The organism is Mesorhizobium sp. M0140 (genome assembly GCF_040322475.1).
Classification (GTDB): domain Bacteria; phylum Pseudomonadota; class Alphaproteobacteria; order Rhizobiales; family Rhizobiaceae; genus Mesorhizobium.
The window spans coordinates 163,755-275,654 of record NZ_JAMYTM010000004.1; the positions used below are offsets into that span (position 1 = coordinate 163,755).

Sequence of the window (111,900 nt, forward strand, 5' to 3'; positions counted from 1 at the left end):
CATGATGACCAACCCTTGTCCAAGGCCGACCAGGGCAAGGATCGTCGAGAACTGAAGAATGGTGGTGACGGTACCGAGATTGAAGACAGAAGGCTTGAGCGCCAGCAGGCCGACAATCACGATCAGCCAAAGCATACAGAGCAGAGCCAGGGTAAGGGCCGGGCCCTGCAGGTTGCGGAGCGTTTTCATGCGCGGGCTCGTTGAAATCTGCCGAGCGGCAATCGGTTGCAAACAGCTTCGAAGCCAAGCACGCCGATGATGAGAACGCCGGTGACGACAGGCTGCCAAAGGGAGGGGACACCGATCAGCAGCAGACCGTTTTGCAGGATTCTAAGCAGAAGCACGCCGAGCACGGTGCCGATCAGGCTGCATCTGCCGCCCAATATGCTGGTGCCGCCAAGAATGACCGCGGCAATGGCGTCGAGCGCCAGCGTGCTGCCGATCGTCATCTCCACATTGCGGTAGGTGGCGACATAGAACGTGGCGGCAATGCCAGTCAGCACACCGCTGATGACGAAGGTCGTGAAGCGGATCTTGATCACTGGGATGCCAGAAAGCCGCGCTTTTTCCTCCGAATTGCCGATCGCCAGCAGATGCAGCCCATAAGGGGTTCGCCGCAGCGCCAGCCAGACGGCCAGATAGGCAGCGGCAATCACCAGGGCAGGGACGGGGACGCCGAGCACGCTGGTTGCAAGAATATCTGTAAGGCTCGAGGGCAGGCCCGAAAGCCATTGCCCTCCGAGAAGTACGAAGACGGCGGTGCGGTAGACACCGAGCAGGCCGAGTGTACCGACAATTGCCGGAACGCGGCCGAGGACAACGACGGCGGCGGTCACGCATCCCAGCAGCGCACCGACCAAAGGGCCTGCAATGAGCGCCAGCAGCGGATTGCCGCCGGCGCCGAGCACGCGCCCGATGGCGATCGCCGCCAGACCCATGACGATGCCGATCGAGACATCGATGCCGCCCATGGCGAGCAGCAGGGTCATGCCAAGGCCGATCAGCAGCAGTTCGACGCTGTTGCGCAAGACCGTGGCTGCATTGCCTGATGTCGCGTAGTGCGGCGATGCGACAGAAAAGATGACGATCGCCAGCAAACAGGCGACAAGCAGAGACCACTCCCGCCCGTTCATGGAGAAGACACCGTTTCCAAACTGCCGCACTACGTTCATCTCAGAGCTCAGAAGTTGAACTTGTCGACATTGTCCTTGGTGAAGACAGCCGGCGGCCCGAGAAGCAAAATGCCCTTGGCGGCATCATAGGTGACTGGCTTTTCCAGGCCGGCGACCTTGTTTTCCGCTTCGAAGCTCTTGCCGTCGATCAGCTGTTTGCCGGCCCAGACCGTGAGATAGCCGAGTTGCTCGGGATCCCAGAGCACGGTGAAGCCGAAGGCTCCGCTCTTCAGGTAGGACCGTGCCGTGTTCGGGCTGCAATAGCCGGCACCGATGACCGAGCCGATCTTGCCTGCGGTTTCGATGGCCTGGGCTACGCCCGGGCATGTCGAGGAGGCGACGGCGATGATGGCCTTGATGTCCGGGTTGGCCGCCATCAGATCGCCTGATATTTGCGCGGCGCGTTCGGCGGTGCCGCCGGCGAATTGCGGCGCGAGCAGCTTCAGCTTCGGATATTTGGCGGTGGCTTGCTTCTGCATGAAGCCGATCCAGGCGTTGAGATTGGACGCCGTTGCCTCGCCGGAGACGATGCCGATGGTTGCGTCCTCGCCGACGCGCTTGACGAGTTCGTCGACAATGGTTGTGCCGAGGCCTTCGTCGGTCGCCTGCGCCACATAGACGGCGCGGCCGCTGTCGGGCGCGTCGCTGTCACTGGTGAACAGCTTGATGCCTTTCGCCTTGGCGCTCTCGACCACGGGTGCGATGCTGGAGGCATCGAGGACGCTGACCGAGATCGCCTCGACGCCCTGATCGATCAGGTTCTGGACGATCTGCAACTGGTCGACCGGATTGGTGTCGACGGGACCGGAATAGATGAAATCGACGCCGAGATCCTTGGCGGCGCGATTGCCGCCGGCTTCCATGGCGTTGAAGTAAGGGATGCCGATCAATTGCGGAACGAAGGCGACCTTGTGTTTGTCCGCGGCATGCGCCGCGGTTGCAATGGCGAGTGACAGTGCGGATGCGGCGAGCACTTTCTTGAACTGTGAAAGCATTGTGTTTGAACCTCTCTGGAAATGACGTGCGTTTCAGTTTGTTTTTTCAAGCGCCCGCACGTCGGGATGAGCGCCTGTTATGAGCGAAACGACTTCCTCGTGATCGGTATCGGCAGCCAGCCGTTCGGCCACCTTGCGGCCGCGCCGGAACACCACGATGCGGTCGGCGACCTCGAAGACCTCGGAAATGTTGTGGCTGATGAGCACAACGGCACAGCCGCGCGCGGCAAGCCGCCGTGTCAGCGCCAGGACCTTGCGCGTTTCGGCAACGGCAAGGGCCGCAGTCGGCTCATCCATGATGACCAGCCTGGCATTCAGATTGAGCGCCCGGCAGATTGCGACGGCCTGGCGTTGCCCGCCCGACAGACTGCCAACAGGCGCTTCTGGATCGGAAATATGAGCATCGAGCTCCTTCAGCAGGCCGTCGACGCGCTGGCGCATTTCTTTGCGCTTCAGGAACGGAATGCCCAAAATGGAGCGTTTCAATTCACGGCCGAGAAAGACGTTTTCTGCGATCGACAGGTTCTCCGAAAGCGCCAGTTCCTGAAAGATCGTCGCGATCCCCGATGCCGCGGCATCCTTGGGCGAGTGAAAGGCGACCGGATTGCCCTCGATCACAAGCTCCCCACCACTGGGCGGATGAGCGCCTGCCAGGATCTTGATGAAGGTCGATTTGCCGGCGCCATTATCGCCGAGAAGCGCCAGCACCTCGCCGGAGCGGATCTCCAGATCGACATTTGCCAGCGCGGTCAGAGCGCCGAAGCGCTTGGCGATGTTTCTGGCGACAAGAAAGGGCTCTATCATGACGGGTTCCCCGACGATTGCGGACCGCTAGGCGTTGCTGACCCAGCGCAGCACGTTGGTCCAAAGCCTCGCGTAGCCAGGCCATTCGACAAAACTGTTCGGCAGCCAGTGAGGACCGATGTCCGACGTCCAGACCAGCGTACGCCCTTCGCCATGGCGCCCGGTGACCAGCAGGGGATGGCCGCCCTGGTCCTGCGGCAGCCGTGCCAGGACCTCGACATCGTCGCGATCACGGGCGATGACCTCGTTGGCACCGAGCAGCAGCGGCCATTCGCCCTCGATGCCGGCAAAAAGCGGGTGGTCTCTGGAACCAGTGATCTCAGGACGAAAGCCCTCCGGAATTTCGAGCCGGTCATCATTGGGAAGGCAGGTCACCGGCAGCGCCTCCTCGACCGCCGTGCGATGCCAGCGCGCCTTGCCGTCAATGCCCTGGAAGCTGAAATAGCCGCCGATCATGATCAGGCCGCCGCCGGCCAGCGTCCAGTCGCGCAGGAGCTTGAGCCGGTTGGGAACCGTTTTGCCGTGCAGCCAGACATCGGGGTGGAGCAGGAGCGAATTCGCGCCAATGTCGGACAGGATGATCGCCCTGTATTGCGACAGCCCTTCCATGGTGAAAGGCAGCTTCTCGACGGCCTCGTGGGCGGGCATGTAGTCGAGATCGAATTCGCTGCCCTTCAAAGCGTCCACCAGGGGTGTTGCGCCCAGGTGAAAGGTGACGCTGCCGAACTGGTCGAACCCCTTGTAGTGGGTCGCCGAACTCACCCAGCTTTCGCCGACAAGAAGGACTTTTGTTTTCGCCATGATCATACTCTCCTGATTTCGTCGGTTGATGCGGTTTTCCGCGCCAGGTCGAAACGTCGATAAGCCATTGTTTCAACTGGCCATCACGGCATTGTTCGCCAGGGCCGCAGCCTTCAGCGTGGCAAAGTCTGCGATGTAACCCTGCGCGCCTTCGACCGTTGTCGTCAGGCTCGCCCCGATTGCCGCATAGCGCGCGGCGTCGCCCAGCGACGCGCCATGCAGCCAAAGGGCAAGGAAGATGCCGGCAAAGCTGTCGCCGGCGCCCGTCGCGTCGACGCGATTGACCGGCAGCGCCGGCACCTCGATCTGCGGACCGCCATTCGCCGGAAAAACGACGGCGCCGAACTCGCCGAGGGTGAGCACGACCGTTCCCCGTTGTTTGATGCGTGACAGCATCAGCCGCACCTCTTCGATCGTCGTCGCCATGCGGCTGCGAAAGTCGAAGATCTCCCGTATCATCACATCGTTGATGAAGGTCAGATCGATCTGTTTGACCATCTGCGAGAAGGTTTCCGGCGTGCGGGCGCTTTTGGGAAGACCGGCCGAATGCAGGCTCACCTTCCAGCCCGCCTGATGAAAGCGCGCGATGGACGCGGTCATCGTCTCGTAGTGAAAGCCTTCGATATGAAGGCAGGCCGAACGTTGCTCGGGCTGGATATCCAGATTGGCTGTCAGGTCGACCTCGCCAAGCTCGAACGGTTCGCTGATGATCGTCCGGCTGCCGTTGCGCTCGATGATCACGATCGCCTGGGAGAGGCGGTTGTTGGGCGTGTTGCGGATCGGCAAGGCGTGGACACCCAATTTCGAAAGCGCGCCGAGGGCCCAATCGCTCTCTGGATCCTGGCCGACCGCTGTCGCCAACTCAACGTCCAGCGCGTAGGGAGCTCCGATGCCGGCGGCGGCAACCGCGAGATTGGCCGCGGGGCCACCCAACGCCTTGTCGATGTGGCTGGCGGTGATCCGGTCGTCGCGATGCGGCAGCACGTCGACGCGGCACAGGAAGTCGACACTCACCCTACCGGCGACCAGAAGTCTTGGCAGATGGTCGAGATTCTTTGGCCTGCGTGGTGCGCGGCCCGGCAGTGAGCGCGCAAAAGAGCTCGGCCGATACATCAGCGCGGCAATCGCCTTCTCGATGCGGTCGCGCGTGCCTTCCTTCAGGCCGGCCGTTCCATTGATGAAGTTCGACACCGTGCCGATGGAGACACCGGCGGTTCGTGCGACATCCGCTATGGTCGGGCGCTTGCGTTGCAATGGCGGAGTTCCAATTGAAGCGTTTCAAAACGGTAGCAGCGAAAATGCGATGCCTCAACGGAATTATCTTCTAAAATCAAAGAGAGAATTCTTCTAGATTGGAAGATTAATTCAGAAATAGAGCGGATACTGGGCTTCTCTTTCCAAGATTGAACAATTTCAAATTTTTTGGCGAAAGATTGTGCAAGCGAATTTCCTGCACTTCATTCGATCGCCCGGGCTTGATCGGACGGTCGTGGCATGCCCCCGGCCCGTTAGATCAGCAACAGGCCCTTCATGCTGGCGTATCCCTTGCGCCCGATGATGATGTGGTCGTGCACCGCGATGCCCAGCCGCTTGCCCGCCTCGATGATCTCCTTCGTCATTTCGATATCGGCTCGTGAGGGTGTGGGGTCGCCTGACGGGTGATTGTGGACCAGGATGATGGCGGTGGCCGAGAGTTCGAGGGCGCGCCTGACCACCTCGCGCGGGTAGACGGGCGTATGGTCGACGGTGCCTGTCTGCTGAACCTCGTCGGCGATCAGCGCGTTCTTCTTGTCGAGGAACAGGATGCGGAACTGCTCGCGCGCCTCGAAGGCCATGACCGACCGGCAATAGGCAAGAAGCTGTGTCCAGGACGAGAGGACTTCGCGACTCTGCACCTCTCCGCGCGCCATGCGCTGCGCGGTTGCCGCGACGATCTTGAGATCGAGCGCCACCGCAGGGCCAATGCCCTTGACTTCCTGCAGGAGGCCAACCGGCGCCCCGAGCACTTCGGCCAGCGTGCCGAAGCGCGCCAGCAGCGCCTTGGCCGCCGGTTTGGTGTCGGCACGAGGGATCAGGCGAAAAAGCAGAAGTTCCAGAAGTTCGTAATCGGGCAGGGCGTCCGGGCCCGCCAGGGCAAAACGCTCGCGCAGTCGGTCGCGGTGACCGAGGTAATGGGGCTTTTCGTCGAGCGTCGCCTTGGCTTTCGCCGCAGGCCGCATCGGCGCTTCGGAGAAGAAACTCCGCTCGTCGTCGTCGTTTGTGTTCCCCATACACCGCCCACCTTGCTCCAGCGCAGACATTAGAACCGTTCTGGCCGGGATTGAAACAGTTCTGTTCCCCGATCGCGAGACGATCCACGGCAGATCGTGGCAGCTCCCGCTGTCAGTCTATGGCTTCCCTATACGGCAAGATGAAACCACGATTGCGCAACAAAACTTAACATCACTTAACGCATGCGGCCACTTTCACCTGACATGTTGGCGCCATCGGAGGCTCGTGGCCTCGTTATACTGGAGCGCGCATGTTCGCCAAAATCGACTCTGGACTATTTGCCGGCCGGGCATCTCTCGCGGCCATGGCAATCCTGCTTTCGACGCATTCGGAGGGCGCGCTGGCGGCAGACGCCATTGCCGTGAATTCCGATGATTTTACCCTGCCGCCCGAGCCTTCCCGTTTCGGGCGTTTCGAACAGAAGCTGGCCGACTGGCATGTCGTGCTCGGCGGCGGGGCCATCATCGTCCCCAAATACGAGGGCAGCGATGAGTTCAAGATCATGCCGGTGCCTTTCGTCACGGCGACATTCCTCGACACGGTGACGATCGATCCGACAGGTGCCAACATCGCCGTCTATGGACAAGGACCGTTCGCGTTCAGCGCGCGGCTTGGCTATGAGATGGGCCGCAAGGAAGACGACTCCGACCATCTGCGCGGCTTGGGGGATGTCGACATGGGCGCGACGGTCGGCGTGAAGGCAGCGGCGAAGTTCGGTCCAGCCGAAATATTCGCGCAGCTGGACAAGACCATCGGCGGCAGCGATGGCCTGGAGGGCAGGGTGGGGATCGAGGTGACCCGGCCTCTGTCTCAATCGTTGATGATCGGCGCCAGCGCGTCCGCCGTCTTTGCCGACGAAAATTACATGCAGGCCTATTTTGGCGTCACGCCCGAACAATCGGCTCGCTCGGGGCTGGCGCGCTATGATGCCGGCGCCGGTTTGAAGCGCGCCGATTTTTCGATTTCCGCCACATATATGCTCGACGAGAACTGGATGGTGCGCGGCGAAGCGGGGGTCGGCGTTCTCTTGGGTGACGCTGCCGACAGCCCCGTTGTCGTCGAAAAGATCCAGCCTTCAGGGATGCTTCTCGTCGGATATCGGTTCTGACGCCTACCAGGCACCAAATGCAGGCTAGACAAACTCCGGAATGGCACAGCAACGGCACCAAAGCGATTTGAGCGCCGAATCCAGGTCGGCAAGGCAAGGTTCGCGCATCCTCATTGTCGAAGACGATCTTGAGATCGCACGCATGCTGGGCGAGACGCTCACCGACAACGGCATGATCGTGGAAATTGCCGAGAGCGGCGTCCAGATGAATGCCGCGCTTCGCAACCAGAAATTCGATCTCATCGTGCTCGATGTCATGCTGCCGGGCGAAAACGGTCTCAACATCTGTCGCCGTCTTCGTGCCGGAACCAACATTCCGATCCTGATGCTGACCGCGCTCGGTGAGGAAATCGACCGCATCTTCGGGCTGGAAATCGGCGCGGACGACTATGTGACGAAACCGTTCAGCGCACGCGAACTGACGGCCAGGATACGGGCGCTGCTGCGCCGTACAGCCTATGCTCCAGACGAGCGGGACTGGTCGAACGTGCTTCGTTTCAACGGCTGGCGCCTCGATCCCATACGACGGCAATTGCATGACCCCAACAATGCGCGGGTTACGACCACGACGCATGAATTCGACCTGTTGCTTGCGTTTTGTCGCAATGCAGGCCGGGTTCTCTCGCGCGAGGAACTTCTGGGCGTAACCCATGCCGGGCTCGCGGGGCCGATCGAGCGTAGCGTCGATGTCCATATCAGTCGAATCCGCAGGAAGATCGAAAAGGATGCGCGCGATCCGGTGCTTTTGAGGACTGTTCGGTTGGGTGGCTACATCTTCACCGCGACGGTGGAGGAAGCATGAGGGGTTTCATCCGCCGTTTCTTGCCACAGTCCGTGCGTGGGCAGTTTGTGGCAATCATTTTCATCGCGGTGATCGTGATCATGTTCGTCGGTTCGGTCGTCGAGATTTTCATAGAGAACGTCGACCTTCCCGCCGCGGAAGATAACGCAAGGCGTGCGGCCGTTGTTGCTGCCTTGTTGCAAGAAACGCCGGCGGAGGCGCGTGGGGCAATTCTGGCGACAGCAAAGCGGGCCGGCTTTGATTTCGAGATATTGCCCAAGGACCAGATACGCGGCATTCCCCAGTCCTATCTGCAATGGCGAAGTGTCGAATGGCTTTTGCGTATCGACAGGGGGACGGTTGATGGACGCTGGCTAAGGATCGGCGGCCGATACGCATTTGTCATCGATTTGGACCAGCAGGACGTCCTGGCCCATTTCGGCATGCCCGATTCCTGGCTGACATCGGGCCTCGTCCGTGCCTCGTTCTACAGGTTCATGGCTTTCGTCGCCTTGCCCGTGCTGATCTGGCTGTTTGCGGTTTGGGCCGTGACGGATCCATTGAAGCGCATCTCGGCAGCAGTCGGTTCGGCCGAGATCGAGAATGGCGAACAGCTCTTCGTCGAACACGGCTCCATTGAAATGGTGGGCTTGGCGCGCGCCCTGAACAGGATGAGGACGCGCATCCGCACCATGATCGAAAATCGCACGCGCATGTTGCGCAGCGTCAGTCATGATCTGCGCACGCCGTTGACGCGGCTGCGGCTTCGCGCCGAGCGTATGGATGATGGCCCAATCCGAACCGCAATCCTGTCCGATGTCCAGCACATCGAAATCTTGATCGACGAGACCCTGACCTATCTGCGCAACGATGTTTCGACGGAGAAGCTGCAGCGCGCCGACATTGCCAGCGTTCTGCAAACCGTCTGCGCCGAATTCTCCGATGTCGGATTTCCTGTCTCATATTCCGGGCCGGACCGGCTCCTGGGCTGGTGCAAGCCCAATGCATTGGCGCGTGCGATCGCCAATCTCTGCGACAACGGGGTCAAATTCGCTGGCCACGTCACGGTCGCATTGACGGCGACCGGCACGGCGGCGCGCATCACGGTAGGGGACGACGGGCCGGGTATTCCGATGACGGTACGTGCTCGTGTTTTCGAACCATTCTTCAAGGAAGATGCGTCGCGCGGCATTGCATCGAAGCATGGCTTCGGTCTGGGCCTCTCGATCGTTGCCGACATCGTCCAGGGTCACGGCGGCAGGATCGAATTGGAGGACAACCAGCCCAGCGGACTGGTCGTCACCATCGACCTGCCGAATGCCGCGGATTTGCAGTCGGCATAGACGGCCTCCTGCCGGGTAGATGCGCCGCTAGGCCGGCAGGCCGGGGCGATCGAGCTTTTTGGGCGACAGCGTGAAAATCTCGCACCCTGTGTCGGTCACGCCGATCGTGTGCTCGTACTGCGCCGACAGCGAGCGGTCGCGCGTCACCGCGGTCCAGCCGTCCGACAGAACCTTCACATGCGGCCTGCCCAGATTGATCATCGGCTCGATGGTGAAGATCATGCCTGGCCGCATCTCGACGCCCTCATTGGCGCTGCCGTAATGCAGGATGTTCGGCGCGTCATGGAACAGCTGGCCGACGCCGTGGCCGCAGAAGTCGCGCACCACCGAGCAGCGCTCGCCTTCGGCAAAGGTCTGGATGGCGGCGCCGATGGCGCCGGTGCGGGCTCCCGGCCTGACCGCCGCAATGCCGCGCATCAGGCATTCATGCGTGACTTCGAGCAGGCGCTCGGCGGCGCGCTTGATCGTGCCGACCGGATACATGCGCGAAGAATCGCCGTGCCAGCCGTCGAGGATGTAGGTGACGTCGATGTTGACGATGTCGCCATCCTTGAGCGGCTTGTTGTCGGGAATGCCATGGCAGACGACATGGTTGATCGAGGTGCAGGACGATTTCGTGTAGCCGCGATAGTTGAGCGTCGCCGGCAGCGCGCCGTGGTCCATGCCGAATTCGAAGACGAAGCGGTCTATTGCTTCGGTGGTGACGCCGGGCTGGACCATCGGCACCAGCTCGTCGAGGCAGCGTGCGGTGAGATCGCATGCCTTGCGCATGCCGGCAAAGCCGTCCTCGCCATAGAGGCGGATCTGGCCGGTATTTCTGAGCGGGGCCGTGGCGGCGTCGAGATAGGTGACCATTTTGTCCGTGTAGCGGGTAGGGCTCTGCAGGAGAGCCAGCGTGAAAATTTCCCCAGATTTGGCACTTGAGGGCAAAAGGTTCAAGGAAGAACTGTTTGATGCAGCCGCGCGCTTCCGGATATTTGCCTCGCATCGGCGATGTCTTGCCGGTTTTTGCCCGGTTTGCTTCCCTTTCCGGCCGTGGTGCGTTAGGGCGGGTGATGTTTTCGAGATCGCGTCCCTTCGGGGCGGCCAGGCAAACCGGATGGCCTGAAGCGCCGCTGACGGCAGCGTGCTCATGCCTGATGCGCATGGTGCTGCTGGCGATGCTGTGCTTCGGCCTGCCGGCGGCGTCAGCCTTTGCGGGGTCTGCGCCAAGCGGTGCCAGTGTCGGTGTCGAGCGGTCGGGCGAGGTGGCGGCGCTGCTGCGTGTCACCGGCAAGGCGCAAGCGCTGGAAGTTCGTGCCGGCCGTCCGCTCCTGGTCAAGTTCGCCGGCGGCCATCCCGCGCTTCCGGTCCCCGACGCTGTTTTTCTTTGGGCCGAAGGAACATCGCAAAGAGCGATGGTTTCGGGATATGGGGCCGCCTCGGTTCCCGGGGCGCGCACCAACCAGCCGCGCGCACCGCCGACCATCACGGCCTGAGCGGTGCAGAACCGTACCCTTCACCTCATCGTTATTCCTGTTTGCGTCGTGATCGTGCGGCGGCTGTCGGCCGCGCAGCGGTCGCGCGGCGCGTCTTTTTCCGGATCATTTCAATGCAACAACGCATCAAGACTTTCAAAACCCTGTCGCGCGCGGCCTCGGCTGCCATGTTCCTCTCCGTCCAGGCGCTCATCTGCATCGGAACCGTCTATTGGGCGGTTGCCGAGACGCTCGGCCTGTCGGCGATGGCGGCCCTTGTTCTCGGCGGCATCTTCGCCGTGCCGACGGTATTTGTACTGATCACCGCCATTCGCATGGCCTTCGACGCGGAGACGGATTCGGCGAACCAGTGAGCATATGGCACCCAGGACAGATCTCGGATGCGCGATTTCTTTGGCGCGATGTGGCGGCCCGCGACCCAAGTGACGACACATTTCTGAGCCAAAAGCCGGTCAAAGCAACTTTTGACGACGAACGGCGTTGCCTCGGCGACGCCGTTCGGGAGACAGGAAATGGATAGACTGCAATTCGAGGTGCCGGTGCGCATAGCGCCTGGATCCGGTCTGCCAGTCGAGGAGATCTATGGCGTCGAACAGGCGCTCGATTTTCTCCAGGACTGGCCTGCGCGCCGTCAGGGCCCGATCTATCAGAAAGCGTTCAACGCCTGCTTTGGCGCCACGGTGGAGGTGGTCAAGACCGAGGATGCGTGCCGGGCCTTCATGGCGTTTTGCCGGGCGAGCGGACTGATGGCCAGGGATATGATGACGCCGCGCAAGCGCGGCGGTGAGGCGAGGGCGTTCCAGGCGTAAGGCCGTCGCCCGTTTCGCCTGGCTCGATTGGCACGCCAACGAACGCGGTTGAACGCCCATGAGGATCTCGCACGCGCCTGCGCGGGTCTCGTCCGCGATGACTGCACCAGGATGCACCATCGTCGGCGCCGTTAAGCTTCCGTTTCCATCTTCCCGGCTATGCCATTGCTTGTTGGCAGTGGTTGATTCGTTGCATCAGTCTCATGGTTCGGAAGATGTCTCCAGAAAAAGTTCGTGCATTCCCGATCGACCGTCAGGTATTCTTGGTTCGAGAGGTTGCTGCCAAGCTCGGCAATCTGCATGGCGAGACCGCCACCTCCTTCTGGAGGGCCAAAGCGTCGGAGTTGCTCGATCTTGTGGTCGGATCCGGCAGGGACAGAACGGCAGCCAGCGATGAAGTGCGCAGGTTTTTCCTGGCCGTGCAGCGAGAGATGTTGGCTGATACGGTCGCGGAGTCGATGCCAATTCTTTCCGCTTGAAGCAAATCCTGAACCTCCATCCTCCACACATGCATCAGTAATTTGTAAATACGCTTACTCCGGTGTGTTTTTCGGAGACCCGGTCGTTGTTCGCGCGGTCTCGGCTGCGAATCCGGCAATTTCCCGCCGGCCTTGAGGGGCGGCCCACTCTGAGACATCGATGCGCTTGCGCGTTGGTCAGCCAGCGAAACACTTCTTTTTTGAAGCCAATGGACCACTGCTCAAAAATGCAACGAACTTTTTAGCCATTCGTTCATCTATGCGTGCTTTCTAATTTAAACCATGGCCTTGAGTAGCTTCACCCGTGTTCGGCTTGTAATGGACGCCATGCGCCGCAGCACGGGCGCGAATGTCGCTACGATTTTTGCCTTGACCTTGCCGGTCGTTGTCGGCGCTGCGGGCTTCGGCGTCGAGACCTCCTATTGGTACTACAACAGCCTGAGATTGCAGGCGACGGCCGATGCAGCCGCTTATGCCGGTGCGCTCGAACAGATCTCGGGTTCCGACAAGCCGACGATCGTCGCGGCCGCGACCCAGTCCGCGGCGTCGAACGGACTGGGCTCGGGCACGATCGTCGTCAATACGCCCCCAGCGTCCGGACCGAATACGGCAAAAAAAGCGGTCGAGGTGATCGTAGGCCAGAAGCTCGACCGGATGTTCACCCTGATCTTTACACAGGAAAAGGTTCCCGAACAGGCGAGGGCGGTGGCCGTCATTACCGATGCCTCGAGTGCCTGCATGCTCGCGCTCGATCCATCCGCTTCGCAGGCAGTGCTGTTTTCCGGCAGTACCAGCGTTAAGCTGAGCGGCTGCTCGGTCATGTCCAATTCGATCGCCTCGGACGCCATCAAGCTTCAGGGCTCGGCCGGTCTGCAGGCCGATTGCCTGATATCGGCGGGCGGTGTCTCTCTCAGCAATCCCGTCAGGACCGTCTGCGCGGCCCCGATCACCCAGGCACTGCCTGCCGGCGATCCCTTTGTCGACCTGCCGGCCCCGGTGGCCGGGACCACCTGCCAGAACGACAACAAGGCGACGCTCGGTCCAGGCACCTATTGCAGCGGCATGAACCTAAAGGGCAATGTCACGCTTTCGCCCGGCGTCTATGTCGTCCAGGGCAGTTTCAAGATAAACGCCAATGCGGCCATCACTGGCAGCGGGGTGACCATCTTCATGTCGGGCAGCTCGACTGTCAGCATGAATGGCAATGCGTCCGTGAACCTCAGCGCGGCGACTTCGGGCACCTACTCAGGCGTTCTGTTCTACGGCGACAGGACCGGCATGAGTGCATCCAGCACATTCAACGGCACGGCGGACTCGCTTTTGACCGGGGCGATCTATTTCCCCAAGCAGCAAGTGAACTATCTTGGCAACTTCTCGGGCAAGGGCGGCTGCACCAGGGTCGTCGCCAATACGATTCAATGGTCCGGTAATTCAACCATCAATCAGGATTGCTCAAGCCTCGGAGTGCCCAACATTCCAGCCGCGCGGTCCGTGGCACTTTCCGAGTAGCCCCGTGGGGCGCCGATCGATGCCGAACCTTGGCGATGATTCGGGCGTTGCGGCGGTCGAGTTCGCGATGGTGCTGCCCATTCTGTGCCTGGTGCTGCTTGGTATTCTGGACGGCTGGTCCTACGTAACGAGTTCACTGTCGATGCGCGCCGGTGTGAAGACCGCCGCGAACCTGGTCATGAGCGGATCGACCGATGATGCGGCGACCCAAGCTCTTGCCATTGCGAGCTGGGAAAATCGGCCGGAGGACGGTCAGGTCACGCTAAGCCGCATCCGTATGTGCGGGGCGACGGTGGTCGACGTGTCCACCATGTGCAGTGGGCCGAAGGTGCCGGCGGTCTATGTCCAGATACATGCATCGGGCACCTGGGTGCCGCCAATTGCCTTCGGCCCATTTGCCACTTCCACTGTAATCGGTCACCAGGAGATGATCCGTGTCCGCTAGGGTAAGCGCGTTCCGGCAGGATCGATCGGGCGGGGCCGGGCTGGAGTTCGCGCTAATCGCCCCCTTCCTCGTCATGCTGCTGTTCGGGATCTTCGCTTTTGGCTGGTCGATGCACTCGGTCTCCAGTGTTCGCTATACGCTGGAGACGTCAGCGCGCTCGCTGCAGCTTAAGAACACGCTGACCCAGGCCGACATTCAATCGATCGCCACGCAGAAATTGCAGGCCTTGGGGTTTAAGGACGTGAACGTCACCATCGCCATCGACCCGGTGAGCGGCGGCTTCCGCATGGCGCATCTGACCGCGGCCTATGCCTTCGTCATCGACTTTCCCTACTTCAGTTCCTTCCCCATCAACTACGCGACAACCGTTACCGTGCCGCTGCTTGGCAGCGGCTAGGCTGTGGCCTGATAGCCTCGCGCGCTGGGGCTCTGCTTACTTGTACGCCTTGAGCGCGATCAGACCACCGAGAATGGTTATCGCCATGAGGATCAGCGCCCACGACACAATGTTGTGTGACAGACGCCTCCGGCGACTGCGCAGGGCCCGGTCCCGCCAGCGCTTGGCCTGATCAGCCCCTGTTTTTTGTCGATCCACATCCTTCTCCACGAGCAGAATGCGACTCATGCCGGCTGGTGTCCAGATCGGCACCGGTTTTGGCGGTCACGATGCAAGCTTGGCACTCAGCCTGCTTTTGATGGCACGGGGCTAGATAATATATTTCGTAGTGCTAATATTAAGGTGACGCTAGGTCATGTCCGACCATCTGTCGGGTGCAATATGGGGGTTCCAATGAGAGTGGCTGTATTTTGCGTGGCTGTCGTTTTCGCTACGGCTGGTGTCGCTGTTGCCAAGGAAAAGAAGGTGGCGGTCAGTGACGCCGCCGCCTTGTGTTCCACCAATCCGTCAGCCAAGAAGCCCGTTCCAAATCTGGACTGCGGTTTCACCGGAACCGCCAAACCGGAAGATAGCGGCGCAAAGGCAGAGCCGCGCCTCGGGTACGACTCCAACCCGTGGATTGTAACAGGCTTTTGACTTCGCATGGCGAATGCCGGTTGAAGCGCTGAAGAGAGTCGTCTTGACCGATGGGCGCCGCCCCCTGGGAGTGGAACGCAAGGGTCGGGCGCCGTTGAGAAGAAGGATGCGCAAATGGCCGCCTATCTGATCGCGGATGTAGACATAAAGGACGCTGCCGTGTTCGAGGAATACCGGCGGGATGTGCCGGCCACCGAGGAGCGTTATGGTGGGAAATATCTAGGTCGTGGCGGTGCGACCAAGGTTTTGGAAGGTGATTGGGAGCCACACCGTTTGGTTATTATCGAATTTCCCGACATGACGTCATTGATGGGCTGGTACAATTCGCCGGAATACGCGCGCCTTATCGAAATCCGTAAGCGTTGCGCCAACACCAGGATAATTGCGCTTGAGGGGGTTGCAACACCCACTCTTTGACCGTGGTGGCTCGCCTTCGCCTTCATCAGGCAGAATCCGGCTTTTTGCCCGAATCCGCACACCCGCGAAGTCAGCTGTTTAAAGCCGGGAAACCAGGCAATAAATACGGGCTTACCACCACTGCGGGGCTTTCTCATCATCGCAGTGCCGAGAACCCGACTCGACCGTGCAATTGAAAAGCCCGCCACGGGGGCGACCTGCGGCGGGCTCTTGGAGCGGCTACATCCCTGAGGAATCGACCACTTTGTAGCAGGATTATGACCCGTGCGACCGCGTTGGCCTATGGTGTGATCGCGGAAGACAGGTCTTCGTTGAAGATAACGGCAGAGAGCTTCCCAGTGGCGGGCCATAGGGCAATCCCAGGTGCGGACCTCTGGATTGCCCATTTTTCTTGGAACCGTCGTGCCGCAGCGAAGTTCGGTACCAAAGGGACATTCCGAAATGGAGTTGATCATGAAACAGGTTCTTTTCGCTTCAGCCATTATGGCACTGTCAACTGGCCTCGCATTTGCGCAATCGACCGACACGACCACAGGCGGATCGTCGACCTCGACAACCAAGACCATGCCGAGCACTACGACCGATCAGGGGACGGATTCGACCACCACGAGTGGAACGAACTCGAACTCCGCCAAGGACTGCGCTCCGGGTCAACAAACTGGCAGCGCCAAGCAGGCCGCCCCAGGTCAACAGGACACCGATGCTAACTCGGCTGCTCCTGGTCAGATGAAAAAGACCACGGAAGGCTGCTGACCTGCCTTTGGACTGTCCCAGGTTGATGCATAGCGGTCGATTCTCAGGATGTAGCCGCTTTCGAAAAGCCTGTCGTGCTAGGCCGCCAAGGCGGGTTCGCCTCGCTGAAGGACTTCTGGGAGGTCCAATGAGGGTGCGCCTAGACACCCTTTCAGCCGCCATTTATGTTAGACATCTCTAAAGTGCAGATGAGCCGCTCGGCTTCAGAGTGCGCCAAGGGCCTGCATTCGAGCTCTAACTTGTTGTGCTTTTTCATCCGGGGGGACACCAGTATGACAAGCGAACGTCAGCACGAATACGAACTGGGGCATTCGGAGAGAGAACTGAAAAGGCTGGCGACGCAGGCGACATTGGTTGACCCGATGACACGGGATTACCTGCGGCGAGCTGGTCTCCGAGCGGGAATGCATGTCCTTGACGTGGGGAGCGGCGCCGGGGATGTCGCCTTTCTCGCGGCTGATGTTGTCGGACCCACAGGTCTTGTCCTCGGCTCTGACAGGTCGGCGGAGGCTCTTGACGCTGCTCGGGCGAGAGCCGCGCAACGTGGTTTGGAGAATGTAATCTTCCACCAATGTGATCCTGCCACCTTCACTTTCGATGTATCGTTCGACGCTATCGTGGGCCGATACGTATTAATGTTCTCGCCCGATCCCGTCGAAATGTTGAGGGGCGTTGCGCGGCACCTTGCTCCCGGCGGCGTGATAGTATTCCACGAAGTCGATTGGACCGGCGCTGCCTCATTTCCCTCCGTCCCGACCTACGACAACTGCTTTCGATGTATCGTTGAGACATTTCGTCGGGTAGGGACCAACCCAAACATGGGCCTGCAACTCCATTCGACCTTCCTCAAAGCCGGGCTGCCGGCCCCTAGCATGGCGGTAAGTGCTCTAGCCGGAGGTGGATCAGACAGTCTGAGCGGCATTGATCTGATCTCCGATCTCGCAGCGATCATGGCTCCGGTCATGGAGCAGATGGGCGTTATCACAGCTTCAGAACTCGGTCCCGAGACGCTTCAAGATCGAATTCGCGCAGAGGTTTATGCAAGCGCAAGCGTGGTGGTCGGCCGATATGAGGTGGGTGCCTGGTCGCGACGAATGTAAGCACCATGATCATGCCTATGCCTTCTACGTCGCTTTCCTCGCCGAGCCGCCGCTTGATGTCACGGGCGGCGCTCGTGCGGGATATCGGCCCTCCAGCATTCAGCCCACGATGACCTGAAAGCCGGCCCATCGCCTCCTGACAGTCAATCTCAGGGTCACTCGCGCTCATGGTGCGTTGATCATGCGTTTCCTTCCACAGTGCTGTCCTCGTCCAATGCATGCGGAACCGGCAGATACGCATTAGCGACAGCCAATCGCCCACTATCGTTCGGATGGTCCGCCCTCGTGAGCCCCATTTCTTCCGCCACGCCCGACAGGGGCTCTTGGACCCTCGGGTCAAGCGCTGGGTTACGTTTCGTAGCATCAGGGCCGCCCGTAGGAGCATTACCAGAAGGTCCGCGCGGGAAAGGTCGGCGGGCGGGTTCTTTGTTAAAATCGCCCGGCAGCCCGAAAAAAGTTTTCCAGACCGGTGCGGATTTGTTCCCAACCCCACTACTGCTGCTCGGGCATTTCAGTATTTTCCTGAGGGTCTTTTTTCACGCCTGGGCTGGGTGACGTGTCCGCTGGCGCATTACCGCCCTGGTTTTGCTCAGGAGCACGCTTGAACGGTGCCGTCTGCCAAGAGCCGTTCGATAAAGGCGTGAGTACAAAGAATGCTATCAGGCCTAGAAAAAGGACGGCGATAACCGCCACGCCCCACGCCATGAGTCTTCGCGTGCCACGCTGTTCTTGCCTGCGAGATAGATTGTCCGCCATTGCTCCGGCCTTTCGTGACGTGGCGCTGGTGAGCAACGCGCCTTCCCGAACTCGGTTCCGCCCGTCGTCCGACATCAGGCTTCGCCTTGAGGCGGCTTCCCGTCGCAGTGACGGTCTGCGGTTTCTGCTTTCTGCTCCGGGGGTGGCCTCTCCGCTCGAATCACCGGTTCCAGGTCGTTGGGAAAATTGGGCGCGTCGACTGGCAGTTTCGGCAGCAAATCTTTTTCGTCCGGTGATAGCGACGGAAGTATCTCTGCCACCTCGGCCAGGATGTCGTTTACGATCCCGTTCATTGCGTGCCTGCTGCGAAAATATCTCCTCTCGAACTTCGCTATTGCATCAAAGTTCCGGCCCATAAGGATGCTTCGTCATTCAGTGGCACGGGACAGGACCGGTGAATTGGCCAATGTTCGAACCCTGCTGGTGATCTGATTTCCATCCAAGGTTTGGCCCGCTGCCGAACGGTGGGGGCTTTTTTATGTATTAGCGGAACCTGATATGTCGAGGCGGGTTGGAAATGGCGGCAGCGTCCCCCGCTGCCGGGCCGAGGCTCCAAGCCCCGGCCGGGTCCGCCTCTGCCCGCCAGTGGGGGCGGACCCACTGGAACAAGCTCCGAAAAGGAGGTTTGGATCGCGCTCGGTTCCCCTGGCGGAGCAGAACATCGGAAGGCCGTCACTGCTCCCTCAGGGCGACAAAATTGATGGGAACATTTTAGCAAACTGTAAATTGAAGGTTCTTCTGCAGGAGGCCAAACTGTCCCAGCGGAGCGTCGACAAAGACCGGTTGGAGCGCGCAGACCGTGAGGCAAAGATTGCTAACGCGGCCGAGAGAGAGGCGCGAGATACAAAAACTGCCCGACTTCGAGAACAACGCCTTGCTGCCGAAGCCAAGGCTTCACAAATCAAGAAAGGTCGATCCGGGTGCTAGGTCGCTTTAGCCGCTGATGCTCGCGCTCGATGCTCGGCTGCTTGATCGGGCCGACTACGGTCGCTTGCCAGCCCGATGGCGATGAGGAATATAATCCTTCCGTTGCGGCGATCCCCTCAAACGGAGTTCGCACAAATGGCCCGATCGAAACCTTCCAAGCAGTTATCACAGGTTGAATCGAGCGCTTTCTGGTGGCAGCGGAAGCGCTGCACCTGAGCATCGTCAAGCCGTTCATATCGCCGCTCTGCGACCACTACAGACAGACACGCGTCTTACATGAGGTGCTTTTGAAAGCCGTGCGGGATGTGACCGGAAGGGAAGTCGAGTTCATCCGGTGGAACACTACTGGGCCGGTGCTACCCACTTAAGGCCTGACGTGTCGGTTAGTCCTTCTAGCAGCTTGCGCGACTCTGCGATTGTGCGGCGCGTCTCCGCGATGGCCGAAAGCATGTTGTCTGCCTCAGCGACCGCATGTCGCTGGCGTCGGTGCGCCGCCATAATGAATAGCTCTAAGGCGATGTCCTCATCCATCGGGCAGTTCACGCACCCACTCGAACGTGACCTTCACGGTGAATAGCGGCTTGCTGGTGTGGTCGCGGACACGGATGGCAACTTTCCTGAAAGTTTCCGGCATCTGGTCTTTGGCTATTTCGAGTAACGCTGTTGCTGCCTCATCTTCAGCGGCTTTCCGGCTTTTAAGCTCGGTGCCTTCAGGGTCGGGAAACACTTCGCCATCGTCCGTTAGATCAAAGAAGAAGCGGGCCATATGGCCTTAATTCCTAACCCCGAAAAAGGTTTCCTTGTTGCTACTTGCTGGTTATCCAGTCCACCAAGCCAACTTCGATCTGCTCGCACCCGACATATTCGCGGACCAAGCATGAGGACATTGACGCGCTGCTCTGGTCGTTCCTACCGGAAGAAGTATTGGAAGAGGCGGTCAACGCTTCGGAAGGCGGCGCAGCCTGAACTGTCGCGTTTGGCCCGCTACCTCACGGTGGCGGGCTTTTCTCAGTCACGTTGATTCGGTTTGTGCGCGAACGTCCGCTGAAATTCGCTGCGCTTATTCGACGCTTATGTGACGAATGGGGTACAGATTCGGCTAAGTCGTTGAAAGATCTGGTACGCCCAAGGGGAATCGAACCCCTGTTACCGCCGTGAAAGGGCGGTGTCCTAACCGCTAGACGATGGGCGCGCTCAGACGAAGCGGCTTATACTGGCGTTGTGCGCAACCGGCAACCCGTCAGGTGCCACCTTGGACAACTTTTTTCCGGGCCTGCCAAATCAACGATTTCCCGAAGTTGGCGAGCTTGACGATTAGCGGGGACGCCGCATCGCTCTGCTCCGGAATGATGAAGTTGGGAAGGCTTCGGCCAATCCGATATTCGGGATGCCCAACGGAACGATCTTGGCCGCCAGCCGATCTCAGATCCGCGCTAGCCGTCACCGCCGCTGCGCCGGCGGCAGCGCCAGTTCCAGTCGCGCTCGGGGCCGACGTCGACGTGAACTGATTCTGTGTGGCAGTAGGTGCCGACGCCGCCGCGGCCGGGCATGCTTCTGATGTAGCTCGCCAGTTCCCATTTCGAAACGCCGGGCACCTGGATGTCGGCGGCGGCGCAATACATGTGCAGCGAATTTTTGGCGCCGTTGGCGCGCCGGTTGCGGGCCGGGTCGCGATAGCCTGACGTCACCGTCATCTTGCGGCCGTAGTGGCCTTCGATCGTCTTCAGCACACGCACCAGCGACGGCTTCAGGCAGGCCACGTCGACGCTCTCGTTCTGCTTGAGCAGCCCGTTGGGCGCCAACCGGGCCATGCCGGCGGCTGACGCAACCTGATAGGAGCCGCCGATTGGCCCCTCATCCTCGTTGAGGTCGACGTCGCTTTCGTCATCGAGGCCGGACTTGCGCTTGATCTCGAACAGGGCCGTTTGGCGCACGCCGGGCAGGGCATCGCTGCCAGTGACGTGGCCGGTATCGCCGCCGAGCGAAGCCAGCTGCACCGGCTTGGCCGTGGAACTGGCCGAGGCAAGCGTGATGATCGGCTTTGCCGCTGCTGGCGCCGCTTTTGCCTGCGCCGGGGGCTGCTCGCCCGTCCGGGCGTTGCTGATGATGGGGGCTGGTGTCGCCGAGGCTGGCGTTGCGCCAAACATCGAGGCGAGGAAGCCTTTCTTCTTTGGTGCTTCGGCCTGCGGCATCTCGCCAGCTGTCACATAGACCGGGTTGTTCATGGCCGGAACGGCAGCGGGCTTCGGCGCCGCCACGTCGCCGTCGACCGCGGCAATCTGCTGGGCGACCGCGTCGGTTTGGCGCGCGGTCTGTGCCTGCTGCGTCAGCGATTGCGGCGTGTTTCCAACGATGGTTTCGGCGCCCGCCGGCGTGGTCAGCGGAAAGGCAGCTCCCGGTTTGGACATAGGCACGTAGGCGACTTTTTCAGGCAGCGCCGTATCGCTTGCCGTCATCACCGTCGTCTGCTCGGTCGTGATATCAGACGAATCGGAGGCGATCGCCTTGCCGCTGGAGGCCGCGTTTATGTCCGATGCGGTGGCATTGTAACCGGGCATTCCGACCGACATTGTCGGGTCGCCAGCCGAAGTGCAGGAGGCCAGAAGCAAGGAGCAGAGCGCTGCCACAATGGCGCGGCGTTCTCCCTTTGCGAGGCTCCATCCTGCTGATTTCAAAGTCAAATTCCCCCTCGATGTCCGGTCGGTATATCCTTGGCGCCACACGCATGCGTCGATGCCAGGGTGACCTTTGTCTCCGATCCGGAAACGAGACCTGTGTCAAATCCGCAAGCCTGAAAGTATTTTTGCGGTGATTGCCGAATTACGGCCGCTTGATGGTTGACGACACCATTTCGCCCGCTTTTGGCGGTCCGTCAACTCACCACACATTACAGTCCGTTACACACGTACTTTCACATAGGTGCCGGGAGCATCACCCAAGGTTTTCATATGCTTGCCCGGTTTGCGGGCAGGCACGCGCGTGTTGTCCTTGGCCTCTATCCAGTCTTGCCAGTGCGGCCACCAGGATCCTGGATGGTCGGTGGCATTGGCTATCCACTGGCTGAAGTCGCCCGTCGGCATACCCCCGGTCCAATACTGGTATTTGTTGGATGCCGGCGGATTGACGACACCGGCGATATGGCCCGATCCGGCCATCACATACTCGACTGTGCCGCCGAAATATTTCGAGCCGAGGAACACCGAAAGCGCCGGCGCGATGTGATCTTCCTTGGAGGCGAGGTTGTAGACCGGGATGGTGATGTCGCCGAGCGAGACCGTATGGCCCGCCAGTTCCATCGTGCCTTGCGAAAGGTTGTTCTCGAGATAGCAGTTGCGCAGGTAGAAAGAGTGATTGGCCGCCGCCATGCGGGTGGAATCTGCATTCCAGTAGAGCAGGTCGAAGGGCAGGGGATCCTTGCCGCGCATGTAGTTGTTGACGACATAGGGCCAGATCAGGTCGCCTGAGCGCAGCATGTTGAAGGCGGTCGCCATCTTGGTGCCGTCGAGATAGCCTTTTTCGCTCATCGACTTTTCCACAGCGGCGACCTGTTCTTCGTCGACGAACACTTTCAGGTCGCCGGCATGGGTGAAGTCGACCTGCGTGGTGAAGAACGTAGCCGATTTTATGCGGTCGTCGCCCTCTTGCGCCATCAGCGCCAGTGCCGCCGCCAAAAGCGTGCCGCCGACGCAATAGCCGATCGCGTTGACGTCGCGTTCGCCGGTGGCCTTCTCGACCGTGTCGAGGCCATATTGCAGACCCTCGCGGATATAGGCTTCCCAGCTCTTGGTGCCGTGGCGCTCGTCCGGATTGATCCAGGAGATGACGAACACGGTGTGGCCCTGTTCAACCGCCCAGCGAATGAAGGATTTCTGCGGGTTCAGATCGAGGATGTAGAATTTGTTGATCCATGGCGGGCAGATCAGCAGGGGCCGCTTGAGCACCGTCTCGGTGGCCGGGTCGTACTGGATGATTTCGGCGACGTCGCTGCGGCCGACCACCTTGCCGGGAGTGGTGGCGATGTTCCTGCCGATCTCGAAGGGGGAGTAGTCGGCCTGCCGCAGCTTCAGGTCGCCCTTGCCGGCGGCGATGTCCTCGGCCAGCATCTTCATGCCGCGCACCAGGTTTTCGCCGTTCGAGGCGACGGTTTCACGGAACAGTTCCGGATTGGTCAGGATGAAATTCGACGGCGAGATGGCGTTGGACACCTGCTTGACGTAAAAGCCGGCCTTGTGGCGGGTGTGCTCGTCCAGACCTTCGGCGTGCTCGACCAGATCGGCCGCCCAGCGCGAGGTGACGAGATAGGCCTGCTTGAGGAAATCGAAGAAGGCATTGCGGCCCCATTCCGGGTCGAGGAAGCGCTTGTCCCCGCGCTCCGGCTTGACCGCGTCCTCGGTGTCTTGCGCGGCGTTGCTGGTGCGCTGAATGGCGTTGGCCCAGACCGTCATATAGCCGGAGAACAACCGCGTCTGCGCTTCCAGCGCGCGCTGCGGATCGGCAAGCCAGTATTCGCTGAGCTTGGAAAAGGTCTTCACCATATCGACAACGGGCTCGGCGACATGGTCGCGCACGTCGCCTTTTTCGCGCGGCTCAGCCCAGGCGGAAGCTGCCTTGCCGGCCTGCTCGATCATGCGCGCCATGTTCAGGGCGAAGCGTTCCGGGTCCTTCACCAGATATTGCTCGACGGTCGAAGGCTCGTCATCTTCCGCTTTGCCCGAATCGGGTGTTTTGGACATGGTTGGCGGGGTTCCTCCCGAGGCCTTTTCTTGACATATTAACATGGGACATCCGACCGGGCCAATCTCGCTCTACCTCGGCTGCCAGGGAAACAATATGACGATTAATATTGGCGAGACTGTTTTTTTCGGTGCCGGACGTTTTTGCCGCATCGGCGTGGCGATCGTCCTCATCGGGATTGCCGGGTGCTCGAGCACCAACACGAATGGCCCGACGCCTGTCGCTGCGGGTGCGGGGCCGAAGGATACCGGCACCTTTCCGAACCTGAACATCAAGCCGCAAGTGGCGGCGTCGCAGTTCACCGAAGCCGAGAAGAACGCCAAGCTCGCGCAATTGAAGGCGGATGAGAATGCGCAGGCGGCAAAGGGCGGCGGCCCGAAGGTCGCCAACCAGGCGGCGCTGACGGATCTGGCCAAGAAGCATGGCGACGAAACGCTGAGGCAGATCGAAGCCAAATGCGACCCCACCCTCGACCCTACCTGCAAATAAGTATATAGCGCGCGCCCAACACCCCTTCGCTGTCTGGAACTGCCATGGAAGAATTTCACAAGGTTCGCCGGCTTCCGCCTTACGTGTTCGAGCAGGTCAACCGGCTGAAGGCCAGCGCCCGATCGCGTGGCGCCGACATCATCGACCTCGGCATGGGCAATCCGGACCTGCCGACGCCCAAGGCTATCGTCGACAAATTGTGCGAGGTCGTGCGCGACCCGCGCACGCATCGCTATTCCTCGTCGCGTGGCATTCCGGGCCTGCGTCGCGCCCAGGCCGCCTACTATGGCAGGCGCTTCGGCGTGAAGCTCAACCCCGACACGCAAGTGGTGGCCACGCTTGGCTCCAAGGAAGGCTTCGCCAACATGGCGCAGGCGATCACGGCGCCCGGCGACGTGATCCTGTGCCCGAACCCGACCTATCCGATCCATGCCTTCGGCTTCATCATGTCGGGTGGCGTCATCCGCTCGCTGCAGGTGGAGCCGGACGACGGCTTCATCCCGGCGCTCGAGCGCGGGGTCAAACATTCGATCCCGAAGCCGCTGGCGCTGATCCTCAACTATCCGTCGAACCCGACGGCGCTGGTCGCCTCGCTCGATTTCTACAAGGATGTGGTCGCCTTCGCCAAGAAGAACGACATCATCATCCTGTCCGACCTTGCCTATTCGGAGATCTATTTCGACGGCAATCCGCCGCCTTCGGTGCTGCAGGTGCCTGGCGCGATCGACGTTTGCGTCGAATTCACCTCCATGTCGAAGACCTTCTCCATGCCCGGTTGGCGGATGGGCTTTGCCGTCGGCAACGAGCGGCTGATCTCGGCGCTGACGCGGGTGAAATCCTACCTCGATTACGGCGCCTTCACGCCGATCCAGGTGGCGGCGGCACACGCGCTCAACGGCGACGGCGCCGACATCGCCGAGGTGCGCGATATCTATCACAAGCGCCGCGACGTGATGGTCGATGCCTTCGGCCGCGCTGGCTGGACCATTCCGGCACCGGCGGCATCGATGTTCGCCTGGGCGCCAATCCCGGAGCCGTTCCGACATCTCGGCTCGCTCGAATTCTCCAAGCTGCTCATCGAACATGCCGACGTGGCCGTGGCGCCGGGTGTTGGCTTCGGCGAGCATGGCGACGAATTCGTGCGCGTCGCTCTGGTCGAGAACGAGCACAGGATCCGGCAGGCGGCGCGCAACATCAAGCGCTTCTTGTCGACCAGCGCCAAGCAGCCCAACAATGTCGTGCCGCTCTCCGCTCATCGGTAAGCTTGCCGCAGACGATTTCGATCGAATTTTGAGGGACGTCGCCGGATATGGCTGAAGCATTGCGTGTTGGAATTGCCGGCCTCGGCACCGTTGGCGCGTCGGTGGCGCGCGTGCTGCGCGACAAGGCGGTGGAACTGACCCGCCAGTGCGGCCGCGACGTCATCGTCACCGCCATCTCGGCGCGTGACCCGAAGCGCGATCGCGGCGTCGATCTCAGCTCGGCAGAGTGGTTCGACGATCCGGTCAAGATGGCGCAGACCGCCGAAATCGACGTGTTCGTCGAACTGATCGGCGGCGACGAGGGTCCGTCGCGCTCATCGGTGAAAGCGGCACTCGAAGCCGGCCGTCATGTCGTCACTGCCAACAAGGCGCTGCTGGCCAAGCATGGCGTTGCGCTGGCCGAAATCGCCGAGAAGAAGGGCGTGCTGCTCAACTACGAGGCGGCAGTGGCGGGCGGCATTCCCGTCATCAAGACCATGCGCGAGGCGATGGCCGGCAATTCGGTCACCCGCGTGTTCGGCATCCTCAACGGCACCTGCAACTACATCCTGACGCGCATGGAGGCCGAGGGCATCTCGTTTGATGCTTGCCTGAAGGACGCGCAGCGGCTGGGCTATGCCGAAGCCGATCCGACCTTCGACATCGAGGGCCACGACACCGCGCACAAGCTGTCGATCCTGACCAGCCTTGCCTTTGGCACCAGGATCGCCGCCAATGACATCTACATGGAGGGCATCTCCAACATCACCCAGGCCGACATCCGCGCGGCCGCCGATCTTGGCTACCGGATCAAGTTGCTGGGTGTCGCCCAGCGCACCGAGAGCGGCATCGAGCAGCGCGTGCATCCGACGATGGTGCCGACCGCATCGGTCATCGCGCAGGTGCATGGCGTCACCAATGCGGTGGCGATCGAGACCGACATTCTGGGCGAACTGCTGCTATCAGGCCCCGGTGCCGGCGGCAACGCCACCGCCTCGGCCGTCATCGGCGACATCGCCGACATCGCCAAGAGCCGGCCAGGATTCCAGCATGGTCCGGTCTTCGGACGGCCGGCGAAGGAGCTGAAACCCTACAAGAAGGCGCAGATGCGCAGCCATGCCGGCGGCTACTTCATCCGGCTGACCGTGCATGACCGCATCGGTGTGTTCGCGGCAATAGCCAAGCGCATGGCCGACAGCGATATTTCGCTGGAATCGATCGTCCAGCACGCGGTCAACGGCGAAGCGGCGGCACAAAAAACGGTGATCCTCGTCACCCACGAGACGACCGAGGCCGCCGTGCGCAAGGCCGTCGATGGCATCACCAAGGATGGCCATCTGACCGACAAGCCGCAGGTCATCCGCATCGAGCGGGCAGGGTAGCTTTTGCCCGATAGGCCCCCTGCGGGACAGGGATCCCGCAGGCATTGAGGTCCGGTCTGGTGGGGACAGCCGCCACACGGGAACGAATTGGTGTCGTCGCCGTTCTCTTGGTCAGCAACCAGAGGAACCGCTTCATGGCCGATACCAACAAGCCCGACACCCCTAATATCGACGACATCCAGAAGACGCTGGAAAAGCAGATCGCCGATTTGCGCCGGGAGATCACCAAGATCAACAAGAGCATTTCGGCGCGGGGCGCGGAAATGCTCGATGACGCCAGCGAACAGGCGTCCGAGTTCTACGACACGGCGGCGAACCGCGCGTCGCGAACCGCACAGCAGTTGCGCAGCCAAGCTCAGTCCGTCTCGGAAGTAGCGCGCGAAAACCCCGGTACGACGACTGCCCTGGTCGGCGTGATCGGTTTGCTCGGCTTTATGGCCGGTTTTGCCATAGGTCAGTCGACGAACGATACGTCGCGCCGCTGGTATTGACCACGGCGCGATAGGGCCGGGTTTGCCGGCTCGTTTCCTTGTTTCAGCACATCATTTTTAAGGAGGGCACTGTGGCTTCATCCGCCTTGATCAGCATCCTGATCACATTCCTCGTCATCATCCTCGTTCTCTATCTTGTTCAGCGCCTGCCGCTCGACGGCCGGATGAGGCAGATCGTGCAGGTTATCGTCCTCATAATCGGCATCATTTCGCTGCTCAAATATCTTGCGGTTTTCTAGCGCCGAAGAGTCTAACTTTCGCCTTTCAAGGCCGGCCCGGTTCATTGCGGCCGGCTGGCCTTGTTTCAAAAATGCGTTTTAATCGATTGATATTGCTGACTATTCGATAAATCTTCCGCAGGTCTTGCCGTTGTCATGCTCGTTTGACAAAACAGGCCCGCCTCAGGCGGGGGGCCGCATTGGCAACGAGGAAATCACCAGATGAATGTGGCCCAGAACATCGTCGCCGGCCTTGACCGGATACTCACCATGGAACTGGTGCGCGTCACCGAACGAGCCGCCGTCGCGGCCGCCAGGCTGCGCGGGCGCGGCGACGAAAAGACGGCCGACCAGGTAGCCGTGGATGCCATGCGCCAGGAGCTCAACCGGCTTTCCATCAAGGGCACGGTGGTGATCGGCGAAGGCGAACGGGATGAGGCGCCGATGCTCTACATCGGCGAGGAAGTCGGCACTGGCAAAGGTCCGGCCGTCGATATCGCGCTCGATCCGCTCGAAGGCACGACGATTTGCGCCAAGAACCTGCCCAATGCACTCGCGGTCATCGCGATCGCCGAAAAGGGCAGCCTGCTGTTCGCGCCCGACGTCTACATGGACAAGATCGCCATCGGTCCGGGCTATGCGGACGGCGTCATCGACATCGATGCCTCGGCGGCTGAGAACATCGCCAGCCTCGCTCGGGCCAAGGGCGTCGCTGTATCGGAAATCACCACCTGCATTCTCGACCGGCCGCGCCATGCCAAGCTGATCGATGCCGTGCGCGCCACGGGGGCCGCGATCCGGCTGATCGGCGATGGCGATGTCGCCGGCGTCATCCACACCACGGACCCGGAAGAAACCGGCATCGATATTTATCTGGGCACTGGCGGAGCACCCGAGGGCGTGCTGGCCGCTGCCGCGCTGCGCTGCACCGGCGGCCAGATGCAGGGCAGACTGATCCTCGACACGGCGGAAAAGGTTGCTCGCGCGGCAAAGATGGGTATTTCCAATCCGAAACGGGTCTATCGGACGGAGGACATGGCGCGCGGCGATGTGTTGTTCGCGGCCACCGGTGTCACCGACGGCAACATGCTGGCTGGCGTCAAGTTCGGCCACAATTACATCACCACCCACACGATCGTGCTGCGCTCGTCGTCGCGGACGGTGCGCGAGATCAAGGCCCGCCATCAGGATCTGGATAAGTTCTGACGCTCGCTTGCGAAGCCGCCTTGCAATTGTTAGCCATTCGGGCGCATCCGATGATGGCTGCAGGGATTTGACGATGAAACCGTTCGACTGGCATGCGGATCCGATTTCGCGTGCCACCGCCATCACAAAGTCCTATCGCAACACCCAGAATGTGCGTCGCTTTCTCATCCGGGAATGCGGCAACGCATTCATGTTCGACCGGCCTTTCATGGCCTGGCTCAAGGACGGTGTGGAAAAGACGATGGGCGATGCGGCCGACGAATGGCTTAGGCGACAGGCTGAAAAGCGGAAAGCGCAGTTTTCTTGACCTATTCCGGGACGGCGCACACCCGTGAATCGCATGGCTTTGCCCGCCTTTGGCCTATAGAGCGTCGCGTGAACGTGACGCGGTTGAAATTGTTGCCAATGCAGGTCGTGGCCTCAAAACCGCTGCGCACTTATGGGCGGCATGCATTGTCGTGCGGCCAACGATGAGTTGGCAAAGCGTATGACCGGCGAAAAACGCCTCTTCCTCGATGTCAGGCAGTCGGTATCAGGGGTTTCCTGGGAACATCGGCTGACAGAACGCCAGGACATGATTGCGCTCGCCATCGCGCAAGGCCATGGCGTGCCCGACATCGTCGCGCGGGTGCTTGCCGGCCGTGGTGTCACCGCCGAACAGACCGAGCGGTTTCTCGACCCGACGATCCGCGATCTTCTGCCGGATCCGGCATCGCTGACCGACATGGACAGGGCGGCGGCCCGCATCGCCGCCGCAGTAATGGCCAGGGAAAAGGTGGCGATCTTCGGCGACTATGATGTCGACGGCGCCGCCTCGTCGGCCTTGCTGAAGCGGTTCCTCGCGCATTTCTCGGTGCCGTCGGAAATCTATATCCCGGATCGCATCTTCGAGGGCTATGGTCCCAATCCCGAGGCCATGCGCGAACTGGTTTCGCGCGGCGCGACACTGATCGTCACCGTCGATTGCGGCACCAACAGCGCCGTTTCAGTCGATGCCGCCAACGAGGCCGGGGCCGATGTCGTGGTGCTCGACCACCATCAGGTCGGCGGTGCCTTGCCGGCGGCAATTGCCGTGGTCAATCCCAATCGCGAGGACGACCTTTCCGGGCAAGGCCATCTCTGTGCCGCCGGTGTGGTCTTCCTCGCCCTAGTGCAGACGGCGAGAATCCTGCGCGGCCGCATGGCCGATGCCACACCGCCGGACCTGCTTTCGCTGCTTGATATCGTCGCCTTGGCCACAGTCTGTGACGTGGTGCCGCTGACCGGCGTCAACCGAGCCTTCGTGGTCAAAGGGCTGCAGATGGCGCGCCAGCAGAAGAACGAAGGGCTGGCGGCGCTGGCACGGGTGTCGCGCATCGGCGAGCCGATCAGCACTTTCCATCTGGCCTATCTGATCGGGCCGCGCATCAATGCCGGCGGACGCATCGGCGATGCCGCACTTGGCAGCCGGCTGCTTGCGACCGACGACCCGGTCGAGGCGCGCACCATTGCCGAGACGCTCGACCGGCTCAACCAGGAACGGCAGTTGATGGAGCAGGAGATGCTCGCGGCGGCGCGCGCCGAGGCCGATGCAGAGCTTGCCGGCGGCAATGGCCCGGCTATCGTCGTCACCGCCAACAACAGCTGGCATCCGGGTATTGTCGGCCTGCTCGCTTCGCGATTGAAGGACCACGCCCGCCGGCCGGCCTTCGCCATCGCCTTCAACACTGTGGGCATCGGCACCGGTTCGGGCCGCTCGGTCTCGGGTTTCGACCTCGGCCGGCTGGTGCGCGAGGCGGCCGTTGCGGGGCTGATCGTCAAGGGCGGCGGCCATGGCATGGCGGCGGGCATCACCGTGGAGCGGGCGAAGCTTGGTGAGCTCAGGGCGTTTTTCGAAGAGCGGGCGGCAGCCGACGTGTTCCGCCTGCAGGGCGAGGAAAGCCTGGCCATAGACGGTGCGCTTGCCGCTGAAGGCGCGACGCTCAGCCTGCTTGACGCGCTGGAAAAGGCCGGACCCTTCGGTGCCGGGCACGCTGCCCCCGTTTTCGCGCTGCCGCGCCACCGACTAGCCGATGCGCGGCCGGTCGGCACCAACCACATCCGCGTGGAGCTGCAATCGGAAAGCGGCGGCCGCATCCAGGCGATCGCCTTTCGCGCCGTCGATACCGCGCTTGGCGAATTTCTGTTCAAGAACCGGGGCAAGACGATCCACGTCGCCGGTTCGCTGTCGGGAAATTACTGGAACGGCAACCGCACCGTGCAGTTTCGCATCACCGATGCGGCGCGTGCGTAGGTTTTGATCAGGCGAGAACGGTCTGCAGCCGGGTCAACTCGCCGATCTGGGCCATCGTCGCCTGATAGCCGATGTTGATCGCCTCGTCGGCGCGGTGGAACTCGGTCAGGCCGATATGGCTGAGCTTCGGCTGCAGCGACATATCGGGCGGGTCGCCGGCAAGCCTGGCACGCGAAATGCGGTCCTGGATGATGTTGAAGGCCTCGACCATGACGCCGGTAATGCCGAGCCGCGTCTGATGCGACTGGTGCTCGGCGTCGACCTTGCCGGGCCTTGGTGCGTCCTTTTCGATGACCAGTTCGCCGGCGCTGTGTTTTATCACCGCGGCACGGCCGAACAGATCATAGTGAAGGTTGACCGCCACGACGAGCGGCTGCTCGTACGCGCGGCAGACCGAAACCGGTACGGGGTTGACCAGCGCGCCGTCGACCAGCACGCGGCCATTGCAATTCACCGGCTCGAACACGCCGGGAAGCGCATAGGAGGCGCGCATGGCGGTGATCAATGAGCCGCTCGACAGCCAGATTTCGTGGCCGGTGCGGATTTCGGAGGTGACCGCCACGAACGGCTTGGTCAGGTCCTCGAAACGAATGCCGGCCATGTGCTCGCGCAGCCTTGCATCGAGCTTCATGCCGCCGAACAGGCCGCTGCCGCGCAAATTGAGATCGAGCAGGCCGAAGATGCGGCGCTTGGTCAGGCTGCGGGCGAATTCTTCCAGTTCGTCCAGTTTGCCGGCGAGATAGCAGCCGCCGACCAGCGCGCCGATCGAGGTGCCGGCGATCATCGATACTTCGATGCCGGCTTCGTCGAGCGCGCGCAGCACGCCTATATGCGCCCAGCCGCGGGCGCAACCGCCACCCAAGGCGAGCGAAATGCCTGTTTTCTTCTGGGAGTTCGTTTCGGACGCGCCGCCTGACGAGGACAGGCCGTTGGCCTCCCTTACATCTGGTCTGTTACGCAATGACGCCCACTCGAGCATCATGATCTCCCTTGTCCCACGGCTACTATACGAGCGGGCCGTATCGAAATGATGAATCTGTGTGGTCGGTGTCAGGCAGAAGGTTCAAGCTAGTGGTTTCCGATACGTTTTTTCCGCATCGAACAGCGGCTTGCTGCCGTCGTCGGCAAGCGTCCCCTTGCCATCGATCAGCCCCACCGTCCGATAAAAGCATGAACGCCGGCCAGTGTGACAGGTTGCGTCGTGGCCCAACACTTTGACGCGCAACCATATGGCATCCTGGTCACAATCCGTGAGCATCTCGACGACATGCTGAAAATTGCCTGATGTTTCGCCCTTTTTCCAAAGTGCGTCGCGCGAGCGCGACCAGTAGTGGGCTATGCCGGTCTCCAGTGTCAGTGCCAGTGCTTGCGCATTCATATGCGCAACCATCAACAGCATGCCGTCCGCGGCGTCTGTCACGATGACCGTAACCAGCCCGGCTGCATCGAAGCGCGGCGAAAACACCGCGCCTTCCTCAAGCGCTTTCTTGTCTGACGGAGCTTTTGGAAATTCCAGTGCCGACATCGCCGGTCCTTGTTTTGATGGCCGGCGAGGGCCGATCAGACCCCGCCGCCGCGCACCATGGTGACGAAACGGACCTGCTCTTCGGGCGTGTCCTTGAAAACGCCGGTGAAGGTCGAGGTCAGCGTGGTTGAACCCTGCTTGCGGATGCCGCGCATGGCCATGCACATGTGCTCGGCCTCGATCATGACGGCGACGCCGCGTGGATTGAGCACGTCCTGGATGACGCCGGCGATCTGCGCCGTCAGCGCCTCCTGGGTCTGCAGGCGGTGGGCGAAGATATCGACGACGCGGGCGATCTTGGACAGGCCGACGACCTTGCCGTCCGGAAGATAGCCGACATGCGCCTTGCCGATGATCGGCACCATATGGTGCTCGCAATGTGAATGGAATGTTATGTCCTTGACGATGACCAGATCATCGTAGCCGGCGACCTCCTCGAAGGTGCGGCCGAGCTCGTCGGCCGGGCACATGTCGTAGCCACCGAACATTTCGCGGTAGGCCTTTGCCACCCGCTTCGGCGTGTCGACCAGCCCCTCGCGGTCCGGATTGTCGCCGGTCCAGCGCAAAAGCGTGCGCACGGCGGCTTCGACTTCGGCTTCGCTCGGCCGGTCGGTGACCGGCTTTTCCATATAGGCTGACTGTGGCATGAGCTTCTTGATGACGGCATCCATAAAGGCGTCTCCCGTAGTCCCTCTCGGCGGAGGAACGAGTTGAACGGACCACGACCTTTCGGTGTCGGAAACTCGCCCCGTTTCCAGCCCCGTAAGCGGCGTGAACTTCCCGGCAAGGACATTGGCTTTCGTCTTCTTGTCGATACCGGACTGCCACCATTATATAAGGTCATAGCGAGCGAAAGGAAGACACGACAGCGGCAATCGCTGTTCGCTTGGCGGCGACGGATTGGAAAATAATGATAAACGAGGTCTACAACGCGAAAATTCTCGGTTTTGCCGGGAACATTGGCCGCATCGGCCGGCTCGATCATCCTGACGCAACCGCCAAGGCGCACTCCAAGCTATGCGGTTCCACGGTCACCGTCGACCTCAAGATGCAGGACGGCGTGGTCACGGACTTTGCCCATGATGTGAAGGCCTGCGCGCTCGGCCAGGCGTCGTCATCGATCATGGCGCAACATGTCGTCGGCGCGAGCGCCGAGGAATTGCGCGCGGTGCGCGACACCATGCTGAAGATGCTCAAGGAAAATGGCGCCCCGCCGGACGGTCGCTTCGCGGACCTCAGATATCTGGAGCCGGTGCGCGATTACAAGGCCCGTCATGCCTCGACCATGCTGACTTTCGACGCCGTGGTCGACGCCATCGGCCAGATCGAGAAGCGCGCCGAAGCCTGAGGGCCGGCAACCGACCGTTTACAATGCACGTCTGCTTTCGGCAAATTCGCCGCGTACCCAGTCCGCGAACGCGGCGGCCGGCTCCGACAGATCGCGCAAGCTTCTGGCCACCAGCCAATAGGCGCCGGATGCGACGTCGATGTCGAACGGCTTGACCAGCGCGCCGGACGCGACTTCTCCGCCGATCTGCAAGAGATCGCCCAGTGCAACGCCATGTCCGAGCAAGGCGGCCTGCTTTGAAAGCGACGCATCCGCCAGCATCGGCCCGCGCGCCGGCACGGCGTCGGCGGGCACGCCGGCCGCTTCGAACCAGCGCGCCCAGCCCTGGCGGTTCTCCTCGTGCAAAAGCGTGTAGCGACCAAGATCGATCGGCTTCTCGAGGGCGGGGCCCGAGGCAAGCAGCGCCGGCGACAGAACAGGTGAGTCGACTGTCGAAGCAAGTTGCTCGGCTTCGCTGCGCGGCCACGCGGTGGCATGTGCGCTGAAGCGCAAGGCAAGCTCCGGCTGATCGCTGCGGAACTCGATCAGCCTTGGATCGACCTCGAGCGAGATGTCGATGTCAGGCCGCAATTGGCGAAACCGGTTGAGCCGTGGCACCAGCCACACGGATGCAAGCGACGGCTCGACACTGACACGGACCACGGACTGCGCCGGTGTCGCCACCAGTTCTCCAAGCAAGGTATCGATAGCGTCGAAACTTCTGACAAGCTGATCCAGCAGACGCCGTCCGGTGTCGGTCAGTTCGACACGGCGATGGTGACGTTCGAATAAGGGTTGGCGCAGGAAGATTTCGAGTTCCCGGATCTGCCGGCTGATCGCCGCCTGTGAGACGAAAAGCTCCTCGGCGGCCCGGCTGAAGCTCAGATGCCGGCCCGCCGCCTCGAAGCTCCTCAATGCCGTCAGCGGCAGGCGCCCACGCTTCATTTCGCATAACCCAGGATTATCCGAAGTGGAAATTATACTCGTTTGAAGGCGAAGGCCAGCGGCCGTCTAATCGCATCAAAGGAGACCGACCATGATCCAGTTGCTGAGCATCTTTGGCGATGTCATGCGGATCGCAACGTTTCAATGGCGTGACAGAAGACAGCATGAAAAGCGTTACGAAGAGCCGACCAGTCGTGGCCGGTGGGTGGCTTCGGCTGACTGGCAGCCGTTTCGTCGTTTCCGTCCGTGACGGTGGGGCCATGCAGGGCGCGGGGATTGCGTTCTCCAGTAGAAGCCCACATCTATCGCGTGGGAAACGCGAAACGGAGACTGTGGTGCGCGACCAGCATGGGCATGCGCATATCGCCCGGCCGCCGAAACGCGGCCGTAACTGGCCCGGTCCATGGCGCAAGACGCCGGGCCGTCTCCTCGGCACGTCGCTCGTGCGCCTCTACCAGCTGACATTGTCGGGCTTTGTCGGCAATTCCTGCCGGCATCTGCCGACCTGTTCGGAATATGCCCATGAGGCGATCGCCCGCCATGGCCTGTGGGCGGGCGGTTGGATGGGATTTTTCCGGATGCTGCGCTGCGGGCCATTCGGCACGCATGGCATAGACCTCGTGCCGGAGGTGCTGGAGGATCGTTATGTCTGGTTCACGCCATGGCGGTACTGGCGGATCGGCAGCAAGCGCGGCGAAGCGCAGGGGTGATCGCGTCAGTCAGGTCCCGCCGCTCTGCCCGTTTACGATCCGGTAGGGTTAACAACAGCCTGCACAAAGACTGCGCATTTGAGACAAAATCGAGACAAGAGACCTCGCTAAGCCGCTCCCGAACCCCCTTCTGGAGCGAGCAGAAAATGCGCAATTTCGACCGTCTTCCCTTCATCTTTGCCGGGATACTGTTCCTGCTCGCCTGGCTGCTGGGATTTCCGCTGCGCGCGCAATCGGCGCCGCTGGGGGACGTGCAGTGCACGGTGATCGCCGATGCGGCGAGCGGCAAGGCGCTCTACGAGGACGGGGTGTGCGACGAGCGGTTCAGCCCGGCTTCGACGTTCAAGGTGCCGTTGTCGCTGATCGGCTATGACAGCGGGATCCTGAGCGACGAGCACACGCCGAGCTGGGATTACAAGCCTGAATTCAACGCGGTGAAGCGGGATCAGAAGACCGTCGATCCGGTGGTCTGGGAGCGGGATTCGATCCTGTGGTTTTCCCGGGAAATCACCCGCCGGCTTGGGTCTGGGAGTTTTGCCGGTTATGTCTCGAAATTCGACTACGGCAACGCCGATGTTTCCGGCAATCCCGGCAAGAATGATGGTTTGACCAAGTCCTGGGTGAATTCCTCGCTCAAGATCACGCCGGTCGAGCAGGTCGAATTCCTGCGCAAGCTGCTGGCCCGCAAGCTGCCTGTCTCGGCCAGGGCTTACGACATGACATCAGCCATCATCCCGACCTTCCAGGCCGGAGGCTGGACGGTGCAAGGCAAGACCGGAAGCACCAGGCTGCGCAACGACGTCGACAAGGTTCAGGACAAGCGTTCGCTCGGCTGGTTCGTCGGCTGGGCGCAAAAGGATGGCCGCCAGATCGTCTTTGCGCGGCTTGTCGTCGACACCAACCGCACCGACATGCCCAAGGGCCTCAAGACCCGCGCCGCGTTCCTGAAGGACCTGCCGCTCCTCATCAAATGAACGCTGACATTTGAGCCGGGCTTTACGGAGGCGGAATCTGTCCATAAAAGACAGCCGCTGCCGGACGCATCCGGCTTTTCCCTATGCATATCGTAACCCAAAACCGCCATACACTTTTGGGCGACATGCATTTCAACCACCCGCGCTCGTTTGCGGGACTGGATAGGAGATATATATGCTGAATTCCGTTTCCCTGACATTTCCCGATGGCTCCGTCCGCGAATACGACGCGGCGATGACCGGTGCTGGCCTCGCCGAATCGATCTCGAAATCGCTGGCCAAGAAGGCGGTCGCCTATGCGATCGACGGCACCGTTCGCGATCTCAGCGATCCGCTCGGCAAGTCCGGCAAGGTCGAGATCGTCACCCGCGACGACCCGCGCGCGCTGGAGCTGATCCGCCACGACGCGGCCCATGTGCTGGCGGAAGCCGTGCAGGAATTGTGGCCGGGAACGCAGGTGACCATCGGGCCGGTGATCGAGAACGGGTTCTACTACGACTTCGCCCGTAACGAGCCGTTCACGCCTGACGATTTTCCGGTGATCGAGAAGAAGATGCGCGAGATCATCGCGCGCAACAAGCCGTTCACCAGGGAAGTCTGGTCGCGCGACAGGGCGAAAAAAGTCTTTGCCGACAAGGGCGAGCGCTACAAGCTGGAGCTGATCGACGCCATTCCTGAGGATCAGAATCTCAAGATCTATGCGCAGGGCGACTGGTTCGACCTCTGCCGTGGCCCGCACATGGCCTCGACCGGGCAGATCGGCAATGCCTTCAAACTCATGAAGGTGGCCGGCGCCTATTGGCGCGGGGATTCGAACAACCCGATGCTGACCCGCATCTACGGCACGGCCTGGGCCGACCAGGCGCAGCTCGAAGCCTACCAGATGATGCTGGAGGAGGCCGAGAAGCGCGACCATAGGAAGATCGGCCGCGAGATGGACCTGTTCCATTTCCAGGAAGAGGGACCGGGCGTCGTCTTCTGGCATGCCAAGGGCTGGAAGATGTTCCAGAACTTGGTCAACTACATGCGCCGCCGCCTCGATGAGCAGGGCTATCAGGAGGTCAACGCGCCGCAGGTGCTCGACAAGAGCCTGTGGGAGACGTCAGGCCATTGGGGCTGGTATCGCGACGCCATGTTCAAGGTGACGGTCGCCGGCGACGACACCGATGACGACCGGGTCTTCGCGTTGAAGCCGATGAACTGTCCGGGCCATGTGCAGATTTTCAAGCATGGGTTGAAGTCCTATCGCGATCTACCCGTGAAGCTTGCGGAATTCGGCAATGTGCATCGCTACGAGCCGTCGGGCGCGCTGCACGGGCTGATGCGTGTGCGCGGCTTCACGCAGGACGATGCGCACATCTTCTGCACCGAGGAGCAGCTGGCTGCGGAGTGCCTGCGCATCAACGATTTGATCCTGTCGACCTATGCCGATTTCGGTTTTGACGAAATCAGCGTCAAGCTTTCGACGCGGCCCGACAAACGCGTCGGCACCGACGAAGCCTGGGATCATGCCGAGGCGATCATGGGGAGCGTGCTGGAGACGATCAGGACACGATCCGGCAATCGCATCAAGACCTCGATCAATCCGGGCGAGGGCGCCTTCTACGGACCGAAATTCGAATATGTGCTCAAGGATGCTATCGGCCGCGAATGGCAGTGCGGCACGACGCAGGTCGACTTCAACCTGCCGGAACGGTTCGGCGCCTTCTATATCGGCTCCGATTCCGAGAAGAAGCAGCCTGTGATGGTGCACCGCGCCATCTGCGGTTCGATGGAGCGCTTCCTCGGCATCCTGATCGAGAACTATTCCGGCCATTTCCCGCTGTGGTTCGCGCCGCTGCAGGTGGTGGTGGCGACGATCACCTCGGATGCCGACGGCTATGCGACCGAAGTGGTGGCAAAGCTGAAGGCCGCCGGGCTGTTGGCGGAAGCGGATTTGCGCAACGAGAAGATCAACTACAAGGTCCGCGAACACTCGCTGGCCAAGGTTCCGGTCATCCTCGTCTGCGGCAAGCGCGAGGCGGAAGAGCAGACGGTCAACATGCGCCGGCTGGGCTCACGCGACCAGGAATCGCTTGGCCTTGACCAGGCGATCGCGCAATTGGCCGAAGAAGCCGTCACGCCCGACCGCAGGCGCAAACGCGCTGCCTGATCGGCATAGTTTTTCGGCCAAATGGCGGTGGAGCGATCCACCGCCATTTTCATATCCTTGTCACGCCGACCTTGTAACGAACCCCTATGCTCAAGCTGAAATCGCGCGAACGACCCTTTCCCGAGCTTTCCTATGCCAATCCGCGCCAGCCGGCGCTGACGCGCTGGTTCATCCATTCGATCGAAGGCCTGTCGGGCCGCGACCGCTACACCGCGCTTTACGATTTTTGGCGCCGTCAGGTCGTGCCGACCGGCGAGCGTGTGTTCAGCCGCATGCTCGACCTGATCGACGTCCGCGTGCGGACGGCAGATCAGTGGCCGCCAGCGCAATTGTCTGATACGCCGCTGGTGATCGTCGCCAATCATCCGTTCGGCATCGGTGACGGCATTGCCGTGCTGTCGCTGGCCGAGCAGCTCGGACGGCCGTTCCGGGTGATGATCCACAAGGACCTGCTCAAGATCCGCGAGATGGAGCCCTACTCGCTGCCGATCGACTTTTCCGAGACCAAGGACGCGCTGAAGAACAACATGGCCGTGCGCCATGAAGCGGTGCGGCTGCTGAAGGAGGGCGTCACCATCGTGGTGTTTCCGGCCGGCGGTGTCGCCACCGCGCCAAAAGGTTTTGGCCGGGCGCGCGACCTGCCGTGGAAGATGTTTGCGGCCCGTCTCGTCCAGGAGGCCAAAGCGTCGGTCATCCCGATGCATTTTTCCGGGCAGAACGGCAGGCTGTTCCATCTGGTCAGCGGCCCGATGAACATGGCTGAGAGCGACGGCCGGGTGGCGAAATTCATCGGCAAGGCCTCGGTGACATTGCGCACGTCGCTGCTCATCCACGAATTCGCGCGGTTGTCCGGCAAGGCGATCGACGTGCGTGTCGGCAAGATGCTGAGCTGGAGCGAACTGGAGCCATTGCGCGACCGCAAGGCGTTGCTCGACCGCCTTTATCGCGGCGTGTTCGACCTTGCGCCAGTCGTGAGGCGCCGCCGGATTCCGTTCCTGCCGGCGCGGACCAAGCTGGCTGCTTGAGGCAACAAACGTCCGGCTCACGAGGGGCCGAGACTCGACCGTCCGTTCAGAAAATAGTATGACACTGTAACGTTGCGGTGCTATAAGGAGGCAAGAAACGAACTTGCCATGAGAACCAGCAAACCAATCACCGTGACCCTCGGCCGCCAGCAGAGCAGCGTCGACGCACGTCTGGCCTCGGGCGCCTACGATTCCGCCAGCGAAGTCATGCGCGCGGCGCTACGCGCCCTCGATCGCGAGGAGCAGATCATCACCGCTGTTATGCACGCCAAGGTCCAGGAAGCCCTTGACGACCCGCGTCCGGACATCCCGGCAGAAGACGTCTTCAAAGCGTTGCGCGCCCATCATGCGGACCGCATGAAGGCCTCTAAGCGTGACGCATAAGGTCGTCTTCAGGCCAGCGGCTCAAGCCGACCTCTTCGCCATCTACAATTACATCGAAAACGACAGCGGGAATCGGCGTGCCGGCGACTATGTCAACCGCATAGAGGCCGCGTGTATGGCGCTGTCCACCTTCCCGGAGCGCGGGACCGTGCGCGACGCTGTTGGCCCCGGCGTCCGCATCGTCGGTTTTGAACGCCGCGTATTTATCGTTTTCCGGGTCAACGGTGACACCGTGGTCATCCTGCGTGTGCTCTACGGCGGACAGGATTATCCGGCCAGTTCAGAGGATGAAGCAGACACCTGATTCCTCTGGTAGGGATTGCGAACTGCAGTCTGGTCTAATCAGCACCTTCTTCGGGATCCATCGCCGCGGCCTCGGTGGCCAGAACCTCGATTTCCTGGTTCTGCCCGGCCACGACCGTAAAATCCTTCTGGTAGATGCGGTCGCGGTTCTTGGCGATGATGGTGTAGTCGCCCTCGGCCAGCACCATAGAGGCGAAGGCGCCGACAGTTTCCTTGATCGGATCGCCGGACTCATTGAGCAGCGACCAGGAGGTATCGGCGATCGCCTCGCCGCCGGTTTCGCGCACCAGCTTCATCGTGATCTCGGCGGCGTGGTGCTCGACGGTCGCTTCGGTCAGCTTGCCGGCCTCGACACGGATGTCGGAGCGGATGACCGCGTTGACCGCGCCATAGGTCGAGACGACATGGTAGATGCCGGCGTTGAGCCGCACGACGCTGTTAGGCTCGACATCGGGAATGATCAGCGCGCGGTCGCCATTGGCCTCGGCGGTGCCCTCGTAAATCGAAAAGCGCAGCTTCTTCGGTGGAATGCGCACGCCGCCGGACAGCACGGCGTCGAGCTTGAGGCCACCGGCGTCGAGCACGAGGCTTTCGCGCTTGGCGTCCTTGCCGACAGTGATGCGCTTGGTGGCGCCGGCCCGGCCGTAGGAGGCGTGAACCAGATAGCTGCCAGGCTCGAGCTGGAAGACGGCGGTGCCGCCATGGGAGGAGGCGACCATCGGCAATTTGCCGTTGACGGCTTCGGGCTTGAAGACCCGCCAGACGATGCCGCGCGTGATGTCGGAACCCTTGTCGGTCAACTGGGCGGACAGCGTGATGGCGCCGCCGCCGCTTAGTGCCAGTGACGTCTCGCCTTTCGGCGTCGCGTAGCTCGAAATTCCCGGAAGCTTCAGGTCGCTGACACCGTCGACGTTCTGCGCCATGGCGAACGAAACCGGCGCCATCAACAGCAGGGCACCGAGCCAGATCAGGAAAAGACGGACAGTCCCCTCAAACATGCCTTGCGTTGAAGCCCATGGCGGTGGCAATTTCAAGGCTTAAGAGTCCGATCGATACGACTCTCTTCCGTCCGGCGTATCCCGCGCCAATGCCCGAGCCGCCGAATTCCCGATGGTGCGCTTCAGCTCAAAACAGAATGTTCAGGAGACTTGCGCCCATGGCGTCGCCGATCATCGATTTCCTGCTGACCCGAAACTCCGCTCCGATCCCCGATCTGAAGCAGCCGGCGCCGAGCGATGCGGAGATCGCGACGATGATCACTGCTGCCTCGCGGGTGCCCGACCATGGCCGATTGGAGCCCTGGCGCTTCATCGTCTACCGTGGCGACGCCCGCGTCGAGATCGGCAGGCAACTGGCAGCGCTTGCAGAGCAGCGGGAGGGCCCATTGCCGGAAGGCCGCCGCAATCAGGAACTGGCGCGGTTCTCACGCGCGCCGCTGGTGATCGGCGTCGTATCTGTCCCCCGGGAGAATCCAAAAATCCCGCAATGGGAAATGTTCCTGTCGGGCGGCATGGCGGCGATGAACCTGATGATAGCAGCGAATGCGCTGGGCTATGGCACCAACATGATCAGCAACTGGTATTCGGATGTACCGGAGGGCAGGGCGCTGCTGGGGCTGGCGCCGCAGGAGCGCGTCGTCGGCTTCATCCATATCGGCTCCTATGCCGGCCCGGCGCCGGAGCGGCCGCGGCCCGATCCGGCAAAGCTTTACGGCGACTATTCGGGGCGGTGGGCGGGCTGAATGTTCTACGAACCCTCAAAGGGCCACGGCCTGCCGCACGATCCATCGAAGGCGATCGTGGCGCCGCGTCCGATCGGCTGGATTTCGACGCTGAACGGAGCCGGTGAGATCAACCTTGCTCCATACTCCTTCTTCAATGCCGTTTCGACACGGCCGTTCATTGTCTGGTTCTCCTCCGAGGGCGAGAAGGACAGCGCCTCTTTCGCGCAGGAGACCGGTGAGTTCGTCGCCAATCTGGTCAGCCGCGATCTTGCCGACAAGATGAACCGCACATCGGTCAACGCACCGCGCGGCGTCAATGAGTTCGCCTATGCCGATCTCGCCATGGCGCCGTCGCGCCTCGTCGCGCCGCCGCGCGTGGCGGCAGCGCCGGCTGCGCTCGAATGCCGGGTGACGGAAGTTTTTCGGCCAAAGGCGCTGGACGGATCGCCGACAAGCGCTGTGATTGTTGCCGGTGAGGTGGTCGGCGTGCACATCGACGACGCCTTCCTGACAGACGGCCTGTTCGACATCACCAAGGCCGGCAATGTCGCTCGTCTCGGCTATATGGACTATGCCAGCGTCGACCAGGTGTTTTCGATGCGCCGGCCGCGCTGGGACAAGGACTAGATATCAGGCTTGGCCAGCGCCTTGCCGGCACTCTTTCGCCGCCTGGCCGTCATGACGGTGCGCACATAGCCGGGCTCGCCGATCCGGATGCTTCCATCGGGCAGGCCCAGTATGCGGTCGAGAGCGATCTCGTAGAGCCTGACGCGTTTCTCCAGGGCCTCGATCGCGATCTCCATGTCGGCGTCGCTGCCCCCGGCAATTGCCTTGGCAACGACGTCATGCGTGGCCATGCCGAACTGCATGACGATGTCGGCGACACCTTCCGGATCGAAGGTCCTGAAAGTGGTGTCTTCGATCCCTTGCCTGATGATCTTGACCAGCAGAGGTGAAAACGACGCGCTGGCGGCCAGATTGATACGGTGGAAAAGCACCAGATTCTCAGGCCGAAACATCGTCTCGAAAAGAGTCCAAGCTTCCGGCGCGGTCTCGATCTTGGCCCGCCGCGACTGGCTGAGCAGGCCATTCAGGCGGTCAAGCGGGTCTAGGCCCGGATCGTCGATTATGTCTTGCACGCCAGCCAGTGCCTGTCTTGCAAAGCGATCGGCCAAGGCTTCCAGAAGAGCCTCCTTGGAGGGGAAGTAGTGATAGAAGGCGCCCTTGGAGACGCCGGCGGACGCAATCACGTCGTTGAGGCTCGCTTTGTCATAGCCCTGCGTCAGAAAAAGCGTCTGGGCATGGTCCAGAAGTTCTTCTCGCCTGAACTCTGGATGCTTGATGACACGGGGCATGATGAACCTTCTGCACAGCTCGCTTGAATTACAGACCGTCGGTCGGTATGGTAGACCGATGGTCTAAAATTGCCAGCGCAAGTGAGCGGATATCATCAAAGGCCGATCATGATCGCGAAATTGGTCCTTCAAACATTCGTCTGGTTTGGCGCCATGGGCGCCTTGCTCTTCCTGTCGGCCGGCACGCTGCACTGGCCGGGGGCCTGGGTCTATCTGGTGGGGATGGTGGGGCTCAGTCTCACCTTGGGCGTGGCGCTGGCAAGGCGCGATCCCGGCCTGATGAATGAGCGGCTGAGTTCTCCCATCCAGAAGAATCAGGACACGGCCGACAAGGTCCTGCTGTCCATACTACTGTTCGCCATCTTTGGTTCGCAGATATTCATGGGGTTCGACGTCCGTTTCGGCTGGTCCGTGGTTCCCGTCTGGGTGCAGGTGGTCGGCGCGCTCGTCCTGCTGCTCGGAATCTGGATCTGCTATCTGACGATGCTGGAGAACAGTTTCGCGGCGCCGGTGGTGAGGATCCAGGATGAACGCGGACAACATGTGATCTCCACGGGGCCTTACAGCTACGTCCGCCATCCGATGTACGCCGGCGCCATCCTCTTCTTCGCCGGCACGGCACTTCTGCTTGGTTCCTGGTGGGGGCTGGCGTCGGTACTCGTGATCGTCGTTCTCCTGGCCATCCGCACCTTCATTGAAGAGAAGACGCTTCGCACCGGCCTGCGCGGCTATGACGACTATGTGGCCCGGGTCCGTTACCGCCTGATCCCATTGGTCTGGTAGCAGGCGCTCAGGCGGAAACACCTGCCGCCTTTGCCCGCGCCAGCAGCCGCTCGGCTAGCCGCAGGTGCGGGCGGTCGAACATCCTGCCGTCGATGCTGACGACGCCGGGACTTCCCGCTGCCGCGAACGCGGCAACGATTGCCGCCGATTGTCTCACGGCGTCGACCGACGGCGTGAAGGCGGCGTTGATGACCGGCACCTGATCGGGGTGGATCGCCATCTTGCCGGTGAAGCCATCGCGCTCGGCCTCGGTGCATTCCGCTTCGAAGGCCGCCATGTCGCGAAAATTCGGGAAGACGGTGTCGATCGCCTCGACCTCCGCCGCACCGGCGGCAAGTATGGTCATGGTGCGAGCGTGACGGAACACGTCCGTGTAGCGGCCATGCTCGTCGCGGGCGCTGCGCGCGCCGATCGCCGCCGACAGGTCTTCAGCGCCCCAGGTGAGGCCGGCAAGCCGCGCGCTTGTCCCGGCATAGGTCGCAGCCGCCAGCACGCCTGCCGGCGTTTCTGTGATGATCGGCAGGATCTTGATCGCGCCGTCGGCCAAGCCGTTTTCGGCCTCGCGCACCCTGAGCTTTGCCGACAGGTGCTGCACATCCTGGCCGCTGTTCGACTTGGGCAGCATGATGCCGTCGGGTTTCGCTGGAACCAGTGCGGCGAGATCGTCGTCCGTCAGCGCGGTCGACAGGTCGTTGACCCTGACATAGATGGCTGAACCGGTTTGCGCCCTGCGTTCCAGGATGAAGCGCGCCGCCACCTCGCGTGCCAGCGCCTTGTTGTGCGGTGCCACGGAATCCTCGAGGTCGACGATGACCACGTCGGCGCCGACACCAAAACCCTTTTCCAGTTTCCTCTGGGAATCGCCAGGGATGAACAGCAGCGAACGCATGCGTCAGATCGCCTTCTTCAGCATCATCGCTTGCCTGGTGCATTTGGCGACGAGATCGCCATGCTGGTTGTAGGCGCGATGCTCGAATTCGACGATGCCGCGATCGGGTTTCGACCTGGACTCGCGCACCGAGATGACTGTCGTCTCAACGCGAATGGTGTCGCCATGGAAGACCGGATGCGGAAACACGGTCTCCTTCATGCCGAGATTAGCGACCGTAGTGCCGACTGTGATGTCATTGACCGAAATGCCGATCATCAGGCCGAGCGTGAACAGCGAGTTGACCAGCGGCTTGCCCCATTCGCTCTTGGCGGCGAAATCGAAGTCGATGTGCAGCGGCTGCGGGTTCAGCGTCATTACCGAAAACAGCATGTTGTCGCTTTCGGTAATGGTCTTGCGCAGCGTGTGCTGGAAGACATGGCCGACAACGAACTCTTGGAGATAAAGCCCGGCCATTTCTTTCTCCTCAGGTGCTTGACGGTGATAGGCGCTGCAAATCAGCCTCGCAAGCCAGTTAATGAACATGGTGAACGGTTCGTAAACCAATTCTGCCTACGGTCGTCAGTGGGGTCAGAAGCTTCTGACAAGGGGCGTAAGCAGGCGGGCATGGTTGTTGTTTCGCATTTCCTGAAATGGATCTACACGGCCAGGGTGTCGGAGCGCGCCGCGGCGGCGAGCGCTCTGGCCCGGGCCTATATCAATTCCGAATTGCCTTTCGAGGACCGTTGCGCCGCCGAGGCGGCGCTGACGCTGTTGCTCGACGATGCCTCGTCGAAGGTGCGGCTGGCGATGGCCGAGGCGCTGTCGATGAGCCACCACGCGCCAATGCAGATCATCAGCGTGCTGGCCTCCGACCAGCCGGAAGTCGCCGGCGTGGTGTTGGCGCGCTCGCCGCTGCTCACCGACGCCGACCTGATCAACCGCGTGGCTTCAAGTCCGAAGGCGACACAGAAATTGATCGCCGACCGGCCACTCGTCTCGATGGCGCTGTCGGCGGCCATCGCCGAGATCGGCGAGGCGGACGCCTGCGCCGTGCTGCTCGCCAACAGCGGCGCCGACATCGCCTCGCTCAGCTTCCGCCGCATGGCCGAACGGCATGGGCACCTGCCGTTGGTGCGCGAGGCGCTGATATCGGATATCAGGCTGCCGGCCGACTGCCGGCATATGCTGCTCGTCAAGCTTGGCGAAATGTTGAAAACGTCGCCACTGGTGATGGCGATGATGGGCGCGGCGCGAGCCGACCGCGTCATGCGCGACGCCTGCGTTAAGGCTTCCGTGACGCTGATCGAAGGCACGCGCCAGGAAGAACATGCGGCCCTGATCGAGCATCTCAGGCTGCGTGGCGACCTTACCGCGAGCTTTCTGATCCGCACCATCGCGCATGGCAAGGTGGATTTCTTCGGCTCGGCGCTGGTCGCGCTCAGCCAGCAGTCCGAACAAAGGGTAAGGGCGCTGCTGGCCGGTGGGCACGACGTGGCCTTGCAGGCGCTGTTCCGCAGCGCCGGACTCGCCGCAGTCACCCATGCCATCATCCTGCGTGCGCTGAAGATCTGGCGCGAGGTTGCCAACGGCAAGCGCATCGCCGGTGTGCAGGAGGTCAGCTGGCTGATGCTCAAGGAAGTGGGTGGGCAATCCGCCGAAGGCGATCTTGCCGCCTTGATCAAGTCGATCCATCTCGATGCGCTGCGCGAGAACGCGCGAGGCCACGCGCTGGCGATAGCGGCAGCTTAACCTTTATCCTCGCGAAAAAGTCGGGGAAATCCTCCATCGCGGCGGCGATGATGCGCAGCGATGCCGCGATCTGCAGCAATTCGCTGGTGCCGTTTCGCTCGGCGATGTTCGCTGCGTACTGCCGGGCGACGGCGACGGTCGAGGTCTGCGGATCGCTGGGGGCGCGGAAAAGCAGTTCGCGCGCCAGTCCCCTCAGGAAGTTGGCGATCGAAAGCGCGGTCTCGGATGGAATGGCATGGCTTTGGCTTGCATCGCGCAGCCGAAGGACCTCCAGGCCGACGGTGACGGCGGCGACTCCGCCGCCCAGAACCGCATCGCCCTTCTGACCGGCATTCTGCACCAGCGGCATCAGCTGGTTGATGCGGTCGTAGGCGAGGCTCTCGAAAGCCGAACGTCTCGGCACGCGCTCATGCAGGCAAAGCCGCGCCAGATCCTCGCGCATGGCGCGCACGATGCGGTTGGCCGCGAGCCACGGATCGGCGGGCAGCACGACGATGAAGACACCGATCGCCAGCAGGATGCCGACCAGGATCGACGCCGAACCGGCGAAGAAGGGTCCGGGATCGTAGGTCATCGCCTGGTGCGGGCTCAGGAAGGCAAGGAAGTTGATGGCGAAGGCCGTCGCCACGCCGACATAGCGTGGATTGGCCATGGCCAGCGCCGTCGGTACAAGGATGGGCACGACAAACAGCATGAACCAGCCGAAGCCGGGCAGGGCAGGCAATGCGATCTGGCCGACGAGAAAGGCAAACGGCAGCGCCAGAAGCGTTCCCTTGAAGAAACCCCAGGCGACCTGCACAGGGTCGGGGCGAGCAGCAAACAGGCTCGATACGACAGCAACGAGAATGACCGTACCGGCCGCTTCCGACCATTTCGTCGTCAGCCAGAAGGCCGCGACCAGCAGCGTGGCAAGGGCAGCACGCAAGGCGTTACGCGATGCGCCGGCGTAATCGCGATGCACCACCAGCGCAGGCTGCCTGCTGCCCCGGGCCGGACGTGTGGCAGGCGCGCGCAGGGCGTCGAGGCCGCGCAGCACCTGCTTGAGCGCATCGGCGAAATCGGCGGCGATGGTCAGGCGGGTGATAGTGCCGATCCTGTCGTTGCCCTGGTCGGTCGAGGTATCGGCCATTTGCCGGGCGTTTCCGGCAATCGCATCGAGCCGAGCCACCCACAGCGCCGTATCGTCCAGCGCGCCGGGCTTGGTCGCCAGCTCGCTGACCAGCGATTGTAATTCCGAGCGCACCGGAATGAGCGCCGCATTCTTCGGGGCGGCGTGCGAATGCAGCGCGCGTGCCGCCGAGAGCGCGGAGAGCAGCTGTCCGATGGTGCGCCGGACTGGATGGGCGCGCGGCGCGAAGCTTGGCGCTTCGAGCCTGGCATAGGCGCGCGTCTCGCCGAGCGTCTGGGCATCAGTGATCAGCTTTCGGTGCAGCGCGGACAGCGTTCCCGGGTCGCCGCCGGAGAACGCACCGCCGGCATAGGTGGCAAGATCAAGGATGCAGCGTTTCAGGCGCGAGACGATGGCGTCGCTGGCCAGTTTTGGCAGGATCAGGCGGCTGGTCAGGCCGGCGCAGACAATGCCAAGCACGATCTCGGCACAGCGCGCGACCGCGAGGTCGACGACGAGATGCGGCTGTCCGAAAGCGGGCAGGCCGATGATCATTGCGGTGTAGCCCGCGAGGGCGGCGCCATAGGCTTCCGGATTGCGCAGCAGCGACGAGACGAAGGTGCAGATGCCGATCCAGACGGCAAGCACCGTTACCAGCACCCAGGGGTTGGTGCCGCAAACGGTGGTGATGCCGATCGCGGCGATGCCGCCGACCAGCGTGCCGAGCAGCCGGTAGAAGCCCTTCGCCAGTACCATGCCGGCAACCGGCTGGGCGACGATGAACACCGTCATCATGGCCCATTGCGGATGGTCGAGCTTCAGCGCATAGGCGGCTAGCAGAGCGATCAGGCCAGCCGAAACAGTGCGCAACGAGAAAATCCAGTCCGAACGCGTCGGTTGCGTCAAGCCGGCTAAACTCGTCTCGAAATAGCCTTTCAGCCGCGCCCAGGTCACATGCTCGTCTCCGCAACTGGAGCCTTGTTATGGACCGGCTGGTGGCTAGATATCCAGCACTTCCGTCTCGGCGAATTCGGCGCGTTCCTGGATGAAGCGGAAGCGGGCCTCCGGCTTGGTGCCCATCAATGCATCGACGGCGTCCTTGGTCGCCGCCTCGGCGTCGATCACATCGATCCGAAGCAGCGTGCGCTTCCTCGGATCCATGGTGGTTTCCTTGAGTTGGGCCGCCATCATCTCGCCCAGACCCTTGAAGCGGCCAAGCTCGACCTTGCCGCGCCCGGTAAATTCGGTGCGCATAAGCTCGTCCTTGTGCGCGTCATCCCGGGCATAGGCGACCTTGCCGCCTTGCCTGATCGAGTAAAGCGGCGGTACCGCCAGATAGAGGTGGCCACCACGCACCAGTGCCGGCATCTCCTGGTAGAAGAAGGTGATCAGCAGCGAGGCGATGTGGGCGCCGTCGACGTCGGCGTCGGTCATGATGATCACGCGATCGTAGCGCAAATCCTCGTCGCGGTATTTCGACCGCGTGCCGCAGCCGAGCGCCTGGATCAGGTCCGAGATCTGCTGGTTGCCGGCAAGCTTGTCGTTGCCGGCGCTGGCAACGTTGAGGATTTTTCCGCGCAATGGCAACACCGCTTGGCTGGCGCGATCGCGCGCCTGCTTGGCCGAGCCGCCGGCCGAGTCGCCTTCGACGATGAACAGTTCAGCGCCGGCCGCGGCATTCTGCGTACAGTCGGCGAGCTTGCCCGGCAGCCGCAATTTGCGCACCGCGCTCTTGCGCGACACTTCCTTTTCCTGGCGCCGGCGCACGCGCTCGTCGGCGCGTGCGATCACCCATTCGAGCAGCTTCGAGGCTTCCTGCGGATTGTCGGCCAGCCAATGGTCGAACGGGTCGCGGATCGCGGTCTCGACGATGCGGATCGCCTCGATCGTCGCCAGCCTGTCCTTGGTCTGGCCGACGAATTCCGGCTCGCGGATGAACACCGACAGCATGCCCGCCGCCGAGATCATGACGTCTTCCGAGGTGACGATCGAGGCGCGCTTGTTGCCGACGAGATCGGCATAGGCGCGCAGGCCCCGCGTCAGCACGTTGCGGAAGCCGGCCTCGTGTGTGCCGCCTTCGCCGGTCGGGATGGTGTTGCAGTAGGAATTGATGAAGCCGTCGCCGCCGAACCAGGTCACCGCCCATTCCAGCGACCCATGGCCGCCTTGTTTCTCGCTCTTGCCGGCGAAGATTTCGCGCGTCACCTGGAAGTCGTCGCCGAGCGATGCCTTGAGATAGTCCTTCAGGCCGCCGGGAAAATGGAATTCCGCCTTGGCCGGTGTCTGGTCCTTTTCCTTGATCAGCGACGGATCGCAGGTCCAGCGGATCTCGACACCACCGAACAGATAGGCTTTCGAGCGCGTCATGCGGTAGAGCCGCGCCGGTTCGAACGCCGCGCCCTTGCCGAAAATCTGCTCGTCGGGGTGGAAGCGGATCTTTGTGCCGCGCCGGTTGTGGACCTCGCCCAACTGTTCCAGCCCGGTCACGGGAACGCCGCGCGAGAATTTTTGCCGATAGAGTTGCCGTCCCCGCGCGACCTCGACCTCGAGATGGTCCGACAGCGCGTTGACCACGGACACGCCGACGCCATGCAGGCCGCCTGATGTCTCGTAAACCTTGGAGTCGAACTTGCCGCCCGAATGCAGCGTCGTCATGATCACTTCAAGCGCCGGCTTCTTGAACTTCGGGTGCGGATCGATCGGGATGCCGCGGCCATTGTCGGTCACGGCGAGATAGCCATCGGCCGAGAGCTCGACATCGATGAAGGTGGCATGGCCGGCCACCGCTTCGTCCATCGAATTGTCGATGACCTCGGCGAACAGATGGTGCATCGCCTTGTCGTCGGTGCCGCCGATATACATGCCTGGCCGTCGGCGCACCGGCTCCAGCCCTTCCAGCACCTCGATGTCGGCGGCGCTATAGCCCTCGCTGCCGTCCTTGGTCGAGGCAGGACGCTTGGTGGCTTGCACCACCAGTGGATCCGCAGGGCGCGCTGGCGCGCGAACCGGCTGCGGCTTGTTGTCGTCATTGCCGAAAAGATCGTCCATGCCTGCCATAGAGTCCGATGCTGCGAATCACCTCGCGATACTGCCACGCTTTTCAGCGCCAAGCGACCGAGGTTCCTGTTCCGTTCGGGGATATGGCCCCTCTTACTCCAAAACCATTCGATAACCAAGCCGGCGGAAATAGGTCCGATACCGCGGTGCAGGATTCCTGATTCTTTAACAATGCCGCCTAGGGTTAAGCCCAACAAAACAAGAAACTGCGGGCATCAGGGGTTTCGGCGTGAGGGGCAAGGCCATATCGATGATCGGCATCGCCGCCGTTTTCGGGGCGATCTCGATCTTTGCCGCGGATTTCTGGGTCAAAAGCCAGGCCAAGGCCGATTCCGAAGAGAAGACGTCGTCTATTCCGGCAGCTGTCGTGCCGAAGGTCGAGTTCAAGACCATCGTGGTGGCGAATGCCCCATTGCGCTACGGCATGGCGCTCGACCGCGCGCAGCTCAGCGAAATCCCGTGGTCGCAAGAGGCCGTGCCGCAGGGCGCCTTCACCACCATCAATGCGTTGCTTGCCGATGGCAGCCGCGTGGTGCTGTCGCCGATAGAGGTCAACGAACCGGTACTGCTGACCAAGCTGTCCGGTCCGAACGGCCGCGCGACACTCTCCAACATGATGACGCCCGGAATGCGGGCGGTCACCATCCGCACCGACGAGATAGCAGGTGTCGGCGGCTTCGTCACACCGGGCGACCGCGTTGATGTCGTGCTGACGCGCGATGCCGGCGAAATTCAGGAAGTGGCCAAGAATGCACAGGGCGCGGCCGGATCGACGGTCACCTCCGAGATTGTCGTTGCCGATGCCAAGGTGCTGAGCGTCGGGCAGGGTGCCGACGAGCGCCAGACGACGCCGCAGATTTCCAATTCGGTGACCATCGAGGTGACGACCGACGGCGCGCAGAAAGTGGCGCTGGCCCGCACTGTCGGTACGCTGTCGCTGTCGCTGCGCTCGGCCAGCGAAGGCGGCGACGGCAAGGGCGGCGTCACCACCATCTCTTCGTTCGGTGGATCGGCCGCCTCGAACGTGCAGGCCGCTGCCGGCTCGCTGTTCGATGCCGTGGTGAAAGAGCCGGAGAAGCCGAAATTCAAGACCGTCATCGTGACGCGCGGCACAACGGCCGAGGAATACCAGGTTCCTTCGCGGGACCAGAAATAAGCCAGTGGGGACTGGGTGAGGGACGGGACAATGTTCGGGCTGTTCACATATCGGGTCATGGGGCGGTTGCCCATTTTGCGTGCGGTGGCTGTCGTGTCTTCGCTGGCTGCTGCCGCGATGCTGGCCTTCGGCGCCTCGGCGAGAGCTGACAACGACATCGTCTATGTGTCGTCGACCAAGAATGCATCGATCAAGGTCGCCAAGGGCAAGCCGAAGACGATCATGACCAGTGCCGCCTTCTACCAGATCGTGATCGGCGATCCGGAAATCGCCAACGTCAATCCGCTGACCGACAAATCCTTCTATGTGCTCGGCAACAATCTCGGCACCACCGGCATTGCGCTGTTCGACGAGAAAAAGCAGCTTGTCGGCACCGTCGACATCGAGGTGACGCTCGACACAGACCAGTTGGCCAGCACCATTCGGGCCAGCGTGCCGGATGCCAGGATCAAGGTCGGATCGGCCAATGGCCGGGTCGTGCTGTCGGGCGAGGCCGATGATGCCGTCGCCGCCGAAAAGGCAAACAAGATCGCGACGCGCTTTTCCGGTGCCGAGGAGGTGATCAACTCGGTCAACATCTCGTCGTCGCAGCAGGTCCAGCTCAACGTCCGCTTTGTCGAAATCAACCGCCAGGCGGGCCAGGATCTCGGCGCCAAATACGCCGCCAATTTCGCCTATGGCATGGGTGGCCGCGACGTCACGCTGCCGGCCGGATCGATACAGGGCGCGGGAACAGGCGAGATCATCGGCAAGCTGCTGTCGAATGGCGTCTCCATCGATATCGCCATCAAAGCGCTGGAAGAGCGCGGCTTGGCGCGGCGGCTGGCCGAGCCGAACCTGATCGCCCGGTCCGGCCAGACGGCGAGCTTCCTCGCCGGCGGCGAGTTCCCGATCCCGGTCTCCGAGGACGACGGCAAGATCTCGGTCAGCTACAAGAAGTACGGCGTCAGCCTGGATTTCACGCCGACGGTTCTGAAGGACGGGCTGGTCAGCCTGGACATCGCGCCGGAAGTCTCCTCGATCGACGCGTCTGCCTCCTACAACATAGGCAGCATTTCGGTGCCCGGTTTCATCGTGCGCCGTGCCAGGACATCGGTCGACCTGAAGAACGGCCAGAGCTTCATGATCGCCGGATTGCTGCAGTCGCAGAACGACATCACCACGTCGCGCATTCCCGGCCTCGGCAAGATGCCGGTGCTTGGAGCGCTGTTCTCGTCGAAATCCTATCAGCGGCGCGAGACCGACCTCGTCATCATCGTCACGCCCTATCTGGTCAAGCCGGTCGATCCGTCGAAGAAGCTCGTCGAGCCGACAGATGGCACGCAGCCGGCCAGCAACGCCGATTATTTTCTCAACAACACCGAGGAAGTGAAGGGCGCCGATACCGGTCGCACCGTGGCGCTGGCAGACGGCCGCGTCACTCAACCTGCAGCGGCCGCTTCGGCTGGGCATTTCCTCGACCTGCCGAAGGATTGAAGCCATGCGTCTGGTCTTTGGATCGAGCGTCGCCTTGCTGCTGGCCGGCTTTACCGCTGGCTGCACCAGCGACGACTATGTGCGCAGCGAAGGGCCGACGGCCGGCGCCGGAAATGCGCAGGCCGCCAACACCGTCATGCAGATGGTCGATCCCTGGAAATACGGGGTCCAGAACACCAGGCTCCTGGTGCCGGCCCAACGAGGCAGTGCCGCGGCCGTAACACCCGATCAGGCGGCCGGTGCCAAGGCGTCGCAGTCCAGCACGACCAATTGATCCCACGGGCAACTGATCCAACGGTCGATCGACCTGACAGGCTGACAGAATGGCAAACGGCATCAAGACCAGGAAGATCCTGCTCGTATCGACCGACAGGACGTTTGCGCAGGACACGCGCACCGCGTTTTCCGCCTCCGAGATCATACAGCTCTCGACAGTGGAGAAGAACGTTACCGAGTTGCGCGGCGAGATCCAGGAAGCCGACTTCGGCGCCATCATCGTCGACATGGATGCGGCAAGGCTGGAGGAGGTCGAGTCGCTGCAGCGCATCATGCGCCGGCTGGAGGACAAGGTTCCTGTCGTCGTCGTCACCCAGGAGTTCAACGCCGCCGCGGTGCGCATTCTCGTGCAGCTCAAGGTCGCGGATTTCCTGGTCAAGCCGATCACCACCGCCGATCTGGTGCGCTCTGTCGTGCGGGCACTGCAGGGACCCGGGCGCGAGGAAAACAGCGAGTCGCAGATCTACACCTTCATGCCTGCCGCGGGCGGCGTCGGCACCACCACGCTGGCGCTGCAGACCGCTTTCCAGCTGCATCACTCGGTGACGCGCGGCGCCTCGACCTGCGTCGTCGATCTCAATTTCCAGCAGGGCGCCTGTGCCGAATATCTCGACCTCGAACCGCGTTTCGACATCACCGAGATCGAGAACCAGCCCGAGCGTCTCGACCGGCAACTGCTCGACGTGATGCTGTCCAAGCATGCCAGCGGGCTGTGCGTGCTGGCGGCACCGGCGCATCCGGCAGAGATGCGCTCGTTCAAGACTGATGTCGTGGTGCGCATGCTGGACCTCGTTTCGGCCTATTTCGACAATGTCGTCATCGACATGCCACGCACCTGGTTTCCATGGACGGAAACCGTGCTGCTCGGTTCCAACAAGCTCTACATCGTCGCGGAAATGACGGTGCCGTGCCTGCGCCACACGCAGCGGCTGATCCAGGCGGTCTACGAGACTGCCGGCAAGGAAGTGAAGCCGAACGTCATCGTCAATCGTTTCGAACAGAAGATGTTCGACAACGGCATCAAGCAGGCGGACGTCCAGGAAATTCTCGGCGAGCATTTCGTCGGCGGCATCGCCAACAACTACCGGCTGGTGCGCGAAGCGGTCGATCGCGGCGTGCCGCTGCACGAGATCGATCCGAACGCCAATGTCATCAACGACCTGAAGAAGATCATCCTGCCGGAAGAAGCGGTCCCAACCCGCGCGAAATCGCGCTCGCTGTTTGGTATGGGCCGTGGATTGCTGAAGAGGAAAGCCGGATGACCAGCCGCTTCTCCGCCCTGCAGAACCGAGATGCGCGTCCGCAGCAGCGCGCGCCTGAGACGACGCCGGTCGCCCATCATGCCGTCGTCATTCCGACCAGCCGAAAGGCTTTGCCGGCAAAGCCGGACACAGCGCCGGCAAAGAATGCCAACAAGGTGCTCGATGCGCGCGTGCGTATCCACCGGCTGCTGCTCGAAGAGATCAATCTTGTCGCGCTGGAGCGTTTACCGAAGGATGAGATGCGCCGGCAAGTGCATGATTTCGTGTCGGAAAAGACCAAGCAGGAGCGGATGGCGATCAACACCGTCGAGCTTGACGCGCTGGTCGACGACATCGTCGACGAGATGGTCGGCCTCGGTCCGCTCGAGCCGCTGCTCAAGGACCCCGACATCAACGACATCCTGATCAACGGCCACATGAACTGCTTTGTCGAAAAGAAGGGCAAGCTGCAGCCGGTACACATTCCGTTCAAGGATGAGGCGCATCTCCTGCGCATCGTCAACAAGATCGTCGCCGCGGTCGGTCGCCGCGTCGACGAATCGCAGCCGATGGTCGATGCCCGCATGCTGGACGGCTCGCGCTTCAACGCGGCCATCCGCCCGGTTGCGGTCGATGGGCCGCTGGTGTCGATCCGCAAGTTCTCCAAGAACAAGCTCGGTCTGCACAAACTGGTCGAATTCGGCGCCATCACCCAGAACATGGCCGAAGTGCTGGCGGCGGCCGTGCATGCCCGCAAGACGACGATCATTTCGGGCGGCACCGGCACCGGCAAGACGACCATGCTCAATGCGCTGTCGGCCTTCATTCCGGAAGACGAGCGGCTGATCACCATCGAGGACGCGGCCGAACTCCAGCTGCAGCAGCCGCATGTCGCGCGCATGGAGACGCGGCCAGCCAACATCGAAGGCCATGGCGAGCTGAAGCAGCGCGACCTGGTCAAGAACGCACTGCGCATGCGCCCCGACCGCGTCATTCTCGGCGAGTGCCGCGGCGAGGAGGCTTTCGACATGCTGCAGGCGATGAACACCGGCCACGAAGGGTCGATGGCGACCATTCATGCCAACACGCCTCGCGACGCCATTTCGCGGCTCGAGCAGATGCTTGGCATGACCGGCATGCCGATGACGGTACAGTCGATCCGCAGCCAGATCGCCAGCGCGCTCGACCTGATCGTTCAGCTGACGCGCCTGTCCGACGGCAAGCGCAAGGTGACCAGTGTCGCCGAGGTGACCGGCATGGAAGGAGATGTCATCCAGATGCAGGAGATCTTCCGCTTCGTGCGCACCGGCATGGAGGCCGACGGCAGGATTCTGGGGCACTACGAGGCGACCGGCATCCGGCCGCGCTTCCTTGAGGATCTGCGCGCTATGGGCATCGAGTTTCCTGGACGATATTTCGAACCCGGCCGGCCGCAGGAGTAGCCAAGTGTTCGATGGAATGAGCGCGATCTATGTCGTTTATGCCGCGGCCGCGCTGACCGGCATCCTGATCGCCGAGGCCTGCTACCTGCTTTACGCCGGTCGCAGCGACAAACGCACCGCCATCAACCGGCGCATGAAACTGCAGGAAAGCAAGATCACCCAAGAGCAGGTGCTTGTCCAACTGCGCAAGGAACGCGGCCTCGATGCAGGCACGCCGCTGTTTTCGCTGGATCGGTTCCGCGCTTTGCGAACCCAGTCGGGCATGATCATGCCGCTGTCGAAATTCCTGATGATCACCTGCGGCGTGGCGATGGCGATGACCCTGGTCGCCATCTGGTACGGCTTGCCGCCGCTGATGGGGCTTGTGCTGTTTGTGGTGCTTGTGCCGGTGCTGCCGGTGATCACGCTGCGCTTCAAGCGCAAGCGCCGGGTGAAGCGGTTCGGCATGCAATTGCCGGAGGCGCTGGAACTGATCACGCGTGGCCTGAAGGCCGGCCATCCGGTGCCGGTGGCGATCGCCATGGTGGCGCGCGAGATGCCCGACCCGATCGGCACCGAGTTCGGCGTCATCGCCGACGAGGTGACCTATGGCTCCGATCTGGTTTCGGCGTTGAACTCGCTGTTCGACCGGGTCGGCCAGGAGGATCTGCCGCTGTTCGTCACCGCTGTCTCGATCCAGACCAGTTCGGGCGGCAATCTGCGCGAGATCCTTGACGGCCTGGCGACGACGATCCGCGAGCGCGGCAAACTGCGCCGCAAGGTGCGCGCAATTGCGACAGAAGGCCGGATGTCGGCCTACATACTGACGGCGGTGCCGGCGTTGCTGTTCACCGCCATCATGGCGCTGATGCCGGGCTTCTACAGCGACGTCTGGGGCGAGGCGAAAACCTGGTACCTGCTCGGTGGGTCTATCACCTGGCTGATGCTGGGCAATCTGATGATGTTCAAGATGTCGAATTTCAAGTTCTGACATGCAGGGCTTCATCGAATTCCTCGCCTCGCTTGCACCGACCTCGTTGATGCCGGTGGCCATCCTGCTGCTGGCGGCGGGTGCTGCCGCTGTTGCCTGGCCTGTTGTCATGGCGAAGGGCGACCGCAACGAGGTCATGCGCCGGCTCAGGGTCGACAACGGTCCCGTGGCCGCCAAACCAGAGCCGGTGCAGAAGAAGAATACCGGCGTCGTGCGCGAGAAGGCGGTGAAGCGGGCGCAAGAATTCTACGCCAGGAGCGATCCGGAAAATGTCGCCCGGCTGCGCATGAAGCTCATCCAGGCGGGCTACATGGAGCCGCGTGCTGTCGGCACGTTCTTCCTGATCCGGTTCAGCGCGATGATCGGCACGGCAATCGGTGTGTTTGTGCTCAACCGGTGGATGGCCAGCCCGGACGCGACGATGGCCAGCCGCTGGACCTTCGTCATCCTGTCGGGAGCGGCCGGCTATTTCCTGCCCGGCCTGGTGCTGGGCCAGAAAGTGCGGGAACGCAGGCGTGAGTACCGCAACGGCTTTCCCGATTTCATGGACTTGATGATTGTCTGCTCGGATGCCGGAATGAGCATGGAGGCCGGCATAGAGCGCGTCTCCAAGGAACTTGCCAAGACCTATCCCGCGCTCAGCCAGAACCTGCAGCTGGTGTCGTTGGAGCTGAGGGCAGGGCGCAGCCTTGACGATGCGCTGAAGGCGCTCGCCGACCGCCTCAGCCTGGACGAGGTGCGTTCCTTCGCCACGCTGCTGCAGCAGTCCAAGGAACTCGGCACCAGCCTGTCGGGGGCGCTGCGCGTCTTCTCCGACGACATGCGCCACAAGCGTATGTCGTTGGCCGAGGAAAAGGCGCACGCTCTGCCGGCCAAGATGTCGGTGCCGGTGGTTGTGTGCATCCTGCCGGTAGTGCTGATGATCGCGGCCATTCCAGTCATCGTCAAAATGACGGCGCACTAGCATGATGCCGAAAAGTGTGAGGCTTCGATTCGACCTGAAATCGTCCGGCTCTAGCGAGCGCCCCACAAGAGTCCTAACAATGGGACTGACAAACCATTGTTCTGACCGAACGCGGCCTTGCAGGTGAAAAGTCCATGCTGTTGCGCACCTTCTTCCTCGGCCTTGCCGCGGCCAGCCTGTCGCCCGCCTGGGCTGTGGCCGACGATTGCGGCGATGCCGCCGCCCTGCTGCAGCAGGCCTACCCCAAGGCTCGAAAGAGCGCCGACGGCACCTCGTTCACGCTCGAACCCCATATCAGCATCGCCCTGACGGATGGCGACACGCCGTTTGGGCTGAGCTGCAAGATCTGGCCTGCCCATGACGACCTGCTGTTGGTAGCCGTGCCGCTGATCGACAGCGCGCAATCCAGCGACGATGGCCATGTCGGCGATATCGAGCTTCTGGTCGTCGACAGGAACAGCCTGCAGGTGCGCCAGCGCCTGCTCCAGCCGGGGCTGATCACCGATGATGCCATCGCCATCCGCAAGATCGAATTCGATACCGGCCGCTACAGGCTGGCGCCCGGGGTCATGGGCTTCGGCCTGCGCATCGAAATCGCGAACCATTCGCAGGCCAATCCCTTCAGCGAGACCGACCTGCGGCTTTATGCTCTCGCCGGCGATGCCTTGCGCCTCGTGCTCGATGGCGTTGTCGTGGCCGGCAATGGCGGCGAGGGCGATACCAATTGTGCGGGATCCTTTCATTCGACTGAGGTCAGCCTGGCGATGAGCCCGACGAGCAATCACGGCTATCATGACATAGTCGCGCTCGAGCGGAGGCAAACCGACGATCCGTCTCCCGACAAGGATGGCGAGTGCCAGTCCCATCCCGGCAAGCCGATGAACCGGACCTACCGGCTGCGCTACGACGGCAGCCGCTATCCGGTTCCCGAAGTACTCAAGGTCATGGGGCCGTGAAGGGCCGCTCGCTTGCTTGCTGCCGGGATTCTCTTGGGAATAAGTCTTCGTCTGATGCCTGGTGGTTAATGGCTGGTGTGCCCGAAGCCGAATTTTGGCGGCGTTTCGGCACCGAAGTTTAATCGCCGCTGATATAGTGTGTTTCCTGAAGAACGACCCGGCAAATCGGGCGATGAGGCAGGGGCATGCGTCACAGTAATTTCACGGCAATGGCCGCGATGGCGGCCGTCTTGATGATGTCTGGCTGTTCGACCAGCACCGTCGACACCACCAAGACCACCGCCATTCAACCGGCGGCAAAAGACATCGAAACTTCCGATCTGGCGCAAGGCAAGGCGCAGTTTCGCGACGCCAATTACGGTCTTGCCGAGCAGCATTTCCGCAAGGCCGTCGAGTTGAAGGCCGACAACGCCGAGGCCTGGATGGGGCTCGCCGCTTCCTATGATGAACTCGGCCGCTTCGACTTCGCCGACCGTGCCTACGGCCAGCTTTTGAAAGTCGCCGGCCGCAAGCCGCAGATCGTCAACAATATGGGTTATTCGCAACTGCTGCGCGGCAATCGCAAGAAGGCCAAGGCGCTGCTGCTCGAATCGAAGGCCGGCATGGCCGATCCCACCGTCGTCGACGCAAACCTTGCTCTCTTGAACAAAGGTTGATCTCGCATCCATGGGTCCGGTTTCGGGATACGTGGCATCGACGCTTTGTAAACCTTATCCGCAGGTTGGTCGAACGATCGGCTGAAAATCCGTATCTGAGGGCTGCCGCTAACCTAGAATGCAGCGCAACCGCCGACGCTCGAGAGGCCCTTGCCCGATATGCTGGACTTCAGTTCGCTCCTGCTCGCAGCCGCGCTGTCGGGCATCTGCCTCAGCGTCACCATGTTTGCGATCTGGTTCACCGCGCCCAAGGCAGGCTTCGTGCTGACGGTGGCGTGCGGCATCCTGGTGCTGGTCGCGCATGTGATCCTGTTCTGGCGCTACACCAAGGATCCCGATCCGCTGCTCTGTCAGATCGTGCTTGCGCTGCTCAGCCTGGGGTTCCTGATCCTCTGCGTGTCGGCCATGCAATATCTGGGCGTGCACGGCTACAGACGCGCCGTTGCACCTGCGCTTGCCGCCATGGCTGTCTGTGCGGCAGTGACCTTCCTGGGGCTTGACGGTGTCGGCTTCATCGTCACCTACGCCACGGTGACGGTGCTTCTGTCGGCGATCGGCGCCATGTTTTGGATCAATGGCAGTCACGATCGCCGGATCCTGCTGGTGGTTTCGTTTCTGAGCGGCACCTGCGCTGTGTCGTTTGCGCTTTGTGGCGTGGTTCTGCTGACCAAGGGGCAATGGACGCTCGCGGTCGCGCCCGACAACTGGGCCGAACGACTGAATTCCGTCGTGGCGGTGGCTTGCATGACCGGGCTCGGCGCATTGACGCTCTCCCTCCACCATCTGCAGGCGCAGATCGAGCTGAAGGCCGAGACCATGACCGACCCGCTGACGGGGTTGATGAACCGGCGGGCGTTGACGTCGCTCTACGGCGAGCGGAGTTTCGGTCCGTTCATGTCCGTCGTCATGTTCGACCTCGACCACTTCAAGCGGACGAACGATGTCTATGGCCATCCGGTCGGGGACCAGGTCTTGTGCCGCTTCGCCGCGGTCATCAAGAAATATGCCAGGACCGGCGTCGACGCTTTTCGCCTGGGCGGCGAGGAATTCGCCGTCGTCATGTCGCGAATGACGGAAGAGAAGGCCCATGATCTCGCCAGCAAGATCTGTGTGGCCTTCGGCACCGAGATCGTCGCCACCCAACTCGGCAAGTTGCGCAGCACGGTCAGCGGCGGCATCGGCTTTGGCGAGGCAAGCGGCAGCAGCCTCGATGAGGTGCTGACCGAGGCCGATGCGGCGCTCTATGCCGCCAAGCGCGCCGGGCGAAACTGCGTCATCAGCCGTAAAAGGACAGGCAAGGCCGAACCTATCAAGCCGGCCTTGCGCTCCGCGTAATTATTCCGCCGCACCCAGATAGTCCGACAGTGGCGGGCAGGAGCAGACCAGGTTGCGGTCGCCGGCGACATTGTCGATGCGTGACACCGGTGGCCAGTATTTGGCTGCCGTGTCGGCGTCGCCGGCGGGATAGGCCGCCTCCAGGCGCGAGTAGGGATGCGTCCACTGGCCGGCCAGCACCTCGGCGGCGGTGTGCGGCGCGTTGACCAGCGGATTGTCGGCCAAAGGCCATTCGCCCCTGGCGACTTTCGCTGCCTCGCCTGCGATGGCGATCATCGCCTCGCAGAAGCGGTCGAGTTCCCGCTTGGGCTCGGATTCGGTCGGCTCCACCATCAGCGTGCCGGCGACCGGGAAGGACATGGTCGGCGCGTGGAAGCCGTAGTCGATCAGCCGTTTGGCGACATCGTCGACACTGATGCCGGCGCTGTCCTTGAGCACGCGGGTGTCGAGGATGCATTCATGCGCGATGCGATCGTGCCTGCCCTTGTAGAGAAGCGGGAAATGCGGCGCGAGCCGTGTCGCCACGTAGTTGGCCGAGATGATGGCGGTCTCCGTCGCCTGCTTCAGTCCGGCGGCGCCCATCATGCGGATATACATCCAGGTGATCGGCAGGATCGAGGCACTGCCGAATGGTGCGGCCGACACGGCGTGCGCCGAACCTTCGGTGACATGTCCCGGCAGATAGGGCTGCAGATGCGCCTTTACGCCGATCGGGCCGATGCCCGGGCCACCGCCGCCATGCGGAATGCAGAAGGTCTTGTGCAGGTTCATATGACAGACATCGGCGCCGATATCGGCGGGCCGCGCCAAGGCGACCAGCGCGTTGAGATTGGCGCCATCGAAATAGACCTGGCCGCCATGCTCGTGGATAAGGGCGCAGAGGTGGCGTGCACCTTCCTCGTAGACGCCATGCGTCGAGGGGTAGGTGAACATCAGTGCCGCGAGATTCTTGGAATGCTCGTTGGCCTTGGCTCTCATGTCGTCCATGTCGATATTGCCGTCCTCCAGGCAGCGCACAACGACAACGCTCATCCCGGCCATCGCAGCACTTGCCGGATTGGTGCCATGAGCGGAGGAGGGGATCAGGCAGACGGTGCGATGACCTTCGCCGCGTGAGCGATGATAGGCGCGGATTGCAAGCAGGCCGGCATACTCGCCCTGGCTGCCGGCATTGGGCTGCAGGCTGACGGCGTCGAAGCCGGTGATCTCCGACAGCCATCCTTCCAGTTCGCCGATCATGGCGCGATAGCCGGCCGAATGGCTTGCCGGCGCGAAGGGATGCAAATTGGCGATTTCAGGCCAGCTTACCGGCATCATTTCCGCCGCCGCGTTGAGCTTCATGGTGCAGGATCCCAGCGGGATCATGCTGCGGTCGAGCGCCAGATCCTTGTCGGCCAGCCGGCGCAGCAAGCGCATCATGTCGGTTTCCGACTTGTTCTCATGGAACACAGGCTGGGTCAGGAACTCCTTGCCGCGCGGCTTGCCAGGTACGGTGCTGTCGGCCGACGGAGAGGCCTTGGCGCCGAACAGGGCGGCGATCGCATCGAGATCGGCATCGGTCGAGGTCTCATCGAAGCTGATGCCGACATGGTCGGCATCGATGACGCGCAGCAGCCGGCCGGTCTTTTCAGCCGCAGTGGCGATCTGCGCCGCCTTGCCCTTGGTCTCCACCGTCACCGTGTCGAAACGGCTGGCGCCGATCACCGACACGCCTGCCGCTTCGAGGCCGCTTGCCAGACGATTGGCCAGCGTGTGGATGCGCCCGGCAATCGCCTGCAGCCCGGCGGGGCCGTGCCAGATCGCATAAGCCGTCGCCATGTTGGCAAGCAGCGCCTGTGCGGTGCAGATGTTGGAGGTCGCCTTGTCGCGGCGGATATGCTGTTCGCGTGTCTGTAAGGCAAGCCGGTAGCCGGGCCGGCCTTTGCTATCGGTGGATTGGCCGACCAGGCGGCCAGGCATCAGCCGCGTCAACTTGTCGGAGACGGCGCAATAGGCGGCGTGCGGCCCGCCAAAGCCCATCGGCACGCCAAAACGCTGCATCGGGCCGACGGCAATGTCGGCGCCAAGCTTGGCCGGCGCATCGGTCAGCGCCAGGCCGAGCGGATCGGCAATGAAGACGACGATGGCGCCGGTCGCACGCGCCTTGTCGATCGCCGCCTTGTGGTCGCCATAGACGCCAAACGTATCCGGCCAGGAGACGAGCAAAGCAGCGGTGTTGTCGTCGATCGTCTCGCCGTCGATCTCGATGCCGAGCGGCTCGGCGCGGGTACGCACGACGTCCAGTGTCTGCGGGTGTGGCGTGCCGGCAAGTGCGATCTTGGTGCGCTTGTCGCGGTGGTGGCGCAAGGCGATGCCTATGGCTTCGGCGACCGCGGTTGCTTCATCCAGCAGCGAGGCCGACGCCACCGGCAGACCGGTCAATTCCGTGACCAGCGTCTGGAAGTTGAACAGCATCTCCAGCCGGCCCTGGCTGATCTCGGCCTGATAGGGCGTGTAGGCCGTGTACCAGGCCGGGTTCTCGAACAAGTTGCGCTGGATGACCGGCGGCACATGCACGCCGTGATAGCCGGCACCGATAAAGCTCTTCAGCACCGTATTCTTGGCCATGGTCGCCGACAATTCGGCCAGCGCTTCCGCTTCGCTGGCCGGTGCGGGCAGGGTCAGCGGCAAGTCGAGGCGGATCGACTGCGGCACGGCCTGGCTGATCAGCGTCTCGATGGACGGAACGCCGATCACGGCAAGCATGGCTCTGACATCGTTGACGCTCGGGCCGATGTGGCGGGCCGAGAAGGGAGTGAGTGCTGCGGTCATGTCAATCCGTCCTGATATCAGCCGATATGGGCTTTGTAGGCGGCCTCATCCATGAGGCCCGCGAGCTGGCTTTCGTCGGCAAGCTTCATCTTCCACAGCCAGCCGGCGCCGGTTGCCGCCGAGTTGACCAGTGACGGGTCCGACGACAGCGTGCTGTTGGCTTCGGTGATCTCGCCATCGACCGGCGCGTAGACATCGGAAGCCGCCTTGACGGATTCGACCACGACGGCGGTGTCGCCCTTGGTCAATTTCTTTCCGGTCTCCGGCAGTTCGACGAAGACGAGGTCGCCGAGCTGCTCCTGCGCATAGTCGGTGATGCCGACAGTGGCGATGCCGCCCTCGACGCGGAGCCATTCGTGATCTGATGTGAAATAGGTCGTTGCCATTGAGATCATCCTTTGCGGTAGCGATGCGGTGTGAAGGGCAGGGAGCTGATATCGACTGGGATTTTCGTGCCGCGAACATCGGCGAAAACCCGTATTCCCTGTTTGGCCAGTGGCGCCGTGACATAGCCCATGGCGACCGGATGGCCGGCTGACGGGCCAAAGCCGCCTGATGTGACATGGCCGGCGGGCGTGCCGTCGGCGTCAAAGAGCGCGGCGCCGGCGCGCACCGGCTGGCGGCCTTCCGGCTTCAGCCCGACGCGCTTTTGCGCGGGTCCTCGTTCCACGGCGGCGCGGAGCGCATCGGCGCCGATGAAAGTGCCGGAAGCGCGGATGTCTTTCGGAATAGCCCACATCAAGGCAGCGCTGGCCGGGTCGGTCTCCGGCGTGATGTCCTGGCCATGCAGGCAGAGCCCGGCCTCCAGCCGCAGACTGTCGCGGGCGGCCAGGCCGATCCACAGCACGCGTTCATCGCCGAGCAGCTTCGCGACGAGGTCGCGCGCATCGGCTTCCGACAGGCCGATCTCGAAACCGTCCTCGCCGGTATAGCCCGACCGGCTCATGAACCAGTTCTTGCGCGGTTCGACACCATGCATGAACAGCAGCGAGCCGGTCTCGATGCCGGCGCGCGAAAGGGCGGCCCAGGCTTCAGGACCCTGGATGGCCAGGAAGACGCGGTCGAGCGGCTCGACCCTGGCGTCGAAATCCGCGGCAAGTGCACGCAAATGCTTTTCGTCGGCGACGGCGTTGCCTGCATTGGCGACCACCATGAACCTGCTATCGCCAAGTCTGGTGACGATCAGGTCGTCCAGAATGCCGCCTGCCTCGTTGAGGAAAAAGGACAGTTTGGACTGTGAGATTTGGAGTGCGCCTGCATCCAAGGGGCAAGCGCGGTTGAGCAGCGCAACCGCCTCCGGCCCGCTGACTTCGAACAGCTTCATATGCGAGATGTCGAACAGGCCAGCCTGTTCGCGGGTGTGAAGATGTTCCTTCATGACGCCCGCCGGATAGGTCAGCGGCATCGACCAGCCGGCAAAAGCGCCAAAACGCGCACCGGCGGCCACATGGATGTCTTCGAGGGGTAGGTGTCTTGTATCGTCGCCCGTCATGTCGTCTCCAGAGTCGCACGCAATCGGCCGCGAATGGCGACCAGTCCGTGCCCCTCTGTCTGAAGCCTGAGAGACTCGCGCAGCCGGAGCTCTGTCAGCGGCGCTTACACCTTCGGCGCGGGGGCAAGCCCCGACTTTCCAGAGTGTCTTTCCCGTCTACGGTTCTTTTGCCTGAGAGATTTCGGGCGATTTCCCCTTCGGCGACAGCTCTCGCTGTTCTCTCCCGCAAACAGGTAGGACTCAGACCCTGAGTCCTCGACGCGCCATCCATAGCTCGCGCGCGACGGCTTGTCACCTGTCAGCGACATCTAAAGCGCGTGCATGCCATTCTTCAAAACCGCGGCACGTTTTTGGGCGACATGCGTTGGCCGACAAGTCTTCGCTAACCACGCCGTTTGCCGGTTTTTCAAGACACTGCTGATATGTTGGCTTGTATGACGCTTGGGGCCGGCGCTTGGCGACGGCGGACGGGGACGACAAATGGGCGAATTGATCATGAGCGCGCCGGTGGCCGGGCTGACCTCGAAAAGCCGCATCGCCGCGGAGGACGTGGCGATGTTGCGCCATGAAGTGTTCGGCGATGGCGTCGTGACGCGCGGCGAGGCCGAGGCGCTGTTTGCGCTCGATGCAACGGCGAAGGACAAATGCGAGGAATGGCCGCCCTTCTTCGTGGAGGCGGTTACCGACTATATCGTCCACCAGGAAAAGCCGTCGGGCTATATCTCGCAGGACAATGCCGACTGGCTGATCCGCACGATCTCGCGCGATGGCATGGTCGACAGCCGGACCGAGCTCGAATTGCTGGTGCATGTGCTGGAACAGGCAAGATCGTCGCCGAGCCAGCTTTGCGTCTATGCGCTGGAGCAGGTGGCGCATGCCGTCATTGACGGCAAGGGGCCGCTGATGCTCGGCGGCGCGCTGGCTCCCGGCCTCATCGCACAGGCGGAGGTCGAGCTGCTGCGCCGGATCCTCCATGCCCATGGCGGCGACGGCAACATCGCCATCACGCGCGCCGAGGCCGAGGTGCTGTTCAAGATCAACGAGTGCACTGCTCAAGGGCACAACGATCCGTCCTGGAACGAGCTGTTCGTCAAGGCGATCGCCAATTTCGTCATGTGCTCGGCCGGCTACGAAGCACCGACGCGCGATGTGGCGCTGCGCCGCGATGCCTTCCTCGAACATGCCGATCCGGAAATCGGCGGCTTCTTCAGCCGCATGATCTCTGGCGGCCTTGCCGGCATCATGGAAGCCTATCGGTCCCCGGGCGACATCGAGGCCGAGTGGGAAGCCAAGAACAGGGCGGCCGAGACCCTGGCCCGCCGCGCCGAGACGATCGATGCCGGCGAAGCCGGCTGGCTGATCGAACATATCGGCGTCGACAGGCCTCTTTACGAGAACGAACGCGCGCTGCTGACGCTGATCAAGCACGCCTCACCGGAAATCCATCCGGCGCTGAGGCCGCTGCTCGACAAGGTTGCCTGAGCGGTAGGGGGTTGCCTCGGTCAAAGCCGGGGTTGCCCGATTAGATCTGGTCGACGTCGATGTATATCCTTGCCAAGCCTTCCCTGACGGTCGACATGGCATCGGCGACGCTGATGGCGATGTGGTCGTGCATGAGCCTTGCGGCCCTGTTGGCATCGCGGGCTACCATGGCCCGGGCGATTTCGCTGTGTTCGGTGTAGGTCGTCGACAATCGCCGGTGCTTCTCCACTTCGATCTTGCGAACGAAATGGATGCGCGTGTTGATGCCTTCGAGCATGCGCGCCAGTTCGGAATTACCTGACAGCCTGGCGATGCGGATGTGAAATTCCTCGTCCCTGGCGGTCAGCTCAGTGCTGGAAAATGAGTCGGCGCGCGCCATGGTGAGCGTCCACCAGTCGACGAGCGCGGCAAGCTCCTCATCTGTCGAGCGCTGGATCGCCAGCCTGACGGAGCGCTCCTCGAGCACCGCCCGCACGTCGGAAAGATTGACGATCTCGTCGACATCGAAGCCCCGGCAAAAGAAGCCGCGATTGGTCTGGAAAGTGATGAGTTCTTCTGTGACCAACCGCTGGAGCGCCTCCCGGATCGGGCTGCGGCTGACATTCAGCCTGGCGGCAAGCGCCACTTCGTTGATGCGCTCGTTCGGCTTGAAGCGATAGTCCATCGCCATGCCACGGATTTCTCCATAGACACGCGGGCCGGTCTTGATCGGCTTGGATGCCAACGCCGCGCTGTTGTCCTGGTTGCTTTGCCTGGTGGGTCGGGGCATGGCCTCGTCAAGCCTTTGCGGCGCTTGGTTCGGTGAACCGCGCCTGTGTGGGAAGGATACCGTCGAGGGCGATCGGCGCGGTCCGGCCGGCGATCAGATCGGCGATGATACGGGCCGATCCATGCGCCATCGTCCAGCCGATATGGCCGTGCCCGGTGTTCAGCCACAGGTTTCGGATGTCGCGCAGGCCGAGGATCGGCAGGTTGTCGGGCGTCATGGGCCTCAGGCAGGCCCGCATCTCGGCGCGATCATAGGCGATGCCGCGCGGGAACAAGTCCTGCGTGACGCGCTTCATGAAGGCGAAATCCGAAGGCTTGTGGCTGCGATCATAGCCTGCGAATTCCGCGGTAGCGGTCACGCGGATGCGATCGCCCATCGGCGTGATGGCGACGAGGTTGTGCTCATCGATGACAGGGAGTTTTGGAGCCAGCGCCCGATCGACGATGGGAATGGTCATGGAATATCCCTTGACCGGATAGATCGGCAGACCAAGGCCGATCTTGCGGGCGAGGACGGGGCTCTCGGCGCCGAGACTCAGAACGTAGGTGTCGGCCAGAAACTCTCCCTTGTCGGTGACGACCTTGGTGATCGTTTCCTTTCTGCGTTCGATCCCCACGATCCTGGTCCCTGTCAGGATCTTGCCGCCCCTATTTTCGACGATGGCCGCCAGCGCGCGCGTGAACTTGGCGGCGTCGCCGGTTTCGTCGGTCGGACACAATACGCCGCCGGCAATGTTGTCGCGCGACGAAGCCAGCGCCGGCTCGCGGTCAACGATTTCCTGCGCGTCTACGATGCGGATCTCCTGGCCGTCGGCTTCCAGCAGGCGCATGTTGGCGACGCCCTTGTCGAGCGCCTGATGGCTGCGGTGGAAATAAAGAATGCCGTCCGACGTCCTGTCGTACGGGATCGCCTCTTCCCTGACGACCGCCTGCAGGACCGATTGGGAATGGACCGCAAGCCGATGTTTGAGCAGAGTGTTGCGACGTGCTTTGGCGGCCGTGCATTGCATGAGGAAGCGCAGCGACCAGCTGTAGAGATGCGGGTCGGTGGAGAGCTTGAAACGAAGCGCCTGGTCTTTCAGGAACAGTGACTTCAGCAGGGTTTTTGGCGCGGCCGGCGATGACCAGACGAAGGAATGGCCGGGCGCGATCATGCCGGCATTTGCCCAGCTTGCCCCTTCGGCCACCTGTGATGCCTGCTCGAGAACGGTGACCGTGTGGCCGTCCTTCTGCAACTGATAGGCCGTGGTGATCCCGACAACGCCGCCGCCCAAGATCAATACGCGCATCGCTGTCCCGAATGGTTGTCGTTTCTATTGTCGACAATTCAATAGGAAGACGCTGGTCATTGTCAACGGCGCGTGGGTCGACGATCGATTCACCGTTCAGACAGGGCGAAACCCCGGCATTTCTCGGTTCCCAAAATTCGAACGGAGCTCTTGACACGTTTGGCAAAGTTGTCGTTTCTATTGTCGACAATTCTGATTGGCATCAGGAAGGGGACTGCGCCATGGACGCCCCGCTTAGCCGCGCCGACGACACGCTTGTCCTCGACAAGGAACACATTCCCTTCACGACCGACGACGGCATCGGCACCCGCGCCAATCTCGGCCTGCTCGTTCTTCGGACCGACCAGACCATCGAGGATGAATTCCGCTATGCGCTGCCCGCGCGCGACATCGCGCTGTACGAGGCGCGGCTCTACAGCGATGTCGAGATCACGCCTGAAAACCTGATGAAGATGTCGGCCGTCATCCCGGGAACGGTCGGGCTCTTGCCGGACGTCAAGTTCGATGTGATCGGCTTTGCCTGCACTTCGGGAGCGCTGGTTATCGGCGAGGACAAGGTCGCCGAACGCGTTCACGAGGTGCTGCCGGGCGTGCAAGTGACCAACCCGGTGACGGCGGCGCGGGCGGCGCTGAAGGCCCTGGGCGTTTCGCGGATCGCGTTGCTCACCCCTTATTTGGCGAAAATCAATCATTCCTTGCGGGCTTCGCTGATGGCGCGGGGGATGGATATTCCGGTCATGGGCTCCTTCAACGAGGCGGACGACAATGTCGTTGCACGCATCACGCCGGCATCGGTCAAGCAGGCCATTTTGGAGATCGGCGCGTCGAGCGACTGTGAGGCGGTGTTTGTTTCCTGCACGAGCATGCGCGTTGCCCGCATCATCGAGGAGGTCGAGAAGGAACTGGGGAAACCGGTAACCTCGAGCAATCACGCCCTTGCCTGGCACATGCTGCGGCTCGGCGGCATTGGCGAGCAGATCGCCGGAAAGGGCGAACTGTTTCGCCGCTCGCTATAGGTTGGCCATCTTTGGGGCCGCAGCGTTTGCGGTGTGCGATTCAGATTCCGCCGTACCAGTCATAACCATTGTCTTCCCAATAGCCGCCGCGACCGCCGCCGACAGTGGCGAAGCCGTCGACCAGCTCGATCTTGTAGAGATATTTCGGCATCTTGTAGCCGAGTTGGCGCTCGACGCGAACCCGCAGCGGCGCGCCGTTCTCGACCGGCAGCGGCTTGCCGTTCAGGCCATAGGCGAGGATCGTCTGCGGGTGACGGGCATCGATCAGGTCGATGCTGCCGTAATATTTGATGTCGCCCGACAGGCTGCGGTCGATCGTGTCGAGGCAATGGAACATGACGTAGCGCGCCTGCGGTTTGACCACCGCCTGGTCCAGCACCAGCGACAGCGGCGTGCCGGTCCATTTGGCGATGCAACTCCAGCCTTCGACGCAGTCATGGCGCGTGATCTGGGTGCGGGTCGGCATGTTCTGGAGTTGCTCGCGGCTGAGCGACAGCGGCTTCTCGACAAGGCCTGAAACCTCCAGTCGCCAGTCGGCGAAGTTGTTGGCGAGCAAGCCCTTGTAGACATCGTCATCGGGAGCCGTCACACCATTCGGCCGCTGCGGCTGGCGGATGTCGGCCTCGGTGAATTCCGGCGCCAGCGCGTCACGTCCGGCAAGCAGGCGCTGTGCCCGGTATGTCAGGTCATTGGCGTTTTCGAGGAAACTGCGCAGGCCGCTGCCAACACCTAGCTGACTGTCGAAGGCGTCGCAGCCCGACAGCATGATGCCGGAGACGCCAAGGCTGGCACCAGTCAGGAATTTGCGGCGGCTGATCTGGAATTTTGCCATGTCAGGCACTCCTCTCGGCTGTATCGTCCTGTGCGGGAGGATCTGTCCGATACCAGCCGGTAATGATCGAGCGCAGTTCGTTGATCGGGCCGGCGGCCAGGATCATCAGGATATGGACGACGAAGAAGGCGACCAGCAGCACCATGACGGTGAAATGGATGGTGCGTGCCGTCTGCCGGCCACCGAGCAGATCGTTGAGGAACGGCAGCACCGAATTCATGCTCGGCGACATCGCCAGGCCGGTGATGATCATCAGCGGCAACAGCACGAACAGCACGCCGCTATAGGCCATCTTCTGCAGCGTGTTGTATTCGCGCGCGTGGTGGAATTTGAGCTTGGCATGGTCGACGATGTCTTGCGGCAATCGCTTCAAATCGTCGAGGCGTGGCGCGAGATCGCGCCGCAGATGGCCGTTCACGATGCTGGCGACAAACCAGACGATCAACGTCGTGGTCAGTATCCAGGCAAAGAAGAAATGGATGACGCGCGCGGTGCCGAGATCATAGTAGGACGGGATGGTCGCCCAGGATGGAAAGGCGCGGGATGTCTCCTGGCCGGCCGGACCCGACCAGCCGAGCACGCCAGTCGTGTCGAAGCGCTTGCCGAAGATTTCCGTGTAGCCGCGCGGACCCGCGTCGGAATTCTCAGCGCCGATGGCGAAGATGGTGTTGTTGTAGTCAAAGCCCGATTCTTTGCCGATATAGAGCTGCGGACGGGCATTGAAGATCTGCAGGCCTGACAGCAGCATGAAGAACAAGGAGATGGCCCAGAGCCAATGCGTCAGCCGCGTCCAGCGAGACTGCCGGTAGATCAGCGTTTTGTCGTTCGACGCAGAAGCGCCTGGATCGGCGGCGGATTGGCTTCTGGCAACGGATTCCATCGTCTTTCGTCTCCCGGCCTCGCGGCATGGCCTGCGCGTTCATTGTCCTCCTGATACGTCGCGATCCAAACCGATGTTTCATCCGATCACGGATTTATTACGGACCGCCCAGGCTGACGGCGAGATTGACGGCAGCGGCGACGATGACCGTGTTGAAGAAAAACGACAGGATGGAATGGACAAGCACGACACGACGCATATGCGTTGTCGAGATGTTGGTATCGGCAGTCTGTGCGGTCATGCCGATCACCGTCGAGAAGTACAGGAAATCCCAGCCCTCCGGCCGTTTGTCACCCGGAAACAGCAGTCCGCCGACCGGGATTTTCTTCCTGGTCTCGGCATCCACCGCATCGCCGTCCATCCAATAGACATGGGCATAATGGAGCGCCGCCATGGCATGAATGGTGAACCAGCCGAGCGGGATCGACAGCAGCGCGAAGATGAGCTCGATGGGATGGCTTCTGTCCTTCTGATTGATCAGCAGGAACAACGAGATAACGGCGACGCCGACGACAACAAGCGTCACGGCGAAGATGACCAGCACCGGCTGGTCTGTGGCACGCGCATTCCTGCTCAGATACCTGCCGGTGAACTTCGGCATCTGGGCGACGACGAGAATTACATAAGCGGCAAAGAACGCGTTGGCGCCGATCGAATAGGCAAGCGGGGCGTGCAGCAGCAACGCCACGAGAAGCGCGAAGACGCCAACGCAGGCCGACACAGCGAACAGCATGTGGCGCTGCATGGGTTTGTCTATCGGAGCTTCGGCGGCCATGGTGGTTCCAGCCCTGGATAGCATTAATCCGGTGTGGCCGATTTCACGGCCCGCCGCAAGATGCGGTCGAGCTCGCCAAGAAACCGCGACCGGTCCTGCGGGGCAAAGCTGGCATTGTAGCCCTTGCTTTCGCCTGTCTCGCGCAGATGCTGCTTCAGGTCGCGCATCGCCACCGCCATGCCGATCGTTTCCGGCGTGAAGGGGCGTCCGGTCGGCCCAAGCACATGGGCGCCGAGCGCCACCGCGCGGGCGGCCAGCGGAATGTCGGCGGTGATCACAATGTCGTTGGTGCGTGCATTGTCGACGATCCAGTCGTCGGCGGCATCAGCGCCCTTGGAGACCACGACATTGCGGACCATCGGATCGCGCGATGGCCGCAGGCCGCCATTGGAGACGAAGGTGACAACGACGCCATGCCGGTCGGCCACTTTTTCGACCTCGGCCTTGACCGGGCAGGCGTCTGCATCGACGAGAATGGCGGGGAGTTCGCTCATGTTTCTTTTCTCCTCCCATTGTGAACCACAGAGGTCGCGGCCTGTTGGTGACGGCCTGTGATCTTCCTCAGTAAACCACGACGCTTCTTATCGATTTGCCCTCATGCATGAGATCGAAACCCTTGTTGATGTCCTCGAGCTTCAGCGTGTGGGTGATCATCGGGTCGATCTGGATCTTGCCGTCCATGTACCAGTCGACGATCTTGGGCACATCGGTGCGGCCGCGCGCGCCGCCGAAGGCGGTTCCCATCCAGGTGCGGCCGGTGACCAGTTGGAACGGCCTTGTCGAAATCTCCTGGCCGGCACCGGCAACGCCGATGACGACCGACTTGCCCCAGCCGCGATGCGAGGCTTCCAGCGCCTGACGCATCACCTTGGTGCTGCCGGTGCAGTCGAATGTGTAGTCGGCGCCGCCGATCTGGTCGGCGCCACGCTTGGTCATGTTGACGAGGTGGGGCACGACATCGCCGTCGATCTCCTTCGGATTGACGAAATGCGTCATGCCGAACCGCTCGCCCCACTCCTTCTTGTCGTTGTTCAAATCGACGCCGATGATCATGTCGGCGCCGGCAAGTTTCAGGCCCTGGATGACATTGAGGCCGATGCCGCCGAGACCGAAGACGACCGCGGTGGCGCCGATCTCGACCTTGGCGGTGTTGATCACAGCACCGATGCCGGTGGTGACGCCGCAGCCGATGTAGCAGATCTTGTCGAAGGGCGCGTCGGGGTTGACCTTGGCCAGCGCGATCTCGGGCAGCACGGTGAAGTTGGAGAAAGTCGAGCAGCCCATATAGTGAAAGATCTTGTCCTTGCCGATCGAGAAGCGCGATGAACCGTCCGGCATCAGCCCCTGGCCCTGCGTGGCGCGGATGGCCGTGCACAGATTGGTCTTTCGCGACAGGCAAGAATGGCACTGGCGACATTCGGGCGTATAGAGCGGGATGACGTGGTCGCCCTTCTTGAGCGAGGTGACGCCCTTGCCGATATCGACGACGACGCCGGCGCCCTCATGGCCGAGGATGGCTGGAAACAGGCCTTCCGGATCGGCGCCAGACAGCGTGAATTCGTCGGTGTGGCAGATGCCGGTCGCCTTGATCTCGACCAGCACCTCGCCCTCGCGTGGGCCGTCGAGATCGACCTCCATGATCTCCAGCGGCTTTCCGGCGGCGACAGCGACAGCGGCGCGGGTTTTCATCAGGCGTCCTCCAATGCGGATTTTTTTTCAAGGTTTCAGGTTTTGCCGACACGATCAACTGGCAGCTCGCTCCCCGACTGGGCCACAGCGATGAATTGGAATCGCAAGTCGATTGAAAGGCAGTGAATTGCATGGTCGGCTTGACCCTGCAAGCACAGGCCATAAAAGGAACGGCCGACCCGAGGGATGACATTTCGCATGTTCACCAAGATCCTGATCGCCAATCGCGGCGAAATTGCCTGCCGCGTAATCAAGACGGCGCGCAAGATGGGCATTGCCACGGTTGCCGTCTATTCCGATGCCGATCGCGATGCCATGCATGTCGAGATGGCCGACGAGGCGGTGCATATCGGGCCTTCGCCAGCCGCGCTGAGCTATCTCGTCCCGGAAAAGATCATCGCCGCCTGCAAGGAAACAGGGGCTCAGGCCGTGCATCCCGGCTACGGGTTCCTGTCCGAGCGGGCGGCCTTCTGCGAAGCGCTGGAAGCGGAAGGCATCATTTTCATCGGCCCGAAGCCCAAAGCCATCAAGGCGATGGGCGACAAGATCGAATCGAAGAAGTTTGCCAACGCCGCCAAGGTTTCCACCGTGCCCGGCTGGCTCGGCGTCATCGAGAATGCCGACCATGCCGAAAAGATCGCCGGCGAAATCGGCTATCCCGTGATGATCAAGGCTTCGGCCGGCGGCGGCGGCAAGGGCATGCGCATCGCCTGGAGCGAGGCCGAAGTGCGCGACGGCTTCGACCGCGCGCGCTCGGAAGCCAAGAGCTCGTTCGGCGACGATCGTCTCTTCATCGAGAAATTCATCGTCGATCCGCGCCACATCGAAATCCAGGTGCTGGCCGACGCGCATGGCAACGCGCTCTATCTCGGCGAGCGCGAATGCTCGATCCAGCGACGCAATCAGAAGGTCGCCGAAGAGGCGCCATCGCCATTCCTGGACGCCGCGACACGCAAGGCCATGGGCGAGCAGTCGGTGGCGCTGGCCAAGGCCGTCGATTACCAGAGCGCCGGCACGGTCGAATTCATCGTCGACAAGGACAAGAACTTCTATTTCCTTGAAATGAATACACGATTGCAGGTCGAGCATCCGGTGACGGAGCTCGTCACCGGCATCGATCTGGTCGAGCAGATGATCCGCGTCGCCGCCGGCGAAGAGCTTGGCCTGAAGCAAAGCGACATCAAGCTGAACGGCTGGGCGGTGGAAAGCCGGCTCTATGCCGAAGACCCTTACCGCAACTTCCTGCCTTCGATCGGCCGACTGACGCGCTACCGGCCGCCTGAGGAAGGACAATTCGGCGATGTCGTCATCCGCAACGACACCGGCGTCACCGAAGGCTCCGAAATCTCGATGTTCTACGATCCGATGCTCGCCAAGCTGTGCACCTGGGCGCCGACGCGTCTGGAGGCCATCGATGCCATGTCGGAAGCGCTCGACAGCTTCGTCGTCGACGGTATCGAGCACAACATTCCGTTCCTGGCCGCCTTGATGCAGCATCCGCGTTGGCGGGAAGGGCGGATATCGACCGCTTTCATATCGGAGGAATATCCCGACGGCTTCGCGCCGGTCGTACCGAACGACGATGAGAAGGCCGTGCTGGCGTCGATCGCGACCGCGGTGGAACTGCTGCGCCGTGACCGGCTCGACCGGCTGGGCGGGCGGTTGGCGCCGCATTCGGGAGCTCTGAAGCGCGACTGGGTGGTAAAGATCGGCGATGACTATCTGTCGGCGTCGATCATCGAGGGCATGATTTCCATTCCGATGGAAATCGATCTGTCGATCGATGGCGGCAGGGCGTTGACGGTGGCATCAGACTGGCGGCCGGGCGACCTGGTCTGGCGCGGCACGGTCGGCAAGCGCAAGGTTACGGCTCAGGTCAGGCCGGTTGCCAACGGCTTTCGCATAGCCTGGAAAGGCATGTCGGTGACCGCGGGCGCCATGCTGCCGCGCACCGCCGAGCTGGAAAGGCTGATGCCCGAAAAGGTGGCGCCGGACACGTCGAACCTGCTGCTTTGCCCGATGCCTGGCCTTGTCGTGTCGATTGCCGTTGCCGAAGGCCAGGAGGTCAAGGCCGGCGAGACCTTGGCGGTGGTCGAAGCGATGAAGATGGAAAACGTGCTGCGTGCTGAACGCGACCTTGTCGTCTCCAAACTCAACGCCAAGCCAGGCGACAGCTTGGCCGTGGATGCGGTGATCATGGAGTTTGCGTAAGGCTGGCCGGGCAGGCAGCCTGTGATCAGCAGCGGTTTGTGCTGGACTGGCATCGCGCGGTCCCGGACAATACATCTCCATCGACTCAAGGACCTTCACACAGCACCATGGCCGACGAAAAACTTCCCCGCGATCCCCTGAAGCGCGAAGCAGCGATTGCTGCGGCGCGGCCGGAGGCCCCGGCGCGGCCCTTCGTCCATCTGCGCGTGCATTCGGCCTATTCGCTGCTGGAAGGCGCCTTGCAGATCGGCAAGGTGGTGGCTCACGCGGTCAAGGACGAAGCCCCGGCCATCGCCGTCACCGACACCAACAATCTGTTCGGCGCACTGGAATTCGCGCAGAAGGCGGTGAAGGACGGCATCCAGCCGATCATCGGCTGTCAGACGGCGCTCGCCTTTTCCGGCGAAAACAGCGATGGCCAGCGCGACCGCAGGCGGCAGGGCCCGGATATGCGGCCGGTGGTCCTGCTCGCCGCGACCGAAGCCGGCTATTCCAATCTGGTCAGGCTGGTTAGCCGCGTCTACCTCGAAACGCCGCCGGGCGAAGCCGTGCACCTGACCACCGAAATGATGGACGGCTATTGTGACGGATTGATCTGCCTCAGCGGTGGGCCGCGCGGACCGATCGGCACCGCGCTCAAGGAAGATCGCCGCGACCTGGCCGAAGCCCGGCTTTTGACCCTCAAGGAGATGTTCGGCGACCGGCTCTATGTCGAGTTGGACCGGGTTTCCGGTTATGACCGCGTGATCGAAAAATCCTCGATCGATCTGGCGTATGCCCATGAACTGCCCCTGGTCGCCACCAACGAGGCGTTCTTTTCCTCTCGTGACGACTATGACGCACATGACGCGCTGATCGCCATCGCCGAGGGATCGGTCGTCGCCGCCGACAATCGTCGCCGGCTGTCGCCGGACAATTTCCTGCGCAGCCAGGCCGATATGGCGCGGCTCTTTGCCGATCTGCCGGAGGCGATCGACAACACTGTCGAGATCGCGCTGCGCTGCTCCTACTATCCCAGGAATCGCAATCCGATCCTGCCGCGCTTCACCGGCGGCGATGTCGCCGACAATGACGCCGCGGTGCAGGCGGAAGCCGACGAACTGGCCCGCCAGGCGCATGAGGGGCTCGACGCGCGCCTCGCCATGCATGGCCCAACCGCCGGCTATACGGTCGAGCAATACCGCGAGCGGTTGAACTTCGAGCTTGGCATCATCACCAAGATGAAGTTTCCCGGCTACTTCCTGATCGTTGCCGACTTCATCAAATGGGCGAAGGCTCAGGGCATTCCGGTCGGGCCGGGCCGCGGTTCGGGCGCAGGCTCGCTGGTCGCCTATTCGACGACCATCACCGACATCGATCCGCTGCGCTTCTCGCTTCTGTTCGAGCGCTTCCTCAATCCCGATCGCGTGTCGATGCCCGACTTCGACATCGACTTCTGCCAGGATCGACGTGAGGAGGTCATCCGCTACGTCCAGCAGAAATACGGTCGCGACCAGGTCGGCCAGATCATCACCTTCGGTACGCTGCAGGCTCGCGCCGTGCTGCGCGACGTTGGCCGCGTCCTGCAGATGCCCTATGGCCAGGTCGACAAGCTGTCCAAGATGGTGCCGCAGAACCCGGCCAATCCGGTCAAGCTCGCCGACGCCATCGCCAACGAGCCGCGCTTTGCCGAAGAGGCCGAGAGGGAGCCGATCGTCCAGACGCTGCTCGACATGGCGCAGAAGCTGGAAGGCCTCTATCGCCACGCCTCGACCCATGCTGCCGGCATCGTCATCGGCGACCGGCCGCTGTCGGAACTGGTGCCGATGTACCGCGATCCGCGCTCGGACATGCCGGTCACCCAGTTCAACATGAAATATGTCGAGCAGGCCGGACTGGTGAAGTTCGACTTCCTCGGCCTGAAGACGCTGACCGTTCTGGAGACGGCGGTGAAGCTGATCCGCCGGCGCGGCATCGAGATCGACCTGGCGACGATCCCGCTCGACGATCCCGAGACCTACGCCATGCTGTCGCGCGGTGAAGTGGTCGGCGTGTTCCAGGTGGAAAGTGCCGGCATGCGCAAGGCGCTGATCGGCATGCGGCCCGACTGCATCGAGGACATCATCGCCCTGGTCGCGCTCTACCGACCGGGGCCGATGGAGAACATCCCGACCTACAACGCCCGCAAGCATGGCGAGGAGGAGATGGCGTCGATCCATCCCAAGATCGACCATCTGGTGAAAGAGACGCAAGGCGTCATCGTCTATCAGGAACAGGTGATGCAGATCGCGCAGGAGCTGTCCGGCTATTCGCTCGGCGAAGCCGATCTGCTGCGCCGCGCGATGGGCAAGAAGATCCGCGCCGAGATGGACAAGCAGCGCGAGCGCTTCGTCTCCGGCGCGGTCGAGCGTGGCGTTGGCAAGCCGCAAGCCGACTTCATTTTCGACCTGCTGGCCAAGTTCGCCGACTATGGTTTCAACAAATCGCACGCCGCCGCCTACGCGGTCGTCTCGTACCAGACCGCCTATCTCAAGGCGCATTATCCGGTCGAGTTCCTGGCGGCGTCGATGACGCTCGACATGGGCAACACCGACAAGCTCGCCGATTTCCGCCAGGACGCGCTGCGCCTCGGCATCGAGGTTCTGGCGCCGTCGGTGATATCGAGCTTCCGTCCCTTCGAGGTCGGTGAGAACCGCATCTACTATTCGTTGGCTGCGCTCAAAGGCGTCGGCGACGCGGCGGTCGAGCACATCGTTGCCCAGCGTGGCGAAAAGCCGTTCAAGAACCTCGCCGATTTCTGCGAGCGGGTAGATCCCAAGATCGTCGGCAAGCGCGTCTTCGAAAGCCTAATCATGGCCGGCGCGCTCGACTGCTTCGGCCACGATCGCGCGTCGATGATGGCGGGGGTGGAACGCATGATGGGGCTGGCTTCGCTGGCGCAGCAGAACGCCGTTTCCGGCCAGCATGACATTTTCGGCGCCTCCATCGGCGCCCAGTCGCAGGCGCTCAATCTGCCGGCGACAGAGCCATGGCTCGCCGCCGACCGGCTGCACCGTGAATTCCAGGTGGTCGGCTTCTATCTCTCGGCGCACCCGCTCGACGAGTACAAGGCGGCCCTGCAGAAGATGCGGGTGCAGACGTGGGCCGAGTTTTCGGCGGCCGTCAAGCGCGGCGCCGCCGCCGGCCGTCTTGCCGGCACGGTGACATCCAAGCAGGAGCGCAAGACGCGCACCGGCAACAAGATGGGCGTCATCGCCTTCTCCGATACGTCAGGCCAGTACGAAGCCGTGCTGTTTTCCGAAGGACTGGCGCAATATCGCGATCTGCTCGAGGCCGGCCGCTCCGTGGTCATCACCGTTGCCGCCGAGGACAGGCCGGAAGGCGTCAATCTGCGCATCAACTCAGTGCAGTCGCTGGAGGACGAGGCAAGCCGTATCCAGAAGGCACTTCGCATTTTCGTGCGCAACGCCTCGCCGATCAACACGCTGGCCGGCCAACTGACCGTCAGGGGCGAAGGCCAGGTCAGCTTCGTGCTGATCAAGGAAGAGGGCGAGGGGGAAATCGAGATCGAGCTGCCGAACCGCTACCGGATTTCGCCGCAGATCGCCTCGGCGATGCGCGCGGTGCCGGGCGTGGTCGAAGTGGAGTTGGTGTGACCCCCGCTCTTTCTCGCGCGCGGCAATCAGCCGGGCGGTCGCTGCCGCGAACGCCAGCGCAGTCAGCATGAAGCCGGCACAGAGGAACGGGTCGCAGACGGTTTCAACCTTGGCGCGGCTGCGTGACAGGCTGCGCAGGCTCTATCATGGGCGCACGCCGGCCGCTTTCCGGTTCCAACTGGTGGCCGTCGTCATCGACCTCGCCATCATCGCCTTCTTCATCGCGACGCCGGTTCTTCAGGACAAGCCGTCATTCCTCTGGCTCGACTATTCGGCGGCCGCGCTTGTCGCCGCGGACCTGGTCGCCCGGCTGCTTGCCTCCAAAAACATGCTGCGGCTGATGAAGCAGCCGACGTCGTGGGTCGATGTCTTCATCCTTTTGACGCTGCTGATGCCGACGGCGTTCGCCAATCTCGCCTTCCTGCGCATCCTGCGGCTGTGGTCGCTGTCGCGCAGCGGTTCGCTCTGGCGGCATCTGGAGATGCGCGGCCTGCGGCCGTGGCGCGAGGCCAGCCACGCGGTCATCAACCTCTTGACCTTCCTGTTTGTCATCACCGGCTTCGTCTACACGTTCTTCTTCCGCACTGGCGCCGGCCTGGAGAACTATATCGACGCGCTTTATTTCACCGTCGCCACGGTGACGACGACCGGCTTCGGCGACATCGTGCTGCCGGGCATGGCCGGCAAGCTGACGGCAATCGTCACCATGATCATCGGCATATCGCTGTTTGTCAGACTGGCTCAGGCGATCTTCCGGCCAGCCAAGGTTTTGTTTCCCTGTCCGCAGTGCGGCTTGCGGCGGCACGAGCCGGACGCCGTGCATTGCAAAGCCTGCGGCCATCTCCTCAACATACCCGACGAAGGGAACTGACGGCCGGCGGGACTACGACGCCGCCACTTCGGCCGGCTTCATTGGCCTGCGCTGAAGATTGAGCAGATTGCCCATCAGGATCAGCAGCGCGCCACCGGCGGTGAAGGCGTCGATCTGCTCGCTATAGAGCAGCCAGCCAATCAGCGCCGATAGCGGCACGCGCAGGAAATCCATCGGCGAGACGATGGTCGCGTCGGCATTAAGCGCACGGGCCATGCAGAAATGCGACGACATGCCGGTGAAGGCGATCAGCACGATCCATGGCCACAGCTCCAGTGGCGGGTTGCGCCACGTATAGAGCGCCGGGATGAGACCGACCATCGACTGGATAATCAGCATCCAGCAGATGATGCGCACGACGCTGTCCGTCCGGGTCAGCGATTTGATCGTGACCACCGAGATGCCGAAGCAGGCCGCGGCACCCAGCACGACGAGATGTCCAGGATCGATCGAGCCGACACCGGGGCGCACGATGATCACCACGCCGATCAGCCCCAGCCCGATCGCTGCCAGCTTGGGCCGGTTGAGCCTTTCGCCAAGAAAAATCACCGCCAGGATAGCTGTCCAGATCGGCGTGGTGAATTCGATCGAGATCAGCACGGCCAGCGGGATCAAAGTGAGGGCGTAGAGCCAGGCCGCCTGGCCCGTGTAGTGGATGACGTTGCGGGCGACGTGGGCAATGGGGCGCCGCGTGCGCATGGCTTGAAAGCCGCCACTCGTCATCACCAGCGGCAGAAGGATGAAGAAGCCGATCACAGAGCGCAACTCCAGCACCTGGAAGACGTTGAGCTCCGCTGTCGTGGCTCGGCCGGCGACCGTCATCCCAAGGAAGGAAGCGATCGACAGCGCCATCCAGAACGCGGCCTTGGGGATCGAGGGTGTGGGTGCCATTCGCGCTATGTCGCAGGCCAGGACTTCTGCCGCAATCGCTACGCAAGGCATTCTTCTGGGCCAGTCGCGACTGCCTGGATGTTGTAAAACAGTCATGTGGCGGGCGGAACCTGAAACGGCAAGTGGCGTTGAATCCCGATGGTCAGCCGTGCTGGCGGACCGTCCCGCCTTTTAGAAGATCGACAGGGAGAGCTTCGATGAGATCCTTCGCGCAATTCGCGCTTGCCGGCGGTTTACTGGTTGCGGCAGGGGCGGCACATGCCGACGAGACGCAATTTCTCCAGTCGTTCAAGGGCAATTTCGCCGGCAGGGGTATCGTCAAGGTCACCACCGATGCGCCGACCGTGAACGTGTCCTGCACGTTCAGCTCGAACGCGACATCGACCTCCCTGTCGCTCGACGGCAATTGCCGGGGGCTTGTCGTGGTCACGCGTGCCATCAGCGCGGATCTGAAGGCCAGCGGCGCCAAATACAGCGGCACCTATGTCGGCTCTCGCACGGGACCGGCACAGCTCAACGGCAGCCGTTCGGGCAACGCGATCAACCTGGGCATTCGCTGGGCCAAGGAGGTCAATGGCGACCGAAGGGCGCAGATGAAGGTCGCTGACCGTCATCGACACCGACCCGAAAACCGGCAAGAGCGTGGTGACGAGCAGGATTGATCTGCAACGCACCTAATCCTCAAGCGGCTCCGGCGGATGGGCGTCGCGGCCCTTGCCGAATGTGTAGCCGGTTTCCACCGCCTTGCGGCCGAACTTGTCGCGCAGGGCATCGATGGCGCCTTCGGCCATGGCGCGCTTGCGCGATTGGATGTCGACCAGATCGGGCGGGTCGGCCTTGTCGTCGTCCGAAAGGTCGCTGACGCCGATGCCTAGCAGCCGATATTTCGTGCCGTCGGTTTCCTTGCGCAGAAGCTCCACCCCGGTCTGAAAGATGCGGTCGGCGAGCCGGGTCGGATCGCCGAGCTGGCGATTGCGCGTGCGCAGCTTGAAATCCTGGCTCTTCAGTTTCAGCACCACAGTGCGCCCGGCAATGCCTGACTTTTTCAGCCGTGCCGAGACCTTTTCCGAAAGACCCCTGAGAACCGCGACCAGTTCCTCCAGCGAAGCGATGTCGGTATCGAAGGTGGTTTCGGCCGATACGCTTTTGGCGTCCTGATCGGGATCGACGCGGCGGAGGTCCTCGCCGCGCGAAAGGTGGTAGAGCCGGTCGCCCATCGTGCCGTAGCGGCGCATCAGGTCGCCGCGATCCATCTGCTGCAACTGGCCGATAGTGCGGATGCCGTCACGCTCCAGGGCGGCGTTGAATGCCTTTCCGACACCCCAGATCATGGTCACCGGCTGCGCCGCCAGGAAGCCGACTGCCTCGGCCTCGCCGATGACCGAGAAACCGCGCGGCTTGCGAAAATCAGACGCAATCTTGGCAAGGAACTTGCAATAGGACAGGCCGGCCGAAACGGTGATGCCGATCTCCTTCTCGACGGCCTGCGCGAAGCGCGCCAGCACCACAGCAGGCGGCAGGCCGTGCAGTCGTTCGGTGCCGGCGAGGTCGAGAAACGCCTCGTCGATCGACAGCGGCTCGACCAGCGGTGTCAGCGCTTGCATCATGGCGCGCACTTCGCGGCCGACGCGCACGTATTTTTCCATGTTGGGGCTGATGACGACCGCCTCCGGGCAGGCTTCGAGCGCCTTGAACATCGGCATGGCCGAGCGGACGCCCTGGATGCGGGCGATGTAACAGGCGGTGGAGACGACGCCGCGCTTGCCGCCGCCGATGATCAGCGGCTTGTCCTTGAGCGCCGGATTGTCGCGCTTTTCGATCGCCGCATAGAAGGCGTCGCAATCGATATGGGCCAGATGCAGCCGGTAAAGCTCGGGATGACGCACAAGCCGGGGGCTGCCGCAGCGCTCGCAGCGGCGCGTCGGGCTGCGCTGAAACATCAGGCAGTCGCGGCAAAAACCGTGATCGGGATTGTTGACAGGGGCCGCCATCGCTGCGAACATAAAGAGAACAGAAGCAATGGTACGACAGTGCAAGGCCAGCGACAAGGCTGGCCTGGGGAGAACGCATGAGCACGACCATAGCGCCGCTTGCGCCCGAGCTTTGGGCTGAATTCGAGGACCTCTTCGGCAAGCAAGGCGCCTGCTACGGCTGCTGGTGCACGCATTTCCGGCTGGCGCCGGCGATGCGCCGCGAGAGCAGCCGGGAACGCAACAAGGACCACATCAAGGCGCGTATCGAAGCCGGCCCGCCGCCCGGACTGCTGGCATTCGAGGATGGCCAGGCGGTTGGCTGGATGCAGATCGGACCGCGCGCCGACGTGCCCGAATGGAACAATCAGGGCAGGGGGTCGGCACCGGTCGATCCTGCCGACGCGGGGGATGCGGCCGTTTGGGCGATCTCCTGCTTCTTCATCCGCGCCAAGGCGCGCGGCAGGGGCATCACGCATCGCCTCGTCGAAGGCGGCATAGGTTTCGCCCGCCAGAATGGGGCCCGGCTGCTCGAGGCGTGCCCGATGGACCTGTCTCGCGATTCGCGCTCGATCGGCCTGTTCGTCGGTTCGTCACGGGTCTTCGAGAAGGCGGGTTTCGAGCGGCTGGTGGAACGCAAGGCCGGTCGCCCGCTGATGCGGCTGGTGCTTTGATCGAGATGGTCTGCCCGGGTGCCGTTGTCGATCTCACCTTGCGGTTGCAGCGGTAATTTCATACCAGACGGACAAAGTCTTTCTTCTAGGTCAAACGGAGAATTCGCGTGAACCGTGCCCTGCCATTCGTGTTCCTTCTTGCGTTGAGTGCCCCTGCTTTCAGCCAGACCGCCGACAGTCAGGGTGCGAAGCAATTGTCCGACGACTTGTCCCGCTATGTCGGCAAGCAGGCCATCGACAAAGGCATTTTGAAGGTTTCGCTCGAAGGTGGCGCCTACAAGATCGTGTTCGATTTCAAGGCACTTGCCGCATCATTTCCGGACCAGAAACTGCTGAAGTTCGACTTCGCGCCCTATGCCTTGATGGTCAAGCCGCGCAGCGACGGGTCCTGGGATGTCTCCATGGATTTCTCCCAAACCGCCTCCTTCGAGTTCAACGGACCCGAGGGGCTGCAAAGCACTCAGTTTTCGATCAAGGACGGCAAGGGCTCGGGCGTCTACGATCCAAATCTGGCGGCCTTCACCAGCGGCACCAGCTCGATGGCCGGCATGACGATGGCATCGAAGGATGCCAAGCAGCACATGGAAGCCAGCACGGGCGCCGGCATCGCGACCGTTGCCGCGACCAAGTCGGCGACCGGGGGCGTCGATTTCACAACCTCGCAGAAGGTGTCGAGTTTTGTCGAAGCGATCAATTTCGATGACCCCGAGAGCGGGCTGAAATTCCCGGTCACCGTCAGGTCGCCTGAACTGTCGGTCGAAGCCAGCGGCAAGGGCGTGCGGACCAAGCCATTGCTCGATCTCCTGGCATTTGCGGTGGCCAACGAGGACGAGGCGACGCTGAAGGACAACCAGGCGCAGCTCAAATCGCTTCTGCTCGCCGCCTTGCCGCTTTGGCAGCGTATCGACGGGACCTACGGTTTCAAGGATTTTGCGGTGGAAAGCCCGGTCGGCAATTTCGGCGCCACCCAGCTCAGCACCGTGTTCGGCACCGATGGCGTCGCCCAGAACGGCACGATCACGTACGGCATCAAGGCATCGGGGCTGACCGTGCCGACCCAGCTTCTGCCGAGCTGGAGCGTGGGGTTGTTGCCCACCGATGTCGATTTGAACTTTGGCGGCGCCAATATCGATCTCGACAGCATGGCGAAGAAGGCGATCGAAGCCTTTGATCTCAATAAGAATCCACCGCTGTCGGCCGAATTCGGCGAGCAGCTTAAAGTCGACTTCATGGCCAAAATGCCGAAGGTCGTGCTTGGCCACAGCACCGTGAAGAACAAGGACACGGAGATCGCGCTGGAAGGCGAGATGACATTCCTAGGCGAAAAGCCCGAAGGAAGCGTAACCGTCGATGTCGCCGGCTTCGACAAGCTTGTCGAAGGCCTGCAGGAAGCGGCAAAGTCGGAACCGGAGGTTGGCCAATACGTGCCAGTCGCTCTCATGGCGAAGGGCTTTGGCAAGACGCTGCCCGATGGCCGGCTGGAATGGATCGTCAATGCCAAGGCCGATGGCTCGGTCACCGTCAATGGCGTCATGCTGAAGCCCGCCGATCCGGCCGTGGACGACAGCGTGGATGATGGTGACGGCGCCGATGACAGCGGAGACGACAGCGGCGGCGCAGGTGCGAACTGAACCCCTGAAGCTGGAGTTCAGAGCCCCAGCGCGCTTGCGATCTTGGGCGCTGCCTCGTGCCAGTCCTGGACGACGACCACATCGTCCGTCACCGGCGGCAGGAATGCGCGCAGCGAATTGTCGGCCATCAGGTGGAACAGTTCGGCGTCGGCGACCGATTCCCGTACCGACGCCAGATTGTGCGGCTGATCGTCGACGAAAACCACCGGTCGGCCGGCCCTGCCGCGAAGCTTGGCCACTGCCGGTCCTTTGGCCATTTCAGTGGTCAGAAGCGGGTAGCTCAGCCCAAGCGCGTCGAGATGGACGCGACGCACGGCACGGTGCTTGTGCGGCATGGCCGTCAGCAAGATGATTTCCGCGCGGTCGCCAAACCCTGCCAGGGCTTCTGCAGCGCCGTCAGTAATGTTTTGCCAATCGGCTTGCGCGTCAAAGAAATCGGCCAGCAGTGCCGTGACTTCGGGCTGTTCGATCAGGCGGCCGCTAGCGGTCTCTGCTATGTTGCCGGTCAGCCGAAACGAGGCCAGCGTCAGGCCATAGCCGCGCGCCTTGAGGAAATTCGGAAACGGCCGGATGAATTCGAGCACGACATCGTCGACATCGAGGACAAGCAAGGGTCGGTCGTCGGCTACCAGTTCTTCAATCTGGCGCGCGGTTTCCGGATCATCGCTCATATGGAATGCTCGTGGTTGTCGTCGCCCAGCGGCAGCGACCGCAGCGCCTTGCCGACAGCAGCCGGCGGCGTGCCGGTTTCCTCGGCAAAGCGCATCAGCGTCGGCTCGTGGGCAAGAATGAACTGCAGCACACCGGCCATGAATCCCGGTTCGCTGGCGGCTTTGCGGATTGAATGCGCCTCTATGCCGGTGATCGCCAGAAAGCGCGGCAGCAGCTCCGGATCGGAGGCGACGAAGCCCAGGGCCTTCACGGCAATCGATTCCGCTTCTTCACGCATTGACGCTGCGTTTGCCATCACTACCTTCGGTGCGTGGAATGAGTCTCTCCCGCAATAATGGCAAGAGTTGCTGGCGGCAAGCGGTTAGAGCGGCGCCCGAGGTGGAATCCAAACAGCTTTTCGCACGGTGGATTTCCGTTTCGTCAATCATATTGCCGTAAAGTGAAGCAGGGTTTGGTGCGTTCAGACATGGGCGCATGACGGTCGCCTTCGAAGCGGAAGGGCAGCCGGGACGGGAAATCGATGCCGAAGAAGGTTATGATCGTCGAGGACAATGAGCTCAATATGAAGCTCTTTCGGGACCTCATCGAGGCAAGCGGTTACGAGACCGTGCGCACCCGCAACGGTCTGGAAGCGCTCGATCTGGCGCGCCAGCACCGGCCGGATCTGATCCTGATGGATATCCAATTGCCTGAAGTGTCGGGGCTTGAAGTGACCAAATGGCTGAAGGAAGACGACGAGCTGCACGTCATCCCGGTCATTGCGGTGACCGCCTTCGCCATGAAGGGTGACGAGGAACGTATCCGCCAGGGCGGCTGCGAGGCTTATATTTCGAAGCCGATCTCGGTGCCGCGTTTCATCGAAACCATCAAATCCTATCTGGGCGATGCGTGATGTGCCCTTTCAGCCGAGCCGGAGCCTTGTGAAATGACTGCGCGGATCCTCGTCGTCGACGACATCCCTGCCAATGTGCGGCTGCTGGAAGTCCGGCTGCTGGCCGAATATTTCGAAGTGCTGACCGCCACCAACGGGCCGGATGCGATCGAGACCTGCGAGAACGGCAAGGTCGATGTCGTGCTGCTCGACGTGATGATGCCGGACATGGACGGCTTCGAGGTCTGTCGGCGGCTGAAGAGCGATCCGGCGACATCGCACATTCCGGTGGTGATGATCACCGCGCTCGACCAGGTTTCCGACCGCGTCCGCGGGCTCGAGGCCGGCGCCGACGACTTCCTGACCAAGCCGGTCAACGATCTGCAACTGATGACGCGAGTCAAGAGCCTGGTTCGCCTGAAGTCGCTGACCGACGAGTTGCGGCTGCGCGCCTCGACGACGCGCAACATCGGCATCGAGGAGTTGCTCAGCCGCAATTTCGCATCCGAGGACACGACGCCCAAAGTGCTTTTGATCGACGAACGCAAATCATCCGTCGAGCGCATTCAGAAGATGCTGCGCGACCGCGCCGATCTCGATATCTCCAGCGATCCGCATGCCGGTTTCTTCCAGGCCGCCGAGACGTCCTATGAATGCGTGATGATCTCGACCGCGTTCGCCGATTTCGATCCGCTGAGGCTCTGTTCGCAGTTGCGCTCGCTCGATCGCACCCGTTTCGTGCCGATCATCCTGCTGGCGGAGGAGGGCGAGGAGGAACGCATCATCCGCGGCCTCGAACTCGGCATCAATGATTATCTGATGCGGCCGATCGACCAGCAGGAGTTGACGGCGCGGCTGCGCACCCAGGTGCGCCGCAAGCGCTACAACGACCAGCTGCGCGCCAGCGTCACCCAGACCATCGAAATGGCGGTGACCGACGGCCTGACGGGGCTGCACAACCGCCGCTATCTAGACAGCCATCTGCAGACGCTGTTCGATCGCGCGGTGGCGCGGCGCCGGCCGCTGTCGGTGATGATCACCGACCTCGACCGCTTCAAGGCGATCAACGACGCGCACGGTCATGACGGGGGCGACGAGGTTCTGCGGGAATTCGCACGACGGCTGCGCAAGAATGTCAGGGGTATCGACCTTGCCTGCCGTTTTGGCGGGGAGGAGTTCGTCGTGGTGATGCCGGACACCGAGGGCGCGGTGGCCGAGAAGGTAGCCGAGCGCATTCGCGCCGAAATCGCCCAGGCGGCTTTCGCCATCGGGCAGGACGGCAAGGCGATCGAAGTCACGGTCAGCGTCGGCGTGTCGTCGGTGCTGAAGGGGGTGGACACGGTCGCGGCGCTGATGAAGCGTGCCGATCTCGCGCTCTACGAAGCCAAAAGCGGCGGCCGAAATCGCGTCGTCGCCAAGGCGGCGTAGCGATCCAGCCCCGATTATCCTGTCAACCTGACAGGGTTACCCGTTTACCTTAATCCAAGCGATTCGCGAGCCTTGGTTAAGAAACTGTTGATTTTCATAAACTCTTGCGCAACTGTGCAGGCCTAGACGAAGCCGGCACGAGGATAGAAAGCCGGCTCCGATCCTGGGAATACCCCATGATGCTCAGGTCCGCCGCATCTCCTGGGTCCGTGGGGTCGGCCGGCCGGCGCTGGCACATAGTGGCCTCCTCGTACCGCTGCCAAACGCCGACCGGCCCCCTTTTCTCCAAAAGAACATTAGAACTCCGTGCCAAAGCACGGAGGAATCTGCGTTTTTGCACGTGAAATCGGAATACCCGTTTTAGCCGTTCCTACACAGTTTCGCTGTGAGGGCAGCCAACGATGAGGGGAAGAGCACCCCTTCCATTTCATACATATGGCGCGCAAGAGGCTTGCGGCAAGACCCGGCTCCTCCCGTAAAACCGCGACCCAAGCCAGGGTGCGGAAAACGGGAGTTACGATAATGATTTCAGATCATGCGGTTGTGATCGCCGGGGGTGGTCCGACGGGATTGATGCTGGCGGGCGAACTGGCGTTGGCAGGCGTCGACGTTGCCATTGTCGAAAGGCGGCCGGATCAGAAGCTTGCCGGCCTGCGCGCGGGCGGCCTGCATGCGCGCACCCTTGAGGTGCTCGACCAGCGCGGAATTGCGGATCGGTTCCTCTCGGAGGGCCAAGTGAGCCCGGCCGTGGGTTTTCACATGATCCGCCTGGACATCAGCGACTTCCGAACCCGGCACAATTATCTGCTGGCACTGCGGCAAAACCACATCGAGCACATCCTGGCCGACTGGGTCGGCGAGTTGAAGGTACCGATCTATCGCGGACACGAGGTTACGAGGTTTACGCAGGACGACAGCGGCGTCGACGTCGAACTGTCCACCGGTCACCGCCTGAGGGCCGCATATCTGGTCGGCTGCGACGGAGGCCGCAGCACCATTCGCAAGGCGACCGGTATCGAGTTCGCCGGATGGGATCCGACGATGAGCTGGATGATTGCCGAGGTCGAAATGTCGGAAGAACCGGCATGGGGCTTCCGCAGCAACGCCTCCGGAATTCATGCCCTGGGCAAGATCGAGGGCGGCAAGAAGGTTGGCGTCGTGCTGACGGAGCCATGCCTGGAGGCGCGCGGCGACCCGACCCTGCGCGAGCTCAGCGAGGCGCTGACTGCCATCTACGGCACCGACTTCGGGGTCCACAGCCCGACCTGGCTCTCCCGCTTCACCGACATGACGCGCCAGGCTGCCGCATATCGCGACAGGCGCGTGCTGCTGGCGGGTGATGCCGCGCACATCCATCCGCCGATGGGTGAGCAGGGCCTCAATATCGGCGTGCAGGATGCGGTGAACCTTGGATGGAAGCTGGCCCAAGTCATCAAGGGGATATCGCCGGAAAGCCTGCTCGACAGCTATCACGCCGAGCGTCATCCGGTTGCCGCCCGCGTGTTGCGCAATACGATGGCGCAGGTCGCGCTTCGCCGCACGGATGACCGCAGCAAGGCCTTGGCCGACACTGTTGCCGAGTTGCTCGGCATGGATGAAGCCCGCAAGAAAATCGCCGCGGAGATGTCTGGTTTGGGTGTCCATTACGATCTTGGCGAGGGGCATCCACTGCTTGGGCGGCGAATGCCCGATCTCGATCTGACCACCGCCGGCGGGCCGTTGCGGGTCTTCACCTTGCTGCACGACGCGCGGCCCGTGCTGCTCAACTTCGGTGAGCCCGGCAGGCTGGATCTCGCGCCCTGGGCTGATCGGGTCCGGCAGATCGACGCCGGTTACGCCGGTATCTGGGACCTCCCGGTGCTCGGGAGGGTCGCCGCGCCCGGCGCCGTCTTGATCCGGCCCGATGGTTATGTGGCTTGGGCCGGGGCGGGAACCCAACAGGGGCTGGTGGACGCGCTGACCACCTGGTTCGGGTCGCCTGCTGCCTCAGATTAGCAGATACGATCGAAGCGCGATCGCGCGACCGCCTTGAAAGTATTGCGTCGCTCCCTCCGACAGGGCTCCTGACAGTTGGTTGACAGGAGCTTCCTTCTGTGCAGAAATTGGTTGGACCATTGGACCACTTGGAGGAAATGTGGACCAGAACAGCCTGCCACCCATTCAGACCACGGCGCGCGACGACGCCGTGTTGAAGGCGTTGGTGGGATTTGTTCGCGCCGAAGCCCTGCAGCCGGGTGAGAGACTTCCAACCGAACGCATTCTGGCCGAGCGGCTGAAGGTCAGCCGCAACACCGTGCGCGAGGCGCTGACGCGCTGGGAAGGGCTCGGCCTCGTCGAGAGGCGCCAGGGCAGCGGCACCTATCTCAAGGCGGCTGTTTCACACGATATGCTGCACATGCCGCTGACGCTGGCGGGCGGCAATGATTTCACCAGCCTGATGCAGACGATGGAGATCCGCCGCGCACTGGAGGCGGAGGCCGCAGCTCTTTGCGCCGAACGCGCCAGCCAGGCAGATATCGCCGAAATCGCACGCAAGCTCGACATCATGGAGCAGGCGTTCCGCACACGCGACGGCATGTCGTCGGAAGAGGATTGGGAGTTCCACCAGGCGATCTACCGGGCCTCGGGTAATCCGCTGTTCGAGCAGATCATCGCCGCCATGTACGAGTTGTTCCACCGCTTCTGGGAGCATCCGCTCGGCGTGCGCGACTTCGGCCACGCCAGCTTTCCCTATCACCGCACCATCTACGAACGCATCGCCGCGCGCGACCCGCAAGGCGCACGCGCCGAGGCGCTCAAGCTGATCGCCACCGTCGAAGACGATCTCAAGCGCGGTGCGGCCAAACTCCAACTTTCGAGCCAGACATGAACGAGCATCCATCAGGTTTCGATCACGACTATCTTGCCGAGGCCGCGACACTCTTGGCGCATGACGAACCGTTCCCTGGCGGCGCGGTGGTGCCGCCGATCTACCAGACCTCGCTGTTCACCTTCGCCAATTATGCCGAGATGGCCGATACCTTTGCCGGCAAACGAAAGCAGCCGATCTATTCGCGTGGCGACAATCCGACGGTGATGGAGTTCGAGGCGCGCGTGGCAGCGCTTGAGGGCGCAGAAGCCGCGCGCGGCTTTTCCAGCGGCATGGCGGCGATCAGCGCCACGGTGCTTGCGTTCGTTGGGGCAGGCGAGCGCATCGTGGCGGTGCGCAATTGCTATGGCGATGCCTACCGGCTGTTCGAGCGGCTGTTGCCTCGGCTCAACATCAAGGTCGACTATGTCGACGGCTCCGACCCGGATGCGGTCGCGGCGGCACTTCCCGGCGCCAAGCTGCTCTACCTGGAAAGCCCGACCTCGATGATGTTCGAGCTGCAGGACATCGCGCATCTGACACGGCTGGCCAAGGAACAGGGCATCGTCTCCACCATCGACAATTCCTGGGCGACGCCGGTGTTCCAGAAGCCGATCGCGCATGGCGTCGACCTGGTGCTGCATTCGGCCTCGAAATACCTTGGCGGCCACAGCGACACCGTCGCTGGCGTCGTCGCGGGTTCGGCCGCTCATATCAAGCACATCAACGAGCAGACCTATTCCTATCTCGGCGGCAAGCTGTCGCCATTCGAAGCCTGGCTGTTGCTGCGCGGCTTGCGCACGCTGCCGCTGCGCCTGCCGCACCACATGAAGAGCGGCCTGACCATCGCCGAACGGCTGAAGGCGCATGCCAATGTCGAGCGCGTCAACCATCCTGTCTATTCGAACCATCCGGGCAAGGCGACACTGGCCGGCTATGCCGGTCTGTTCTCCTTCGAGGTGACGGACGAGATCGACATCCCCGTCTTCGTCGATGCGATGAAATATTTCCGCATCGGCGTCAGCTGGGGCGGGCATGAAAGCCTGGTCGTGCCGGCCAAGGCGTCGCTGGAGCAGACGCCTGGCCTGAATTCGATGGCGCGCTTCGGCGTCAGCCCCCGAACCATCCGCTTCAATGTCGGATTGGAGAGTGTCGAAGACCTGTGGGCGGATGTCGCCCAAGCCTTCGAAAAAGCCAGAAAATAACAAGCGGGTTCAAAATGGGAGTCTTGAACATGAAAAAACTGACCGTCATGCTTGCCACCGTTGCGGGACTGGCGATTTCCGCCGGAAATGCCGTGGCCGATTCGACCCTGAAAATGGTCGAAGTCATCACCAGCCCGCCACGCACCGAGTTCCTGAAAAAGCAGATCGCCGAGTTCGAAACAGCCAATCCGGGCATCAAGGTCGAGCTGATCTCGCTGCCCTGGGGCCAGGCCTTCGAGAAATTCCTGACCATGGTGCAGGCCGGCGATACGCCCGACATCGTCGAAATGCCGGAACGCTGGATGGGCCTCTATGCCAACAACGCCCAACTCGAGGATCTTGGCCCCTATATGGCCAAATGGGACGACGCCAAAACGCTGGGCGACCGCGCCAAGCAGTTCGGCTCGACCGTCAACAACACCCAGTTCATGATCCCTTACGGCTACTATGTGAACGCGCTGTTCTGGAACAAGAAACTGTTCAAGGAAGCCGGCCTCGATGGTCCGCCGGCGACGCTCGATGATTTCATCGCCGACGCCAAGAAAATCTCTGCGTTGCCGGGCAAATATGGCTACTGCCTGCGCGGCGGGCCGGGCGCTTTCAACGGCATGCACATGTTCATGAACATCGCCGCCGGCAAGGGCGGCTACTTCAACGAGGATGGCACTTCGACGATCAACGAAGAAGGCTCGGTCAAGGGCCTGCAGATGCTGGCCGACATGTACAAGGACGGACTGGCGCCGAAGGATGCGGTGAGTTGGGGTTTCAACGAAACGGTCACCGGCTTCTATTCCGGCACCTGCGCCATGCTCAACCAGGATCCGGACGCGCTGCTCGGCATCGCCGACAAGATGAGCGCCGACGACTTCGCGGTGGCGCCACTGCCGGTCGGGCCGAGCGGCAAGTCCTATCCGACGCTGGGTTATGCCGGCTGGGCGATGTTTGCCAATTCGCAGCACAAGGACGACGCCTGGAAGCTGATGGCGACGCTTCTGTCGCCGAAGGACAATCTGGAATGGGCCAAGGAAGTCGGCGTCGTCCCGATCCACAACGGCGCCGACCAGGATCCCCATTTCAAGACCGAGCAGTTCAAGGGCTGGTTCACGGAGCTCAGCGACAGCTCAAAATATGAAATGGTGACGCCGCCGACGCATCTGGAGAACCTCGGCAATTTCGTCGACCAGGTGGCGATCAAGAATTTTCAGGAAGTGCTGCTTGGCCAGAAGACGGCCAAGGACGTCGCCGACCAGTGGGCTGCCTTCCTGACCAAGGAACAGCAGGATTGGCTGGCGAAGAACAAGAAGTAGTTTTTCTTCCCTTCTCCCCGTTCACGGGGAGAAGGTGTCACGAAGTGACGGATGAGGGGCGGCGCCACGCCTCGATAGGTTCGCGCTGCCCCTCATCTGCCTGCCCGTCCTCCGCAGCAGCTGCGGAGGGTGGACCGGCATCTTCTCCCCGTATAGCGACGGGGAGAAGGACGCTGTCCCCGACGCCGCTCCAGGGAGCTAGATCCACACCCAATGACCTACGCCGTGTCCGAAATACGATCCGCCGGCAAGCCGCGTCGCAAGCGGCTATCCCATGCCGCAATCGAGCCATGGCTCTATCTCAGCCCGGCGATCATCCTGCTGATCGTGGTGCTCTTGGTGCCGCTGGTCGTGGGCATCAGCTACTCCTTCCGCAAATTCTCCGCATTCAAGTCCGAATATGTCGGGCTCGGCCAGTATCAGGCGATGCTGTCGGATCAGGTGCTGGGGCAGGCGCTGGTCAACACGTTGTGGTGGACGGTCGCCAGCCTGTTCTTCCAGTTCTTCCTCGGCCTTGGCCTGGCGCTGCTGCTCGACAAGCCGTTTCGCGGCCGTAAGGCGGTGCAGGCGCTGGTCTTCCTGCCCTGGGCGGTGCCGTCCTTCTTGTCGGGCCTGACCTGGGCCTGGCTGTTCAATCCCATCATCGGCCCATTGCCGCACTGGCTGTTTGCGTTGGGGCTGAAAGCCGAGCCGACCAATGTGCTGTCCGATCCCTCAACCGCCATGTGGGGGCCGATCGTCGCCAATATCTGGTTCGGCATTCCGTTTTTCGCCATCACGCTCTTGGCGGCACTGAAATCCATTCCGTCGGAACTGCATGAGGCAGCGGCTATCGATGGAGCCTCGCCCTGGCAGCGCTTCACCAAGGTGACGCTGCCGTTCCTGGCGCCGACCATCGCCATCACCGTGATGTTGCGCACCATCTGGATCGCCACCTTCGCCGACCTGATCTTCGTCATGACCGAGGGCGGACCCGCCGGCTCGACCAACACGGTGCCGGTCTACATCTATGTCAGCGCCTTCAAGTCGCTGGACAAGGGCTATGCCTCGGCGGTGGCCGTGCTGCTGCTGGTCCTGCTCATTGCTTATGCGATCGCGCTGATCGGCATCCGTCGCACCCTGGTGAGGCACGTCTGATGATCGCAGGACGCTCAACCTCGCAGCGCTTCTTCGGCGGCATCGGCCTCTACGCGGCAATCGCGGCCTACGTGCTCTTTGCCCTGTTCCCGATCTACTGGACGCTAAAAATCTCGGTCACGCCGGAGCGGCTTCTCTATTCCGAAGGCATCACCTTCTGGCCGTCGCACATGACGCTGCAGAATTTCGTCACCGTGCTCGAGGCCACCGATTTTCCGCGTTATTTCCTCAACAGCGTCATCGTCTCGGTATCGACGGCGGCACTGGTGACAATCATCGCCACGCTCGCCGGCTATGCAATGTCGCGCTTCACCTTTCGCGGCAAGGCGGCACTGGCGCTGATGTTGCTTTTGACCCAGACCTTTCCGCTGGTGATGGTCATTCCGCCGATCTACCGCGTGATGGGTCAGATCGGCCTGATCAACAGCCTGACCGGGCTGATCATCATCTACACCGCCTTCAACACGGCCTTTGCCACCTTCCTGATGCAGTCGTTCTTCGACGGCATCCCGAAGGATCTGGAAGAGGCCGCGATGATCGACGGCTGCACCCGCGCGCAGGCGATGCGCAAGGTGATCGTGCCGCTGACGCTGCCGGGCATGGGCGCCACCCTCGGCTTCGTCTTCACTGCAGCCTGGAGCGAGCTTTTGTTCGCGCTGATGCTGATTTCCAGCGACGATCAGAAGACCTTTGCCGTCGGCCTGCTCACCTTCATCGGCAAGTTCGCCGTCGATTGGGGACAGATGATGGCGGCGTCCATCTTGGCGCTGATCCCGGTCTGCATCTTCTTCGCCTTCCTGCAACGCTATCTCGTCACCGGCCTGACCGCCGGCGCCGTCAAAGGATAGATCTATGGCCTCTGTTACGCTCGAAAAGGTCCGCAAGGACTATGGCGCCGTCCGCGTCCTGCACGCGGTCGACCTTGAAATCGCCGATGGCGAGTTCGTCGTCCTGGTCGGTCCGTCAGGCTGCGGCAAGTCCACACTCTTGCGCATGATCGCCGGGCTGGAGGAAGCTTCCGGCGGCGAGATCCGCATCGGCGAGCGGCTGGTCAATGACGTGGCGCCGAAGGACCGCGACATCGCCATGGTGTTCCAGTCCTATGCGCTCTATCCGCATATGGACGTGTCGAAGAACATGGGTTTCAGCCTGCTCTTGAAGAAGGCGCAGACGACGACGATCGATGCCAGGGTGGACGGCGCCGCCAAGCGGCTCGGGCTCGACACCTTCCTGCAGCGCCTGCCGCGGCAATTGTCGGGCGGCCAGCGCCAGCGCGTCGCCATGGGCCGTGCCATCGTGCGGGATCCCAAGGTCTTCCTGTTCGACGAACCGCTGTCGAACCTCGACGCCAAGCTGCGCGTCCATATGCGCGCCGAGATCAAGGCGCTGCACCAGCAGCTGAAGACGACATCGGTTTATGTCACGCACGACCAGATCGAGGCGATGACCATGGCCGACCGGATCGTCGTCATGCATGACGGGCTGATCCAGCAGGTCGGCGCGCCGCTCGATCTCTACGATCGGCCGGCCAACATGTTCGTCGCCGGTTTCATCGGTTCACCCGGCATGAATTTCCTACCGGCGACGGTTCGGGAGGGCGCTACCCCGGAGGCCGTACTGACCGACGGCCAGGCGCTGAGGCTGCCGGAAGGCCTGCCGCTCAAGGATGGTGACGCCATCACCGTCGGTTTGCGGCCCGAGCATATCAAATTGGCGGATGACGGCGCGTTGAGGGGCGAGGTGGGGGTGGTCGAGCCGCTCGGGCTTTCGACACAGTTCTACGTCAAGCTGGCCAGCCAGCAGCTTTGCGTCTTTGCCATGGGCCGTGCCGGCGTGAAGCCCGGCGACGAGGTACGGTTGGCGGCCGAACCACACCAGCTGCATCTATTCGATCCGAAGAGCGGTGAGCGCATCGGCTGAGGGGACTCAGCCAGGGCGGATGCGGGCAGCCGGATCAGGCGCAGTTATCGGGCGGGAATACACGGTAACGCTACATTTCAATTGGATAAAATAGCGGAACGTCCAAGAGACATTTCCGGAACCTAACAGGACCGCTTGGACCTTTGCGCGTAGAGCACAAGACCTTAGTCCCCCCGTCTTCTCAAAAGAACGGAGGTTATTTCGCCACGAACTAGGCCGCCGTCGGAGCTAGTCAACACCGACGGCGGCACCTGCAATATGGGTGAGTGGATTGTGTGCGGATATGGTGTGATCGCGGAAGGTGATGTAAATCGCTAACCGCGAGGGCTTCTTTTAGACAGCGGCGAGCTGTCCAACGGGTTCTCAGCCGACTTGGCCGATCGCCGCTCCTTCAGCCACAGGGACTTCTTTCTCCTTGCCAGGTTCTCGTCTCGAACGCTGTCTTCGGCGGTCACTCCGCCATGCATCGCGGCAATCACGTAGTCGGCTCTGTTGGTTCGAAAGTCGCCTTTTTGTACGGACATCGTTTTCTCCCAGTGCGAGGCATTTCCCCCCTTTTTGCCTGATACTGAAACTAACTGCCTATCCGTGGTGCAAGTCTACCAATCGGCGATTGTATTAAAACGATACACTCAGCAGGTATGGTGATGGCGCGATCGCACGAGAGGAGCCCATTCTGGCGGGGCTTCTTCATTGACCCGGTTGTGATCCTTGCGGGGGTGCCGCGGCGGGAGGGGTCGGAGCCTGCGGTGCGGGTTCCGTGGAAGGCGGGCGGGGCTGTCAGGCTGAGGCGCAGGCTGTGCGGCCTCTTCCTCAGTCAGAACCTGGTCAGTCCTGGCCTTGATCTCATCGGCCGTCTGCTGGCTTATCAGCCCGTTGCTGACGGCGAAGCCAGCAGCCAGAGCGACAAGGGCTGCAATGATTGCAGCTTTCAACTTCTTCGACATCCATAGGCGCCTTGTTCGTGACACCCAACCAGGGCCAAGGGTGCCGCAACCATGGCGAAGGGTCAATCCTTTGGCTGGAGTCTCTGCTCGGATGCAACGAAATCAATTGGCTACAAACGAAAAACGCCGCCCAATGGGCGGCGTTTCGGCATTGCAGCGGGAAACCCAGATTACTTGATCTTGGTTTCCTTGAATTCGACGTGCTTCTTGGCGACCGGGTCGTACTTGCGGAACGACAGCTTGTCGGTCTTCGTGCGGCTGTTCTTGCTGGTCACGTAGAAGAAACCGGTGTCGGCGGTCGACAGAAGCTTGATCTTGATGTTTGCGGCTTTGGCCATGATATCAGTCCGTTTGTTCGTGGGGTTTTGGCCGCTGGAGCACGGGGAAACACCCGGACGCGGGAAACTTGGCGCGACACATAAAGAACGCGCCCGGAAAGTCAAGCCCGGCAAGCCTCGTGCGATCCGCCTGAGCCTGCTGGTGAACGGAAATCATGCGGTTTCTGTCGCCGGTGCAGCAACCTTCTTCCAGTCTCCGGTCGTGTTCCACCAGCGATTCGGATTGGCGCGGTCGTCCAGCCCCTTGGAACGGCTGGCGAGAATCGGTTGAATGCGGATCACCGGTTCCTGATAGGAATGTGCTTGGAAAATCGCCTCGACGACACGAGCGGCCAGCGCCTGATCGTCCGGCAGTTCGAAGGAAACCTCGACCGTGCCGGGCCGCCGTCTCAATTCGGTTTCGGCGCCGGCGGCCGCACCGTCAAGCGGCCTGTAGCGTTCGATGCCGTGCGCCGACTGATAGGCATTGCGGTCGTATTTGCCCATGGCCAGCGGCGCAATCGCCACCACGGCATCCATGATGCGGTCGACGTCGGCGGCCGGAGCCTGGAACGTTACGAGCAGAAGCAGTGTCATTCGTAGCGATGTGGTTTCAAAGCCGCTGTCGATCATGGAAGTGTCCTCGAGTGTTTTGGGACGCCTTTTTAGCCCTGTGCTCCTGACACGGTTCTGTCAGCAGCCTGTCTCCGTGCCGTGCCAAATGCATGGCTGGCCACAGTCGCGCTACAGCAGGATCTTGCGAACCAACCTGACGGCGACCAAAGCGATATAGGCGGCGAAGAACAGGCCGAGCGACCAGCCGAAGCCGGACGGGCCGAACGCATCCATGCCGATGCCGATCGCCTGCGGGCCGAGCACCATGCCGACGCCGTAGCACAGCACGAAGGCGGCGTTGGCCGACGCCAGTTCATGGCCGGAAAGCTGCGAGCCGAGATGGGCGAGGCCGATCGTGTACATGGCAGCGACGACGCCGCCCCAGACGAACAGAAGCGCGGCCATCAAATGCCAATTCTGGGCGAAGAAGGGCATGAAGACGGTGCCGATAAGACCGACCGTGGCGCAGGCAATCAGCAGGTAGCGGCGATCGCTGACGCGGTCGCTGATCATGCCGATCGGGATCTGCAACAACACATTGCCGAGGCCGATCATGGTCAGCAGAAGGGCTGCATCGGCTTCGGAGTAGCCGATTCGGCTGCCGTAGATCGGGAACAGCGCAAAGCCGCCGGTTTCCACCGCGCCGAACACCAGCACGGCAGCGGTCGCCGACGGCACGAGCCAGATGTAGCGCAGAAAATTGCTGGTTTCGCCATCCGAGGCGATCGACGGGCTCTCGTTGCGTGCTGCCAGCACGGGTATGGCCGCCAGCGTCACCAACGCGATGATAACGCCGAACGGCCTGAAACCGGAACTGCCGAGATGGGCGAACAGCCACGGTCCGGCGGCAAAGCCGAGCGACAGGACAGTGGCGTAAATGCCGAGGACAAGGCCGCGTCGGTGCGGCGGCGCCGAGGTGCTGATCCAGAATTCGGACAGGATGAACAGCACCGTCAGCGCAATGTGCAGCACGATGCGCAGCGGAAACCACATCCAGAAATCGGGTGCGAAATGGAAGCCGACAAAGGCCAGCGCGCCGGCGGCGATCATGGCGATCATTGTCCAGGCAACGCCGAAGCGCATGGCGAGCGGGGTCGCCAGCGGCGCACCGGCGATCGAGGCGAGGCCGGCGACGGCGGTGTTGAGGCCGATCATCGAAGCCGAATGGCCGCGCGTTTCAAGGATGACGCTGAGCAGCGGCATACCGAGGCCGATGGCGATGCCGACGACGCTGATCGACGAGATCGCCGCCACCATCGGCAGCCAGTGTACGCGTTCGTCGCCCTGTGGTTGGGTATCGACCGTCATGGGATTCTGAATACTCTGTCTGTTTGATCTTACGCAATTCCGGGCGGAAAACCGCGTCACACTTTTCCTGGAATTGCTCTAGAGAAGTTCGCGGGTGAAGCGGCTGCGGACAAGCCGGTAGAAGGGCACGGGACCGCCAGGACGCAACAGCGGATCATGGGCGAGGCGCTTTTCCAGCTCGTCCAGGATCATTCGGGTGATATCGGGTATGTCGGCTTCCCTGGCCTTGGCGAGCGGCAGCCAGACCAGCTCTTCGAGCTCGTTGGTGGGACCGCCACCGGGCAGTTCGACGGCGACGTCGTCACGCCAGGCGCTGAAAAAGCGGGTGTCGAAGCGGCGCACCCGGTTGGGCGGCGTGATCGCGCGCGCGACGAAGCGCAGCATGTCCAGCGAGGGTTGCACGCCGTGTTCGGCAAAACCCTGCCAGTCGGACCTGGAGGTTGCGAAGGCACCCTTGCGGCCGATCAGCAGCCCGGCTTCCTCATAGGTTTCGCGGATGGCCGACAGGGCGATGGCGCGGGCTCGTGCGGCGCTTGTGCGGCCCGGCCCGGCGATCAGCCTGGCTTCCTGCTCCGGGTGCAAGGCGGCGACGACCGGTATGCGGCTGTCGGTCGGATCGGTGCGGCCGCCGGGAAAGACGAATTTGCCCGGCATGAACGCGTGGCCGGCATGACGGCGACCCATCAGAACCAGCACGTCATCGTCCTTGCGGTCGAGCAGGATGAGGGTTGCCGCGTCGCGCGGGCGGATGGGCCGGTCGCTATGAGCGATCATGCTCCGCTCGATCCTGTCGACTTCCGCCTTGGTCATACCGTCCATGCGCAGGACCTAGCGGAAACTTCTGGCAAGCGAAAGTGGCCTTTCACGGTCGGTATGTTGCACCAGGCAGCATTCTTGGCTGCGGCCTAGGCTTCGGGATGCGGCTCGATCACGTCGTGCTCGCCGCCGAAGCCGTGCATATAGAAGGCCCATTGCAGTCCGATGACGGCACCCTTGATCGGCTGCAGCAGCGCAACCGACAAAAGGATGGTCAGCGGTACCCAGATGGCGATGTGCTGCCATGTGGACAGCGTCGACGTCGCCTCAACGCCCATGAAGGCGCCCAGCACGATATGGCCGACGATGACTATGACGAGATAGGCGGGCAGGTCGTCGGCCCGGTGGTGATGCAATTCCTCGCCGCAGACACTGCATGTGTCGACGGTCTTGGTGAAAGCGCGAAACAGCTTGCCTTCGCCGCAATGCGGGCAGCGGCCGAGCAGGCCGCGCTTCATCGCCGTCCACAGCGGGCGCGTGGTCCGGCCCGAGTGATGTTCTCCGCCGAAAACCTGTTCTTCCATGGCTGTTGTCATCATCGTCTCCTGCCGCGCGAACCCGGTCGCGATTGCGACGCGCGGGCGCGGCCCTTGGCCTTGTGAAACGACCGCTTGGAGCCCGGCAGAGGCTTCGGGTCGGTCAACATCTCGAAGCGCATCGCCCCGGCCATCGGCGCCACCTCGATGAGTCGGACCTCGACACGGTCCGCGAGCTGATAACCTTTGCCCGAGCGTTCTCCGAACAGGGAGCGAGCGGTTTCATCGTATATATAGTAATCGCCGCCCAGAGTTGACACCGGGATGAAGCCATCCGCGCCGTACTGCGGCAATTGGACAAATAGTCCTGACTTGGTGACGCCGGAGATGCGGGCATCGAACCGGTCGTCGACGCGTTCGGCGAGATAGCTGGCGATCAGACGGTCGACCGTGTCCCGCTCGGCCGCCATTGCGCGGCGTTCCGTGCCGGAAATCAGCACCGCGACATCTTCGAGCCGTGCCGCTTCGTCCTGCGTCAGCCCGCCCGGACCCAATCCGAGTGCGGCAATAAGTCCGCGATGCACGATCAAATCGGCATAGCGGCGGATCGGCGAGGTGAAATGGGCGTAGCGGCGGAGGTTGAGACCGAAATGGCCGATGTTCTTTGGCGAGTATTCGGCTTGGCTCTGCGAGCGCAGAACCACTTCGTTGACCAGGCCTTCATTGTCGGCGCCGCGCACGCGCTCCAAAATGCCGTTGAACTGGCTTGGCTGCATCTGCGCGCCGCGCGCAAGTGACAGGCCCAATGTCTGCAGGAACTCGCGCAGCGATTCCTGTTTGGCCAGCGATGGCGCGTCATGGACGCGATAGACCAGTTCCTGTTTCTTCGCTTCGAGCGTTTCGGCCGCCGCGACATTGGCCTGGATCATGAATTCTTCGATGAGCTTGTGGGCATCGAGCCGGTCCGGCACGATGACGCGATCGACGGTGCCGTCCGGCTTTAGCACGATCTTGCGCTCCGGCAGGTCGAGTTCGAGCGGCTGGCGGCCATCGCGGCCGCGCTTCAGGATCGCATAGGCGTCCCACAGTGGCTTCAGCACGGTTTTGAGGATCGGGCCTGTCTTGTCGTCCGGCGCGCCGTCGATCGCCGCCTGAGCCTGCTGGTAGGCGAGCTTTGCCGCCGACTTCATCATGACGCGATGGAAGGAGTGCCTGAGCTTGCGGCCCTCGGCCGAAAAAACCATGCGCACTGCCAATGCCGGCCGGTCCTGGCCCTCGCGCAGCGAGCAGAGATCGTTGGAGATGCGCTCGGGCAGCATCGGCACGACGCGATCCGGGAAATACACCGAATTGCCGCGCTTCAGCGCTTCGCGGTCGAGTGCCGTGCCGTAGCGCACATAGGCGGCGACGTCGGCGATGGCGACAGTGGCGACCACGCCGCCCGGGTTCTTCTCGTCGAGATCCGGCGTGGCGAAGACGGCGTCGTCATGATCCTTGGCGTCGGCCGGATCGATGGTGATCAACGGCAGGTCGCGCCAATCCTCGCGGTGATCCAGCGTCGCGGGTTTGACCGCTTCGGATTCTGCGATGACGTCGGCCGGGAAGATATGCGGAATGTCGTGTGCGTGGATGGCGATCATCGAGACCGCCTTTTCGCTGGTCAGCGAGCCCAGCACGTTGAGCACCTTGGCCCTCGGCAGCCCATAGCGGGAAGCCCGCGCCGGCTCGACCTCGACCAGGTCACCGTTCTTGGCGCCGTTCTGGAATTCCTTGTCGACGATCAGTTCGGGCTGGCGCCGTTCCACCGGTTCGATGCGGAAGGTGCCGTCCTGCAAGATGCGAAAGACACCGAGCACGGCATCGGTACGTTTTTCGAAAATCTTCACCACCCGCCCGGTGTAGCCGGGGCCGCCCAGGGCGACGTTCGTGTCGTCGGCCGGAAAGGTCTTGGCCAGCACGCGGTCGCCAATGCCGGGCGCCGGTCCACTGCCACTGCGCGACAGGCGGATGGAAACGATGGGCGGCGGCCCATTGGCCGTGTGTTCGGTAGGACGCGCCAAGAGCACGCCATCGGCATCACGGTCAAAAATATCGAGGACCGTGACATGGGGCAGGGCGCCGACGCGGGCCAACCCCTTGCGTTCCTTGGTAAGGACGCCTTCGTCCTGCAAGTCGCGCAGCAGATCCTTCAGCCAGATGCGGTCGTCGCCGCGCAGTGCGAAAGCTTTCGCGATGTCGCGTTTGCCGGCGCGATCGGGATTTTCGGCGATGTAGCGCAAAATTTCGTCACGCGACGGCCGGTAGTCGTCCTTGACCTTGGCCCTGGTGTCGGCGGTGCGCGGATCGCCGTGGGTTCTGCCGGTGATCTTGCGCGCCACGCTGCCCTATCCTTTTTTCTTCGCGGCCGGCTTCTTCGCAGCCGGCTTCTTGGCGGCTGCTTTCTTGGTTGCCGGGGCCTTGGCCGCCGCTGCCTTGCGGAACGGCTTCTTGCCGCCGCCGCCCTTGGCTTCCTTCTCGGCAATCAGCGCCAGCGCGTCCTCGATGGTCACCGACTGTGGATCCCTGCCCTTGGGCAGGGTGGCGTTGACCTTGCCGAAATTCACGTAAGGTCCGTATTTGCCGTCGCGCACGACGATCTTGCCGCCGCCATCGGGATGGTCGCCAAGCTCCTTGAGCGCAGCGGCAGTGCCGCCATTGCGTCCGCCCTTGCCCTTCAACTGCTTCTCGGCGATCACCGACACGGCGCGGTTGAGGCCGATCGAGAACACGTCCTCGATGCTCTCGAGATTGGCATAGGTGCCGTCATGCAGCACGAACGGACCGTAGCGGCCGAGCCCGGCCGAGATCATCTTGGCCGTTTCCGGATGCTGGCCGACATCGCGGGGTAGCGACAGCAGCGCCAGCGCCTTTTCGTGATCGATCGATTCTGCCGTCCAGCCCTTGGGCAGGCTGGAGCGCTTGGCTTCCTTGCCGTCGCCGCGCTGCAGGTAGGGGCCGAAGCGGCCGCTCCGCAGCGTGATTTCCTCTGACGTGTAGGGATCCTTACCGATGACCTTGGTGCCGTCCTCGCCGCCGCCATTCTCGCCATTCGGATTGGCGGCGTCGCCGAGCTGGCGGGTGAAGGAGCATTCGGGATAGTTGGAGCAACCGACGAAGGCGCCGAACTTGCCGAGTTTCAGCGACAGATTGCCGGTGCCGCATTTCGGGCAGATGCGCGGGTTCGAACCGTCTTCGCGCGCGGGAAACACCAGCGGCGCCAGTTCCTCATTGAGCGCGTCGAGCACGTCGGTGACGCGCAGTTCCTTGATGTCGGCGACGGCACCGGAAAAATCCTTCCAGAAATCGCGCAGCACGTCCTTCCAGGCGAGCTTGCCGTCCGAGATCTCGTCGAGCTTTTCCTCGAGGGACGCGGTGAAGTCGTACTCGACATAGCGCTTGAAGAAGCTTTCGAGGAAGGCCGACAGCAGCCGGCCCTTGGCCTGCGGCACCAGCCGGCGCTTGTCGATGGTGACATAGTCGCGGTCTTCGAGCGTCTTCAGGATCGCCGTATAGGTGGAAGGCCGACCGATGCCGAGTTCTTCCAGCTTCTTGATCAGCGAAGCTTCCGAATAACGCGGCGGCGGCTCGGTGGTGTGCTGGGTGGCATTGATCGCCTGGCGGGCAAGCTGCTCGCCGGCACGGATTTCGGGCAGCCGACGGTTTTCCTCGTCTTCCGCATCGTCGTCCTTCTGGTCGGTGTAGGCGGCGATGAAGCCGTCGAAGCGAACGACCGAACCGATAGCACGCAGCTCGGCGGTGCGCGATCCGTTGACCGCTTCGATCTCGGCGGTGGTGCGCTCGATCTCGGCCGACTGCATCTGGCTGGCGATGGCGCGCTTCCAGATCAGCTCATAGAGCCGCATCTGGTCGGAATCGAGATATTGCCTGACCGATGCCGGGGTGCGCATGAAATCCGTCGGGCGGATCGCTTCGTGCGCTTCCTGGGCATTCTTGGCCTTGGCTGTATACTGGCGCGGCTTTTCCGGCAGGTATTTTGCGCCGAATTCCTTGGCAATGGCGTCGCGTGCGGCGTCGATCGCCTCGGGTGCCATCTGCACGCCGTCGGTTCGCATATAGGTGATGAGACCTGTGGTCTCGCCGCCGATCTCCATGCCTTCATAGAGGCGTTGCGCCACCTGCATGGTGCGGCTGGCCGAGAAGCCGAGGCCCGATGAGGCGGCCTGCTGCAGCGTCGACGTGGTGAAGGGCGGGCCGGGATTGCGCTTGGTCGGCTTGGCTTCGACCGACACCGCCTTGAAGGTTGCGCCATCAAGCATCGACTTGATGTCGTCGGCCTGCGCCTTGTTGGAAATGTCGAGCTTTTGCAGCTTCTTGCGGTCGAAGGCGGTCAGCCGCGCTTCAAAATTCTCGTTGCGCGGCGTGCCCAGCAGTGCGGCGATCTGCCAGTATTCCTCGCGGATGAAGCGCTCGATCTCGGATTCGCGGTCGCAGACGAGACGCAACGCAACCGACTGGACGCGGCCGGCCGAGCGGGCGCCCGGCAGCTTGCGCCACAGCACCGGCGACAGCGTGAAGCCGACGAGATAATCCAGCGCCCGGCGGGCGAGGTAGGCATCGACCAGCGGTGCATCGATCTGGCGCGGATTGGCCATCGCCTCCAGCACCGACGATTTGGTGATGGCGTTGAAGACGACGCGGCTGACCGGCTTGTCCTTCAGCGCGCGCTTCTGCTTCAGCACTTCCAGCACATGCCAGGAAATCGCTTCGCCTTCGCGATCCGGATCGGTGGCGAGGATCAGGCCGTCGGCGTCCTTGACCGCCTTGGCGATGTCGGCGAGGCGTTTGCCAGAGGCGGTGTCGACCGCCCAGGACATGGCGAAATCCTCATCCGGACGCACCGAGCCATCCTTGGCCGGTAAATCCCTGACATGGCCGAACGAGGCCAGAACCTTGTAGTTCTTGCCGAGGTATTTGTTGATTGTCTTCGCCTTGGCCGGCGATTCGACGACGACGACGTCCATGAGGTCTCATATCAGCTGTGGTGCGGCAGAAGAATTCCGCTGCGCGCGACGAAATCTCGTTCTATTTGTCGCTCACATGGCCGCGCTTTTGCATCCGGTCAAGGGGAAGCGCCCAAATTGCGGGCCGGTCCGCAGCAATACACTCTAAGAGTGTATGGAGAAAATCACAGAATTTTGGGAAAGGGAGATGTGGTGCCGAGCCGGCGAAAACGACCTAGTTTCACTTTTCCACCGAGTCGCGGAGTGACGGCCGGGAATAGCGTCGGTTCGACGCCAGAACGGCTGATTGATGCTGGCCGCCGGCGGCATGAAGCGATGCCCGGCGACCAGTCAGCAGGCGGGACTGGGATAGAGTGGCTTAGTCGGCCTTGACGATGTGCCAGACTTCGCCGACGCCGTCGCCGGTCACGTCGCCGGGCTTCTTGTCCTTTATGAAGGTGTAGACCGGCTTGCCGTCATAGGCCCACATCTTGGTGCCGTCGGTGCGGTCGACAACGGTCCATTCGTCATCCGCCTTGGCGCCGGCTTCGGCCTTCAGCGGCGGCCAGTTGGTGGCGCATTTGTCATAGCAGTTGGTCTTGCCCTTCTCGTCCTTGTCATAGGTGTAAAGCGTCATGCCGTTGGCGTCGGTGTAGATCTTGGTGCCATTGACCTCGGCTTCCTTCCACGCGTCGGCGGCGAAGGATGCGGCTGTGCTGAGTAGAAGCGCTGCCAGTCCTGCGGTTATGGTTTTCATGGAAATCTCCCTGACTGATATCTGGAGACGCGCGGGAAATCGCGGCCTCACAGCATCAACGCCTGCGGGCTGTGGTTTCTTCCTGGCAAGTGCGTCGGGCAATGGATGATCTTGCCAACACAATGGTGATTGGTGGACAAGGCTGCGCGTCGCTATATCGGCGTCACGGCATTGGAGTTCTTGGAAATGGCATTGGACATCGGCTATGTCAGCGCGATCGGGGCGGGAGCCATCTCGTTCCTGTCGCCTTGCGTGCTGCCGCTGGTGCCGCCCTATCTCTGCTACATGGCCGGCGTCTCGGTCGACGACTTCCGCGGCAATACGGGGGCGGCTGCAAAGGAAGGCGCACGCGGCGCGCTGCTCTTTTCCTCGATCGCCTTCGTGCTCGGCTTCTCGACCGTCTTTGTCGCGCTGGGCGCCGGCGCCTCGACCATCGGCCGGTTGCTGCGCGTCTGGCAGGAGCCGCTGGCAATGGGCGCCGGTGTGCTGATCATCCTGATGGGCCTGAATTTCCTCGGCATCCTGCGCATTCCGCTGCTGTCGCGCGAGGCGCGCTTCCAGTCGCAGGGCAAGCCGGCGAGTGCTGTCGCCGCCTATGTCATGGGGCTGGCTTTCGCCTTCGGCTGGACGCCCTGCATCGGCCCGGTGCTGGGGCCTATCCTGACGCTGGCAGGTGGCCGCGAAACGGTGGGCGAGGGTGCATTGCTGCTCGCCGCCTATTCGCTCGGGCTGGGCATCCCATTCCTGATCGCCGCACTGTTTTCCGGCACCTTCATGCGCTTCCTCGGCAAATTCCGCGTCCATCTCGGCCGCGTCGAAAAAGCGATCGGCGCGCTGCTGGTCGTTGCCGGCGTGTTTTTCCTCACCGGTGGCGTGCAGACCGTTTCCTACTGGCTGCTGGAGAATTTCCCGGTGCTGGGGCGGCTGGGGTAGGTCGCCTCGGTGGGAACGATGCACGGCAGCCCGCATTTGCACTGCCGTTGACCACACTTTTTCGAGCCGGGAGGCGAGAATGGTAGCCAAGGCGGACGTGCGAAAATTCTTCAAGGCCTATGAGAAAATCTACAATGACGCGCTCGCCGACACCGTCGATCTCAACGACGTCGCCGACATGTATTCGGCCGGTTTTGTCTCGGTGACGCCGGCATCGGTCATGGTTGGCGAGAATGGGGAGCAGTTGAAGGCCATCATGACAAAGGGTTTTGAGGCCTATCGTGCCCTCGGCAGCAAGAGGATGACCTGCAAGGACGTCTCTGTGACACCTGTCGACCAGGACCATTGCGTGGCTGAGGTAAACTGGTCCGGTGACTATGAACGCAAGGATGGGAGTCCCGTGACCATCGACTTTGCGGTCAACTATCTCGTCGAAAAGCGAGATGGCAAGCTGAAGGTGTTTGGCTGGATATCAGGTGACGAGCAGGCGGAATTCAGGAAACACGGCCTGTTGTAAGTGTGCTGACTGCCGAATTCCGTCTTAAGACCCGTTGAATAAGAGTCGGCTGCTCCGCCATGGCACCGGAATTTAACCGCATTGGTGAAGCATGGCGCCACTGCTAGCATGCTTTGATTCCCAACCCTTTTCATATGGTTGTCGTTCCATGAGCCAGAGATCCTGCCTGTCCGTCATCCTTGCCGCCGGCGAAGGCACGCGCATGAAGAGCGTGCTGCCGAAGGTGCTGCACCAGATCGCCGGCCTGCCGATGGTCGCCCATGTGGTGAAGGCGGCCGAAGCCGCTGGTGCCGGCAGCCAGGCGCTGGTGATCGGCCATGGGGCCGAAGAGATGCGCAAGGCGGCGGCGAAATTCGCTCCGAAGGCCGAGACCTTCGTGCAGGACAAGCGCCTCGGCACCGCGCATGCCGTGCTCGCCGCGCGCGATGCGATATCAAAGGGTTATGACGATATCCTGGTGATGTTCGGCGACACGCCGCTGATCGACGCGGATGCGCTGACCGTGGCGCGGCTGAAACTGGCGGAAGGTGCGGCCGTCGTCGTGGTTGGCTTCCGTCCGCCCAGCCCGACGGGCTATGGCCGGCTGATCGAAAAGGACGGCAAGCTGGTCGCCATCCGCGAGGAAAAGGATTGCTCCGAGGAGGAGAAAAAAATCGGCTTCTGCAATGCCGGGATGATGGCGGTAGCCGGCGCCCATGCGCTGAAGCTGCTCGATCAGGTCGGCAACAAGAATGCCAAGGGCGAGTACTACCTCACCGACATTGTCGAGATCGCCAGCGGGCGCGGCCTTGACGTCGTCGCCACCGAAGCCAGCTTCGAGAGCGCGCTCGGCATCAACAATCGCGCCGAACTGGCGCAGGCCGAGGGCATCTGGCAGGCGCGTCGCCGACACGAAGCGATGCTGTCGGGTGTGACGCTGATTGCGCCGGAGACGGTGTATTTCTCGCACGACACCGAGATTGGCGCTGACACCATCGTCGAGCCCAATGTCTGGTTCGGCCCGGGCGTGAAGATCGCCACGGGCGCCAAGATCCATGCGTTCAGCCATATCGAAGGCGCCACCATTGCGTCCAATTGCGATGTCGGGCCGTATGCGCGGCTGCGGCCGGGTGCGGATCTCCGGAACAAGGCCAAAGTCGGCAATTTCTGCGAGGTCAAGCAGGCCGTTATCGAGGAGGGCGCCAAGGTCAACCATTTGACCTATATCGGCGATGCCCGCGTCGGTGCGGGAGCCAACATTGGCGCCGGCACCATCACCTGCAACTATGACGGCTATTCGAAATTCTTCACCGACATCGGCGAGGGCGCCTTTGTCGGCTCGAATTCGTCGCTGGTGGCGCCTGTCACCATCGGCAAGGGCGGCTACATCGCCTCGGGCAGCGTGATCACCGAAAGCGTGCCCGACGATGCGCTGGCCTTCGGCCGCGCCCGCCAGAAGACGATTCCAGGCAAGGGCAAGGAATTGCGCGAGCGCTCTGCTTCGGCCGCGGCTGCGAAGAAAAAGTAAAACCGGCCCGCAAAAAACCGAACGATTGCAGTAACCGGATTGCAAGAGCGGTCTGTCATGGTGCATCGACAAGAATGAGCGTTCCGTTACACGGGACGAAATGCAATGTGACTTTCACGGCAGGCCGGCCATCCCTAAATAGTGCTGGTTTTCTGGGGATTCGGGGGCTTTCTGCATGTGCGGTATCGTTGGAATCGTCGGCCGCTCGCAGGTTGCGCCGCTCATTGTCGATGCGTTGAAGCGGTTGGAGTACCGTGGCTATGACTCGGCCGGCGTCGCCACCATCGAGCGTGGCGAACTCGCCCGCCGCCGCGCCGAAGGCAAGCTGATCAACCTGGAGCGCCGGCTCAAGGACGAGCCGCTCGACGGCACGATCGGCATCGGTCACACACGCTGGGCGACGCATGGCGTGCCCAACGAGACCAATGCGCACCCGCATTTTTCCGATGGCGTCGCCATCGTCCACAACGGCATCATCGAGAATTTCGCCGAACTGCGCGCCGAGCTGATCCGCGACGGCTATTCTTTTTCGTCGCAGACCGACACCGAGGTCGTGGCGCATCTGGTGGCGCGCGAACTCGCCAGGGGGCTGAAGCCGGTTGATGCCGCGCACCAGGCGCTGAAGCGGCTGGAAGGCGCTTTCGCGCTGGCCATCATGTTCAAGGGCGATGAAGACCTGATCGTCGGCGCGCGCAACGGTCCGCCGCTGGCTGTCGGCCATGGCGATGGCGAGATGTTTCTGGGTTCAGACGCCATCGCGCTCGCCCCGTTCACCAATTCGATCACCTATCTCGAAGATGGGGACTGGGCGGTGGTGCGCCGCGACGGCGTCACCATCTTCGACATCGACGGCACAAAGGTCGACCGCAAGCGCCAGCAGTCCCTCTCGACCAGTTTCATGGTCGACAAGGGCAATAGACGCCAC

110 protein-coding genes, 1 tRNA gene, 2 pseudogenes and 1 riboswitch (2 of these 114 running past the window's edge) are annotated in these 111,900 nt (G+C 62.2%); of the genes and pseudogenes, 66 read left to right on the plus strand and 47 right to left on the minus strand.

Annotation, left to right across the window (positions count from 1 at the left end; all coding sequences use genetic code 11):
* The 7 genes from NKJ37_RS06195 to radC form a co-directional block, all read right to left on the minus strand.
* A protein-coding gene (locus tag NKJ37_RS06195; RefSeq protein WP_352773227.1) for an ABC transporter permease crosses the window boundary here: on the minus strand, positions 1–231 show its 5' end (the start). It extends 771 nt beyond the left edge of the window; 231 of the gene's 1,002 nt are visible here — the first part of the coding sequence; it begins with the start codon at positions 229–231; the stop codon falls past the left edge of the window.
* Positions 186–1,133 (minus strand): ABC transporter permease, encoded by a 948-nt coding sequence (locus NKJ37_RS06200; RefSeq protein WP_352773230.1) that lies wholly within the window; start codon positions 1,131–1,133, stop codon positions 186–188. Before NKJ37_RS06200 ends, NKJ37_RS06195 begins: the two co-directional genes overlap by 46 nt.
* A gap of 47 nt (positions 1,134–1,180) precedes the next feature.
* Positions 1,181–2,167 (minus strand): autoinducer 2 ABC transporter substrate-binding protein, encoded by a 987-nt coding sequence (locus NKJ37_RS06205; RefSeq protein WP_027036878.1) that lies wholly within the window; start codon positions 2,165–2,167, stop codon positions 1,181–1,183.
* A 33-nt stretch (positions 2,168–2,200) separates the two neighbouring features.
* Complete coding sequence (locus NKJ37_RS06210) at positions 2,201–2,971, minus strand: ATP-binding cassette domain-containing protein (RefSeq protein WP_352773233.1); 771 nt, start codon at positions 2,969–2,971, stop codon at positions 2,201–2,203.
* Between the two features lie 27 nt (positions 2,972–2,998).
* Positions 2,999–3,772 carry a glutamine amidotransferase gene (locus tag NKJ37_RS06215; protein WP_023810450.1) on the minus strand — a complete coding sequence of 258 codons (774 nt, stop codon included), beginning with the start codon at positions 3,770–3,772 and terminating at the stop codon, positions 2,999–3,001.
* A gap of 72 nt (positions 3,773–3,844) precedes the next feature.
* Positions 3,845–5,026 (minus strand): carbohydrate kinase family protein, encoded by a 1,182-nt coding sequence (locus NKJ37_RS06220; protein ID WP_352759168.1) that lies wholly within the window; start codon positions 5,024–5,026, stop codon positions 3,845–3,847.
* Positions 5,027–5,280: 254 nt separating this feature from the next.
* Complete coding sequence (radC, locus tag NKJ37_RS06225; RefSeq protein WP_127293273.1) at positions 5,281–6,042, minus strand: RadC family protein; 762 nt, start codon at positions 6,040–6,042, stop codon at positions 5,281–5,283.
* A 251-nt stretch (positions 6,043–6,293) separates the two neighbouring features.
* Here radC and NKJ37_RS06230 point away from each other — a divergent pair, with 251 nt between their 5' ends.
* The 3 genes from NKJ37_RS06230 to NKJ37_RS06240 are packed head-to-tail and all read left to right on the plus strand — an operon-like array spanning position 6,294 to position 9,275.
* Positions 6,294–7,151, plus strand: a complete 858-nt coding sequence (locus NKJ37_RS06230) for a MipA/OmpV family protein (protein WP_128303349.1) — start codon at positions 6,294–6,296, stop codon at positions 7,149–7,151.
* A gap of 40 nt (positions 7,152–7,191) precedes the next feature.
* Positions 7,192–7,953, plus strand: coding sequence for a response regulator (locus NKJ37_RS06235; protein WP_352773238.1), 762 nt, complete (start codon positions 7,192–7,194; stop codon positions 7,951–7,953).
* Positions 7,950–9,275 (plus strand): sensor histidine kinase, encoded by a 1,326-nt coding sequence (locus NKJ37_RS06240; RefSeq protein WP_352773241.1) that lies wholly within the window; start codon positions 7,950–7,952, stop codon positions 9,273–9,275. The genes NKJ37_RS06235 and NKJ37_RS06240 overlap by 4 nt, the downstream gene beginning before the upstream one ends.
* A gap of 27 nt (positions 9,276–9,302) precedes the next feature.
* Here NKJ37_RS06240 and map read toward each other — a convergent pair whose 3' ends face one another.
* Positions 9,303–10,130, minus strand: coding sequence for a type I methionyl aminopeptidase (gene map / locus NKJ37_RS06245; protein ID WP_013532002.1), 828 nt, complete (start codon positions 10,128–10,130; stop codon positions 9,303–9,305).
* Between the two features lie 200 nt (positions 10,131–10,330).
* On the opposite strand from map, the gene NKJ37_RS06250 reads away from it, so the two are divergent.
* The 7 genes from NKJ37_RS06250 (at position 10,331) to NKJ37_RS06280 (ending at position 14,392) form a co-directional block, all read left to right on the plus strand.
* Positions 10,331–10,753, plus strand: coding sequence for a hypothetical protein (locus tag NKJ37_RS06250; RefSeq protein ID WP_352440218.1), 423 nt, complete (start codon positions 10,331–10,333; stop codon positions 10,751–10,753).
* A gap of 113 nt (positions 10,754–10,866) precedes the next feature.
* A complete protein-coding gene (locus NKJ37_RS06255) occupies positions 10,867–11,106 on the plus strand; it encodes a hypothetical protein (protein ID WP_023810458.1) in 240 nt (79 codons plus the stop codon).
* Positions 11,107–11,265: 159 nt separating this feature from the next.
* Complete coding sequence (locus NKJ37_RS06260) at positions 11,266–11,562, plus strand: DUF982 domain-containing protein (RefSeq protein ID WP_023810459.1); 297 nt, start codon at positions 11,266–11,268, stop codon at positions 11,560–11,562.
* A 203-nt stretch (positions 11,563–11,765) separates the two neighbouring features.
* Positions 11,766–12,041 (plus strand): DUF6074 family protein, encoded by a 276-nt coding sequence (locus NKJ37_RS06265; protein WP_502895166.1) that lies wholly within the window; start codon positions 11,766–11,768, stop codon positions 12,039–12,041.
* A 327-nt stretch (positions 12,042–12,368) separates the two neighbouring features.
* Complete coding sequence (locus NKJ37_RS06270; protein WP_081734815.1) at positions 12,369–13,550, plus strand: pilus assembly protein TadG-related protein; 1,182 nt, start codon at positions 12,369–12,371, stop codon at positions 13,548–13,550.
* Positions 13,551–13,569: 19 nt separating this feature from the next.
* Positions 13,570–13,995, plus strand: a complete 426-nt coding sequence (locus NKJ37_RS06275) for a TadE/TadG family type IV pilus assembly protein (RefSeq protein WP_352773246.1) — start codon at positions 13,570–13,572, stop codon at positions 13,993–13,995.
* Positions 13,985–14,392: a TadE/TadG family type IV pilus assembly protein gene (locus NKJ37_RS06280; RefSeq protein ID WP_023810463.1), complete on the plus strand. Its 408-nt coding sequence runs from the start codon at positions 13,985–13,987 to the stop codon at positions 14,390–14,392. Before NKJ37_RS06275 ends, NKJ37_RS06280 begins: the two co-directional genes overlap by 11 nt.
* Positions 14,393–14,428: 36 nt before the next feature.
* Here the strand turns inward: NKJ37_RS06280 and NKJ37_RS06285 are convergent, their stop codons facing one another.
* Entirely contained in the window at positions 14,429–14,620 is a 192-nt protein-coding gene (locus NKJ37_RS06285; RefSeq protein WP_352555231.1) for a hypothetical protein, read from the minus strand.
* Between the two features lie 165 nt (positions 14,621–14,785).
* Here NKJ37_RS06285 and NKJ37_RS06290 point away from each other — a divergent pair, with 165 nt between their 5' ends.
* The 4 genes from NKJ37_RS06290 (at position 14,786) to NKJ37_RS06305 (ending at position 17,298) form a co-directional block, all read left to right on the plus strand.
* A complete protein-coding gene (locus tag NKJ37_RS06290) occupies positions 14,786–15,028 on the plus strand; it encodes a hypothetical protein (protein WP_352555229.1) in 243 nt (80 codons plus the stop codon).
* A gap of 114 nt (positions 15,029–15,142) precedes the next feature.
* Positions 15,143–15,445 (plus strand): DUF1330 domain-containing protein, encoded by a 303-nt coding sequence (locus tag NKJ37_RS06295; protein WP_352555227.1) that lies wholly within the window; start codon positions 15,143–15,145, stop codon positions 15,443–15,445.
* A 453-nt stretch (positions 15,446–15,898) separates the two neighbouring features.
* The gene (locus NKJ37_RS06300; protein ID WP_127297149.1) at positions 15,899–16,198 is read left to right on the plus strand and encodes a hypothetical protein; all 300 of its coding nucleotides are present in this window, start codon (positions 15,899–15,901) and stop codon (positions 16,196–16,198) included.
* 272 nt (positions 16,199–16,470) lie between these two features.
* Positions 16,471–17,298 (plus strand): class I SAM-dependent methyltransferase, encoded by an 828-nt coding sequence (locus tag NKJ37_RS06305; protein ID WP_352773249.1) that lies wholly within the window; start codon positions 16,471–16,473, stop codon positions 17,296–17,298.
* 492 nt (positions 17,299–17,790) lie between these two features.
* Here the strand turns inward: NKJ37_RS06305 and NKJ37_RS06310 are convergent, their stop codons facing one another.
* Both NKJ37_RS06310 and NKJ37_RS06315 read right to left on the minus strand, forming a co-directional pair.
* Entirely contained in the window at positions 17,791–18,090 is a 300-nt protein-coding gene (locus NKJ37_RS06310; protein ID WP_245273186.1) for a hypothetical protein, read from the minus strand.
* Between the two features lie 38 nt (positions 18,091–18,128).
* Positions 18,129–18,347, minus strand: a complete 219-nt coding sequence (locus NKJ37_RS06315; RefSeq protein WP_352440221.1) for a hypothetical protein — start codon at positions 18,345–18,347, stop codon at positions 18,129–18,131.
* A gap of 769 nt (positions 18,348–19,116) precedes the next feature.
* Between NKJ37_RS06315 and NKJ37_RS06320 the strand changes: the two are divergent.
* Positions 19,117–19,349 (plus strand): annotated as a pseudogene (locus NKJ37_RS06320) (hypothetical protein).
* Positions 19,350–19,504: 155 nt separating this feature from the next.
* On the opposite strand, the gene NKJ37_RS06325 reads toward NKJ37_RS06320, so the two are convergent.
* From NKJ37_RS06325 to phaC, 4 genes are all read right to left on the minus strand, one after another.
* Positions 19,505–19,747 carry a DUF6894 family protein gene (locus NKJ37_RS06325; RefSeq protein ID WP_023810468.1) on the minus strand — a complete coding sequence of 81 codons (243 nt, stop codon included), beginning with the start codon at positions 19,745–19,747 and terminating at the stop codon, positions 19,505–19,507.
* A gap of 351 nt (positions 19,748–20,098) precedes the next feature.
* Positions 20,099–20,173: transfer RNA gene (locus NKJ37_RS06330), tRNA-Glu, on the minus strand.
* 241 nt (positions 20,174–20,414) lie between these two features.
* Positions 20,415–21,662 (minus strand): YcbK family protein, encoded by a 1,248-nt coding sequence (locus NKJ37_RS06335; protein ID WP_023810470.1) that lies wholly within the window; start codon positions 21,660–21,662, stop codon positions 20,415–20,417.
* 216 nt (positions 21,663–21,878) lie between these two features.
* Positions 21,879–23,714, minus strand: coding sequence for a class I poly(R)-hydroxyalkanoic acid synthase (gene phaC / locus NKJ37_RS06340; protein ID WP_023810471.1), 1,836 nt, complete (start codon positions 23,712–23,714; stop codon positions 21,879–21,881).
* Between the two features lie 97 nt (positions 23,715–23,811).
* Between phaC and NKJ37_RS06345 the strand changes: the two genes are divergently transcribed.
* The 8 genes from NKJ37_RS06345 (at position 23,812) to recJ (ending at position 31,014) form a co-directional block, all read left to right on the plus strand.
* On the plus strand, positions 23,812–24,204 hold the full coding sequence (locus tag NKJ37_RS06345; RefSeq protein WP_023810472.1) for a hypothetical protein: 393 nt from the start codon (positions 23,812–23,814) through the stop codon (positions 24,202–24,204).
* A gap of 44 nt (positions 24,205–24,248) precedes the next feature.
* Positions 24,249–25,466 (plus strand): LL-diaminopimelate aminotransferase, encoded by a 1,218-nt coding sequence (locus tag NKJ37_RS06350; RefSeq protein ID WP_023810473.1) that lies wholly within the window; start codon positions 24,249–24,251, stop codon positions 25,464–25,466.
* A gap of 47 nt (positions 25,467–25,513) precedes the next feature.
* Positions 25,514–26,827 carry a homoserine dehydrogenase gene (locus tag NKJ37_RS06355; RefSeq protein WP_023810474.1) on the plus strand — a complete coding sequence of 438 codons (1,314 nt, stop codon included), beginning with the start codon at positions 25,514–25,516 and terminating at the stop codon, positions 26,825–26,827.
* Positions 26,828–26,961: 134 nt separating this feature from the next.
* Positions 26,962–27,318 carry a hypothetical protein gene (locus NKJ37_RS06360; RefSeq protein WP_352440225.1) on the plus strand — a complete coding sequence of 119 codons (357 nt, stop codon included), beginning with the start codon at positions 26,962–26,964 and terminating at the stop codon, positions 27,316–27,318.
* Positions 27,319–27,389: 71 nt separating this feature from the next.
* Positions 27,390–27,557: a Thivi_2564 family membrane protein gene (locus tag NKJ37_RS06365; RefSeq protein ID WP_023810476.1), complete on the plus strand. Its 168-nt coding sequence runs from the start codon at positions 27,390–27,392 to the stop codon at positions 27,555–27,557.
* Positions 27,558–27,758: 201 nt separating this feature from the next.
* On the plus strand, positions 27,759–28,742 hold the full coding sequence (gene glpX / locus NKJ37_RS06370; protein WP_352440226.1) for a class II fructose-bisphosphatase: 984 nt from the start codon (positions 27,759–27,761) through the stop codon (positions 28,740–28,742).
* A 73-nt stretch (positions 28,743–28,815) separates the two neighbouring features.
* Positions 28,816–29,049, plus strand: a complete 234-nt coding sequence (locus NKJ37_RS06375; protein WP_023810478.1) for a DUF6434 domain-containing protein — start codon at positions 28,816–28,818, stop codon at positions 29,047–29,049.
* Between the two features lie 180 nt (positions 29,050–29,229).
* Positions 29,230–31,014 (plus strand): single-stranded-DNA-specific exonuclease RecJ, encoded by a 1,785-nt coding sequence (recJ, locus tag NKJ37_RS06380; protein WP_352720258.1) that lies wholly within the window; start codon positions 29,230–29,232, stop codon positions 31,012–31,014.
* Positions 31,015–31,021: 7 nt separating this feature from the next.
* On the opposite strand, the gene NKJ37_RS06385 is transcribed toward recJ, so the two are convergent.
* The 3 genes from NKJ37_RS06385 to folE form a co-directional block, all read right to left on the minus strand.
* Positions 31,022–31,996, minus strand: a complete 975-nt coding sequence (locus tag NKJ37_RS06385) for a patatin family protein (protein WP_352440228.1) — start codon at positions 31,994–31,996, stop codon at positions 31,022–31,024.
* Between the two features lie 81 nt (positions 31,997–32,077).
* Positions 32,078–32,539, minus strand: a complete 462-nt coding sequence (gene hisI / locus NKJ37_RS06390; RefSeq protein WP_352440229.1) for a phosphoribosyl-AMP cyclohydrolase — start codon at positions 32,537–32,539, stop codon at positions 32,078–32,080.
* A gap of 35 nt (positions 32,540–32,574) precedes the next feature.
* Entirely contained in the window at positions 32,575–33,210 is a 636-nt protein-coding gene (gene folE, locus NKJ37_RS06395; protein WP_023810482.1) for a GTP cyclohydrolase I FolE, read from the minus strand.
* A gap of 239 nt (positions 33,211–33,449) precedes the next feature.
* On the opposite strand from folE, the gene NKJ37_RS06400 reads away from it, so the two are divergent.
* Positions 33,450–33,887 carry an iron-sulfur cluster assembly scaffold protein gene (locus NKJ37_RS06400; protein ID WP_352630189.1) on the plus strand — a complete coding sequence of 146 codons (438 nt, stop codon included), beginning with the start codon at positions 33,450–33,452 and terminating at the stop codon, positions 33,885–33,887.
* An 18-nt stretch (positions 33,888–33,905) separates the two neighbouring features.
* Here NKJ37_RS06400 and NKJ37_RS06405 read toward each other — a convergent pair whose 3' ends face one another.
* The gene (locus NKJ37_RS06405; protein WP_023810484.1) at positions 33,906–34,811 is read right to left on the minus strand and encodes a LysR substrate-binding domain-containing protein; all 906 of its coding nucleotides are present in this window, start codon (positions 34,809–34,811) and stop codon (positions 33,906–33,908) included.
* Between the two features lie 91 nt (positions 34,812–34,902).
* On the opposite strand from NKJ37_RS06405, the gene NKJ37_RS06410 reads away from it, so the two are divergent.
* From NKJ37_RS06410 to NKJ37_RS06440, 7 genes are all read left to right on the plus strand, one after another.
* Complete coding sequence (locus NKJ37_RS06410; protein WP_081734812.1) at positions 34,903–35,061, plus strand: hypothetical protein; 159 nt, start codon at positions 34,903–34,905, stop codon at positions 35,059–35,061.
* Between the two features lie 85 nt (positions 35,062–35,146).
* Complete coding sequence (yidD, locus tag NKJ37_RS06415) at positions 35,147–35,521, plus strand: membrane protein insertion efficiency factor YidD (protein WP_023810485.1); 375 nt, start codon at positions 35,147–35,149, stop codon at positions 35,519–35,521.
* Between the two features lie 146 nt (positions 35,522–35,667).
* Positions 35,668–36,495, plus strand: coding sequence for a class D beta-lactamase (gene blaOXA / locus NKJ37_RS06420; RefSeq protein ID WP_023810486.1), 828 nt, complete (start codon positions 35,668–35,670; stop codon positions 36,493–36,495).
* A gap of 175 nt (positions 36,496–36,670) precedes the next feature.
* Complete coding sequence (thrS, locus tag NKJ37_RS06425) at positions 36,671–38,647, plus strand: threonine--tRNA ligase (RefSeq protein WP_352720254.1); 1,977 nt, start codon at positions 36,671–36,673, stop codon at positions 38,645–38,647.
* Positions 38,648–38,733: 86 nt separating this feature from the next.
* A complete protein-coding gene (locus NKJ37_RS06430) occupies positions 38,734–39,672 on the plus strand; it encodes a lysophospholipid acyltransferase family protein (RefSeq protein ID WP_352773258.1) in 939 nt (312 codons plus the stop codon).
* 108 nt (positions 39,673–39,780) lie between these two features.
* A complete protein-coding gene (locus NKJ37_RS06435) occupies positions 39,781–40,056 on the plus strand; it encodes a type II toxin-antitoxin system ParD family antitoxin (protein WP_023810489.1) in 276 nt (91 codons plus the stop codon).
* Complete coding sequence (locus NKJ37_RS06440; RefSeq protein ID WP_352440234.1) at positions 40,046–40,360, plus strand: type II toxin-antitoxin system RelE/ParE family toxin; 315 nt, start codon at positions 40,046–40,048, stop codon at positions 40,358–40,360. The genes NKJ37_RS06435 and NKJ37_RS06440 overlap by 11 nt, the downstream gene beginning before the upstream one ends.
* Before the next feature lie 34 nt (positions 40,361–40,394).
* On the opposite strand, the gene NKJ37_RS06445 is transcribed toward NKJ37_RS06440, so the two are convergent.
* Positions 40,395–41,357, minus strand: a complete 963-nt coding sequence (locus tag NKJ37_RS06445; protein WP_027036844.1) for an RgsD C-terminal domain-containing protein — start codon at positions 41,355–41,357, stop codon at positions 40,395–40,397.
* A 158-nt stretch (positions 41,358–41,515) separates the two neighbouring features.
* On the opposite strand from NKJ37_RS06445, the gene NKJ37_RS06450 reads away from it, so the two are divergent.
* Together NKJ37_RS06450 and NKJ37_RS06455 are read left to right on the plus strand one after the other, a co-directional pair.
* A complete protein-coding gene (locus tag NKJ37_RS06450) occupies positions 41,516–42,100 on the plus strand; it encodes a nitroreductase family protein (protein ID WP_352440235.1) in 585 nt (194 codons plus the stop codon).
* A complete protein-coding gene (locus NKJ37_RS06455; protein ID WP_352440236.1) occupies positions 42,101–42,709 on the plus strand; it encodes a flavin reductase family protein in 609 nt (202 codons plus the stop codon).
* Here NKJ37_RS06455 and NKJ37_RS06460 read toward each other — a convergent pair.
* Positions 42,706–43,437, minus strand: a complete 732-nt coding sequence (locus tag NKJ37_RS06460; RefSeq protein WP_352440237.1) for a TetR/AcrR family transcriptional regulator — start codon at positions 43,435–43,437, stop codon at positions 42,706–42,708. The two genes, NKJ37_RS06455 and NKJ37_RS06460, sit on opposite strands and share 4 nt — an antisense overlap.
* A 108-nt stretch (positions 43,438–43,545) precedes the next feature.
* Here NKJ37_RS06460 and NKJ37_RS06465 point away from each other — a divergent pair, with 108 nt between their 5' ends.
* Complete coding sequence (locus NKJ37_RS06465; RefSeq protein WP_023810495.1) at positions 43,546–44,220, plus strand: methyltransferase family protein; 675 nt, start codon at positions 43,546–43,548, stop codon at positions 44,218–44,220.
* 7 nt (positions 44,221–44,227) lie between these two features.
* Here NKJ37_RS06465 and NKJ37_RS06470 read toward each other — a convergent pair whose 3' ends face one another.
* Positions 44,228–45,109 (minus strand): HpcH/HpaI aldolase/citrate lyase family protein, encoded by an 882-nt coding sequence (locus NKJ37_RS06470; RefSeq protein WP_128303364.1) that lies wholly within the window; start codon positions 45,107–45,109, stop codon positions 44,228–44,230.
* A gap of 3 nt (positions 45,110–45,112) precedes the next feature.
* Positions 45,113–45,565 carry a MaoC family dehydratase gene (locus NKJ37_RS06475; protein ID WP_352440239.1) on the minus strand — a complete coding sequence of 151 codons (453 nt, stop codon included), beginning with the start codon at positions 45,563–45,565 and terminating at the stop codon, positions 45,113–45,115.
* A gap of 150 nt (positions 45,566–45,715) precedes the next feature.
* Here NKJ37_RS06475 and NKJ37_RS06480 point away from each other — a divergent pair, with 150 nt between their 5' ends.
* Positions 45,716–46,840 (plus strand): DUF2336 domain-containing protein, encoded by a 1,125-nt coding sequence (locus NKJ37_RS06480; RefSeq protein WP_352440240.1) that lies wholly within the window; start codon positions 45,716–45,718, stop codon positions 46,838–46,840.
* Here NKJ37_RS06480 and NKJ37_RS06485 read toward each other — a convergent pair.
* A complete protein-coding gene (locus NKJ37_RS06485; protein WP_352773263.1) occupies positions 46,770–48,902 on the minus strand; it encodes an FUSC family protein in 2,133 nt (710 codons plus the stop codon). The genes NKJ37_RS06480 and NKJ37_RS06485 overlap by 71 nt on opposite strands.
* 45 nt (positions 48,903–48,947) lie before the next feature.
* Positions 48,948–51,005 (minus strand): DNA topoisomerase IV subunit B, encoded by a 2,058-nt coding sequence (gene parE / locus NKJ37_RS06490; protein WP_023810500.1) that lies wholly within the window; start codon positions 51,003–51,005, stop codon positions 48,948–48,950.
* A gap of 229 nt (positions 51,006–51,234) precedes the next feature.
* Here parE and cpaB point away from each other — a divergent pair, with 229 nt between their 5' ends.
* From cpaB to NKJ37_RS06540, 10 genes are all read left to right on the plus strand, one after another.
* Entirely contained in the window at positions 51,235–52,161 is a 927-nt protein-coding gene (gene cpaB, locus NKJ37_RS06495; RefSeq protein WP_352440243.1) for a Flp pilus assembly protein CpaB, read from the plus strand.
* A gap of 57 nt (positions 52,162–52,218) precedes the next feature.
* A complete protein-coding gene (locus tag NKJ37_RS06500; protein ID WP_502895808.1) occupies positions 52,219–53,637 on the plus strand; it encodes a type II and III secretion system protein family protein in 1,419 nt (472 codons plus the stop codon).
* Between the two features lie 4 nt (positions 53,638–53,641).
* Entirely contained in the window at positions 53,642–53,911 is a 270-nt protein-coding gene (locus NKJ37_RS06505; RefSeq protein WP_128303365.1) for a hypothetical protein, read from the plus strand.
* 49 nt (positions 53,912–53,960) lie between these two features.
* The gene (locus NKJ37_RS06510) at positions 53,961–55,175 is read left to right on the plus strand and encodes a CpaE/TadZ family protein (RefSeq protein ID WP_127297210.1); all 1,215 of its coding nucleotides are present in this window, start codon (positions 53,961–53,963) and stop codon (positions 55,173–55,175) included.
* Positions 55,172–56,596, plus strand: a complete 1,425-nt coding sequence (locus NKJ37_RS06515) for a TadA family conjugal transfer-associated ATPase (RefSeq protein ID WP_352610682.1) — start codon at positions 55,172–55,174, stop codon at positions 56,594–56,596. Before NKJ37_RS06510 ends, NKJ37_RS06515 begins: the two co-directional genes overlap by 4 nt.
* A 4-nt stretch (positions 56,597–56,600) precedes the next feature.
* Positions 56,601–57,566: a type II secretion system F family protein gene (locus tag NKJ37_RS06520; protein WP_023810506.1), complete on the plus strand. Its 966-nt coding sequence runs from the start codon at positions 56,601–56,603 to the stop codon at positions 57,564–57,566.
* A gap of 1 nt (position 57,567) precedes the next feature.
* Positions 57,568–58,530 (plus strand): type II secretion system F family protein, encoded by a 963-nt coding sequence (locus NKJ37_RS06525; protein ID WP_352773266.1) that lies wholly within the window; start codon positions 57,568–57,570, stop codon positions 58,528–58,530.
* Positions 58,531–58,664: 134 nt separating this feature from the next.
* A complete protein-coding gene (locus NKJ37_RS06530; protein ID WP_352773269.1) occupies positions 58,665–59,486 on the plus strand; it encodes a PA3715 family protein in 822 nt (273 codons plus the stop codon).
* Positions 59,487–59,671: 185 nt separating this feature from the next.
* Positions 59,672–60,142, plus strand: coding sequence for a hypothetical protein (locus NKJ37_RS06535; protein WP_352773272.1), 471 nt, complete (start codon positions 59,672–59,674; stop codon positions 60,140–60,142).
* A 159-nt stretch (positions 60,143–60,301) separates the two neighbouring features.
* Positions 60,302–61,477: a GGDEF domain-containing protein gene (locus NKJ37_RS06540; RefSeq protein WP_352773343.1), complete on the plus strand. Its 1,176-nt coding sequence runs from the start codon at positions 60,302–60,304 to the stop codon at positions 61,475–61,477.
* Here the strand turns inward: NKJ37_RS06540 and gcvP are convergent, their stop codons facing one another.
* From gcvP to gcvT, 3 genes are read right to left on the minus strand one after another with little or no spacing between them, the layout of a single operon-like run.
* Positions 61,478–64,288 (minus strand): aminomethyl-transferring glycine dehydrogenase, encoded by a 2,811-nt coding sequence (gene gcvP, locus NKJ37_RS06545; RefSeq protein WP_128303367.1) that lies wholly within the window; start codon positions 64,286–64,288, stop codon positions 61,478–61,480.
* Positions 64,289–64,305: 17 nt separating this feature from the next.
* Entirely contained in the window at positions 64,306–64,674 is a 369-nt protein-coding gene (gene gcvH, locus NKJ37_RS06550) for a glycine cleavage system protein GcvH (protein WP_128303368.1), read from the minus strand.
* Between the two features lie 5 nt (positions 64,675–64,679).
* Positions 64,680–65,780, minus strand: a complete 1,101-nt coding sequence (gene gcvT, locus NKJ37_RS06555) for a glycine cleavage system aminomethyltransferase GcvT (protein WP_352630168.1) — start codon at positions 65,778–65,780, stop codon at positions 64,680–64,682.
* Between the two features lie 149 nt (positions 65,781–65,929).
* A riboswitch (glycine riboswitch) is annotated at positions 65,930–66,016 on the minus strand.
* A gap of 244 nt (positions 66,017–66,260) precedes the next feature.
* Between gcvT and NKJ37_RS06560 the strand changes: the two genes are divergently transcribed.
* Complete coding sequence (locus tag NKJ37_RS06560) at positions 66,261–67,262, plus strand: hypothetical protein (RefSeq protein WP_352759140.1); 1,002 nt, start codon at positions 66,261–66,263, stop codon at positions 67,260–67,262.
* A gap of 40 nt (positions 67,263–67,302) precedes the next feature.
* Here NKJ37_RS06560 and NKJ37_RS06565 read toward each other — a convergent pair whose 3' ends face one another.
* Together NKJ37_RS06565 and NKJ37_RS06570 are read right to left on the minus strand one after the other, a co-directional pair.
* On the minus strand, positions 67,303–68,031 hold the full coding sequence (locus NKJ37_RS06565; RefSeq protein ID WP_352773276.1) for a GntR family transcriptional regulator: 729 nt from the start codon (positions 68,029–68,031) through the stop codon (positions 67,303–67,305).
* Between the two features lie 7 nt (positions 68,032–68,038).
* Entirely contained in the window at positions 68,039–69,319 is a 1,281-nt protein-coding gene (locus NKJ37_RS06570) for a D-amino acid dehydrogenase (protein WP_352610698.1), read from the minus strand.
* A gap of 221 nt (positions 69,320–69,540) precedes the next feature.
* Here NKJ37_RS06570 and NKJ37_RS06575 point away from each other — a divergent pair, with 221 nt between their 5' ends.
* Positions 69,541–70,335, plus strand: a complete 795-nt coding sequence (locus NKJ37_RS06575; RefSeq protein WP_128303373.1) for a maleate cis-trans isomerase family protein — start codon at positions 69,541–69,543, stop codon at positions 70,333–70,335.
* Between the two features lie 40 nt (positions 70,336–70,375).
* Here NKJ37_RS06575 and NKJ37_RS06580 read toward each other — a convergent pair whose 3' ends face one another.
* The 5 genes from NKJ37_RS06580 to NKJ37_RS06600 form a co-directional block, all read right to left on the minus strand.
* The gene (locus NKJ37_RS06580; RefSeq protein WP_352773279.1) at positions 70,376–71,167 is read right to left on the minus strand and encodes a molybdopterin-binding protein; all 792 of its coding nucleotides are present in this window, start codon (positions 71,165–71,167) and stop codon (positions 70,376–70,378) included.
* 1 nt (position 71,168) lies between these two features.
* The gene (locus NKJ37_RS06585; protein WP_352773281.1) at positions 71,169–72,047 is read right to left on the minus strand and encodes a cytochrome b/b6 domain-containing protein; all 879 of its coding nucleotides are present in this window, start codon (positions 72,045–72,047) and stop codon (positions 71,169–71,171) included.
* A 97-nt stretch (positions 72,048–72,144) separates the two neighbouring features.
* Entirely contained in the window at positions 72,145–72,822 is a 678-nt protein-coding gene (locus tag NKJ37_RS06590; protein ID WP_352773284.1) for a DUF1345 domain-containing protein, read from the minus strand.
* A 23-nt stretch (positions 72,823–72,845) separates the two neighbouring features.
* Complete coding sequence (locus NKJ37_RS06595) at positions 72,846–73,316, minus strand: YaiI/YqxD family protein (RefSeq protein WP_352773287.1); 471 nt, start codon at positions 73,314–73,316, stop codon at positions 72,846–72,848.
* 67 nt (positions 73,317–73,383) lie between these two features.
* The gene (locus NKJ37_RS06600) at positions 73,384–74,511 is read right to left on the minus strand and encodes an S-(hydroxymethyl)glutathione dehydrogenase/class III alcohol dehydrogenase (protein ID WP_127270241.1); all 1,128 of its coding nucleotides are present in this window, start codon (positions 74,509–74,511) and stop codon (positions 73,384–73,386) included.
* Between the two features lie 198 nt (positions 74,512–74,709).
* On the opposite strand from NKJ37_RS06600, the gene NKJ37_RS06605 reads away from it, so the two are divergent.
* From NKJ37_RS06605 to NKJ37_RS06615, 3 genes are all read left to right on the plus strand, one after another.
* The gene (locus tag NKJ37_RS06605; protein ID WP_352773290.1) at positions 74,710–76,722 is read left to right on the plus strand and encodes an acetyl-CoA carboxylase biotin carboxylase subunit; all 2,013 of its coding nucleotides are present in this window, start codon (positions 74,710–74,712) and stop codon (positions 76,720–76,722) included.
* Between the two features lie 107 nt (positions 76,723–76,829).
* On the plus strand, positions 76,830–80,357 hold the full coding sequence (gene dnaE, locus NKJ37_RS06610) for a DNA polymerase III subunit alpha (RefSeq protein ID WP_352773293.1): 3,528 nt from the start codon (positions 76,830–76,832) through the stop codon (positions 80,355–80,357).
* Between the two features lie 67 nt (positions 80,358–80,424).
* Positions 80,425–81,228: a potassium channel family protein gene (locus NKJ37_RS06615; RefSeq protein WP_352440260.1), complete on the plus strand. Its 804-nt coding sequence runs from the start codon at positions 80,425–80,427 to the stop codon at positions 81,226–81,228.
* Positions 81,229–81,240: 12 nt separating this feature from the next.
* On the opposite strand, the gene NKJ37_RS06620 is transcribed toward NKJ37_RS06615, so the two are convergent.
* Positions 81,241–82,119 (minus strand): DMT family transporter, encoded by an 879-nt coding sequence (locus NKJ37_RS06620; RefSeq protein WP_352773296.1) that lies wholly within the window; start codon positions 82,117–82,119, stop codon positions 81,241–81,243.
* Between the two features lie 197 nt (positions 82,120–82,316).
* On the opposite strand from NKJ37_RS06620, the pseudogene NKJ37_RS06625 reads away from it, so the two are divergent.
* Positions 82,317–82,797: pseudogene (locus NKJ37_RS06625) on the plus strand (hypothetical protein).
* Here the strand turns inward: NKJ37_RS06625 and NKJ37_RS06630 are convergent.
* A complete protein-coding gene (locus tag NKJ37_RS06630) occupies positions 82,794–84,122 on the minus strand; it encodes a DNA polymerase IV (RefSeq protein WP_352440263.1) in 1,329 nt (442 codons plus the stop codon). The pseudogene NKJ37_RS06625 and the gene NKJ37_RS06630 sit on opposite strands and share 4 nt — an antisense overlap.
* A gap of 65 nt (positions 84,123–84,187) precedes the next feature.
* Here NKJ37_RS06630 and NKJ37_RS06635 point away from each other — a divergent pair, with 65 nt between their 5' ends.
* Together NKJ37_RS06635 and NKJ37_RS06640 are read left to right on the plus strand one after the other, a co-directional pair.
* A complete protein-coding gene (locus tag NKJ37_RS06635) occupies positions 84,188–84,763 on the plus strand; it encodes a GNAT family N-acetyltransferase (protein ID WP_023810530.1) in 576 nt (191 codons plus the stop codon).
* A 107-nt stretch (positions 84,764–84,870) separates the two neighbouring features.
* Positions 84,871–86,394: a hypothetical protein gene (locus NKJ37_RS06640; RefSeq protein ID WP_352440264.1), complete on the plus strand. Its 1,524-nt coding sequence runs from the start codon at positions 84,871–84,873 to the stop codon at positions 86,392–86,394.
* A gap of 17 nt (positions 86,395–86,411) precedes the next feature.
* Here the strand turns inward: NKJ37_RS06640 and NKJ37_RS06645 are convergent, their stop codons facing one another.
* Both NKJ37_RS06645 and NKJ37_RS06650 read right to left on the minus strand, forming a co-directional pair.
* Positions 86,412–87,065, minus strand: a complete 654-nt coding sequence (locus NKJ37_RS06645; RefSeq protein ID WP_023810532.1) for a hypothetical protein — start codon at positions 87,063–87,065, stop codon at positions 86,412–86,414.
* Complete coding sequence (locus NKJ37_RS06650; RefSeq protein WP_127296144.1) at positions 87,062–87,361, minus strand: DUF3572 domain-containing protein; 300 nt, start codon at positions 87,359–87,361, stop codon at positions 87,062–87,064. Before NKJ37_RS06650 ends, NKJ37_RS06645 begins: the two co-directional genes overlap by 4 nt.
* Before the next feature lie 225 nt (positions 87,362–87,586).
* On the opposite strand from NKJ37_RS06650, the gene NKJ37_RS06655 reads away from it, so the two are divergent.
* From NKJ37_RS06655 to NKJ37_RS06695, 9 genes are all read left to right on the plus strand, one after another.
* Positions 87,587–87,958, plus strand: coding sequence for a response regulator (locus NKJ37_RS06655; protein WP_013531932.1), 372 nt, complete (start codon positions 87,587–87,589; stop codon positions 87,956–87,958).
* Positions 87,959–87,991: 33 nt separating this feature from the next.
* A complete protein-coding gene (locus tag NKJ37_RS06660; protein ID WP_128303387.1) occupies positions 87,992–89,365 on the plus strand; it encodes a PleD family two-component system response regulator in 1,374 nt (457 codons plus the stop codon).
* A gap of 522 nt (positions 89,366–89,887) precedes the next feature.
* Complete coding sequence (locus NKJ37_RS06665; RefSeq protein WP_352773301.1) at positions 89,888–91,360, plus strand: FAD-dependent monooxygenase; 1,473 nt, start codon at positions 89,888–89,890, stop codon at positions 91,358–91,360.
* A gap of 139 nt (positions 91,361–91,499) precedes the next feature.
* Positions 91,500–92,234 carry a FadR/GntR family transcriptional regulator gene (locus NKJ37_RS06670; protein ID WP_128303389.1) on the plus strand — a complete coding sequence of 245 codons (735 nt, stop codon included), beginning with the start codon at positions 91,500–91,502 and terminating at the stop codon, positions 92,232–92,234.
* Positions 92,231–93,418, plus strand: a complete 1,188-nt coding sequence (locus NKJ37_RS06675) for a PLP-dependent transferase (protein ID WP_128303390.1) — start codon at positions 92,231–92,233, stop codon at positions 93,416–93,418. The genes NKJ37_RS06670 and NKJ37_RS06675 overlap by 4 nt, the downstream gene beginning before the upstream one ends.
* 29 nt (positions 93,419–93,447) lie before the next feature.
* On the plus strand, positions 93,448–94,725 hold the full coding sequence (locus NKJ37_RS06680) for an ABC transporter substrate-binding protein (RefSeq protein WP_127296148.1): 1,278 nt from the start codon (positions 93,448–93,450) through the stop codon (positions 94,723–94,725).
* A gap of 213 nt (positions 94,726–94,938) precedes the next feature.
* Positions 94,939–95,862, plus strand: coding sequence for a carbohydrate ABC transporter permease (locus NKJ37_RS06685; RefSeq protein ID WP_128303391.1), 924 nt, complete (start codon positions 94,939–94,941; stop codon positions 95,860–95,862).
* On the plus strand, positions 95,862–96,710 hold the full coding sequence (locus NKJ37_RS06690; protein ID WP_027036797.1) for a carbohydrate ABC transporter permease: 849 nt from the start codon (positions 95,862–95,864) through the stop codon (positions 96,708–96,710). Before NKJ37_RS06685 ends, NKJ37_RS06690 begins: the two co-directional genes overlap by 1 nt.
* A gap of 4 nt (positions 96,711–96,714) precedes the next feature.
* Positions 96,715–97,782, plus strand: a complete 1,068-nt coding sequence (locus tag NKJ37_RS06695; RefSeq protein WP_352773307.1) for an ABC transporter ATP-binding protein — start codon at positions 96,715–96,717, stop codon at positions 97,780–97,782.
* Between the two features lie 1,117 nt (positions 97,783–98,899).
* On the opposite strand, the gene rpmG is transcribed toward NKJ37_RS06695, so the two are convergent.
* The 8 genes from rpmG to NKJ37_RS06735 form a co-directional block, all read right to left on the minus strand.
* Positions 98,900–99,067: a 50S ribosomal protein L33 gene (gene rpmG, locus NKJ37_RS06700; RefSeq protein ID WP_006201775.1), complete on the minus strand. Its 168-nt coding sequence runs from the start codon at positions 99,065–99,067 to the stop codon at positions 98,900–98,902.
* A gap of 153 nt (positions 99,068–99,220) precedes the next feature.
* Positions 99,221–99,679: a YqfO family protein gene (locus NKJ37_RS06705; RefSeq protein ID WP_023810542.1), complete on the minus strand. Its 459-nt coding sequence runs from the start codon at positions 99,677–99,679 to the stop codon at positions 99,221–99,223.
* A gap of 111 nt (positions 99,680–99,790) precedes the next feature.
* Complete coding sequence (locus NKJ37_RS06710) at positions 99,791–100,969, minus strand: MFS transporter (protein WP_023810543.1); 1,179 nt, start codon at positions 100,967–100,969, stop codon at positions 99,791–99,793.
* A 78-nt stretch (positions 100,970–101,047) separates the two neighbouring features.
* Positions 101,048–101,788 carry an NUDIX hydrolase gene (locus NKJ37_RS06715; protein WP_352773310.1) on the minus strand — a complete coding sequence of 247 codons (741 nt, stop codon included), beginning with the start codon at positions 101,786–101,788 and terminating at the stop codon, positions 101,048–101,050.
* A gap of 86 nt (positions 101,789–101,874) precedes the next feature.
* Positions 101,875–102,309: a DUF983 domain-containing protein gene (locus tag NKJ37_RS06720; protein WP_206638025.1), complete on the minus strand. Its 435-nt coding sequence runs from the start codon at positions 102,307–102,309 to the stop codon at positions 101,875–101,877.
* A gap of 11 nt (positions 102,310–102,320) precedes the next feature.
* Positions 102,321–104,639, minus strand: coding sequence for a ribonuclease R (gene rnr / locus NKJ37_RS06725; protein WP_352773313.1), 2,319 nt, complete (start codon positions 104,637–104,639; stop codon positions 102,321–102,323).
* 6 nt (positions 104,640–104,645) lie between these two features.
* Complete coding sequence (topA, locus tag NKJ37_RS06730) at positions 104,646–107,282, minus strand: type I DNA topoisomerase (RefSeq protein ID WP_352773316.1); 2,637 nt, start codon at positions 107,280–107,282, stop codon at positions 104,646–104,648.
* Between the two features lie 358 nt (positions 107,283–107,640).
* A complete protein-coding gene (locus NKJ37_RS06735; RefSeq protein ID WP_128303545.1) occupies positions 107,641–108,018 on the minus strand; it encodes a COG4315 family predicted lipoprotein in 378 nt (125 codons plus the stop codon).
* 186 nt (positions 108,019–108,204) lie between these two features.
* On the opposite strand from NKJ37_RS06735, the gene NKJ37_RS06740 reads away from it, so the two are divergent.
* The 4 genes from NKJ37_RS06740 to glmS form a co-directional block, all read left to right on the plus strand.
* The gene (locus NKJ37_RS06740) at positions 108,205–108,951 is read left to right on the plus strand and encodes a cytochrome c biogenesis CcdA family protein (protein WP_352773319.1); all 747 of its coding nucleotides are present in this window, start codon (positions 108,205–108,207) and stop codon (positions 108,949–108,951) included.
* A gap of 79 nt (positions 108,952–109,030) precedes the next feature.
* Positions 109,031–109,468: a DUF6841 family protein gene (locus tag NKJ37_RS06745; protein WP_352773322.1), complete on the plus strand. Its 438-nt coding sequence runs from the start codon at positions 109,031–109,033 to the stop codon at positions 109,466–109,468.
* A 148-nt stretch (positions 109,469–109,616) separates the two neighbouring features.
* On the plus strand, positions 109,617–110,975 hold the full coding sequence (gene glmU / locus NKJ37_RS06750) for a bifunctional UDP-N-acetylglucosamine diphosphorylase/glucosamine-1-phosphate N-acetyltransferase GlmU (protein ID WP_352773325.1): 1,359 nt from the start codon (positions 109,617–109,619) through the stop codon (positions 110,973–110,975).
* A gap of 175 nt (positions 110,976–111,150) precedes the next feature.
* Positions 111,151–111,900: the 5' end (the start) of a glutamine--fructose-6-phosphate transaminase (isomerizing) gene (glmS, locus tag NKJ37_RS06755; protein ID WP_352773328.1), read on the plus strand. 1,074 nt of this gene lie beyond the right edge of the window; 750 of the gene's 1,824 nt are visible here — the first part of the coding sequence; its start codon is at positions 111,151–111,153; its stop codon lies off the right edge, out of view.

Excerpts from the sequence above, each read along its gene's own strand:
- NKJ37_RS06345 (WP_023810472.1), top strand. The coding sequence starts at position 23,812 with ATGACGATTAATATTGGCGAGACTGTTTTTTTCGGTGCCGGACGTTTT.
- NKJ37_RS06435 (WP_023810489.1), top strand. The coding sequence starts at position 39,781 with ATGAGAACCAGCAAACCAATCACCGTGACCCTCGGCCGCCAGCAGAGC.
- NKJ37_RS06240 (WP_352773241.1), top strand. The coding sequence starts at position 7,950 with ATGAGGGGTTTCATCCGCCGTTTCTTGCCACAGTCCGTGCGTGGGCAG.
- gcvH (WP_128303368.1), bottom strand. The coding sequence starts at position 64,674 with ATGGCAACGACCTATTTCACATCAGATCACGAATGGCTCCGCGTCGAG.
- parE (WP_023810500.1), bottom strand. The coding sequence starts at position 51,005 with ATGGCAGGCATGGACGATCTTTTCGGCAATGACGACAACAAGCCGCAG.
- NKJ37_RS06375 (WP_023810478.1), top strand. The coding sequence starts at position 28,816 with ATGAAACCGTTCGACTGGCATGCGGATCCGATTTCGCGTGCCACCGCC.
- NKJ37_RS06270 (WP_081734815.1), top strand. The coding sequence starts at position 12,369 with ATGCGCCGCAGCACGGGCGCGAATGTCGCTACGATTTTTGCCTTGACC.
- NKJ37_RS06515 (WP_352610682.1), top strand. The coding sequence starts at position 55,172 with ATGACCAGCCGCTTCTCCGCCCTGCAGAACCGAGATGCGCGTCCGCAG.
- NKJ37_RS06235 (WP_352773238.1), top strand. The coding sequence starts at position 7,192 with ATGGCACAGCAACGGCACCAAAGCGATTTGAGCGCCGAATCCAGGTCG.
- NKJ37_RS06350 (WP_023810473.1), top strand. The coding sequence starts at position 24,249 with ATGGAAGAATTTCACAAGGTTCGCCGGCTTCCGCCTTACGTGTTCGAG.
- NKJ37_RS06325 (WP_023810468.1), bottom strand. The coding sequence starts at position 19,747 with ATGGCCCGCTTCTTCTTTGATCTAACGGACGATGGCGAAGTGTTTCCC.
- hisI (WP_352440229.1), bottom strand. The coding sequence starts at position 32,539 with ATGTCGGCACTGGAATTTCCAAAAGCTCCGTCAGACAAGAAAGCGCTT.
- NKJ37_RS06505 (WP_128303365.1), top strand. The coding sequence starts at position 53,642 with ATGCGTCTGGTCTTTGGATCGAGCGTCGCCTTGCTGCTGGCCGGCTTT.
- NKJ37_RS06720 (WP_206638025.1), bottom strand. The coding sequence starts at position 102,309 with ATGGAAGAACAGGTTTTCGGCGGAGAACATCACTCGGGCCGGACCACG.
- recJ (WP_352720258.1), top strand. The coding sequence starts at position 29,230 with ATGACCGGCGAAAAACGCCTCTTCCTCGATGTCAGGCAGTCGGTATCA.
- NKJ37_RS06695 (WP_352773307.1), top strand. The coding sequence starts at position 96,715 with ATGGCCTCTGTTACGCTCGAAAAGGTCCGCAAGGACTATGGCGCCGTC.
- thrS (WP_352720254.1), top strand. The coding sequence starts at position 36,671 with ATGCTGAATTCCGTTTCCCTGACATTTCCCGATGGCTCCGTCCGCGAA.
- NKJ37_RS06745 (WP_352773322.1), top strand. The coding sequence starts at position 109,031 with ATGGTAGCCAAGGCGGACGTGCGAAAATTCTTCAAGGCCTATGAGAAA.
- NKJ37_RS06360 (WP_352440225.1), top strand. The coding sequence starts at position 26,962 with ATGGCCGATACCAACAAGCCCGACACCCCTAATATCGACGACATCCAG.
- NKJ37_RS06595 (WP_352773287.1), bottom strand. The coding sequence starts at position 73,316 with ATGAGCGAACTCCCCGCCATTCTCGTCGATGCAGACGCCTGCCCGGTC.
- glpX (WP_352440226.1), top strand. The coding sequence starts at position 27,759 with ATGAATGTGGCCCAGAACATCGTCGCCGGCCTTGACCGGATACTCACC.
- gcvP (WP_128303367.1), bottom strand. The coding sequence starts at position 64,288 with ATGACCGCAGCACTCACTCCCTTCTCGGCCCGCCACATCGGCCCGAGC.
- NKJ37_RS06430 (WP_352773258.1), top strand. The coding sequence starts at position 38,734 with ATGCTCAAGCTGAAATCGCGCGAACGACCCTTTCCCGAGCTTTCCTAT.
- NKJ37_RS06525 (WP_352773266.1), top strand. The coding sequence starts at position 57,568 with ATGCAGGGCTTCATCGAATTCCTCGCCTCGCTTGCACCGACCTCGTTG.
- NKJ37_RS06665 (WP_352773301.1), top strand. The coding sequence starts at position 89,888 with ATGATTTCAGATCATGCGGTTGTGATCGCCGGGGGTGGTCCGACGGGA.
- NKJ37_RS06585 (WP_352773281.1), bottom strand. The coding sequence starts at position 72,047 with ATGGAATCCGTTGCCAGAAGCCAATCCGCCGCCGATCCAGGCGCTTCT.
- NKJ37_RS06275 (WP_352773246.1), top strand. The coding sequence starts at position 13,570 with ATGCCGAACCTTGGCGATGATTCGGGCGTTGCGGCGGTCGAGTTCGCG.
- NKJ37_RS06465 (WP_023810495.1), top strand. The coding sequence starts at position 43,546 with ATGATCGCGAAATTGGTCCTTCAAACATTCGTCTGGTTTGGCGCCATG.
- NKJ37_RS06560 (WP_352759140.1), top strand. The coding sequence starts at position 66,261 with ATGGGCGAATTGATCATGAGCGCGCCGGTGGCCGGGCTGACCTCGAAA.
- NKJ37_RS06480 (WP_352440240.1), top strand. The coding sequence starts at position 45,716 with ATGGTTGTTGTTTCGCATTTCCTGAAATGGATCTACACGGCCAGGGTG.
- NKJ37_RS06255 (WP_023810458.1), top strand. The coding sequence starts at position 10,867 with ATGCAACAACGCATCAAGACTTTCAAAACCCTGTCGCGCGCGGCCTCG.
- NKJ37_RS06455 (WP_352440236.1), top strand. The coding sequence starts at position 42,101 with ATGTTCTACGAACCCTCAAAGGGCCACGGCCTGCCGCACGATCCATCG.
- NKJ37_RS06660 (WP_128303387.1), top strand. The coding sequence starts at position 87,992 with ATGACTGCGCGGATCCTCGTCGTCGACGACATCCCTGCCAATGTGCGG.
- NKJ37_RS06355 (WP_023810474.1), top strand. The coding sequence starts at position 25,514 with ATGGCTGAAGCATTGCGTGTTGGAATTGCCGGCCTCGGCACCGTTGGC.
- NKJ37_RS06230 (WP_128303349.1), top strand. The coding sequence starts at position 6,294 with ATGTTCGCCAAAATCGACTCTGGACTATTTGCCGGCCGGGCATCTCTC.
- NKJ37_RS06655 (WP_013531932.1), top strand. The coding sequence starts at position 87,587 with ATGCCGAAGAAGGTTATGATCGTCGAGGACAATGAGCTCAATATGAAG.
- NKJ37_RS06290 (WP_352555229.1), top strand. The coding sequence starts at position 14,786 with ATGAGAGTGGCTGTATTTTGCGTGGCTGTCGTTTTCGCTACGGCTGGT.
- NKJ37_RS06215 (WP_023810450.1), bottom strand. The coding sequence starts at position 3,772 with ATGGCGAAAACAAAAGTCCTTCTTGTCGGCGAAAGCTGGGTGAGTTCG.
- NKJ37_RS06710 (WP_023810543.1), bottom strand. The coding sequence starts at position 100,969 with ATGACGGTCGATACCCAACCACAGGGCGACGAACGCGTACACTGGCTG.
- NKJ37_RS06635 (WP_023810530.1), top strand. The coding sequence starts at position 84,188 with ATGAGCACGACCATAGCGCCGCTTGCGCCCGAGCTTTGGGCTGAATTC.
- gcvT (WP_352630168.1), bottom strand. The coding sequence starts at position 65,780 with ATGACGGGCGACGATACAAGACACCTACCCCTCGAAGACATCCATGTG.
- NKJ37_RS06500 (WP_502895808.1), top strand. The coding sequence starts at position 52,219 with ATGGGGCGGTTGCCCATTTTGCGTGCGGTGGCTGTCGTGTCTTCGCTG.
- NKJ37_RS06285 (WP_352555231.1), bottom strand. The coding sequence starts at position 14,620 with ATGAGTCGCATTCTGCTCGTGGAGAAGGATGTGGATCGACAAAAAACA.
- NKJ37_RS06630 (WP_352440263.1), bottom strand. The coding sequence starts at position 84,122 with ATGTTCGCAGCGATGGCGGCCCCTGTCAACAATCCCGATCACGGTTTT.
- NKJ37_RS06385 (WP_352440228.1), bottom strand. The coding sequence starts at position 31,996 with ATGATGCTCGAGTGGGCGTCATTGCGTAACAGACCAGATGTAAGGGAG.
- NKJ37_RS06475 (WP_352440239.1), bottom strand. The coding sequence starts at position 45,565 with ATGGCCGGGCTTTATCTCCAAGAGTTCGTTGTCGGCCATGTCTTCCAG.
- NKJ37_RS06200 (WP_352773230.1), bottom strand. The coding sequence starts at position 1,133 with ATGAACGGGCGGGAGTGGTCTCTGCTTGTCGCCTGTTTGCTGGCGATC.
- NKJ37_RS06410 (WP_081734812.1), top strand. The coding sequence starts at position 34,903 with ATGATCCAGTTGCTGAGCATCTTTGGCGATGTCATGCGGATCGCAACG.
- rpmG (WP_006201775.1), bottom strand. The coding sequence starts at position 99,067 with ATGGCCAAAGCCGCAAACATCAAGATCAAGCTTCTGTCGACCGCCGAC.
- blaOXA (WP_023810486.1), top strand. The coding sequence starts at position 35,668 with ATGCGCAATTTCGACCGTCTTCCCTTCATCTTTGCCGGGATACTGTTC.
- NKJ37_RS06205 (WP_027036878.1), bottom strand. The coding sequence starts at position 2,167 with ATGCTTTCACAGTTCAAGAAAGTGCTCGCCGCATCCGCACTGTCACTC.
- phaC (WP_023810471.1), bottom strand. The coding sequence starts at position 23,714 with ATGTCCAAAACACCCGATTCGGGCAAAGCGGAAGATGACGAGCCTTCG.
- NKJ37_RS06510 (WP_127297210.1), top strand. The coding sequence starts at position 53,961 with ATGGCAAACGGCATCAAGACCAGGAAGATCCTGCTCGTATCGACCGAC.
- NKJ37_RS06405 (WP_023810484.1), bottom strand. The coding sequence starts at position 34,811 with ATGAAGCGTGGGCGCCTGCCGCTGACGGCATTGAGGAGCTTCGAGGCG.
- NKJ37_RS06565 (WP_352773276.1), bottom strand. The coding sequence starts at position 68,031 with ATGCCCCGACCCACCAGGCAAAGCAACCAGGACAACAGCGCGGCGTTG.
- glmU (WP_352773325.1), top strand. The coding sequence starts at position 109,617 with ATGAGCCAGAGATCCTGCCTGTCCGTCATCCTTGCCGCCGGCGAAGGC.
- NKJ37_RS06600 (WP_127270241.1), bottom strand. The coding sequence starts at position 74,511 with ATGAAAACCCGCGCCGCTGTCGCTGTCGCCGCCGGAAAGCCGCTGGAG.
- topA (WP_352773316.1), bottom strand. The coding sequence starts at position 107,282 with ATGGACGTCGTCGTCGTCGAATCGCCGGCCAAGGCGAAGACAATCAAC.
- NKJ37_RS06295 (WP_352555227.1), top strand. The coding sequence starts at position 15,143 with ATGGCCGCCTATCTGATCGCGGATGTAGACATAAAGGACGCTGCCGTG.
- NKJ37_RS06530 (WP_352773269.1), top strand. The coding sequence starts at position 58,665 with ATGCTGTTGCGCACCTTCTTCCTCGGCCTTGCCGCGGCCAGCCTGTCG.
- NKJ37_RS06735 (WP_128303545.1), bottom strand. The coding sequence starts at position 108,018 with ATGAAAACCATAACCGCAGGACTGGCAGCGCTTCTACTCAGCACAGCC.
- NKJ37_RS06685 (WP_128303391.1), top strand. The coding sequence starts at position 94,939 with ATGACCTACGCCGTGTCCGAAATACGATCCGCCGGCAAGCCGCGTCGC.
- NKJ37_RS06690 (WP_027036797.1), top strand. The coding sequence starts at position 95,862 with ATGATCGCAGGACGCTCAACCTCGCAGCGCTTCTTCGGCGGCATCGGC.
- NKJ37_RS06210 (WP_352773233.1), bottom strand. The coding sequence starts at position 2,971 with ATGATAGAGCCCTTTCTTGTCGCCAGAAACATCGCCAAGCGCTTCGGC.
- folE (WP_023810482.1), bottom strand. The coding sequence starts at position 33,210 with ATGGATGCCGTCATCAAGAAGCTCATGCCACAGTCAGCCTATATGGAA.
- NKJ37_RS06305 (WP_352773249.1), top strand. The coding sequence starts at position 16,471 with ATGACAAGCGAACGTCAGCACGAATACGAACTGGGGCATTCGGAGAGA.
- NKJ37_RS06450 (WP_352440235.1), top strand. The coding sequence starts at position 41,516 with ATGGCGTCGCCGATCATCGATTTCCTGCTGACCCGAAACTCCGCTCCG.
- NKJ37_RS06740 (WP_352773319.1), top strand. The coding sequence starts at position 108,205 with ATGGCATTGGACATCGGCTATGTCAGCGCGATCGGGGCGGGAGCCATC.
- NKJ37_RS06535 (WP_352773272.1), top strand. The coding sequence starts at position 59,672 with ATGCGTCACAGTAATTTCACGGCAATGGCCGCGATGGCGGCCGTCTTG.
- NKJ37_RS06675 (WP_128303390.1), top strand. The coding sequence starts at position 92,231 with ATGAACGAGCATCCATCAGGTTTCGATCACGACTATCTTGCCGAGGCC.
- NKJ37_RS06605 (WP_352773290.1), top strand. The coding sequence starts at position 74,710 with ATGTTCACCAAGATCCTGATCGCCAATCGCGGCGAAATTGCCTGCCGC.
- radC (WP_127293273.1), bottom strand. The coding sequence starts at position 6,042 with ATGGGGAACACAAACGACGACGACGAGCGGAGTTTCTTCTCCGAAGCG.
- NKJ37_RS06445 (WP_027036844.1), bottom strand. The coding sequence starts at position 41,357 with ATGTTTGAGGGGACTGTCCGTCTTTTCCTGATCTGGCTCGGTGCCCTG.
- NKJ37_RS06470 (WP_128303364.1), bottom strand. The coding sequence starts at position 45,109 with ATGCGTTCGCTGCTGTTCATCCCTGGCGATTCCCAGAGGAAACTGGAA.
- map (WP_013532002.1), bottom strand. The coding sequence starts at position 10,130 with ATGGTCACCTATCTCGACGCCGCCACGGCCCCGCTCAGAAATACCGGC.
- NKJ37_RS06615 (WP_352440260.1), top strand. The coding sequence starts at position 80,425 with ATGAAGCCGGCACAGAGGAACGGGTCGCAGACGGTTTCAACCTTGGCG.
- NKJ37_RS06315 (WP_352440221.1), bottom strand. The coding sequence starts at position 18,347 with ATGAACGGGATCGTAAACGACATCCTGGCCGAGGTGGCAGAGATACTT.
- NKJ37_RS06645 (WP_023810532.1), bottom strand. The coding sequence starts at position 87,065 with ATGAGCGATGATCCGGAAACCGCGCGCCAGATTGAAGAACTGGTAGCC.
- NKJ37_RS06250 (WP_352440218.1), top strand. The coding sequence starts at position 10,331 with ATGTTTTCGAGATCGCGTCCCTTCGGGGCGGCCAGGCAAACCGGATGG.
- NKJ37_RS06705 (WP_023810542.1), bottom strand. The coding sequence starts at position 99,679 with ATGATCGACAGCGGCTTTGAAACCACATCGCTACGAATGACACTGCTT.
- NKJ37_RS06620 (WP_352773296.1), bottom strand. The coding sequence starts at position 82,119 with ATGGCACCCACACCCTCGATCCCCAAGGCCGCGTTCTGGATGGCGCTG.
- NKJ37_RS06260 (WP_023810459.1), top strand. The coding sequence starts at position 11,266 with ATGGATAGACTGCAATTCGAGGTGCCGGTGCGCATAGCGCCTGGATCC.
- NKJ37_RS06460 (WP_352440237.1), bottom strand. The coding sequence starts at position 43,437 with ATGCCCCGTGTCATCAAGCATCCAGAGTTCAGGCGAGAAGAACTTCTG.
- NKJ37_RS06570 (WP_352610698.1), bottom strand. The coding sequence starts at position 69,319 with ATGCGCGTATTGATCTTGGGCGGCGGCGTTGTCGGGATCACCACGGCC.
- NKJ37_RS06575 (WP_128303373.1), top strand. The coding sequence starts at position 69,541 with ATGGACGCCCCGCTTAGCCGCGCCGACGACACGCTTGTCCTCGACAAG.
- NKJ37_RS06580 (WP_352773279.1), bottom strand. The coding sequence starts at position 71,167 with ATGGCAAAATTCCAGATCAGCCGCCGCAAATTCCTGACTGGTGCCAGC.
- NKJ37_RS06300 (WP_127297149.1), top strand. The coding sequence starts at position 15,899 with ATGAAACAGGTTCTTTTCGCTTCAGCCATTATGGCACTGTCAACTGGC.
- NKJ37_RS06400 (WP_352630189.1), top strand. The coding sequence starts at position 33,450 with ATGATAAACGAGGTCTACAACGCGAAAATTCTCGGTTTTGCCGGGAAC.
- dnaE (WP_352773293.1), top strand. The coding sequence starts at position 76,830 with ATGGCCGACGAAAAACTTCCCCGCGATCCCCTGAAGCGCGAAGCAGCG.
- NKJ37_RS06680 (WP_127296148.1), top strand. The coding sequence starts at position 93,448 with ATGAAAAAACTGACCGTCATGCTTGCCACCGTTGCGGGACTGGCGATT.
- NKJ37_RS06540 (WP_352773343.1), top strand. The coding sequence starts at position 60,302 with ATGCTGGACTTCAGTTCGCTCCTGCTCGCAGCCGCGCTGTCGGGCATC.
- NKJ37_RS06590 (WP_352773284.1), bottom strand. The coding sequence starts at position 72,822 with ATGGCCGCCGAAGCTCCGATAGACAAACCCATGCAGCGCCACATGCTG.
- NKJ37_RS06650 (WP_127296144.1), bottom strand. The coding sequence starts at position 87,361 with ATGGCAAACGCAGCGTCAATGCGTGAAGAAGCGGAATCGATTGCCGTG.
- NKJ37_RS06715 (WP_352773310.1), bottom strand. The coding sequence starts at position 101,788 with ATGGACGGTATGACCAAGGCGGAAGTCGACAGGATCGAGCGGAGCATG.
- NKJ37_RS06265 (WP_502895166.1), top strand. The coding sequence starts at position 11,766 with ATGGTTCGGAAGATGTCTCCAGAAAAAGTTCGTGCATTCCCGATCGAC.